110 protein-coding genes, 2 tRNA genes and 2 pseudogenes (2 of these 114 cut by a window edge) are annotated in these 113,313 nt (G+C 62.8%); 44 read left to right on the plus strand and 70 right to left on the minus strand.

From position 1 onward, the window contains the following. A protein-coding gene (locus tag NWI_RS10165) for a phosphoketolase family protein (RefSeq protein ID WP_011315198.1) crosses the window boundary here: on the plus strand, positions 1-23 show its 3' portion. The gene continues 2,365 nt to the left of window position 1, outside the view; only the last 23 of its 2,388 coding nucleotides appear in the window; its start codon lies beyond the left edge, outside the window; the stop codon is at positions 21-23. Positions 24-52: 29 nt separating this feature from the next. On the opposite strand, the gene NWI_RS10170 is transcribed toward NWI_RS10165, so the two are convergent. After that, positions 53-1,822, minus strand: coding sequence for an acetate/propionate family kinase (locus NWI_RS10170; RefSeq protein ID WP_011315199.1), 1,770 nt, complete (start codon positions 1,820-1,822; stop codon positions 53-55). Positions 1,823-2,398: 576 nt separating this feature from the next. On the opposite strand from NWI_RS10170, the gene NWI_RS10175 reads away from it, so the two are divergent. Then, a complete protein-coding gene (locus NWI_RS10175; protein WP_041344990.1) occupies positions 2,399-4,366 on the plus strand; it encodes a heavy metal translocating P-type ATPase in 1,968 nt (655 codons plus the stop codon). A 389-nt stretch (positions 4,367-4,755) separates the two neighbouring features. Here NWI_RS10175 and NWI_RS10180 read toward each other — a convergent pair whose 3' ends face one another. The 7 genes from NWI_RS10180 to NWI_RS10215 all read right to left on the minus strand — a co-directional run bounded on the left by NWI_RS10180 (position 4,756) and on the right by NWI_RS10215 (position 12,052). Continuing rightward, the gene (locus NWI_RS10180) at positions 4,756-5,157 is read right to left on the minus strand and encodes a hypothetical protein (protein WP_011315201.1); all 402 of its coding nucleotides are present in this window, start codon (positions 5,155-5,157) and stop codon (positions 4,756-4,758) included. Beyond that, on the minus strand, positions 5,154-6,491 hold the full coding sequence (locus tag NWI_RS10185) for a recombinase family protein (protein ID WP_011315202.1): 1,338 nt from the start codon (positions 6,489-6,491) through the stop codon (positions 5,154-5,156). Before NWI_RS10185 ends, NWI_RS10180 begins: the two co-directional genes overlap by 4 nt. Then, entirely contained in the window at positions 6,488-7,000 is a 513-nt protein-coding gene (locus NWI_RS10190; protein WP_244374893.1) for a DUF2924 domain-containing protein, read from the minus strand. The genes NWI_RS10185 and NWI_RS10190 overlap by 4 nt, the downstream gene beginning before the upstream one ends. A 1,012-nt stretch (positions 7,001-8,012) precedes the next feature. After that, positions 8,013-9,044: a helicase HerA domain-containing protein gene (locus NWI_RS10200; protein ID WP_011315205.1), complete on the minus strand. Its 1,032-nt coding sequence runs from the start codon at positions 9,042-9,044 to the stop codon at positions 8,013-8,015. Positions 9,045-9,056: 12 nt separating this feature from the next. Next, on the minus strand, positions 9,057-10,199 hold the full coding sequence (locus NWI_RS10205) for a hypothetical protein (protein ID WP_011315206.1): 1,143 nt from the start codon (positions 10,197-10,199) through the stop codon (positions 9,057-9,059). 68 nt (positions 10,200-10,267) lie between these two features. Beyond that, positions 10,268-10,786: a hypothetical protein gene (locus NWI_RS10210; protein ID WP_011315207.1), complete on the minus strand. Its 519-nt coding sequence runs from the start codon at positions 10,784-10,786 to the stop codon at positions 10,268-10,270. A gap of 15 nt (positions 10,787-10,801) precedes the next feature. Further along, positions 10,802-12,052 (minus strand): ImmA/IrrE family metallo-endopeptidase, encoded by a 1,251-nt coding sequence (locus NWI_RS10215; protein WP_148203830.1) that lies wholly within the window; start codon positions 12,050-12,052, stop codon positions 10,802-10,804. A gap of 160 nt (positions 12,053-12,212) precedes the next feature. Between NWI_RS10215 and NWI_RS10220 the strand changes: the two genes are divergently transcribed. The 6 genes from NWI_RS10220 to NWI_RS10245 all read left to right on the plus strand — a co-directional run bounded on the left by NWI_RS10220 (position 12,213) and on the right by NWI_RS10245 (position 16,135). Continuing rightward, the gene (locus tag NWI_RS10220; protein ID WP_202943776.1) at positions 12,213-13,406 is read left to right on the plus strand and encodes a hypothetical protein; all 1,194 of its coding nucleotides are present in this window, start codon (positions 12,213-12,215) and stop codon (positions 13,404-13,406) included. A 28-nt stretch (positions 13,407-13,434) separates the two neighbouring features. Continuing rightward, a complete protein-coding gene (locus NWI_RS10225) occupies positions 13,435-14,328 on the plus strand; it encodes a hypothetical protein (protein WP_202943777.1) in 894 nt (297 codons plus the stop codon). 167 nt (positions 14,329-14,495) lie between these two features. Next, complete coding sequence (locus tag NWI_RS10230; RefSeq protein WP_011315211.1) at positions 14,496-14,705, plus strand: helix-turn-helix transcriptional regulator; 210 nt, start codon at positions 14,496-14,498, stop codon at positions 14,703-14,705. A 10-nt stretch (positions 14,706-14,715) separates the two neighbouring features. Then, on the plus strand, positions 14,716-15,204 hold the full coding sequence (locus NWI_RS10235; protein WP_011315212.1) for a hypothetical protein: 489 nt from the start codon (positions 14,716-14,718) through the stop codon (positions 15,202-15,204). Further along, entirely contained in the window at positions 15,201-15,497 is a 297-nt protein-coding gene (locus tag NWI_RS10240; RefSeq protein ID WP_011315213.1) for a hypothetical protein, read from the plus strand. Before NWI_RS10235 ends, NWI_RS10240 begins: the two co-directional genes overlap by 4 nt. Continuing rightward, positions 15,497-16,135 carry an ATP-binding protein gene (locus NWI_RS10245; protein ID WP_011315214.1) on the plus strand — a complete coding sequence of 213 codons (639 nt, stop codon included), beginning with the start codon at positions 15,497-15,499 and terminating at the stop codon, positions 16,133-16,135. The genes NWI_RS10240 and NWI_RS10245 overlap by 1 nt, the downstream gene beginning before the upstream one ends. Here the strand turns inward: NWI_RS10245 and NWI_RS10250 are convergent. Beyond that, a protein-coding gene (locus tag NWI_RS10250; protein ID WP_148203761.1) for an IS3 family transposase occupies positions 16,080-17,431 on the minus strand; the annotation gives its coding sequence in 2 pieces (ribosomal slippage) (positions 16,080-17,095 and positions 17,095-17,431; 1,353 coding nt in all). The genes NWI_RS10245 and NWI_RS10250 overlap by 56 nt on opposite strands. Positions 17,432-18,035: 604 nt before the next feature. Between NWI_RS10250 and NWI_RS10260 the strand changes: the two genes are divergently transcribed. The 5 genes from NWI_RS10260 (at position 18,036) to NWI_RS10285 (ending at position 22,965) form a co-directional block, all read left to right on the plus strand. Continuing rightward, positions 18,036-18,413, plus strand: a complete 378-nt coding sequence (locus tag NWI_RS10260; protein ID WP_244375019.1) for an RNA polymerase sigma factor — start codon at positions 18,036-18,038, stop codon at positions 18,411-18,413. 99 nt (positions 18,414-18,512) lie between these two features. Continuing rightward, positions 18,513-19,456 (plus strand): IS630 family transposase gene (locus NWI_RS16990; RefSeq protein ID WP_187147962.1). Its coding sequence is split into 2 segments (ribosomal slippage): positions 18,513-18,848 and positions 18,851-19,456, totalling 942 coding nucleotides; the frame shifts between segments, so codons are not numbered across the junction. Positions 19,457-19,686: 230 nt separating this feature from the next. Then, complete coding sequence (locus NWI_RS10275) at positions 19,687-20,820, plus strand: FecR family protein (protein ID WP_011315216.1); 1,134 nt, start codon at positions 19,687-19,689, stop codon at positions 20,818-20,820. After that, positions 20,784-21,386, plus strand: a complete 603-nt coding sequence (locus tag NWI_RS10280; RefSeq protein WP_041344992.1) for a TonB-dependent receptor domain-containing protein — start codon at positions 20,784-20,786, stop codon at positions 21,384-21,386. The genes NWI_RS10275 and NWI_RS10280 overlap by 37 nt, the downstream gene beginning before the upstream one ends. Positions 21,387-22,533: 1,147 nt before the next feature. Then, a complete protein-coding gene (locus NWI_RS10285; protein WP_011315218.1) occupies positions 22,534-22,965 on the plus strand; it encodes a hypothetical protein in 432 nt (143 codons plus the stop codon). A gap of 131 nt (positions 22,966-23,096) precedes the next feature. Here the strand turns inward: NWI_RS10285 and NWI_RS10290 are convergent, their stop codons facing one another. From NWI_RS10290 to NWI_RS10360, 15 genes are all read right to left on the minus strand, one after another. Then, a complete protein-coding gene (locus NWI_RS10290; protein WP_011315219.1) occupies positions 23,097-23,924 on the minus strand; it encodes a S1 family peptidase in 828 nt (275 codons plus the stop codon). Between the two features lie 5 nt (positions 23,925-23,929). Beyond that, positions 23,930-24,562, minus strand: coding sequence for a hypothetical protein (locus NWI_RS10295; protein WP_011315220.1), 633 nt, complete (start codon positions 24,560-24,562; stop codon positions 23,930-23,932). 13 nt (positions 24,563-24,575) lie between these two features. After that, entirely contained in the window at positions 24,576-26,936 is a 2,361-nt protein-coding gene (locus NWI_RS10300) for a nitric oxide reductase activation protein NorD (RefSeq protein WP_011315221.1), read from the minus strand. 92 nt (positions 26,937-27,028) lie between these two features. Continuing rightward, positions 27,029-27,952 (minus strand): CbbQ/NirQ/NorQ/GpvN family protein, encoded by a 924-nt coding sequence (locus NWI_RS10305; protein ID WP_011315222.1) that lies wholly within the window; start codon positions 27,950-27,952, stop codon positions 27,029-27,031. Between the two features lie 20 nt (positions 27,953-27,972). Then, a complete protein-coding gene (locus NWI_RS10310) occupies positions 27,973-28,200 on the minus strand; it encodes a hypothetical protein (RefSeq protein WP_011315223.1) in 228 nt (75 codons plus the stop codon). Continuing rightward, a complete protein-coding gene (gene parA, locus NWI_RS10315) occupies positions 28,197-28,832 on the minus strand; it encodes a ParA family partition ATPase (protein WP_011315224.1) in 636 nt (211 codons plus the stop codon). The genes NWI_RS10310 and parA overlap by 4 nt, the downstream gene beginning before the upstream one ends. A gap of 3 nt (positions 28,833-28,835) precedes the next feature. Beyond that, positions 28,836-29,102, minus strand: coding sequence for a 4a-hydroxytetrahydrobiopterin dehydratase (locus NWI_RS10320; RefSeq protein WP_011315225.1), 267 nt, complete (start codon positions 29,100-29,102; stop codon positions 28,836-28,838). 282 nt (positions 29,103-29,384) lie between these two features. Next, positions 29,385-29,726, minus strand: coding sequence for a BMC domain-containing protein (locus tag NWI_RS10325; RefSeq protein ID WP_011315226.1), 342 nt, complete (start codon positions 29,724-29,726; stop codon positions 29,385-29,387). A gap of 41 nt (positions 29,727-29,767) precedes the next feature. Next, a complete protein-coding gene (locus tag NWI_RS10330; RefSeq protein WP_011315227.1) occupies positions 29,768-30,064 on the minus strand; it encodes a BMC domain-containing protein in 297 nt (98 codons plus the stop codon). 93 nt (positions 30,065-30,157) lie between these two features. Beyond that, positions 30,158-30,409 carry a carboxysome peptide B gene (locus NWI_RS10335; RefSeq protein ID WP_041344994.1) on the minus strand — a complete coding sequence of 84 codons (252 nt, stop codon included), beginning with the start codon at positions 30,407-30,409 and terminating at the stop codon, positions 30,158-30,160. Next, on the minus strand, positions 30,409-30,666 hold the full coding sequence (locus tag NWI_RS10340) for a carboxysome peptide A (RefSeq protein WP_011315229.1): 258 nt from the start codon (positions 30,664-30,666) through the stop codon (positions 30,409-30,411). The genes NWI_RS10335 and NWI_RS10340 overlap by 1 nt, the downstream gene beginning before the upstream one ends. 13 nt (positions 30,667-30,679) lie before the next feature. Further along, positions 30,680-32,206, minus strand: coding sequence for a carboxysome shell carbonic anhydrase (locus tag NWI_RS10345; protein WP_011315230.1), 1,527 nt, complete (start codon positions 32,204-32,206; stop codon positions 30,680-30,682). A gap of 11 nt (positions 32,207-32,217) precedes the next feature. Further along, the gene (locus NWI_RS10350; protein WP_011315231.1) at positions 32,218-34,920 is read right to left on the minus strand and encodes a CsoS2 family carboxysome shell protein; all 2,703 of its coding nucleotides are present in this window, start codon (positions 34,918-34,920) and stop codon (positions 32,218-32,220) included. A gap of 105 nt (positions 34,921-35,025) precedes the next feature. Continuing rightward, entirely contained in the window at positions 35,026-35,352 is a 327-nt protein-coding gene (locus tag NWI_RS10355; protein ID WP_011315232.1) for a ribulose bisphosphate carboxylase small subunit, read from the minus strand. Between the two features lie 74 nt (positions 35,353-35,426). Then, on the minus strand, positions 35,427-36,848 hold the full coding sequence (locus NWI_RS10360) for a form I ribulose bisphosphate carboxylase large subunit (protein ID WP_011315233.1): 1,422 nt from the start codon (positions 36,846-36,848) through the stop codon (positions 35,427-35,429). Between the two features lie 231 nt (positions 36,849-37,079). Between NWI_RS10360 and NWI_RS10365 the strand changes: the two genes are divergently transcribed. Further along, a complete protein-coding gene (locus NWI_RS10365) occupies positions 37,080-38,015 on the plus strand; it encodes a LysR family transcriptional regulator (protein ID WP_011315234.1) in 936 nt (311 codons plus the stop codon). Here NWI_RS10365 and NWI_RS10370 read toward each other — a convergent pair. The 4 genes from NWI_RS10370 to NWI_RS10385 are packed head-to-tail and all read right to left on the minus strand — an operon-like array spanning position 38,005 to position 43,890. Then, complete coding sequence (locus NWI_RS10370; RefSeq protein WP_011315235.1) at positions 38,005-38,331, minus strand: P-II family nitrogen regulator; 327 nt, start codon at positions 38,329-38,331, stop codon at positions 38,005-38,007. The two genes, NWI_RS10365 and NWI_RS10370, sit on opposite strands and share 11 nt — an antisense overlap. Continuing rightward, entirely contained in the window at positions 38,328-41,441 is a 3,114-nt protein-coding gene (locus NWI_RS10375) for a DUF2309 domain-containing protein (RefSeq protein ID WP_011315236.1), read from the minus strand. Before NWI_RS10375 ends, NWI_RS10370 begins: the two co-directional genes overlap by 4 nt. Then, positions 41,426-42,184: a hypothetical protein gene (locus NWI_RS10380; protein ID WP_011315237.1), complete on the minus strand. Its 759-nt coding sequence runs from the start codon at positions 42,182-42,184 to the stop codon at positions 41,426-41,428. The genes NWI_RS10375 and NWI_RS10380 overlap by 16 nt, the downstream gene beginning before the upstream one ends. A gap of 5 nt (positions 42,185-42,189) precedes the next feature. Beyond that, positions 42,190-43,890, minus strand: coding sequence for a proton-conducting transporter membrane subunit (locus NWI_RS10385; RefSeq protein ID WP_011315238.1), 1,701 nt, complete (start codon positions 43,888-43,890; stop codon positions 42,190-42,192). A gap of 211 nt (positions 43,891-44,101) precedes the next feature. Here NWI_RS10385 and NWI_RS10390 point away from each other — a divergent pair, with 211 nt between their 5' ends. Both NWI_RS10390 and NWI_RS17955 read left to right on the plus strand, forming a co-directional pair. Continuing rightward, positions 44,102-44,395 (plus strand): hypothetical protein, encoded by a 294-nt coding sequence (locus NWI_RS10390; protein WP_011315239.1) that lies wholly within the window; start codon positions 44,102-44,104, stop codon positions 44,393-44,395. Positions 44,396-44,614: 219 nt separating this feature from the next. Continuing rightward, positions 44,615-44,770: a hypothetical protein gene (locus NWI_RS17955; protein WP_187147963.1), complete on the plus strand. Its 156-nt coding sequence runs from the start codon at positions 44,615-44,617 to the stop codon at positions 44,768-44,770. A gap of 225 nt (positions 44,771-44,995) precedes the next feature. Here NWI_RS17955 and NWI_RS10395 read toward each other — a convergent pair whose 3' ends face one another. The 9 genes from NWI_RS10395 to gatC all read right to left on the minus strand — a co-directional run bounded on the left by NWI_RS10395 (position 44,996) and on the right by gatC (position 53,530). Further along, positions 44,996-45,262 carry a hypothetical protein gene (locus NWI_RS10395; RefSeq protein WP_011315241.1) on the minus strand — a complete coding sequence of 89 codons (267 nt, stop codon included), beginning with the start codon at positions 45,260-45,262 and terminating at the stop codon, positions 44,996-44,998. A 940-nt stretch (positions 45,263-46,202) separates the two neighbouring features. Further along, positions 46,203-46,346: a hypothetical protein gene (locus NWI_RS18255; RefSeq protein WP_244374894.1), complete on the minus strand. Its 144-nt coding sequence runs from the start codon at positions 46,344-46,346 to the stop codon at positions 46,203-46,205. 642 nt (positions 46,347-46,988) lie between these two features. After that, on the minus strand, positions 46,989-48,473 hold the full coding sequence (gatB, locus tag NWI_RS10405; RefSeq protein ID WP_011315243.1) for an Asp-tRNA(Asn)/Glu-tRNA(Gln) amidotransferase subunit GatB: 1,485 nt from the start codon (positions 48,471-48,473) through the stop codon (positions 46,989-46,991). A 68-nt stretch (positions 48,474-48,541) separates the two neighbouring features. Beyond that, positions 48,542-49,921: a patatin-like phospholipase family protein gene (locus NWI_RS10410; RefSeq protein WP_011315244.1), complete on the minus strand. Its 1,380-nt coding sequence runs from the start codon at positions 49,919-49,921 to the stop codon at positions 48,542-48,544. Positions 49,922-50,119: 198 nt separating this feature from the next. Next, a protein-coding gene (locus NWI_RS16995) for an IS630 family transposase (protein WP_148203782.1) occupies positions 50,120-51,056 on the minus strand; the annotation gives its coding sequence in 2 pieces (ribosomal slippage) (positions 50,120-50,719 and positions 50,721-51,056; 936 coding nt in all). 194 nt (positions 51,057-51,250) lie between these two features. After that, positions 51,251-51,559, minus strand: coding sequence for a hypothetical protein (locus tag NWI_RS10425; protein ID WP_041344997.1), 309 nt, complete (start codon positions 51,557-51,559; stop codon positions 51,251-51,253). After that, a complete protein-coding gene (gatA, locus tag NWI_RS10430; protein WP_011315246.1) occupies positions 51,550-53,025 on the minus strand; it encodes an Asp-tRNA(Asn)/Glu-tRNA(Gln) amidotransferase subunit GatA in 1,476 nt (491 codons plus the stop codon). The genes NWI_RS10425 and gatA overlap by 10 nt, the downstream gene beginning before the upstream one ends. Next, the gene (locus NWI_RS10435) at positions 53,022-53,228 is read right to left on the minus strand and encodes a hypothetical protein (protein WP_011315247.1); all 207 of its coding nucleotides are present in this window, start codon (positions 53,226-53,228) and stop codon (positions 53,022-53,024) included. Before NWI_RS10435 ends, gatA begins: the two co-directional genes overlap by 4 nt. Positions 53,229-53,242: 14 nt before the next feature. Then, positions 53,243-53,530: an Asp-tRNA(Asn)/Glu-tRNA(Gln) amidotransferase subunit GatC gene (gene gatC / locus NWI_RS10440; RefSeq protein WP_011315248.1), complete on the minus strand. Its 288-nt coding sequence runs from the start codon at positions 53,528-53,530 to the stop codon at positions 53,243-53,245. A gap of 262 nt (positions 53,531-53,792) precedes the next feature. On the opposite strand from gatC, the gene ruvX reads away from it, so the two are divergent. After that, a complete protein-coding gene (ruvX, locus tag NWI_RS10445) occupies positions 53,793-54,284 on the plus strand; it encodes a Holliday junction resolvase RuvX (protein WP_011315249.1) in 492 nt (163 codons plus the stop codon). Here the strand turns inward: ruvX and NWI_RS10450 are convergent, their stop codons facing one another. Further along, entirely contained in the window at positions 54,285-55,073 is a 789-nt protein-coding gene (locus NWI_RS10450; RefSeq protein WP_011315250.1) for a CPBP family intramembrane glutamic endopeptidase, read from the minus strand. It abuts the gene before it with no gap. 135 nt (positions 55,074-55,208) lie between these two features. Beyond that, positions 55,209-56,849, minus strand: a complete 1,641-nt coding sequence (locus tag NWI_RS10455) for an acyl-CoA dehydrogenase family protein (RefSeq protein ID WP_011315251.1) — start codon at positions 56,847-56,849, stop codon at positions 55,209-55,211. 172 nt (positions 56,850-57,021) lie between these two features. Here NWI_RS10455 and NWI_RS10460 point away from each other — a divergent pair, with 172 nt between their 5' ends. The 4 genes from NWI_RS10460 (at position 57,022) to dprA (ending at position 61,347) form a co-directional block, all read left to right on the plus strand. After that, a complete protein-coding gene (locus NWI_RS10460; protein ID WP_041344999.1) occupies positions 57,022-57,975 on the plus strand; it encodes an aspartate carbamoyltransferase catalytic subunit in 954 nt (317 codons plus the stop codon). Between the two features lie 78 nt (positions 57,976-58,053). Beyond that, positions 58,054-59,355 carry a dihydroorotase gene (locus tag NWI_RS10465; RefSeq protein WP_011315253.1) on the plus strand — a complete coding sequence of 434 codons (1,302 nt, stop codon included), beginning with the start codon at positions 58,054-58,056 and terminating at the stop codon, positions 59,353-59,355. Between the two features lie 252 nt (positions 59,356-59,607). Further along, positions 59,608-60,198: a glycerol-3-phosphate 1-O-acyltransferase PlsY gene (gene plsY, locus NWI_RS10470; protein WP_011315254.1), complete on the plus strand. Its 591-nt coding sequence runs from the start codon at positions 59,608-59,610 to the stop codon at positions 60,196-60,198. A 30-nt stretch (positions 60,199-60,228) separates the two neighbouring features. Next, the gene (dprA, locus tag NWI_RS10475) at positions 60,229-61,347 is read left to right on the plus strand and encodes a DNA-processing protein DprA (RefSeq protein ID WP_011315255.1); all 1,119 of its coding nucleotides are present in this window, start codon (positions 60,229-60,231) and stop codon (positions 61,345-61,347) included. Positions 61,348-61,476: 129 nt separating this feature from the next. Here the strand turns inward: dprA and NWI_RS16490 are convergent, their stop codons facing one another. Next, positions 61,477-62,754 (minus strand): hypothetical protein, encoded by a 1,278-nt coding sequence (locus NWI_RS16490; protein WP_011315256.1) that lies wholly within the window; start codon positions 62,752-62,754, stop codon positions 61,477-61,479. Between the two features lie 339 nt (positions 62,755-63,093). Here NWI_RS16490 and NWI_RS10490 point away from each other — a divergent pair, with 339 nt between their 5' ends. The 6 genes from NWI_RS10490 to purF all read left to right on the plus strand — a co-directional run bounded on the left by NWI_RS10490 (position 63,094) and on the right by purF (position 71,245). After that, on the plus strand, positions 63,094-64,338 hold the full coding sequence (locus NWI_RS10490) for an SAM-dependent methyltransferase (RefSeq protein WP_011315257.1): 1,245 nt from the start codon (positions 63,094-63,096) through the stop codon (positions 64,336-64,338). Positions 64,339-64,617: 279 nt separating this feature from the next. Beyond that, a complete protein-coding gene (locus tag NWI_RS10495) occupies positions 64,618-66,108 on the plus strand; it encodes a replicative DNA helicase (RefSeq protein WP_011315258.1) in 1,491 nt (496 codons plus the stop codon). A 67-nt stretch (positions 66,109-66,175) separates the two neighbouring features. Then, positions 66,176-67,363, plus strand: coding sequence for an alanine racemase (alr, locus tag NWI_RS10500; protein WP_011315259.1), 1,188 nt, complete (start codon positions 66,176-66,178; stop codon positions 67,361-67,363). Positions 67,364-67,373: 10 nt separating this feature from the next. After that, positions 67,374-68,834, plus strand: coding sequence for a DNA repair protein RadA (gene radA / locus NWI_RS10505; RefSeq protein ID WP_011315260.1), 1,461 nt, complete (start codon positions 67,374-67,376; stop codon positions 68,832-68,834). 204 nt (positions 68,835-69,038) lie between these two features. After that, a complete protein-coding gene (locus tag NWI_RS10510) occupies positions 69,039-69,671 on the plus strand; it encodes a CvpA family protein (RefSeq protein ID WP_011315261.1) in 633 nt (210 codons plus the stop codon). A 59-nt stretch (positions 69,672-69,730) separates the two neighbouring features. Then, complete coding sequence (gene purF / locus NWI_RS10515) at positions 69,731-71,245, plus strand: amidophosphoribosyltransferase (protein WP_011315262.1); 1,515 nt, start codon at positions 69,731-69,733, stop codon at positions 71,243-71,245. Positions 71,246-71,273: 28 nt separating this feature from the next. Here purF and NWI_RS10520 read toward each other — a convergent pair whose 3' ends face one another. Beyond that, entirely contained in the window at positions 71,274-71,807 is a 534-nt protein-coding gene (locus NWI_RS10520) for a GNAT family N-acetyltransferase (protein ID WP_011315263.1), read from the minus strand. Between the two features lie 49 nt (positions 71,808-71,856). Between NWI_RS10520 and NWI_RS10525 the strand changes: the two genes are divergently transcribed. Together NWI_RS10525 and NWI_RS17960 are read left to right on the plus strand one after the other, a co-directional pair. Further along, positions 71,857-72,609 carry an SDR family NAD(P)-dependent oxidoreductase gene (locus NWI_RS10525; RefSeq protein ID WP_011315264.1) on the plus strand — a complete coding sequence of 251 codons (753 nt, stop codon included), beginning with the start codon at positions 71,857-71,859 and terminating at the stop codon, positions 72,607-72,609. Positions 72,610-72,755: 146 nt separating this feature from the next. Next, positions 72,756-72,929, plus strand: a complete 174-nt coding sequence (locus NWI_RS17960) for a hypothetical protein (protein ID WP_210160323.1) — start codon at positions 72,756-72,758, stop codon at positions 72,927-72,929. Between the two features lie 181 nt (positions 72,930-73,110). On the opposite strand, the gene der is transcribed toward NWI_RS17960, so the two are convergent. From der to NWI_RS10555, 6 genes are all read right to left on the minus strand, one after another. Then, a complete protein-coding gene (der, locus tag NWI_RS10530; protein ID WP_011315265.1) occupies positions 73,111-74,478 on the minus strand; it encodes a ribosome biogenesis GTPase Der in 1,368 nt (455 codons plus the stop codon). A 113-nt stretch (positions 74,479-74,591) separates the two neighbouring features. Further along, positions 74,592-75,110, minus strand: coding sequence for a hypothetical protein (locus NWI_RS10535; protein WP_011315266.1), 519 nt, complete (start codon positions 75,108-75,110; stop codon positions 74,592-74,594). Positions 75,111-75,149: 39 nt separating this feature from the next. Continuing rightward, complete coding sequence (locus tag NWI_RS10540) at positions 75,150-75,803, minus strand: tetratricopeptide repeat protein (RefSeq protein ID WP_011315267.1); 654 nt, start codon at positions 75,801-75,803, stop codon at positions 75,150-75,152. Between the two features lie 372 nt (positions 75,804-76,175). Next, on the minus strand, positions 76,176-77,984 hold the full coding sequence (locus tag NWI_RS10545; protein ID WP_011315268.1) for a di-heme-cytochrome C peroxidase: 1,809 nt from the start codon (positions 77,982-77,984) through the stop codon (positions 76,176-76,178). A gap of 275 nt (positions 77,985-78,259) precedes the next feature. Continuing rightward, a complete protein-coding gene (panB, locus tag NWI_RS10550; protein WP_011315269.1) occupies positions 78,260-79,084 on the minus strand; it encodes a 3-methyl-2-oxobutanoate hydroxymethyltransferase in 825 nt (274 codons plus the stop codon). A 1-nt stretch (position 79,085) separates the two neighbouring features. Further along, positions 79,086-79,670 carry an NnrU family protein gene (locus NWI_RS10555; RefSeq protein WP_041345004.1) on the minus strand — a complete coding sequence of 195 codons (585 nt, stop codon included), beginning with the start codon at positions 79,668-79,670 and terminating at the stop codon, positions 79,086-79,088. 184 nt (positions 79,671-79,854) lie between these two features. Between NWI_RS10555 and NWI_RS10560 the strand changes: the two genes are divergently transcribed. Continuing rightward, positions 79,855-80,160 (plus strand): hypothetical protein, encoded by a 306-nt coding sequence (locus NWI_RS10560; RefSeq protein WP_244374895.1) that lies wholly within the window; start codon positions 79,855-79,857, stop codon positions 80,158-80,160. A 55-nt stretch (positions 80,161-80,215) separates the two neighbouring features. Here NWI_RS10560 and NWI_RS10565 read toward each other — a convergent pair whose 3' ends face one another. Continuing rightward, positions 80,216-81,835 carry a peptide chain release factor 3 gene (locus NWI_RS10565; RefSeq protein ID WP_011315272.1) on the minus strand — a complete coding sequence of 540 codons (1,620 nt, stop codon included), beginning with the start codon at positions 81,833-81,835 and terminating at the stop codon, positions 80,216-80,218. 183 nt (positions 81,836-82,018) lie between these two features. Here NWI_RS10565 and NWI_RS10570 point away from each other — a divergent pair. After that, positions 82,019-82,162: pseudogene (locus NWI_RS10570) on the plus strand (SMR family transporter); the annotation flags it as partial. Positions 82,163-82,175: 13 nt separating this feature from the next. Here the strand turns inward: NWI_RS10570 and NWI_RS17000 are convergent. Further along, a protein-coding gene (locus tag NWI_RS17000) for an IS630 family transposase (RefSeq protein WP_187147962.1) occupies positions 82,176-83,119 on the minus strand; the annotation gives its coding sequence in 2 pieces (ribosomal slippage) (positions 82,176-82,781 and positions 82,784-83,119; 942 coding nt in all). 89 nt (positions 83,120-83,208) lie between these two features. On the opposite strand from NWI_RS17000, the pseudogene NWI_RS10585 reads away from it, so the two are divergent. Beyond that, positions 83,209-83,382 (plus strand): annotated as a pseudogene (locus tag NWI_RS10585) (DMT family transporter); the annotation flags it as partial. Here the strand turns inward: NWI_RS10585 and NWI_RS10590 are convergent. From NWI_RS10590 to NWI_RS10600, 3 genes are all read right to left on the minus strand, one after another. Further along, positions 83,375-84,379: an inorganic phosphate transporter gene (locus tag NWI_RS10590; protein ID WP_011315274.1), complete on the minus strand. Its 1,005-nt coding sequence runs from the start codon at positions 84,377-84,379 to the stop codon at positions 83,375-83,377. The pseudogene NWI_RS10585 and the gene NWI_RS10590 overlap by 8 nt on opposite strands. A gap of 14 nt (positions 84,380-84,393) precedes the next feature. Beyond that, entirely contained in the window at positions 84,394-85,038 is a 645-nt protein-coding gene (locus NWI_RS10595) for a DUF47 domain-containing protein (RefSeq protein WP_041345585.1), read from the minus strand. A gap of 200 nt (positions 85,039-85,238) precedes the next feature. Then, positions 85,239-85,604, minus strand: coding sequence for an ArsC family reductase (locus NWI_RS10600; protein WP_011315276.1), 366 nt, complete (start codon positions 85,602-85,604; stop codon positions 85,239-85,241). 52 nt (positions 85,605-85,656) lie between these two features. On the opposite strand from NWI_RS10600, the gene NWI_RS10605 reads away from it, so the two are divergent. The 3 genes from NWI_RS10605 to NWI_RS10615 all read left to right on the plus strand — a co-directional run bounded on the left by NWI_RS10605 (position 85,657) and on the right by NWI_RS10615 (position 89,144). Then, positions 85,657-86,103 (plus strand): copper uptake system-associated protein, encoded by a 447-nt coding sequence (locus tag NWI_RS10605; protein ID WP_244374896.1) that lies wholly within the window; start codon positions 85,657-85,659, stop codon positions 86,101-86,103. A gap of 137 nt (positions 86,104-86,240) precedes the next feature. Next, positions 86,241-88,301, plus strand: a complete 2,061-nt coding sequence (gene thrS, locus NWI_RS10610) for a threonine--tRNA ligase (protein WP_011315278.1) — start codon at positions 86,241-86,243, stop codon at positions 88,299-88,301. Between the two features lie 279 nt (positions 88,302-88,580). Next, positions 88,581-89,144, plus strand: a complete 564-nt coding sequence (locus tag NWI_RS10615; protein ID WP_011315279.1) for a nitroreductase family protein — start codon at positions 88,581-88,583, stop codon at positions 89,142-89,144. Between the two features lie 97 nt (positions 89,145-89,241). Here NWI_RS10615 and NWI_RS10620 read toward each other — a convergent pair whose 3' ends face one another. Continuing rightward, the gene (locus tag NWI_RS10620) at positions 89,242-89,712 is read right to left on the minus strand and encodes a hypothetical protein (protein ID WP_011315280.1); all 471 of its coding nucleotides are present in this window, start codon (positions 89,710-89,712) and stop codon (positions 89,242-89,244) included. A gap of 15 nt (positions 89,713-89,727) precedes the next feature. On the opposite strand from NWI_RS10620, the gene NWI_RS18475 reads away from it, so the two are divergent. After that, entirely contained in the window at positions 89,728-89,853 is a 126-nt protein-coding gene (locus NWI_RS18475; protein ID WP_283805201.1) for a hypothetical protein, read from the plus strand. A 9-nt stretch (positions 89,854-89,862) separates the two neighbouring features. On the opposite strand, the gene NWI_RS10625 is transcribed toward NWI_RS18475, so the two are convergent. The 8 genes from NWI_RS10625 to NWI_RS10660 form a co-directional block, all read right to left on the minus strand. After that, the gene (locus tag NWI_RS10625) at positions 89,863-90,666 is read right to left on the minus strand and encodes an energy transducer TonB family protein (RefSeq protein WP_011314027.1); all 804 of its coding nucleotides are present in this window, start codon (positions 90,664-90,666) and stop codon (positions 89,863-89,865) included. Further along, the gene (gene exbD, locus NWI_RS10630; protein WP_011315281.1) at positions 90,663-91,133 is read right to left on the minus strand and encodes a TonB system transport protein ExbD; all 471 of its coding nucleotides are present in this window, start codon (positions 91,131-91,133) and stop codon (positions 90,663-90,665) included. The genes NWI_RS10625 and exbD overlap by 4 nt, the downstream gene beginning before the upstream one ends. 6 nt (positions 91,134-91,139) lie before the next feature. Beyond that, entirely contained in the window at positions 91,140-92,333 is a 1,194-nt protein-coding gene (exbB, locus tag NWI_RS18260) for a tonB-system energizer ExbB (RefSeq protein WP_049750634.1), read from the minus strand. Between the two features lie 141 nt (positions 92,334-92,474). Continuing rightward, positions 92,475-94,412, minus strand: coding sequence for an ABC transporter permease (locus NWI_RS10640; RefSeq protein WP_011315283.1), 1,938 nt, complete (start codon positions 94,410-94,412; stop codon positions 92,475-92,477). After that, positions 94,409-95,683, minus strand: coding sequence for an efflux RND transporter periplasmic adaptor subunit (locus NWI_RS10645; protein WP_244374897.1), 1,275 nt, complete (start codon positions 95,681-95,683; stop codon positions 94,409-94,411). Before NWI_RS10645 ends, NWI_RS10640 begins: the two co-directional genes overlap by 4 nt. After that, a complete protein-coding gene (locus NWI_RS10650; RefSeq protein WP_049750578.1) occupies positions 95,658-95,981 on the minus strand; it encodes a hypothetical protein in 324 nt (107 codons plus the stop codon). Before NWI_RS10650 ends, NWI_RS10645 begins: the two co-directional genes overlap by 26 nt. After that, positions 95,981-96,511 (minus strand): hypothetical protein, encoded by a 531-nt coding sequence (locus NWI_RS10655; protein ID WP_011315286.1) that lies wholly within the window; start codon positions 96,509-96,511, stop codon positions 95,981-95,983. The genes NWI_RS10650 and NWI_RS10655 overlap by 1 nt, the downstream gene beginning before the upstream one ends. Continuing rightward, the gene (locus NWI_RS10660; RefSeq protein ID WP_041345007.1) at positions 96,508-96,735 is read right to left on the minus strand and encodes a PepSY domain-containing protein; all 228 of its coding nucleotides are present in this window, start codon (positions 96,733-96,735) and stop codon (positions 96,508-96,510) included. The genes NWI_RS10655 and NWI_RS10660 overlap by 4 nt, the downstream gene beginning before the upstream one ends. Before the next feature lie 100 nt (positions 96,736-96,835). On the opposite strand from NWI_RS10660, the gene NWI_RS10670 reads away from it, so the two are divergent. Beyond that, a protein-coding gene (locus NWI_RS10670) for an IS3 family transposase (protein ID WP_148203808.1) occupies positions 96,836-98,187 on the plus strand; the annotation gives its coding sequence in 2 pieces (ribosomal slippage) (positions 96,836-97,172 and positions 97,172-98,187; 1,353 coding nt in all). Here the strand turns inward: NWI_RS10670 and NWI_RS17005 are convergent. From NWI_RS17005 to NWI_RS10715, 9 genes are all read right to left on the minus strand, one after another. Then, entirely contained in the window at positions 98,132-98,569 is a 438-nt protein-coding gene (locus tag NWI_RS17005) for an RNA polymerase sigma factor (RefSeq protein ID WP_187147965.1), read from the minus strand. The two genes, NWI_RS10670 and NWI_RS17005, sit on opposite strands and share 56 nt — an antisense overlap. A gap of 215 nt (positions 98,570-98,784) precedes the next feature. Beyond that, positions 98,785-101,286 (minus strand): TonB-dependent siderophore receptor, encoded by a 2,502-nt coding sequence (locus NWI_RS10680; RefSeq protein WP_011315288.1) that lies wholly within the window; start codon positions 101,284-101,286, stop codon positions 98,785-98,787. Positions 101,287-101,685: 399 nt separating this feature from the next. Next, positions 101,686-102,675, minus strand: a complete 990-nt coding sequence (locus NWI_RS10685; RefSeq protein ID WP_011315289.1) for a FecR family protein — start codon at positions 102,673-102,675, stop codon at positions 101,686-101,688. 64 nt (positions 102,676-102,739) lie between these two features. Next, complete coding sequence (locus tag NWI_RS10690; RefSeq protein ID WP_011315290.1) at positions 102,740-103,270, minus strand: RNA polymerase sigma factor; 531 nt, start codon at positions 103,268-103,270, stop codon at positions 102,740-102,742. A 254-nt stretch (positions 103,271-103,524) separates the two neighbouring features. Then, the gene (locus NWI_RS10695) at positions 103,525-104,019 is read right to left on the minus strand and encodes a DUF3016 domain-containing protein (RefSeq protein WP_041345011.1); all 495 of its coding nucleotides are present in this window, start codon (positions 104,017-104,019) and stop codon (positions 103,525-103,527) included. A gap of 80 nt (positions 104,020-104,099) precedes the next feature. Continuing rightward, the gene (locus tag NWI_RS10700; protein WP_244374898.1) at positions 104,100-104,855 is read right to left on the minus strand and encodes an energy transducer TonB; all 756 of its coding nucleotides are present in this window, start codon (positions 104,853-104,855) and stop codon (positions 104,100-104,102) included. Between the two features lie 833 nt (positions 104,856-105,688). Beyond that, complete coding sequence (locus tag NWI_RS10705; RefSeq protein ID WP_244374899.1) at positions 105,689-106,204, minus strand: GTA-gp10 family protein; 516 nt, start codon at positions 106,202-106,204, stop codon at positions 105,689-105,691. 320 nt (positions 106,205-106,524) lie between these two features. Then, positions 106,525-106,598, minus strand: a tRNA-Gly gene (locus NWI_RS10710). 119 nt (positions 106,599-106,717) lie between these two features. Then, on the minus strand, positions 106,718-107,368 hold the full coding sequence (locus tag NWI_RS10715) for a M15 family metallopeptidase (protein WP_011315294.1): 651 nt from the start codon (positions 107,366-107,368) through the stop codon (positions 106,718-106,720). Between the two features lie 632 nt (positions 107,369-108,000). Here NWI_RS10715 and NWI_RS17965 point away from each other — a divergent pair. From NWI_RS17965 to NWI_RS10760, 7 genes are all read left to right on the plus strand, one after another. Next, positions 108,001-108,177, plus strand: coding sequence for a hypothetical protein (locus tag NWI_RS17965; RefSeq protein ID WP_187147966.1), 177 nt, complete (start codon positions 108,001-108,003; stop codon positions 108,175-108,177). 240 nt (positions 108,178-108,417) lie between these two features. Further along, positions 108,418-108,503 (plus strand) — tRNA-Tyr (locus tag NWI_RS10720). Between the two features lie 549 nt (positions 108,504-109,052). Then, positions 109,053-109,289, plus strand: coding sequence for a hypothetical protein (locus NWI_RS17970; protein WP_041345013.1), 237 nt, complete (start codon positions 109,053-109,055; stop codon positions 109,287-109,289). 96 nt (positions 109,290-109,385) lie between these two features. Continuing rightward, a complete protein-coding gene (locus tag NWI_RS10730; RefSeq protein WP_041345014.1) occupies positions 109,386-109,685 on the plus strand; it encodes a hypothetical protein in 300 nt (99 codons plus the stop codon). Between the two features lie 106 nt (positions 109,686-109,791). Continuing rightward, a protein-coding gene (locus NWI_RS17010; RefSeq protein ID WP_187147962.1) for an IS630 family transposase occupies positions 109,792-110,735 on the plus strand; the annotation gives its coding sequence in 2 pieces (ribosomal slippage) (positions 109,792-110,127 and positions 110,130-110,735; 942 coding nt in all). A 1,356-nt stretch (positions 110,736-112,091) separates the two neighbouring features. Then, complete coding sequence (locus NWI_RS10755; protein WP_011315298.1) at positions 112,092-112,817, plus strand: Crp/Fnr family transcriptional regulator; 726 nt, start codon at positions 112,092-112,094, stop codon at positions 112,815-112,817. Positions 112,818-113,277: 460 nt separating this feature from the next. Then, positions 113,278-113,313, plus strand: partial view of a TrmH family RNA methyltransferase gene (locus tag NWI_RS10760; RefSeq protein ID WP_011315299.1) — the 5' portion only. 816 nt of this gene lie beyond the right edge of the window; only the first 36 of its 852 coding nucleotides appear in the window; the start codon lies at positions 113,278-113,280; its stop codon lies off the right edge, out of view.

Genomic DNA, 113,313 nt, shown 5'->3' on the forward strand with positions numbered 1-113,313 from the left:
CTGCCGCCGAGGCGGGAGACTGATGGCGCCGGGCGACAGCCATTCTGTCGCGTCAGACCTGTACCAGTTCGCCCGTTGCAGCCACTTCGATCCCTGCCGCGTTGGCCTCATCGGTGTCGATGTGCACTTCCGTGAAGGAGTCCTTACCCACCCGGACCAGCGTCCGGCCGAAGGTCAGCGTGCGATCGTCGTCGTTGACGCGGACGTCGACATATTCGCCGTCCTCAATCCCCTGTCGAGCAGCATCGGCGGGATTGGTATGGATGTGCCTTGCCGCGATGATGAGGCCGTCAGTGGTGAAGCTTCCGGCAGGCCCCTCGATCGTGACCTGCGGCGTAGCTTCGAGCCTGCCGCTGTCCCGCACCGGCACGTCGATGCCGAGCGCGAAGCTGTCGGTGCGCGATACTTCGATCTGCGTGCGTTCGCGCAGCGGTCCGAGTATAGCGACACGCTCAAGTCTGCCCTTCGGTCCGACGAGCGTGACCCTTTCCCTTGCCGCCCAGTGGCCCGGCTGTCGCAACGGTGTCGCCTGATCGAGAACGTAGCCCTTGCCAAACAGCCCATCCACAGCCTCGCGCGACAGGTGGACGTGCCTGGCCGAGACCGCAACCGGCAGGCGCAGTTGACCCCCGGGCGGGACGACCGCGAGCGCCGCAGCCGTCTCGCGGGCGATCATGAGCTGCTCGGCCGTCTCCGTAACGAAGACGCGGACGCGCGAACCGTAAGCCTGGATCTGCGGCGCCGCGCGGCCTGATAGGTTCACGGCCATGTTGCGGTCGTGGTCAAGCTGCAAACCCATGAAGTCCAGCCCGTCGCAGATGCGCCGGCGCATGGAGGGAGAATTCTCGCCGATGCCGCCGGTGAAGACAATCGCGTCCAGTCCTCCCATCGCTGCAGCAAAAGCCCCGACATATTTTTTGGCGCGGTATGCGTAGATCTCGATCGTGAGTTGGGCCTGGGGGTCGCCCTTAGCCGCCCTGTCTTCAATGTCGCGCATGTCGGACGAGCCTGCCAGCCCCTTCAGTCCGCTCTCGTCATAGAGCGCATCCTCGATCTCCTGCACCGAAAGCTGAAGTTCGCGCGACAGAAAGCCAAACGCGCCTGGGTCCACGTCACCGGAGCGGGTACCCATCACCAGCCCCTCGAGCGGCGTCATGCCCATCGAACTGTCCATGCTGTACCCGCGGTTGACGGCGCAGATGCTGGCGCCGTTGCCGAGATGAATGCTCACCAATTGGAGGTCGGAAAGCGGCCGGCCGATCTCTTGGGCTGCCCTCTCGGCCACGTATTTGTGGGAAGTCCCATGGAACCCATAGCGGCGAAGGCCGGCCTCCCGCCATTTCAAGGGCACCGCATAGGTTGTCACGAACGCCGGGTTGCTGAGGTGGAAGGCTGTGTCGAACACTGCCACCTGACGTATGTCCGGCCAAAGGCCGCGGCAGAGCCTGACTGCCTCGAGATTGGTCGGATTGTGCAGCGGAGCCAGCGGCGTCAGCGCCTCGATGGCCTCGACCGTTTCGTCATCCAGTAGTGTCGGCGAGGAAAACCTTGCGCCGCCATGGACGATCCTGTGCCCGACAGCGTCGATTGCGTCGAGTCCGAACCGCTTCAGCGCGGCCGGAACCCCTTTCAGCGCTTCGCCGGGACTATCGAATTCGGCCGCACCCCGCTCGTCGGTTTCTCCATGCCGGAAACGGTACTCGCATCCTCCAGCCCGAAAGCGCTCATAACAACCCTTGAACACCTCGCGTGTTTCCGTCGCCACGCTGAAGATGCCGAACTTGAGGCTGGAACTGCCGGCGTTGAAGACGAGTACCTGCATGCGTTGTTCTCTTGTCCGTTGGTGGTTTCAACGAAGTCTCATCCGTGTCACCGGCAACCATAGCTCGCCAACCTGATCTTGTTGTATAAGGTGCCGATTGCCTAGAGCGAGACCGCTAATACCAGCACGGCAAGGGGATCTGCGAAGAAGTGCATGACGAGGGAAGATCAGGTCTGCCGTATCGGGAAAGACGTGGCGAAATCGGAATTGACGGCGTCGTGAACGAGGTCAGCTCGGCCACGGCAATGAGCTGAGGCGCACCACACCTGAAAATCACAGCGACGAACCGCTCAAACTTTATACACCCTGCAGTCCTCCGAAGCATGTCGATGCGTTGTCCACCGAACCAAGAGCCGTACCGACGCTTCACACCAACACTTCGACCGCAAGACGGCCGAAGAGTAGCTCATTTTTTACCAATGCCGTCGACGGAGGTCATCGTCAGCTCACCGACGATTACCCGTTGTCGCTGGGCGCACGACACCCGCGGTAGCGTTGCTGTGACCTGCCGCGCAAATTCCAGTGTGCGGCTGACCAGGAGACGAAGTGAGCAAACTATTTAATCTTGATCGCGCGATGATACTGACGGCCCTCACGGTCGCCGGAATGCTTCTGGCCATCCTCGGATTATTGCCGCTGCAGGGCCCCGCCGCCGGATTCTTCTCCCGCACAGGTCTGTCGCTCGTTTACCTCGCGGGCGGACTGCCAGCCGCATGGCGGGCAGCGGTCGCCTTGTGGGAGGAGCGGATCCTCGACATCGACCTGCTAATGGTCGTCGCCGCGGTCGCGGCCGCAGCGGTCGGGGCGCCCTTCGAGGGCGCCGTCTTGCTGACGCTGTTCAGCATCTCGACCACGCTGGAGGAACGGGCGCTCGGGCGGGCGCGCCGCGCCATCGAGGCATTGATGGAACTCCGCCCCGAGACGGCATTGCGCAAGGCGCCGGATGGCTCGGTCTCCGAGGTCCCTGCCGCCGACCTCAAGGTCGACGATACCGTGGTGCTGCGGCCAGGCGCGCGCGTTCCGGCCGACGGCGTGATCGTCGGCGGCCGGGGCTCGCTCGACGAGGCGAACATCACGGGCGAGTCGATGCCGGTCGCCAAGCAGCCGGGCGCCCAGGTCTTCGAGGCGACGGTCAACCTCGACGGCGTGCTTGAGGTGGCGGTGACGAAAACCGTGGAGGAGAGCACGGTCGCCCGCATGATCGCGCTGGTGACGGAGGCGCAGGCCGCCAAGGCGCCCTCGGAGCGGTTCAGCGCATGGTTCGGACAGCGCTATACGGTTGCGGTGATGGCCGGCGCCGTCCTGGCCTTTGCTGTCTTCTACTGGCTGGGGCGGGACTGGGAGGAAGCGCTTTATCGATCCGCGACACTGCTGGTGGCCGCGAGCCCGTGCGCGATCGTCATCTCGGTGCCGGCGGCGATCCTGTCGGCGCTATCGGCAGCAGCGCGGGGCGGTGTGTTGTTCAAGGGCGGGGCGGCGCTTGAGACACTGGCAGCAGTCGACATTTTTGCCTTCGACAAGACCGGAACACTGACGACTGGCAAAGCATCGGTAACCGGGGTTGTGGCGCTCGACGGCGATGAGCGGCTCTTCCTGTCTTTGCTTGCGGGGCTCGAGGCACATTCCGAACACCACAGCGCGGCGGCCATTCGGCAGGAAGCCGCCAGCCGAGGCATTGCCCCCATCAGAGTGATGAACGTGATAACGCGGCCGAGTGCCGGCATCGTGGGCGATGACGATAAAGGGCAATTATGGGCCGGCAATCCGCGTCTTGCCGTCCAGATGGGCGCACCCATCGACCACCCGATGCTGAAAGCGCTGGCCGCTGACACGCAGACAGTCGTCTACGTGGGGCGGGATTCGCGCGTGATGGGGGCCGTCACCATCGCAGATCAGGCTCGCCCGACCTCCGCGCCGGCTCTCGCCGCTTTACGGGAGAGTGGAGTAAGCCAGATCGTCATGATGACCGGCGACCGTCGTCCCGTCGCGTTGCGAATAGGCGCGGAGCTAGGGCTGAAGCCTGAAGAAATCTACGCCGACATGCTGCCGGAGGACAAGGTTCGGATGGCGGGCGAGCTGGCAACTACAACTAGAGGTATGGTTGCGTTCGTCGGAGATGGCGTCAACGACGCAGCAGCGCTCGCTCGTGCTGATGTAGGGATTGCTATGGGCGCAGCCGGATCGGACGTCGCGCTGCAAGCGGCCGACGTGGCACTGTTGTCGGAGGATATGGGAAGGCTTGCGGATGCGCATCGACTTGCCCGCCGCGCAGCAACAATTATCCGGCAAAATCTCGTCTTTGCCATGGGCGTCATGGCGATCCTCGTAACCGGCGGGCTGTTCTTCGAACTGCCGCTTCCGCTTGCAGTAATTGGCCACGAAGGTGGAACGGTTCTGGTCGTACTCAACGGCTTACGCTTACTGAGGGACCCCATTCGCCGCGGCGAAACGAAACCAGCGCCAAAGAGATCTGTTCATGCGAGTTCGAGCCAGCCAATTCCGCGACAGGCCTATAGGAGAAAGGTGCCGAGGCGAGCAAATTGATAGAACTTGGCATGGAGAAGGTTAGACGCCAGGCCCCTCCGCTCCGCCATCATCCTGTAGCGAACTCTGATCACCGCTCTTTGAGCGCTGGATTTCTCCCAAGTTTCAAAGGGGTTTGTGAGAACTGCCCGAACCTCGGAGACTGGCGAAGCGCCGAATTTCGGTCTCTGAGCGGCTTTCGTCTCTAACCGAGCGAACCTCATCTGATCTGGTTCGGCTTCGCGAAAGCCCGCATTTTCAGCCACTTCCAGAGGTTGCTCGACTGCGGCTTCTGTGGTCGTTCTTCCGGCTGGCATCGCCGTCCAGAGAACGCGAGGTAGGCGTCTCATGGCGGACTTACGGGCAGTAGCCCGCAATGGACCGTATTCCGAATCGTGCTTGCGCTGCCGTCAGCGGGCTTCGACGTTTCCCTCGAAAACCATGTCCATCTGCTCGGCCCAGGGCCGATCGGCAACCGCAACGAGATTGTTCAGGGAAAGCGCCGGCGACACGCGCCTGATGACGAGGTGATCGAGCACCTCCGGCGACAGATAGGCCAACCGCATCATCCGGCTGATGAACCGGTCGGAGATCTTCTCGGCCGCTGCGATGTCCTGAATGGTGGAAGCGGCACCGGATTCCAGCTGCCGACGCCAGCTCCATGCACGGGCGATGGCGCGCAGCACATGAGGGTCTTGTGACCGGCCGTCCCGGGCCGTCACATCGTCGGGCGGCAGGATCTTGGGCCGCCCGTTGCGTTTGCGGATCGTCAGGGGAATGACGACGCGGATGGTGTCCGACGAGCCGGTCATGCGCAGGCCTCCGTCCGGCGGGGCGCCATCATGTCCCGAAGGACCGAGCCCAGCCCCTCATGGCGAAGATCAACGGCGATGCCATCTTCGCCGACAGTTACCCGCTCCACCAGAAGCTGGACGATGCGGGTCTGCTCCGCCGGATAGAGCGCCGCCCAGAGCTGATCGAACTCTCCGAGCGCCTTGACGACCGCCTTCTCATCGACGATCGAGCTCTCTTCGCGAAGAGCCTTGATCGTCCGCGCTGCAATTTCGGGCGCGCGGATCATGCGACGGATTTCGCCGACGACGGCGTCCTCGACCATGCCTGCGGGCAAGCGCAGCGGACCCGAGGCGTCGCCGGTCGGGCGGTTTCGGATCAGGTCCATGGACGCGTAGTAGCGGTAGAGGCGCGTGCCCTTCTTCGTCGCCGTCGGCGTCATGGCCGTGCCGGTGTCGGTGAAGATGATCCCCTTCAGCAGCGCTGGCGCCTGGCGGCGCGTGTTCTTCGCGCGCCGGCGCGGGCTCTCCTGCAGGATGCCGTGCACCTTGTCCCACAGGGCCTGATCAAGGATGGCCTCGTGCTCGCCGGGATAGGCCGTGCCCTTGTGGACGGCTTCGCCGAGGTAGAGCCGGTTGTTTATCAGCTTGTAGAGGAAGCCCTTGTCGATTTGCTTGCCGCGCTTGTTCAGCACGCCCTCTGCCGCGAGCGCTTTCGCCAGCGTCGTGGCGGAGCCGATGGCAACGAACCGCTCGAAGATCATCCTGACCGTCGCGGCCTCGGCTTCGTTGACCACCAGCTTGCGGTCGCGCACGTCGTAGCCCAGCGGGACGTGGCCGCCCATCCACATGCCGCGCTTGCGGGATGCTGCGACTTTGTCGCGGATGCGCTCGCCGATCACCTCCCGCTCGAACTGGGCGAAGCTGAGGAGGATGTTCAGTGTCAGGCGGCCCATCGACGTCGTGGTGTTGAACGACTGCGTGACCGACACGAAGGTCACCTGACTGCGGTCGAAAATCTCGACCAGCCTGGCGAAGTCCATCAGGGAGCGCGAAAGCCGGTCGATCTTGTAGACCACGATCACGTCGATCAGGCCGGCCTCGACGTCCTGAATGAGTCGCTTCAGGCCGGGGCGCTCCAACGTGCCGCCTGAGAAGCCGCCGTCGTCATAGCGTTCGCGGATGGTGGCCCAGCCTTCCGCCTTCTGGCTCGTCACGAAGGACTCGCAAGCCTCTCGCTGGGCGTCGAGGCTGTTGAACTCCATGTCGAGCCCTTCCTCGCTCGACTTGCGGGTATAGATGGCGCAGCGCTGGCGGCGCGACATGACCGCGACGGCTTCCTGATGACGGATCATCGGTCGTCCCTCCGGGCCTCGCGCAGGCCGAAGAAGCGATAGCCGTTCCACTGCGTGCCGGTGATCGCCCGTGCCACCGCCGACAGCGACTTGAACTTGCGCCCCTGCCAGTCGAAGCCGTCCTTCATCACCGTGACGGTGTGCTCCACCCCGTCCCATTCACGCATGAGGCGGGTGCCGACCACCGGGTTGCGAGGATCTGCGATGATCGTCTTGCGCCCGATCCGGCCTTCGATCTCGTCCGCTAGCAGGTCCAGCGTCCGCCGCGTCTCGCGGGACAGACCGCTGAGGGTCAGTTCCTGAATCCGATAGCCGAGCCTGAGCTCGAGGTAGCTGCGACTGTTGTTCGGGGCGGGCGTCCCTAAGAGGCTCTCCCACTTCGCCTTCAATTCGACCACCGTCATCCGCTTGAGCGCCGCAAGCTGCGCCACCACGTTCTCATCCGCCGCGGTGCTCTCGCGTGGCCGCCGCGGTATGGTTTCAGTCCGTTTCGTCGCTTCTTGCATCATTGCCCTCCAACTCGGTTGCTCGGTTTGCGACGACCAACACGGCGTTTGAGGACGAGAATGTCGAATGAACTGTCTTCGCCGGTTGCAAATAAAGGACTGGACTGTTCCGGCAGAATACGCCTCAGCCCCGCAGCAATAATGCTCGCGAGTTCATAGAGGCGTTCCTCCGCCGACAAGCGGAGGGGCAGTAATGGATTGGGGCCGGATCGAGCGTCTTGCATGAGACCGTTCGCAACAGAGGATGACTGGCGAAACGGTAGTCACCAACCTAAAATAATCAAGCAAAATCAATGTGTTATCGCATTGCTTCGCGATCATTCGAGGCCCGTCGCAAGCAACCGGCGTTGGCAGAGCGCTCAAACCGAGTCCGCGGACGCACTGTGGAGGCAACGGAGAACGAAATCCTGCGCAACCAACACTTGCTCACGGCCGCCATTTTGCCCAAACGTCGACCTCGTCATACGGCGCGCTACGCTTTCGATGGAAGGTGTCAGCTTGGCGCCTGCCGCGGGCCGCATTGTCGGCATGCAGGATTTCGGTTGTCACCCAGCCTGTTTCTTCGAGAGATGCTGAGACAAGCTGCGCGGGATCCTCGACCAATCTGTCACCTATTGATCCGAAGCGGATGACCAATGTTGCTCCTGGTCTGCAACGCGCCCCGACGTTAGCCCATACCTGGCGGAGATCTGCGATGAACCTGTCCCGCCCGTTATGAGAGAGCTGACCCTCGGAGGTGTAGTCGACCACGGAAGGCCCACCAAGGAACCAGTTCCGAATCCACTGATCGGGCAGATACGTTCTCAGTCCGTAGTAGGGTGGCGATGTAATGATCCAGTCGAACTTGCCGACCAACTCACACGCTTTTTGGATGATGAGATTGTCGCGACTGTCTCCTTGAATGGCCGCGCCCTCCACCCTCGTCGAGGAGCTGCCGTAATAGCGCTGCGCCCGGTCCGCGATAACATCGAGGGTGTCTACGCGTGGAGGCGAGAGCTCTCGCTCGGTCCAGAATTTAACAGCGTATGCTGGCTTGGGGCCGTAAGTTCGCGGGCTTCAGGCGCGACCAGTTCGACGGTGACAGCGCGCGGAGTTTGGCGACGTTCTGCTGGTCTTGGCGCTCGGGTGGGAGGGCGATCGAGATGACATCGCTCGGACGCAGCTGCCGGATGTCGAGCTTGATACCGCCGGCCGTGAAGGAGCCGTAGAACGCGCTGGGGGCGGCCCGGGCGGTGAAGACAACCAGTTTGTCCTGGAGATGTGGAACATCGCACAAACCGGGACGGCCTTTGTCATCCGGCCAAAAATACTCTCCATCCGGATCAAATATGATCGTGCCGACAGGTTCCTCGCGATCTCCGCGCTTCTTGACCGTCGGCGTCGTCTCATAGAGCTTGCTGAACAGCAGCTTGTTCAGGTTTGATTTGCCAAACCCGGCCCGCGCAAAGACAAAGCTGCGGCGGGCCACCAGGCTCGATACCGGAAAGCGAACCATGATCTCGGGCGATTCGACGCGCATCCAGGACTGGATCTGCGTCGCACGACTGCCTTGGGCATAGATGTATTCGCCAAGAGCGAAGTGACCGATCTCGGCACCCTCAATGTTGTGCCCGCAGATTTCTTTCAAGACCTCCCCAGAGGGAAATGCCACTGCGCTGCCAACATGTGGTAGGCGGCGGTGGGAAGGCACGAAGGTGAGACTGTTGCTGCTGTTGTTCCGAAGGACGCCGAGGACGCGGATGTTGACACGGTATTTTAGATACTGTTCGCGGAGGTCCTCCGGAATTGGGCGTTGTTCTTGGACAGCGCGGATATTGAACTCTTCGCCGCTGCCGAAGGAGAGTTTACCTTCGGAGGAGAACGATGCGATGCGTCCCAAAACAGCTTCGTCGGGGGTCTCGAGTTGCACCAGCACGAAATGCCCGTGCATGGGAATGCGCTGAAAGTCGTTCCGGTAAGGCAGTGCCAGGTCGGCATGGAATTCCATTCCTCCTTCGCGAAAGCCGCGGAAGATGCCGACCACTTGTTGTCTGGGGAAAAGCTCCATACCGTCCTCTGCCTATTCGTATCTGCGAGATGCAGGGTCGGCATCTTGAAGCCGAAACACGTCAAGCGCGGGAGCTTCCGTCCCGAGCGTGGTACGCAAACCGCTGAAGATCATGTCCTGGAGAATGTCCATATCGAAATCGACAAGGGCCGCATTTTCGTGCGCCTTCTGTAGCGATCTCGGGTAGAGAGGTACGGGGAAGCCTTCGACGGCATCGTTGAGCAAATAGCCAAAGATCGTGGCGTGATCCGTCGATTGGGACAGGAAGATGTCGATCGGCCAGACAGGATCTCTCGGCCCACTGCCGAACTTGACGAAGAACATTTTGCCGCCGACGAACTTGTTGATCTCGCCACCTTCTGTGACGCTGTCATCGCCACGAGCATATTCGGACCACAGGTAGGCCTTCTCCTCGAGTTCCCGCGGAATCTCGACGTAGCAAGGAAAAGGGGATCGCATGACGCCTTCGAGGGCCATCGACAAGCGGTAGCGAGAGAGGACTTTGCTGTGCTTTGCGACGCCGACGAGGTAGACACGGCGTCGATTGGACTTGAGGTGACGATCGATGCCTTCCTGAATTCCCTCGCGGTAGCGTTGGAACAGGTCCTTCGCGAATACCTTGCTGCGCAGGAAGCCATCAAAGACGATCAGCGTATCGGTCGCGAAATCCTTCTCGCGAACAATCGCAAACAGGATCGCCCACTCGACCAGCTCACGATAGACTTGGACCCAGCTCGGAGAGTTCGGCCGACCGCTGTCGTCAGGACGGATCATGTGACTGAGTTTGGAGAGCTCCTCGACGCCGAGGTATTGCATCATGCGTCCGAGCGCCGTTGGACGTTCGGGATCAGAAAATTGTCGAGCTGAAAGGGCCGACACGCTCATTGTCGGCGAAACGGCTTCCAGGCAATACTCGTTGTTGCTGCTGTCGACGACGCGTACAAGCTGAACCAGAAACGGATCGAAGCGCAGCTGATTGTTGCCGCCATCGGCGGCAACCAGCGAGATCGAAGTTGCCGATCGCGGCGAAATCCGTCGCGTCTGAGACACCAAGGGGCGAACCTCGGCACGCAGCTGAGTGAGGACCGCTTGGTCCTCTTTGATCTGGCGCGCGATCTCGTCTCGCAGCGCCGTTTGGCTTGCCGGTTCAAGCATGCTCCACCACTCTCCCGACCCCCGTCCATCGCTGCCGAACATAATATTGAGATTGTTCAAGTAAAATACTAACAAACCTCCGAGAATGAGCCGATTTTCAGTTTGAAACGATGGTTTTTGCTCCAATCGTTTAGGATGACGTCAGCCGCACCAACGGTGATGAGCCCAGCTTGAATGAGCTGGACCATCAGGTCTTGTGTACGAATGATCGTCAGCGCCGTGCCAATCATACCCGCTTCCTGGACGGCCCGACGAATGGCCCGGGAGTCGTCCATGGCCAGCGAGTAGCCGCGGTTGAGTGCCACGGAGATGGCTGAGCGCTCGCCCGCGCCCAGGCGTCCCTTTGCGGACAGGCGCGCAAACATGTCCAGCTCCGCGGGGTCGTCAATGCGGTGCTGCGCCACGTAACCGACTGTCAGCGCGGCCTGGAAACACGCCTGCTGCTGAGGATAGGAACTGGTGATCTCCTCCGCCACGTGATCCGTGACGATGAATGGATTGGGATGCGCGCCGATCAGATCCATCCGGTCGACGCGCAGGAAATTGACGAGCACGGATGTATCGGCGATGACGATTCCCGTCCCCATGACGCCCCCTCGCCGTCAATCCGCCCGCGTCGCATCGGCGAGTTCGATGAGTTCAGAGCCGTCGATTGCAAGTTTCCGCGCCAGTTCGAGAAGGCGTCCGCGCGAAATTTCTTCCTGACGATAGGCCTCGACGCTGAGCCGCATCAGTTGGCTGCGCAATTCCGGTTCGGGCGGTGGCGGGACGTCGCCTTCATCGAGAAGATCAAGAAAACCGAGGAGGCGGATCGCTCGACGAGCCGTGTCCTTGCGCGCCATCAGAGCGTCGGTGTCCGGCCCGCCGATGTGGTTGAGGCTCTTGAGGCGCCAGACCATCGCCTCGTAACTGACGCCGAAATGGCGCGCCAGCGTGGCAGCATCCTGATAGGTGATTGCCTGTGAACCGGGACGGGCACGGATTTCGGCTTCGAGACCAGTATTGCCGGCCACATCGAAGATGATCTGCGTAAGTCGGCTCGGCTGCCCCTTGTCAAGCTGCCGCAGAGCATCTGCGACTCCGTCGGGCGGCATGAGAAACGCAGCGGCGAAGGCGTTTGCTCGTTTCTCAACCAACTCCGAGGCGTTTTCTCGCCGCGTCGTCGTAACCGTTACTACGCGGTCGAAGAGCGCATGGGCGTATTCATGCGCATAGGAAAATCGCCGCCGCACCGGCCAATGGCCCGCGTTGACCAGGATGGAGGGGCCGATCGCGGCATGGTTGATGAAGAGGCCGGACATGCCGTCCGGCAGATCGGTCGCGGCCGTCCAAATCCCTTGTTCGCTGATCAGCGCGGCCATATTGACGATGGGCGCAGCCCCCAGGTCCAGGCGCCGCCGCTCTTCAAGCGCCGCATCTTCGCCCTGGCGAATGGCGTCGCCCACCGAGAAGAGCTTTGCAGCGTAGTCAGGGATGCTGAGTTCGACAGTTCGACCGAGCAGGGCGCGCAGACCTGCGCCCTCCTGATAGAGATCGAGGATGCGCCGCACTTCCCCGTCAAGGTGGGGCGAGCCCGCCATCTCAGGCAATGCGCGGTGTAGAACGATGGAAAGATCCTCCGCCTCCTCATGCATGGATAAGAAGAACGTCGCTTGTTGGCCATAGAGATCCGCAAGCCTCGTCAGCTCCAGCGTCGATACCGACCGGGTTCCGGATTCCATGTTGGTGACAGCCGTCCGCGGAAGGCCGAGAGCCTCCGCCACGGCCTGCTGGCTCAAGCCGCGGCGCTCGCGCGCGGCCCGCAGCCGATCCCCAAGCTGTGCGGCGTCGATCATCGTTTTCTGCCCTTTCATGACGAATCCGTTTGGGCCGACAGCGAAGGCCGGAAGGCGGATCCTGAACGATCATGGCAGATCGGACAGAAAATGTCAATTTCGTACTTGTAAGAATGATATTCGGACAGGTAGTATCGGTTGAAATCACACTCGTGTGCTCACCAAACAGATGGAGCGGATGCCGATGGCCTCAGTGACGAGTTTCATCCGCAACATGCCTGCCTCGTCGCTGCAGGCCTATTTCCACCACACCGGCATCGAGCTTCCGACCGAGGTTGATTGGGAGGCGCCCGAGCCGGAAGTCGCCCGCGTCACCTTGCGGGCCGTCGACGAATTGGACGACGAAGCCCGCGCCCGCATCGTGAATGACGCCGAGCGTGTGAGCGCCTTGGCCGATGATGCGGGCCAGACCGCACTCTACAGCGTGATCGACGACCGCACGGTGCTCGATGATCTGGCAAATGGCCATGCGCGTTCGCTCTGGATGTTCCTGAACGAACCGATTCGGTTCCGCCATGCCGAAGAGGTCCGCTACACCGATGAGCGGCGCCGTGGTCGGAGCTGGGACGGGTTCATCGGCGAGCCGAATCTCGATCTACGCCGGGACGAGGAATCCATCGATGCCTTCAAGGTGGCGCTGCGCGAACGGTTCGCTTCCAACAACATCCACATCGACATCTTCGGGCGCTACCGGCCGACCTTCGACGGCGAGGATTGCGAGCTTGTCCAGATCGCAATCTACCGCGAGGGCCTGCTGGATGATTTCCTGGCGTTCGATGACGCGGGGACGCTCGTCCGCCGCGCCCGCCGTCCCGTGTTTGAAGCGGCCATGACCTACGAGCCGGCGACCGGGGTCATCGAGGTGGTCGCCAACGACCGCGAGAGCCGTGAGGAGATGGTGCGCTTCATGGCGCGGGACCTGCTCGGAATCGAGTTCCAGAGTGAAAAGGTTCCGTTCCGCAATTACGACCTCGATGTTCTCCTACACCCTTTCGACTTCCCGACGGAGCCGGAAGACGGGGTCGAATCCGTCGAGGTCAAGCAGCTGCGGCTGATGCCCATCGACAATGTCGGCGAGCGCGTCACCCTGGAATGCCTGCGGAAGACCGACCGCACCATCTGGAGCATGTCGGCAGAGCGGTTCGGCGCCAACGATCCCCTAGCCGGCGGATGGGTGGCGACGCAGGCCAAACTCTCCATCAAGTTCCAGCCCAAAGGCGATGCCAAACGCGGTCGGACGCTGCCGTTGACGATCACGATGCCGCATGGCTGCAATCTCAAGGACCAGACCGAAGAGGAGCAGCTGATCGGCGAAAAGTATCTCCGGCGCTGGGGCATTCTTTCCGGGGCTGACGGTGCCGTCGTCGATTGATCGGAAGGCGGCAGACCTGTTGCTGTCTGTGATCGAGACGCCGGATGCGGCCATCAGAGGCTCGGTCCTCGACGGCTACTATGGGCGAGTCGCGCCGGCGCTTAAGGAGGCTGGGATCCTTCAGCCGAAAGATCATCTGCGGGCAGCCGTTTCGCTCGCCGATCACGAGGACGAGCCCATCAATCTGACCTGGTCGCCTGAGCATCGGGCCTACGGGTATTTCAGCCCGACAGCTGGGTGGGTGAGTGTTCCCGGTGATCAGTTGGCGACGTTCCGCGTCAACTTCAGCAGGCTTCTCGACCAGCTGGTGGAGCGGCTGGATCTATCGCCGCGATCTGCCCCGGTCGAACTCGTGCCCGATCTTCTGTGGGAGGTCGGTGACGCACGACTGCCAGGACGCAGCAAACGTACTCCCGTATGGATTGGCCGTCGGCTCGGCGATCCAGCGATATGGAAACGTTTCATCGATACAGCCCGCAAGCGTCCGGCCCCCGGCTTGCGAATCGTCCTGAGCTTCACGCCTGGCAATTGCCTGCCGACTGACGTGCACCTCGGTCATACGCTGATTGCCGTTCGAGATGTCGCCGATCACTACGGTCTTGCTGTCGTTCCCGATCTATTAGCCGCCCGTGTCGCGGCTGGCTCACAGCTGAACGACGACCCGATCACCATGGCGGCCGACGGCGCGTCCCTCACCGTTCGGGGAACACGATATGCATTCTCTGGATCGAAACAGCGCGCAATCATCCGGCAGCTGTATGACGCTTGGAAATCGGGACATCCGGAACTTTTAACCGCCGAGGTTCTGGAGAGCGCCGGATTCAGCACCAGCGTCAACACGCTCGGGAAGGCTTTCTCCGGAAGATCTGACTGGCGTGAATTCCTCAACGAGGAGCATGGTCGCTGTTGGATGTTCCTCTGAAGTCCTGAATTTCTTCAACGACCGGCCGCCCGATGGGACGGCTTTTTTTGTTTCTGACGCCGATTTAACGACTCCTACCTTGAGCCCTACCTGGCTCCTCCCCGGTTCCTACCCGCCCGCACGCCATCCTCTCCGCAGGTTTTCGACCAAAACCGAAGGAGAAACAGATGGCTACGAAACACCTCAACCAGATCGACCTGGCTGCGCGCTGGAACATCAGCCACCGCACGCTTGAGCGCTGGCGCTGGACGGGCGAAGGCCCGCGCTTCGTCAAACTCGGCGGTCGCGTCGTGTATCGCCTCGAAGACGTCGAGGAGTACGAGCGCGAGCAGATCCGCGCGAGCACCGCCGACATCCCCACCAAGCCTGCGGCGTGAGGGGGCGGTGATGACGATCTCCAACCGCATCTCGCTCGATGAACTCCGGCACATGGCCGTCGGCGATATCGTCGCTCTGCCCGCCGAGCAGCTCGCCCTCCTGCAGGACGCGGCCGCCGACGCCCTGCGCCGCGCCAGGACCGTCTGCGACTGGCTCGATGGGGCCGTGGCGCTGAAGTACGGCGATCGTGCCCGCGCAACGCGCCAAGCCGCCGGCAAGGACACCGGGACCATCCGCTTCGATGACGGCGCGGTCACCGTGATCGCCGATCTGCCGAAGCGCGTCGACTGGGACCAGGACAAGCTCGCCGCTCTCGTCGAACGCATCCGGGCCGAGGGAGACGACCCCACCGAATACGTCGATGTCGCGATCAAGGTGCCCGAGCGCAAGTTCGCGGCCTGGCCGAGCCACATCCGCTCCGCCTTCGAGGACGCGCGCACCGTCCGCACCGGCAAGCCCAGCTTCCGTCTGTCCCTGAACACCGAGGTGACGTCATGAGCATCACGAAGAAGCTCGCGGTGCTCCGCGAGCAGCATTACGGGCTGGACAAGCTGCCCGAGACCATCCGGGTGCCGGCCCTTGGCGAGCGTCGCGACGAGACCGTCAAGCCGGTCGGGGCGGCCTCGATCGACGACCTGGCGTTCGCCCTCATCGGGCTGAACGAGCGGGCATCGGCGCTCTACCGCGAGATCGACGCGGTACGCACCCTCCACGACGAGGCCCGCAAGGCCGGAGCGCTGGGTGCGGACATCGCGATCGACGCCCTGATCGCGGCGAAGGGAGGCAAGTGATGGCTCTCCCGATCATTTCCGCCGATCAGCGGCTCGCCGAGCAACGCGGCGTCAAGGGCACGATCTTCGGCAAATCCGGGATCGGCAAGACCTCGCTGCTCTGGACGCTCGACCCCGCCACCACACTGTTCATCGATCTGGAGGCGGGAGACCTCGCCATCGAGGGCTGGTCCGGCGACAGCGTCCGGCCGCGCACCTGGGCCGAATGCCGCGACTTCGCGGTCTTCATCGGCGGCCCCAATCCGGCGCTGCGGGATGACCAGGTCTACAGTGACGCCCACTACGCCGCGGTGTGCGAGCGCTTCGGCGATCCGGCGGCGCTCGACCGCTACCACACGGTCTTCATCGACTCGATCACCGTCGCCGGGCGGCTCTGCTTCCAATGGTGCAAGGGGCAGCCCGAGGCGTTCTCGGAGAAGACCGGCAAGCCCGATGTCCGCGGCGCCTACGGTCTGCACGGCCGCGAGATGATCGCGTGGCTCACCCATCTCCAGCACACGCGGGCGAAGTGTCCGTCGTCAGATGAATTGAGACTGTTCCGGGGTCACGGGAACGGAGGTTCTGGCTCATCTGGGTTTGAGGTTAGGCGGCCTGCAGGTGATGCTGCAAGCGTCTTTGGTGGATGGTCTGGCGTTTGATCCTTTCGCGTTCGGTGAGGATGGTCTGCCCGCGGCCGAAGTAGACGTCAGCGGGCGTGAGATTATCGATGCTCTCGTGATAGCGGCCGTGATTGTAGTGCTCGACGAAGGCCGCGACCTGCCGTTCAAGGTCGCCGGGCAGATAGTAGTTTTCCAGCAGGATGCGGTTCTTCAGGGTCTGATGCCAGCGCTCGATCTTGCCCTGCGTCTGGGGATGATACGGCGCGCCGCGAACGTGTTTCATGCCCTTGCCGTCGAGCCAGGTAGCGAGTTCGGCCGAGATGTATGAGGCGCCGTTGTCGCTCAACAGCCTCGGCCGATGCGCGACCGTGATCTGGTCGAGCCCCGATGCCGCCAGAGCCAGATCGAGCGTGGCGGTGACGTCATCCGCCCGCATCGTGGCGCAGAGCTTCCAGGCGACGATGAAGCGGGAGAAGTCGTCGAGCACGGTCGAGAGATAATACCAGCCCCAACCCGTGATCTTCAGGTAGGTGAAGTCGGTTTGCCAGAGCTGGTTGGGCGCTGTCGTCTTGTCCTTGAACTCAGACGCCGCCTTGATGACGATATAGGCTGGGCTGGTGATGAGATCATGAGCCTTCAGCAGCCGATATACCGACGCCTCCGAGACAAAGTAGCGCTTCTCGTCGGTGAAGCGCACCGCCAGCTCGCGCGGGCTCAGCTCCGTTTCGCGCAGCGCCAGCTCGACGATCTCGGCCCGGATTGGGTCAGGAATCCGGTTCCAGACACGATCCGGCCGCGAGCGATGATCGGCCAGAGCCTCGATCCCACCGGTGAGATAGCGATCGTACCAGCGATAGAACGTGGCGCGCGGGATGCCGAGCTTGTCCAGGGTTCGCCGTGCCGGCAGATGCGAGGCCTCGACCAGGCGAATGATCTCGGCCTTTTCGGATGCAGGATACCTCATGTGTCGTCCTCCCCATCCGCGAGCATGCTTTTTTTCAGCAGGCGGTTTTCCAGGGTGAGATCGGCCACGGCCTCCTTCAGGGCCTGCGCCTCACGGCGCAGCTCTTTCACCTCGTCCGACGTCGCGGCGCGGGCCGTGTCACCAGCGAGACGGCGCTTGCCGGCGTCGAGGAACTCCTTCGACCAGCCGTAATACATCGACGAGGCGATCCCCTCGCGCCGACACAGCTCGGCGATGCTCTCCTCGCCGCGCACGCCTTCCAGCACGATGCGGATCTTCTCTTCAGCCGAGAACTGCCGGCGCGTTGCCCGGCGGATGTCCTTCACGACCTGCTCTGCCGGTGCTTTCTCCGGCCCGGATTTCTGTCTCATCTGCGCTCCAAATTGGCTGCGATGATCCAGAAATCCTCCCTTCCCGAAAACCCCTAAACTGTCTCAAGAGCCCTGACGGCGGACAGCTTAAGGGCCGTTCGGTTTACCGGACGTCGGACAATACATTGGAAATGCTCGACCCAGCGGCAATCTCGTATGGTTTTACGCGCGGCAAGCCGAAGGATAATTGCGGTAGCCTATTACGTTCCCCCCTTCGGGCCGGACGCCTCGGGCGGAACGAAACAGTTCGCGATCCTACACTTTGGACCGGATCTAAATCATTGTGTTTGCCGGAAGATCATTGGCCCGCTATGGAAACGGTACTCGATAGCGCGGAATGAACGTATTCTGCTACAGCGGTTTCGAGTGGATGTCGGTTCGCATAAAGAGAACGCGTCAAATCAAATCATAGAGTCCTGTTTCCGATCCCATCAGGAGCGGAAGGCTCCAAGAGCAGTTATCATTGGTTTGCGCTTGATGAGCGACCTGACGAGCAATCTGGCGGCGCTTTATGCCGACGAGCAAGGAAGGCTCCAGCGCTTTCTGATACGGCAGGGTATCCCCGGCCACCGCTGCCGACATCGTTCAGGATGCATTCCTGCGGCTGCTCGGCGCTCCACGCGAAGACGTACGCGACCTCCGAAGCTATCTCTTTAGTACCACACGAAACCTGACGGTCGATCGTGCGCGACAGCGGCAGCGGAGCGCGCTCGGCAACGCCGTCGAACTTGACGAATCTATCGTCGATCCAGCGCCGCTGGCCGATGCGGCGCTGATCTCGCGGCAGGAGTTTCAGGCGCTTCACGCCGCGCTCGCGGATTTGCCGCCGCGTTGCCGCGAAGTGCTCATCCTCCATAAGTTCGAGAGCCTGAGCTACGCGCAGATTGCAGACCGTCTGGGCATCGCAAAGAACTCGGTCGCCGCCCACATGGTGAAGGCGATATCCCACCTCCGGTCCCGATTCCGCGAGGCTTCCGCATAGAAGCACCTAGAGCGGGATGGGTTTATTTTGAATCGATTGAGATTCCCAAATCAGAATTCATCTGATTCAACATGCTGACTGGGAAGGAGGCCAGCATGGATGGGACGAGCCTATTCGAACGACCTTCGTGAGCGGGTAGTGCGTGCTGTCGTTAAAGGCGGCCTGTCGCGGCATCAGGCTGCGGCCCAGTTTGGGGTGGGCATCAGCACGGCGATCAACTGGGTACAACGCTTCCACGAGACCGGCAGCGTCGCGCCAAGCCAGATCGGCGGCTATAGGCCAAAGAAGATTGCGGGGCCGCACCGCGAATGGCTGCTGCAACGGTGCCGAAAGGACTTTACCGTGCGCGGGCTGGTGGCCGAACTTGCCGAGCGTGGCCTTAAGGTCGATTACCGCACGATGTGGGAGTTCGTTCACGCTGTGAAGCTCAGTTACAAAAAAAGACGCTGATTGCTGCAGAGCAGGATCGTCCCGATGTCGCCCGTCGGCGAGCGCAATGGACCAAGTATCGAGATCGGATTGATCCCACTCGGCTGGTGTTCATCGATGAGACCTGGACCAAAACCAATATGGCGCCGCTGCGGGGCTGGGCGCCGCGCGGTCAACGCATCAGAGCCAAGGTGCCGCATGGCCGCTGGCAGACCATGACCTTTATGGCCGCTCTGCGCCACGATCGCATCACCGCGCCGTGGTTCATCGAGGGGCCGATCAACGGCGAAGCCTTCCTTCTCTACATCGAGAAGGTTCTGGTCCCGACCCTGCGGCACGGCGACATCGTCATTATGGACAACCTCGGCTCGCACAAGGCCAGCGCCGTGCGTCGCGTCATCCGTGCCGCCGGTGCCCGGCTCTTCTACCTGCCGAAATACTCGCCTGATCTGAACCCGATCGAGCAGTTCTTTGCCAAGTTCAAACACTGGCTACGCAAAGCCGCGCAGCGGACCACCGAGGCCGTCTACAATGCTATCGCTCCGATCCTCGAAACCGTTGCACCGGCTGAATGCGCCAACTACTTCGTCAATGCAGGATACAACCAAATCTAAACTCATCATACTCTAGAGCATCTTTCGGCAAAGTGGTGACATGTTCGCCGCAGGAAAACGCGACCCGACAATAATTTCCAGAGCATGGTTCGATTGAGCTTGATCGGATCATGCTCTAGTTGGTTTTTCGCACAATAGCGTCTTAGTCTTATAAGCTGATCAACCTTCGGACTCCGATACGGGACCAAACGATCGGCCAGATCCAGATCACAGCCTGCTCCGGGGATTGTATGGAACAGAATGGCACGCAGTCAGTCGACGACCAGGCTGTCCAATGGTTCGTTCTGTTGCGCGACGAAGACGCGACAGCGGAAGATCGGCGCGCATTCGCGCACTGGCTTGCGTTTGACCAGACACATGAAACCGCGTGGCAATCGGTCGAACGGATGTGGGGTGGCCTCGACGCATTGGCGCCGGAGGTGGTCAGGCAACGGCGCAAACCTCGAAGAAACAGCCGGTTAAAGAGAGGCGCCGCCGTGGCCCTTTTGCTCGCTGCGATCGGCATCGGCTGGCAGATGGCTCCAACAGGGCTATTCGCCGATTACCGGACGGCGATCGGCGAACGCCGGATGATCGTGCTGCAAGACGGCTCCCAGGTCGACCTCGGCGCGGCAAGCGCGCTTGATGTGTCATTCGGCACGGGCGAACGCAGGGTCAGGCTGCTGACCGGCGAGGCATTCTTCACCGTAACGAAGGACGCCGCCCGGCCATTCATCGTGGCGGCCGAGAACGGCGAGGTGAAGGTGCTGGGTACGGCGTTCGACGTCAAGATCGCCGACGGGGTCGCGGTGGCGGTCGCGCATAACGCGGTCCAAGTTTCTGCTCAAGCCTCCACTCAAGCCCCGGACCGCCCCGATGTCGTCCCGGACGCTCCGGTCGTTGTCAGACAAGGCCAGATCGTTCGCTACGATTTCGCCGGCATTTCCGCCGTCGGTGCGGCGGACCTGGAGTCCATTCAAGCGTGGCGGCACGGCCAGCTCGTTTTCCGCGACGTCCCGCTCGATACCGTGCTCACCGAGCTTCAGCGCTACCGTTTTGGCCGCATTGTTCTGATCGGCGGAACGTTGGGCCAGCGGCGAGTCACCGCAGTGTTCGATGCAGCCAAGACGGAGCAGGCCCTCGATACGATCGCCGAATCCCTGTCGCTGCGCATCTATCGAGCCGCCGGCCTGCTGACTGTCATCATTCCGAACGACAGCGCCGAAAAACTCCCACGGGCGACTAACTACTTTTCCCGATCCTGTCGTCTTCAGAATAGGGATGGGATCGCGCCGTCGTGGCCGATCCCCTGCCCGCATGTTGAGGACGGGGGACGTCCAATTACGAGGTGGGCGTCAAGGGCGAACTGCTGGACAAGCGCCTGAATGTGTCGGCCGCCCTGTTCCGCCTGGACCAGACCAATCTAGCGCGGCCGGACAATTCCGTCCTTCCCGACCCCAGCAATGCCTGCGGCGGGGTCTGCTACATCGCCGCCGACAAGGTGGTGAGCCAGGGCGTCGATCTGGGCCTCAGCGGAGAACTGTCGCCCGGCTGGCAAATGATGGCGGGCTATACCTTCGTGGACAGCAAATACGTGACCGGCGAAATGAATGGCCTGCGTTACGGCACCTGGTTGCCGCGCCACAACATGCGGCTGACCACCGCCTACAAGGTGCCCGGCACGGACTGGACGCTGGGCGGCAACCTGGCGCGCAGCCAGCTCTATCGCGACGATGTGAGCTGGTTCACGGGTGAGACCGCAAGGATCCGCAGCGGTGCGCTGTTGCTGGTGGGACTGATGGCGAAGTACCAGATCAACCCGAACGCCGAACTGGTGATGACGGTGAGCAACCTGTTTGACCGCACTTACCGGTCGGCAATGGAGTGGAAGTACTACTCCCCCTTCGGTGAGCCGCGCCGGATGTCGATCGCCCTGAGGTACCGGTTCTGACAGGACCGATCCTCATCGGGACTTTGGCTTGATGTTGTATGGTGATGTAACGGGAAGCACACTGCTCGACGTCAGATTACCGCCAAGGAGATCAAGGATGGACCCTGCGCCACCTTCGCTATTTCGTCGACGTCGCCGCCCGCTACGGCAGCTTCAGCGGGGCCGCGAAACGGGTTCAATGGCAGGCGGCAGATAGCCAGCAGGGCGCGCCGCAAACTGTACACTGGTAGCTATTTCGCGTCGATTTCCAACCACGTCGTGCCGATCAGTAGCAGTGACAAGCTGGGGCGTGCGTGCCAGATGCGGCGCCGATCCTGCAGCGATCTTCACGTCATCTATATGAGGCTGTCCGCACCGTAGTGCGCCGGGCTCTATTCCGGCGTCTGTTGCTGCCTCCACCGAACCCGCCAGTTGCGGTTTCGGCCCATCCGGGTGACGATCCCTGACAGGAAATAATACGGCGGCATCTAATCCCGATCGCCACTTTGTGTTGCGCACGCCTCCGCGCGCTGGACCCCTTTTCCAGCTTGCACCGACGAGCAGGGCTTGCCCAATAGCGCCAGTTCCTCCGGCCCGCTCCATTCGACCGCGCCGCAATCTCCCGTGTTGTCGGAGCCAAGCCGCCGCAAGCGGCGATGGCGCTTTGGAACCCCGCTCTTTCGCTCTCCTGCCGCTGCGCAGTTGAAGTCAAACCGGATGCTGACCGTGTCCTGTTCCGGCCTCATGGAGACAGCCCCCGGCGTGTCGGGCCGACGGGTGACCTTGGTGGATCGAAAATCCTTGTCTTTTCAGATTGTAGAAGAGTGTTCCATTCCTCAATCGTTTGGAAGATGGCGTTCGATGTTTCTACATCTATGTCCGCCACACACCGCGATTGTTCTCCATATTGCGATATTGTCGCCGAGCACCGCACACCCACCCCGCCATCGATTGACCTTGCAAGAGCAAGCCCGCACCCGTTTCAGGCCAGGCTCGCACACCAGCCATTCTGGACATCCTGTCATGAGTTCCCGGCTGGCAGGCCTGCGAGGAGAACGCAGAAAGGTGATCGCCTCACGTGGCGGCGATCCGGATTTTCCACACTTGTTCCTTGATTTAAGCGTTGCATCGACATAGCGTTTAGGTTGCTCGACTGTGGAGATTTTATATGTCCCGGGGCTTTGGTGCGATTCAACGCGCGGTGCTTGACGCGTTATCGGACAAACTGATCATCACTCTGTCGACACTCGACCTCGCTCACATCGTCAACGGCGGGGTGCGCAGCAGATCTATGATCGCATCGGTTCATCGCGCACTTCGAACCTTGGAAGCCGCTGGCAAAGTCGTCCGCCTCGATGGAAGGTGGGCACTCGCGTCGCGACAAAGGGAAGCTCGAAGCTACAGGTACAGACAACAACCTGAGTCGCCTGTGCAGCAGAGAAACGAACGGTTGAAACTGATCTCGAAGATTCTTGGAATGCTCGGATCGTCTCAGGACGGTGAGGTTCTGGCGGCCGCGAAAAGAGCGGAAGCCAAGCGGGTCGAGCTAGGTTTATCCTGGGACGACATCATCCTGGGAGACTCTTGCTCGATCATCTGAAAGCGGCGCCCTGAAACAGCGTTGGCCTATAGCGTTTTCGAGCGAAGCGGGTGACCTGTTCGCATGAAGAACCCACCCCGCTTCTGATCCCCTCGGAAGCGGAAGGACCCCGGCGACAGGCGCGAGGCTTTTCAGTCAGATAGCCATTTGCGCACATATGCGTCGATAAGCTCGCGCACGGATTCAGACTTGATCACCAGGCCGAGGTCGATCATTTCCGAACCGATGAGCCGGTTGTCGTTCTGCGCCGGCACCGGCCCGGGCACGAGCTGGTTGGCCTCCTCGCGGAAGAACACCTCCGCCACCACTCCGGCGAACCATATCGTGCGCGCCGCATCGCCGCGCGGGCGCAGCGGATCGTCGCGCACCACGAATACCGGGCTGCCGCTCGATCCGGGATAGACCGCGGCGTCGATCAGGAATTGCTTGTGCCCCTCGAAGTCAAGTTCCAGCGGCGTTGCGGTGGTGCCGCGGCGAAGGATGGGCATGAGGTTGACCTGATCCCACACCCCGCTGGGATAGCCGACGAACAGCACGTCCTCGAGCGCGTCGAATCCCCGCACCGCAGCCGCGTCGGGAATGCGCTGGCTGTCGATCGCATGATAATACAGTTGCACGCCCAGATCGCGCGCCGCTCGTTCGAGCGGCCGCAGCGGCACGATGGCGAGATCGACCGCGGGATCGGGATGGAGAAACCACGCCGCGGGGAAGTCGTCGATGTTGAGCTGAAAACGCTGGCCGAATGCCGGCCTGCCTTCGCTCGTCTGGGTGAACACCAGGCCGCCGCGGCGAACGCCCTCGACCAGATGCCGGTTGGTGACGATGAACGGCGTATTGCCCTTCGCGTGAGCGTGGCTGAGGATGAAGGCCGTGCCGGAGCCGGCGCTGCCGTCCTCGAGTTCGGTGTCCACCCGCACGGTTGAGAACAGCAGCTTCTTTGCAATCGAGTCGATTTCCATGGAGCTCACGCGTGCGCCATAGCGCGTTGGTTCAGGCGCTCGATCGCGGCCACCGCCGCGCGTTGCGCCTCCTCGGCCTCGGCCTCGTTGCCCATCATGGTCAGGCGGCCGAAAGAACCGAAAGCCTTGACGTCCACCAGGGTAATGTGCGCGGCCTTCTCGGCCTCATTGGCGGCATACATGATATAGCCCGCCGGCTCGACCTCCAGGATGAACATGCTCTTGCCGGGCAGGATCATCGAGCCCTTCCGCAGTTGGCGGTTGATCAGCGTGGCGTGGTCAGGCGTGATGGCGCGGATGATCTCGTTCCACGCAATCTTACAGCGCAACCGTGAATCCATCGTCGTGTTGAGCTGCCTGAGGATCAGTTCGCCGGCGGCGAGCACCTCGCTCTGGTTGCGGAAGTGAAGCTCCATCGAGCCGAAGGCACGCTCGACGACCTGTTCGCCCATGCGCACGTTGGTTTTCTTCAACGCGATGTCCGAGAGGTTGTGCACCGCCATGCCGGGAGCGACCTCGATCCACATGCAGGCATCACCCGGCACCGGCAGGAAGCCCTGCGAGGACGTCGCGATGTAGGACGCGAGCTGCGGTTGCAGCGCATCCATGAACACGTAGGTTCGCAGGGTGATCTTCATCCTCGGCCTACCCTCACCGCGTCAGGCTCATGTAGAGCATCGGCAGTTTTTCCGGCAGCCGCTCAGCCTGATCGATCACGGTGAAATTCTTCATGCCGAAAATACGAGACACGTATTGGTCGGCATGGGGATCGAGCGAAAGCGCATAGACCGTAATGCCCTGGCGGCCGAGCTCCTCCACCGCGGCCTTGGTATCATGGCGCAGGTACTGGGGATCGGTGACGTCGTTGTCGGCCGGCTCGCCGTCGGTGACGACGAAGACAACGCGTTTGCTGCTGGGCTGCAACGCCAAATAATGAGCGGCATGGCGCAACGCCGCGCCCATGCGCGTGGAGAGCCGCCCTTTCATCCCCGCCAACCGCGCCTTGACCACATCATCATACGGCTGGTCGAAATCCTTGAAGCGGTGGTAATGCACATCGTGCCGGCCGTCGGAACAAAAGCCATGAATGGCGAACGGATCGCCGATGCGGTGCAGCGCGCCCGCCAGCAGCACCGTTGCGGCGCGCGTCAGATCCATCACCGTGTAGTCGTGGCCGCGAACCTTGTCGTTGGATGACTCGGACATGTCCAGCAACACCAGCACAGCCAGATCACGCAGCGCACGCTTGTAGCGCATCATGATGCGCGGATCGTGCTGCTGGCCGATGCGGATGTCGATCATCGCGCGCACCGCGGCGTTGATGTCGATCTCGTCGCCATCCTCCACGTTGCGGATGCGCTGCATGCCTTGCGGCACCATCGACTCGATCAGGAATTTCAGTCGCGAGATCACCGGCTTGTGCTCAAGGATGATGCCCTCGATCACATCCAGTTCGCCCATCACGGGGTGATACTCAAGCAACGTCACCCAGTTCGGACGCTCGAGCTGGATCTGATAGTCCCACTCCGGATAGTGGAACGGTTCGGAGATCGGCGGGCGGCCTTCGAGCGAGTTGATGCTCACATTCTCCTGGTCGAGATAGAACTCGGTCGGAAGCTCCCACACCTCCTGCGCATCGTCGCCGGCGAACTCGACGTCGACCTCGTTGACCATTTCCATCACGTTGACTTTTTTGCGCACCTGCTGGCGGGTCTCCCAGGTGGCGGCCATCACCTGCGCCTCGTCGTATTCCTCCAGAAACCAGACGGCGCGATTGTCGTCGCGATAGACGGCGCTGAGCGCATCGGTAACCTTGTTATAGGTGGGCAGGTCGAGCTCGAACAGGCGGTGTGATAAATCCACGCCCAGATTCCAGCTCACCTGGTTGCTCTCCAGATCGGACTGAGCGCGAAACGCGGCCACGCCCTCGCGCACGAACGGATCCGGGTCGGTCGAGTCGGGATCGAGCAAGGCGCGGGCGAGACGATCGAACAGCTCCCCCACCGTTCGCGGCTGGGCCGAATAGTCGAACACCGGATGCAGCGCCAACCAGGCCTGGCGCATGCCGGGGAATTTGCGGATCGCCAGTTCCTCGACGCGCGCATCCTCGAACAGTTCGATCAGCGCCATCTGCACCGGCAACAGTTGCTGCATCGAAAGCGGCGTCTGGGTGAAGACAAGATGCGCGGCGCAGTGGTTGACGGCGGCGCGGTAAAGCTCAAGCGCGCTGACGATCCGCTCTAGCGCGGTCGCATCGCCCTCGGGCTTATAATCGTCATAGGCGTCGGCGACGTGGATGACGTAATGCTCGATGTAGGGCTTGAGCCCCTCGCGGCTCTCGTAATCGCCGGCGGTCGGGCGCAGAAAGAAATCGCGTCCCCAGATCGCGCGCATGTAGATGTTGAGCCGCCGCTGGATGTCGACGAACAGCGTGCCTTTGCGCTCTTGCTGCAGCACGGCCATGGCATCGGCGCTCTGCAATCCGAAATAGGCGGCCTGCCCCTCGAAATCAGCCTTGTACGCCTGCGCTCCCCATTGCACCCAGCGGCGCAAGCCGCCCAGGGTGAGCTGGCTCAGCAGGCGGTCAAGATTTTCCAGCATCGGCCGCAGGCCGCGCGGAGCCTGCGCCAGCATGATCTCCAGCACATTGAGGTACTGGCGAAACAGCTCGGCATCACCCACGCGGTGCGCCGCCAGCGGCGCGGTGCTGGCGATCAGCGCCAGGACCTGCCCCGAGGTCTTGGACGCCATGCCCAGCAGGAAGTTGACCAGATCAGGCAGCACCTCCTCGCCGATGGCGCGCCCGACCTCCGGCATGGACTGGATGAAACTCACCACCAGGTCCTCGCCGCGACCCAACTCATGCAGCGCCACCGCGCCCTTGATATAGTTGCTCAGCCCGCGCGGGCTGATGGCGCGCGCAGCCTCGTTCCAGGAGGCGCGCAGCAGTTCCTGCGCGCGGCCGGGCAGTTCGTCGAGAAGCTCCTGGAATTCGTGTAGGTGGATGGCCATGATGTGTAAGTTCGGACTACCCTGGCGATGCTGGCCCCGGCCGACCTGTCGTTTCCTTTCTCGCCTCGCGCCTGCCGATCGTCGGAAGACGCTCAGAAATATGTCGTCACCGCGGAATCAAGCGCGTTGCGCATATCGGGATCATCGGTGATGGGACGCACCAGCGCCACGCGGCAGGCAGCCAGCGGCGCAACGCCGCGGGAAATCAGCGAGCCAGCGTAGATCAACATGCGGGTCGAGATGCCCTCATCCAGCCCGTGACCTTTGAGGTTGCGCGCATGTTCGGCGATATGGACCAGCTTCTTTGCCGCGTCCAACCCCACGCCGCTCTCATGCACCACGATCTCGGCCTCCACCTCGTGCTCAGGATAGTTGAAGTCCAGCGCGCCGAACCGCTGCTTGGTCGACTGCTTCAGATCCTTCATCAGCGACTGGTAGCCAGGGTTGTAGGAGATCACGACCTGGAAGTCCGGATGCGCCTCGACGATCTCGCCTTTCTTCTCCAGCGGCAGAACGCGTCGCGCGTCGGTCAGGGAGTGAATCACGACCGTGGTGTCCTGACGCGCTTCGACCACCTCGTCGAGATAGCAGATTCCGCCGAACCGGGCCGCCATGGTCAAAGGTCCGTCCTGCCAGCGGGTGCCGTTGGCGTCGAGCAGGAAGCGGCCGACCAGATCGCTGGCGGTCATGTCTTCGTTGCACGCAACGGTGACCAGCGGCTTGCCGAGCTTCCACGCCATGTATTCAACGAAGCGCGTTTTTCCGCAACCTGTCGGCCCCTTCAGCATCATCGGCATGCGGACCGAATAGGCAGCCTCATAAAGCGCGATTTCATCGGCGACCGCGCGGTAATAGGGTTCCTTGGCGACGCGATAGGCGTCGAGCGGGGACGCGGCGCCAGTCGTGTCCGTCACCGCGCGCGGCGCGGCTTCGCTTCGCGCGGAGGCGGCGGCCGGCACGTGGAAGGCGGGGTTTCGTCGCGGAAGGTAACCGCGGTTGGTGAGATCGTCACGCATGATCGGGTTTCCTGAAAATCTCAATCCGGCCAGATGCGGTCGGGGAACAGTTCCTGCACACTCTCCGGCGGCTCGTCCGCCAAGGTTTCTTTCTCCTTGGGCGCAGGCTTGGCGGCGGCCGGCTTACTGGCGCCCGAATCCGGGCGCGGCTTCTTGGAGCGGACTTCAGCCTTTTCAGCCGGGGCGGACTCCGCGCCGGTCTTGGCCTGACGGACGCTGCTGGCGAGCTTGTCTTTGATGCTGGTCATGCAAGGATCTCCTCTATGAGGCCTTCGATCTCCGCGACCGCACTTTGGCCACGCGCCCCCAGTTGGTAGGCCGACACGCCCTCAAGCGCGGCGGTCTTGTAGATGCCGCGGCGACGCACCGCAGTACGAAGTACCGGCAGTCCGAACTCGGCCAACGCCTCCTGCATCGCCGCCGATAGCGCGCTGCGCGTCTCGATCTGATTCGGCAGCAGATACGCGCGCAGCCGGGGATTGTTCCGCCGAGCTTCATCGATGTCCTGCGGCAGCCTCAGGCTGGCCCACAAATCCATCGGCGAGGGCAACACCGGAATGACGGCCACGTCACAGCTTTGCAGCGCCAGCGCCGCCGCGCGGCTGTCGACCGCCGGCGGACAGTCCAGCACGACGAAGGGATAGGCGCGAAAATCCCGCCGCAGATCGACAGCGCCGGCGCCCACGCGCAGATGCTTGACCGTCGCCGGAAAAGTTTGCGTTCCCGCCGCTGCCCATTGCGTGGCCGAGCCCTGCGGATCAAGATCGACCACGACCGCCGATGCCCGGCGCGCCAGCCCCGCACCGAGATGCATGGCCACGGTGGTCTTGCCGGCGCCGCCTTTCTGGTTGATCACCGCAATGACCAGAGGCCCGCTCATCGCTCACTCCCCGCGCTCGGCCAGAGCAGCTATACGTCCGGCGAACTGTTCGTCCTCGGCGCTCAATGCGGTGTCGTCGACCGCCCCGATCGTGATGTTGACGTAGGTGGTGCCGAAATTGATGTTCTGCGGATGGCGCTGAATCTCCTCGGACAACGCCGACAGCGCGTCGAGGAAGGCGCGGGTCTGCGCGTATTGCGCAAACGCGAAGCGGCGAAACAACGTCGGCGGCTTGTCGCGGCGCTCCCAACCTTGGAAATCATCATTCATGGGCGTCTACCCCGGTTCGATCTAGGTTACGTATCGAGATGCGCTAGCGCCTCCTGTAGCAAGGCTTCGAATAGCGACGCGGCGCTGTTACCGCGCAGCCGTCGGCGCGTACATCAACGCATCGACATCAATCCGCGGGGGCCTCGACCTGGAGCCGATACCAGACCCCGCCGCGCCGCGGGCAACCGCAAGAGCCTGCCGCACGCCGCCAACGCTCGGTTGAGCGCGCGTGCGAGCCAGGGTTTGCCGATCGACCGCCACCATGACGCTCTCCGCGCAGGATCAGCTGCGGGTGGAGGTGGTCTCGGCGTCGCGGCCGCCGCCGTTCGAGTCAGGCTTCGTCGGCAGGATGCCCTCAACCTCGCTGTGCACGCGCGCGATGATGTGCGCGGCCACCAGGCCGTCGCCCACGCGCTCGCAGGCGTCAGCCCCGGCACGCACCGCCGCGTTGACCGCGCCGGTTTCGCCGCGCACCAACACCGTGACGTAACCACCACCGACGAACTGCCGACCGATCAGCCGCACTTCGGAAGCCTTGGTCATCGCGTCGGCCGCTTCGATCGCCGGAACCAGCCCGCGAGTTTCGATCATGCCCAGGGCGATGCCGTTGACGTGTGTTGCCATGTCATAGTCCTTCCCGTTACTTACCGTACAAAAAACCGTGCTTAGGCGCTCGGCGTCTTCGGCAGGATGCCCTCAACCTCGCTGTGCACGCGCGCGATGATGTGCGCGGCCACCAGGCCGTCGCCCACGCGCTCGCAGGCGTCAGCACCGGCACGCACCGCCGCGTTGACCGCGCCGGTTTCGCCGCGCACCAACACCGTGACGTAGCCGCCGCCGACGAATTGACGCGAGATCAGGCGCACCTCGGCGGCCTTGGTCATGGCGTCCGCCGCCTCGATCGCGGGGACCAGTCCGCGCGTTTCAATCATGCCCAGGGCAATACCCATTATTTCAGCCATTTGTTCACTCCTTGTTGTCGAAATAAAAGAAACTCAAGTCACTGCACCCTGACGCCCGCTGCGCGCGCGCCGCTCTGCTCTTTGCTCACCGCGTCATCCCTCTTCCTCCCAGCCATCGATGATCCCGCAGATGGCCAGGTCGGTCGCCACTGTTCGATCGGGCATGGCCATGCGTGCGGCCGTGCCGGCGGCGGTGAATACCCATTTGCCAGGGGGCGCTCCGACAGGATCGGTCGCCACCGATATGTCGCCCTTCTGGCCCTTCAGAATGCGAAGGGAAGCCGAACCCATCTCCGGCACACGCCGGGTGCAGACAAGCTCATCGACCACGCGCCAGACTTCCATCACGACACCTCCGGATTCCAGTGATCGATGATGCCGACGATGGTCAGATCGGACGGATAATCCTTGGCTCCCGCCGCATCGCGCGCCGCGGAGGACCCCACGCAAATCACCCAGTCGCCCGGAATGCAGCCGACGGCGTCGACCGCGACGCTGCGCGGCCCGTTCGGCGTTTCCTGAACGACAAGCAGCGGACGATGACCCATGGCATCGATGCGATTGGTCGACACGAGGGTGGTTCTTACACGCATGATCTTCATGGCGCATATGTCCTCAATGATCGTCGACAGCGTCATCGACGACGAAGACGCAACTCTCGTCGCCGAAACGTTCGCTCACGGCAATCGCGCAATTGAGCAGGCCCCGAGCGGCCAGATCGGGGTAACGCGCCTCGATCGCGTCACGCACCCGCCGCCCCCGCGCGATCGCCCGCGCGCGCGATTCCGGAATCCGCGCGTCGTACTCGAAATGCACCAGCACCGGCACAGGCAGGCCGTGCGCGACGTTGAGGTTGCCGAAGATCTTGATCCCGACATCCATGTCGGGCGCGCCTTCCTCGATCGTGTCGAGGCGGGCGAAATAAAACAGGTTGCGCAACTGCAGCGACCGCACCGCGTCACCGGCGACGATGCATTCCTCGTCGTGCCCGATGATCTTGTAGCGGCCGGTATGGTGCTTGATGACGTATTCGATCTGCGACAGATTGGCTTCGGCCAGCGCCAGCACCAGGCGGCGCATCCCCTCGTGCATACGGCCGTTGCCCTGGCCCCAGCCACCCATGCCCTCGGCGTCGGCGACGATCCCGGCGATACGGGCCCGCGCCGCTTCGGGCGCAAGCCCGAGGGTGTCGCGGTAGACCTGCGCGGTCTCGAAGTAACGGTGCGCGTTGAGTTCGCCGAAGCCGTCGGGCAGATGGATGCGCAGCGCATCCAGATCGGTGTCGACACCGATCAGCAGCACATCCGGCGCCGCGCCCAAGCCGAAGGTCTGGTCGATCGCCGTCCGCAACTCGTTCTGCAGGCGCTGCAACGCCGCTTCGGTGGCCTGACGATCGTTGCTGCCGTGAGCAGCGCAACCCTGGCCGCCGGGCGATGAACTGCTGAAATGATAGACGGCGATCTTGAGGTAGTTCAGGCGCTCGCCATCGACCATGGCGCCCGCCAGCCGCTCGACTTCGCGCCGTGCCCAGTCCGACACATCGACCTCGATATCGAACAGAGCGCCGGCGTATGCCTTCACCCGCACATTCGGACCGGGCAAAATACGCAGCACATAAGGGCTGACGCCCTGCAGCCGGCCATCGGAGCAAGGGCTGATGTCCACGGTATGATAACCGCACGAATGCAGGAAATTCTCATCGAGCGGCAAGCGCTGGCGCCAGCCGACCTGCTCAGCCGGCGCATTTTCGACGCTCGACTTCAGGGCGCTGAATATGCAGCGCGAATGCAGCGCGGACAAATCCAGCCCGCACACCCAGGCATCCTCGAGCACCTGCGGCGGCAACTCGAAGCCGAGTTGCTCCCGGGCCAGCTGCTGCGCCCGCTCGATAAAATTCTCGTCATGCTGATGCGTGGAGATACGCTTGAGCACGTCGACGATGCGGGTAAAGCGCGAGCGCACGGTTCGCTCATAGTCGAACAGCAGGCGATTGAGATCGCGGTCGACCAGCGCATGCTCGCACGACTGCCCGCTGCCGATCATGCACGCCGGATGATCGAGGATGGCCACCACCTGAGGCGCCGCCGCGGCAACCGGGTTGGCCTCTCGTCGCAGGGCCTGAAGGCGTTTGCGCGTGTTCATGCCCGCGATCCTCAGCCGCGCGCCCCGCCGGAGACGGTCACCGTGGCGCCGCGCCGGGTATTGCCGGCCGATCCGGTAATGACCGATTCAGGCACTTCAGGCCGCTCAACGCCACGAAAGGCCATGGCGCTCATTCCGGCTCCACGCGGCTGACCGCGCATCGAGGGATTTCTCGCCAGGCTGGACGAACCCTCGGTACCGGTGACACGGCTGTTGCCGTCCCAGGCATCTCCCGAGACACGCCGCCCCTGCTGACTCCCTTCGCCGCTCAGGCGACGCGCGGCAGGAAGCGAATGCTCCTCGTCACGCGGACGGCGCGATTGACCGCCGTGCCGAAACTCAGGTGTGCCGGTGATCAGACCATCAGCCTTGTTGATCGGGCCGGTGATGCGCGAACTGCTCAGGCCGTTGCCGGTGATGACCTCGGTCTGCCGCTCGCGCGCCGCCTGCCGAGCCGGAATGTCGATGCTGAAATCGCGGGGAGCGGGCGGGCGTTGATCCGCATCCCGCGCGCGGAAGCGATCGCTCATCGCGCATTGCCCGGTCGAAATATTATCCAGCCCGAGATAAGGCGTTCCCGAAATCGGCTCACAAGCGCCACGCTCGTCGCCGGTGACCTGCGACCCGCCCGCGCCCGGCCGATCGCCGGTGACCACGGTGGAAGGGATCACCGCACTGTCGCGGACCCGCGCAGCCTGCTGTTCGCGCTGCGGCGCCTGGCAGAAGCCGGTATACTGGCCCTGACCGATGTATGGGGTGCCGCTGATCGGTGAGCAGGTCCCGGCTTCGTTGCCGGTCACATGTTCCGCGCGTCCAGCAGCGATGCCCGTGATCGTCTGGCCGCGCAGCGTGGTATCGACCACGACCTTGCTCACCGGCGAGACGGCTGGCGCCGCCTCGACCGGGCATACGGCGGCCAACTGGCGGGTGCCAATGTAGTCCGTGCCGGTGACGGGTTCGCACCCATAAGACTCGTCACCGGACAATTTTGGGCTTGGGGCGACCTCCGAACCGGTCACGGTCCGACCGCGCAGCGTCTGCATTTCAGACACCTTCCTGGGGCTGGGCGTCTTGCAAAGCCCGGCGAAGTCGGCCGTGGTGTAGTACTGGCTGCCCGTGATGCTGCGGCAGGAGCCGACCTCGTTGCCGGTCACCTTGGCGGACCGGTCGACAGCGGTCCCTGACACGACCTGTTCGTCGCGGGTCGACATCACGCTGACCTTTCGTGGCCCCCCTCCCGGCGGAGGTGTTCGGCAAAAGTCGCGAAACTGCTCAACCGTGTGATATTCGGTGCCGGTAATCGGGCGGCAGCTCCCGGCCTCGTCGCCGGTCTGCCGTTCGCTGCGGCCGACCACCGTGCCGGTGACAGGCTTGCCCGCAGCCGTATGGGTGACCGCCACCTTCGGAGGCGCGTCGTCGGTTTCTCCCTGGCTGTAACGCGTGCCGGTGATGGCGCGGTCGGCGCCGTGCTCGACGCCCGTGACGCGGCGCGGACGATCGACCAGCGCGCCGGTAACGGTTTTGCCCTTGTCGGTGCGCGTAAGCGCCACCTTCTCGGGCCGCGCATCCGGCCGCGCCGAACAGAACTGTTCAAAGCGCTCGGCGGAGAGATACTCCGTGCCCGTCACGGGGCGGCAGGCGCCTGCCTCATCGCCGGTGGTCCTGGTGGAGCGTCCGAGCGCGGTGCCGGTGATACGCTGCTCGCGCAGCGTGCTGCTGACGGCGACCTTGGGCGCGGTCGGCTCAGGCCGGACCCCGCAGAGCGTCTGGAACTGCTCGAAGCCGATATACTCGGTACCGGTAATGGCGCGGCACGAGCCCGGCTCATTGCCGGTCACCTTGGAGATGCGCTCCACCTGGGTCCCGGTGACGGTCTGCCCGGAGAGAGTGTGTCCCTCCTCGACCTTGGCCGGCACCTCGACCACATTGCGCGCGCGTATCCGGCCGGTCGGGCGAGTGCCGGCGCCCGACGCCTTGTCGACCCGGCCCGCCAGCGCCCGCACCATCCGATGCTGCATCGCGACCTGACGGCCGGTTGCGCCCTTCAGCATGGCGCTCTGCCAATCCTGCGCCGGCATCGAGGCGGCGATCCGCGTCGCCTGGGCGACGCGCTTGAGGCCCTTCTTGCCGTCCTGGGTCAGCGCGGCGCGGCGCATTTTCGCGAGCGCGCGACCGGACGCTTCCGGCGAACTTACGGCTGGACGCGCAGCCGCCGGCGTATCGATCCGCGCCGCCTCGATCTGCGCCGCTTCCTTCCGCTGCGCGCCTTGACCGCAACCGCATTGTCCACCGCAACTGCATTGCCCGCCGCAACCGCAGCCGCAATCAGAGTTGGGCACCTCCGCGTGAGCCGCGCGGCGCGGACGCACATGCGCCGCCGGACGGGACGCCACGCCCTGCCCTGCGTTCTTCAACGCAGCCTTACCAACCGTGGACAGCGCCTGACGGCGAGCCCTCGACGCGGACTTAGGAGCCGCCGGCTGGATGATCGCCGCCGGAGCGGACGTTGCCATCGATGCAGCCGAAGCATCGCTGCGGGTGGCGCTGGCGACATGCACCGCATTGAGCTGCATCCGGCCGGACGCGGAGCGCTTGTCGGCTTGCGCCAGGGCGACCCCGGCTTTGCCGTGACGCGCCATAGCCTGCCGACGCTGAAGCGCCAGTTCACGGCCGGATAGAGTTGCAGTGGCATGACCGGGGGCGACGTTTGTCATTCGGACCTCAGCACAAAGAACTCGAAGAGAGAGGAGCGGCGCCGATGCGCCGCGCCGCGAGCAAGTCGTGGGCGCTGAATCGAGTCGGCTTCAGCACCCCTTTCATCAGCGGTACACCACGAACGCCATGCCCTGACTTTGAGCGTAATTGTCGTACGCAACGAAGCGCACCATCTGATCGGGGAATTCGCGATGGCAGGCTTCGATCTCGGCCACCACGGCGTCGACGGACTGCTCGCCGAACAACGGCAGCTTCCACATGTACCAATAGCTCGCCTTGGCGGGCGTACCCTTCTCGGTGTGCTCGACCGCCGGATTCCAGCCCTGCGCGATGGCGTGAGCGATCTGACGGCGCACCTGCTCGGGCGTCATCTGCGGCAGATAGGAGAAGGTCTCGTATTTCTTGAGCGAACGGTAGGCTTGAACGGCCATGACTTAGTCCTTTCGGTTTTGCTGCGCAGCGGCGCACCCGCGGGGCGCGCCGCCCACCGTATCCGTCGACCGGCTTACTTGTTGGCGATGGCGAGCTTGTCCATCGTTTCGAACTCGAACTTGATCTCTTTCCACGTTTCCATGGCGATCTTCAGTTCGGGCGAGTGAGCGGCGGCAGCGGTGAGGATATCCTTGCCTTCCTTCTCCAGATGACGGCCCTCGCCGCGCGCCTGGACGCAGGCTTCGAGCGCCACACGGTTGGCATGCGCGCCGGCGGCGTTACCCCAGGGGTGGCCCAGCGTGCCGCCACCGAACTGCAACACCGAATCGTCGCCGAAGATCGTGACCAGCGCCGGCATGTGCCAGACGTGGATGCCGCCGGACGCCACGGCGAAGCCACCCGGCATCGAGCCCCAGTCCTGATCGAAGAAGATGCCGCGCGAGCGGTCCTCCGGAACGAAGGATTCGCGCAACAGGTCGATCCAGCCGAGCGTGGAAGCGCGGTCGCCTTCGAGCTTGCCCACCACGGTGCCGGTGTGCAGATGGTCGCCGCCCGACAGACGCAGGATCTTGGTCAACACGCGGAAGTGGATGCCGTGATGCGGGTTGCGGTCGATCACCGCATGCATGGCGCGATGGATGTGCAGCAACATTCCGTTGTTGCGGCACCAGTTCGCCAGACCGGCGTTGGCGCAAAGACCGCCGGCGAGGTAATCGTGCATGATGATCGGAGCACGGATTTCCTTGGCGTACTCGGCGCGCTTGTACATTTCCTCGGGCGTCGGCGCGGTGACGTTGAGATAGTGACCCTTCCGCTCGCCCGTCTCCTGCTCCGCCTTCTGGACCGCCTCCATCACGAAATCGAAACGGTCGCGCCAGCGCATGAACGGCTGGCTGTTGATGTTCTCGTCGTCCTTGGTGAAGTCCAGACCGCCACGCAGCGCTTCGTAGCAGGCGCGACCGTAGTTCTTCGCGGAGAGGCCGAGCTTCGGCTTGATGGTGCAGCCCAACAGCGGCCGGCCGTACTTGTTAAGCTTGTCGCGCTCGACCTGAATGCCATGCGGAGGTCCACCGCAGGTCTTCACGTAAGCGATGGGGAAGCGCAGATCTTCCAGACGCAGCGCCCGGACGGCCTTGAACCCGAACACGTTGCCCACCAGCGAGGTGAACACGTTGACGACCGAGCCTTCCTCAAAAAGGTCGATGGGGTAGGCAATGAAAGCGTAATAGCAGGTATCGTCGCCCGGCACGTCTTCGAGGCGATAGGCGCGACCCTTGTAGTAGTCGAGGTCGGTCAGCAGATCGGTCCACACCGTGGTCCAGGTGCCGCAGGACGACTCAGCAGCAACCGCCGCCGCTGCTTCTTCGCGATCCACCCCAGGCTGCGGCGTGATCTTGAAACACGCCAGAATATCGGTGTCGAGAGGCATGTAATCCGGCTGCCAGTAGCTTTGCCGATATTGCGTGACGCCGGCCTGGTACGATTTGACTGCCATATTCGAGAACTCCTTCATGCGCGCTTGTGCGGTAAGCGAACGACGGGCGAGGACCTACCGCGGTGCGGTGGCCATCCCCCCACCCGGCCCGGGGATGACGTTCGTGGGTCTCAGCAGGGTCTGTGATTCAGCCGGCCCCGCGATTCACGAGCCCTGAACATAGAAGACGCCCCACATAAACTCTAATTGTTATTTTTGATCATATGCATTAGAGTAACTTATATATTGGCCATGCATCTCACTCTCAGACAACTCCAGATTTTCGACGCTGTGTTGCAACAGGAGAGCTTCACGCGCGCGGCTGACGCTTTGCATCTCACACAGCCGGCGGTCTCGATGCAGATGCGGCAGTTGGAAGAGCAGATCGGCGTGCCGCTGTTCGACCATGTCGGAAAAAAAATCCGGCCGACCGACGCGGGCCGCGAGTTGCACCGTCACACCACGCTTATCGGCGCCAAGATGCGCGACCTCGAGTCGGCGATGGAAGAGTTTCGCGGCGTCCATCGCGGAGAACTCGACCTCACCGTGGCCAGCACCGCCAATTACTTCATGCCTAAGCTCATCGCAGCTTTCTGCGCCTGCCACGCCAGAGTGCAGGTGCGCCTGCAGGTGTCCAACCAGACGCATATCCTTGAGACGCTATCGGCGACGAATCAGGATCTCGCCATCATGGGGCAGCCGCCGGAAGACAGCGAGCTCGTCGCGCGCGCGTTCCTCGACAACCCGCTGATGGTCATCGCCTCGCCCGAGCATCCGCTGGCCGGACGGCGCAAGATCCCGCTGACGGAATTGGGTTGCCAGCCCTTCATTACCCGCGAGCCCGGCTCCGGTACGCGCAATGCCGCCGAGCGGCATTTTTCGCGTCTTGGCGTGGAATTCCACTCGGTCATGGAAATGAGCAGCAACGAGGCCATCAAGCAGGCCGTCGAAGCCGGGCTGGGGTTAGGCATTCTTTCGCTGCACACCCTGGAACTAGAGCTGGCGATACGCCGTCTCGTCACCCTCGATGTGGAAAGCTTCCCCATCGTGCGACAATGGTTCGTCGTCCACCGCAAGGGCAAGCGGCTGTCCGCGGTGGCGCAGTCCTTCCTGACGTTCATCACTCAGCAGGCGCGGCCGCTGGCCTCGCCCAAGCATCCGCAGCAAGCGCCGCTTCTCATCCCATGAATTTCACCAGGCGGCCGACCTGAATGTCGCTGACGAGAATCACGCCTGAATGCGCCTCGAAAAACGGCAGGAAGCCCTCGAGCAGCGAGTCGAACAGACTCGGCGGAACGGCGGCGATGATCATGATGAGAACGTCATCCTCATTGAACATCAGGTGCCCTTCGTACATGCCGTGGGCGCCCTTCCCGGACAGGTTGCCGATAATGGTGTAGCCTTTGACTCCAGCGCGATCGAGCAGATCAGTGGCAAATTCCCTGTGCTCGCCCTGGAGAATGATTTCCAGCTTCTTCAGCGGATGCAGCTTGATCTCGTTCATGCGGAGTATTCCTTCTCGGCAGGAGCGATTAGAGGGGTCCGCTCCTCCCACTGGCCGTTGTTGAAGACGAAGGGCTTGTAGCCCTGGGTGGGGTCGATGACGATGGCGCGGATCCAGCCGCCGAGCACCAGGCTTTTGACCTTGACCACGCGCTCCAGCACGCGGCCGGCGAAGTCCAGCGGCGCCTCGATCAGCGCGATCAGGCGCATCGGTTCGTGGTAAGGGCGTCCCTCGCGCATCACCGTCTGCATCGGCAGGCCGGTGCGCAGATCGCTCAGGCTGCCGGTCATCACCCCGAAGCGCCCGGACACGTTGTGGTAGACCTTGCTGCCGCTGCCCAGATGGGCATTGTCCACGGTGGAGAAGAAGTGTTCGAGGTTGATCCACTGGCCCACCACCACCGGGGCTGCCAGCAGATTCTCCAGCAGGCGGCCCCTGGGATCGCAGCGCCAGTCGTAGGACAGCAGGAAGGCGGAGCCCTGCAGATCCGAGTTCTCGGTGAGCGCGCGGCGGCCGACGATGCCGTAGACGTTCCCCGACAGTCCCCATTCGGGGCGGACCTGCGCCCAGTCCACCGCCAGGCGGTTCGCCAGGCGCAAGGCTTCCGCCGGCTCGAGCGCCTTCGCCTCCGGCAACAGCTTCGGCATGCGCTCGGCCGCGGTCAGGCGCGAGGCCGCTCGCAGGCCGTCCCGCAGGCGTTCCAGATATACCAGGTGGCGTGGCGGCAGCAGGTCGAGGTCAAACAGTTCGATGGCGTCGGTGGTGGTGACGTGCAGCGCGGGCATGAACCAGGTGTCTTCCGGAATGGTGATGCCCATGGCCGCCAGCCGCTCGCGCACCGCGGGCTTGTTGGCCATCTGCGCGAACACCCGGGCGTTCACGATGCCGCTGGCGCCGCCGCAGGCGCCGCAGTCCAGAGCTGACTCGTAAGGATTGTTCTCGGTCTTGCCGCCGTGGCCGACCACCAGCACGAAGCGCGAGAAGGTCTGGGTCAGCCCGATCATGGTCAGGGCCGTGTGCACGTAGTTGACCTGCTCGTCGAGCGAGTAGCCGATGCGCCCCAGCCGCTCGAGCTGATGATTGGTGTAGTCGGCATCGACGCCGTAGACCTGACGCAGCTTGTCGATGAACTCGGCCTCCTGCGTCTGGGGCACGCCGAACGTCGTGCGCAGCCGCGTCGGCCCGTCGCGGCGGCGCAGCGCGATCTCGCGCAGTTCGCGGATCATGTCGTCATCCACCCGCTCGCGCTCGATCTTCAGTTCGGTGTGCAGCGCCTTGACGATCATCGCCCGCTGCAGGGTGCGGATGATGGAGTCGGCCTGCTCGCGGCTGAGCTTGTCGACCAGCAGGCGGGTCACCGGCTTTTCGGTGTCGATGCGGCGGCGCCAGCGGCTGTAGCCCAGGGGCGCCAGGGTTTTGCCGAACAGGTCCAGCCCGAACAGCATGCCCACCGCTTCCACCGTGACATAGGGCGAGAGCACCGACTTCTTGAGATCGTGCAGCACGTGGCCGAGCGTGCTGACGAAATCCTCGTTGTGGGGGTCCAGCGCGGCGGGCAGCTCCAGCACCAGGTTCTTGGGCGTGATCACCGCCGGGCAGTAGTGGCTTTCGCTGCCCTTGCCGTAGCCGAGGAAGCCCACCGGCACGCCGAAGAAGCCGGCGATGCCGAAGGTCTGGTAATTGCCCACGCGCTCCAGGTGGCGGCGGATGGGTTCGGCGCGCACGTCGATGCAGAACCAGGCCTGCGCGAACGGTATCTTGTCGGGCGGCGGATCCTGCGGCGCCTGCACCTGGGTGAGCAGCTTGTCGATGGCCTGCCCCTCCATCGCCAGGGTCCACACCATGCCTTCCTGCGGCGCGAAGTCCCGCAGCCCCTGCAACAGGCCCTCGACGTCCTCCGGCGCCAGCGCATCGAGCGCGGCGGTGGCGTTCGCCGCGGCGGCCAGCTCGCGCAGCGCGGCGGCCTGTTGCTGCCCGAGGCGGGCCTGCCACAGCGGCCAGTAGCGTTGCAGGAGATCATGGCAGCGGGCGCCGTTGCCGCGCGACAGCGTGTCGTCGATGCGCTGCGCCCAGTCGGGCAGCACCTCGCCGCTGTGCAGCGCGTACCGCAGCACGCATTCCGCGCCGCGTTCGCGCACCACGGCGCCAAGATCGTCACGCCGCATCGGCGTGCCGCGATGGCGCGCGCTTTCCTGCAGCAGCGCCAGCCCCATGACCAGCCGGATCGCCAGCAGATCGACGATATCGGCCGGGTACTGCTGCGCCCAATAGTAATGTTTGGCCGACGCCCGCCAGCGCACGAAGCCGGTCCAGCCGTGCAGCCGGGTGAGCACGCGGGTGAAGTAGGTCGGCCAGGCCTCGGCGCCGATGCCCATCTCCTCCATGACGTACACCACCGCGCTCTCGGCGTCCTGCACATGGTCGAGGATGTGCCGCACATGCAGCCGGCGCAGGACCATGCGCGCGTTGCGCCGCGTGACCTCGCTCCAGGCGGAGAACAGGCCGCGCTCGCGCCCCGGCATCCGCCAGGCGGACTGGTCTTCGTCGAAGAAATCAAGGCAGTTCTTGATGACGAGTTCGTCGAGCTCGTCGGCGAGTCCCGTGCCCCACAGGGCATCGACCGCCTCGGGCAGCGTGCGCGCGTGCAGGCGCTGCTCAAGCTCCGGCAGCAGCGCGGCGACGTCGACGGCCTGCGCGGAAGGCGGATGGCCGTGCAGCGCGGCGTGGACGTCCTTCGCCCGCACGCCGCGCACCACCGCATCGCGGTCGTGCGGCGTCTGCATCAGCGCATGCAGCCAGCGCGGCCAGTCGACGCCCGGCACCGGAGGCAGGTCCTGCGAGCGTCGCCCGATCTCCTCCTTGAGGGTCTCCGGCCGCACCTTGCCTTCGCGCTGCCAGCGCTGATAGTCGCTGCGCGGCAGGAACATGCGGGCGTGAAACAGCTCCGCGCCGCGACGCACCGCCTGCTCGAACGGCATGTCCTCGAGGCCGTAGAGCGGGTTGTGATGAATGAAGGTCCGCATCGGCCAGAAGAACGGCACCGGCTCACCCGCCACATAGGCGGTCGAGCGCACCCGTAGACGCCGGCCGAGGTTCAATGCATCCACCATGACCATCCTCCGATCGAAGCCAGCACCGCGGCAACGGCAGTAAGCATCAGCCCCAGGCCGGCGCCGTATGACAGATCGACTGTTCCCGCAGGACGCGGCCACTCGCGCCCGAACAGGCCGTGCTGCCACAACAGCGCGGCCGCCCAGCTCCACAGCAACCACACCGCGAGCACGACGACCGTCAGACCAACGGGAATCTGCTGCAACACCGCAAGCATGGCGAAGAATCCGGGAAACGGCGGCGCCGCCAGAGCGGCGAGCAGGGTCACCACCCACGCGAGGGTCAGGCGCGGAAAAGCCGGGCCGATGCGTCCACGCAGGCCGAGATAGGCCCCTCCGAAGCGACTGCTCAGGCTGGAGCCGAGAATCATCAGCACCGCGGCGGGAATCGTCATCGCCAGAGCCACGAACACGAGGGTCTTCCCGTGCAGGCCGTGCAGCCAGGCCAGCCACACCAGCGGCCAGACCGAGGTGGCCTGCAACCGCGCCCAGATGAACACCTCCTGCACCGAAAGCAGCCGCCAAGCATAGAGCAGCGCTGTAAACGCGGCCAGCAGTTGCAGCGGGAGGACGTATTGCTCAGGCGGCGGCGCCGCCTGGTTGAGCAGCCACGCGCCCGCGGCGGGGAAAGCCACAAGCGCCGGAACACGCAGCCAGACGGGCAGCACCTGCAGCCCGGCGTTGAACAACATGCTCAGGGGAAACAGCGGCAGAAGGATCAAGGCAAGGAGCAAAGCGATCATGGCGGTCAGACCCAACGCAGCCAGATGTTCACCCGCTTGGTCGCGCTCAGCGTGCCGCGCGCCAGTTGGGTGTAGATGTAGGACACGTAGAACTCTCGCGAAAATAGGGCATAGAGATTGAGGTAGATGGCGTTCCACCGCGTGCCGGGCTTGCCCCCGAATTCGAGGGAGTGGGTATAGAAGGTGGCCAGCCAGGAGCCGACCAGCGCGACCGTGACGAGAACCACGAGAGTATCGAAAGCCAGGACGTTGATGCTCGCCGCGGCATAGATGGCGTCGCGCAACTCGGCGTCCGGGTAGAGGAAGTTCTCGAACGTATGAGCGATCAGGGTGTAGCCAACCACTACGATGAAAAAGGACAGGAGCACCATGGTCAGCGTGCGCAGCGGGCTCTCGCTGGGCATTTTATGAATGGAGAAGAACAACTGCGCGCCGGTGACCCAGCCGAAGAACAGCAGCACCACGGAACCTTGCTTATGGAAGAAATCCGCCGCCACCATCCCATGTGACAGGCCCAGCACCAGCGCCGGCACCAATACGGTGGCGAGCGCGGCCCACAGCCATGGCACTTTCTGGACTTCGCGCAGGGGACGGCGCTCGACCACGAAGCTGTAGATGTCATCGGGCGGCACGCCATCTTCGCGGCGGCTGTCGCCGATCACGTTGCCCGCGTTGAGAAACAGCGTGGCCTTGAACAGTCCATGCGCGATGAGATGATAGACGGCGAGCGAAAACGCGCCCAGCCCGCATTCCATGATCATGAAGCCCATCTGCCCCATGGTGGAATAGCCCAACGATTTTTTTACGTCGTTCTGCGTGAGCATCAGCGCCGAGCCGATCAGCGCCGTCACCAGCCCGACGACAAACGCCAGGTGCAGCGCGTCAGGCGCGTGAACAAACACCGGCGCGAAGCGGTTGAACAGAAATCCGCCGGCGTTGACGATGCCCGCATGCATCAGAGCCGACACCGGCGTCGGACCGTCCATCGTATAGGGCAACCATGTATGCAGCAGGAACTGCGCCGAGCGGGCAAAGGCCGCCAGCGCCAACAACATTGCCACCAGCGGCACCACCGCTACTCCGCCGAGCTGCACATCTGGATTAGCGGTGATCCGCGCGAACAGTTCCGACAACTCGGCGGTGCCATAGCCATGCCACAACAGCAACGCCGCGCCCACCATCGGCAGATCGCCCACGCGGTAGGTCAGGAAGGTCCACAAGGCATAGCGGCCGCTGGCCTTGCGGCTCGTATCGAAGCCGAGAAGAAAGAACAGCAGCACCCCGATCAGGAACCAGGCCGCCAGCAGCGTGAGCAGATCGGCGGCGGTCACCATCAGCAGGATGACGGCCGTCATCAGGTCCAGCATGGCGAAAAACCGCACGTAGCCGGGCTCGTCGGCCATGTAGCGCACCGAGTAGACGTGCACCACCAGGCTGATGGCCGACACCAGCACCGCCATCGCCACGGCAAGGTTGTCGAGCATGAGAGCCGCGGGACCGAGCCGCGCCACCGTCACATCGCCCTGTGGGGCGCGCAGCACCGCCACCAGCAACGCCACAGAAACCACGCAGGTGACAGCGGTCATCGCCACGCTGAGGCGCGCCGCCCGTGCTTGCTGACCAGATCCGGCCAGCGGGGCCATTATCGCCGATAGTACCGGGAGCGCCGGCAACACCACCAGACACCAGGAGACCCATTGATCCACGGCAACACTCCTTGTTGAATCGGGATGGCGCGATGTCGAAGCAGTCGAGAGGGCCCCCTGCTCCATCTGGCCGGAGCAGACTGACGTGGGGCATCATATAAGAAAGTTATCGAATAAGCAGAAATTTGAATTTCTTATTCAACCCCCAAAGTAAGCTAATATAGTTTGACCCGGACACTCATTGAATCGTTTTTCAGGCAAGAGAACTACCATGGCTAAATACGTCGGACTTGATCAAGACACACACGGGATAACCGCGCTGGGGCGAACCGTGCTCGATGCGCGCGTCTTCGGGCTTATCCCCGAAACGCAGGATTGCGCGGGTTGGGACGCCGGGCAGATGCAGGCATTGATGAGCAAGGTGAACAACCTTTGGGATCAATACGGTAACGTTCCCAGTGCGTTGCCGCCGGAGCTGGCCGACCGCCACAATCGCGTTTATAGCGAGGCCATCGCGCGAGCCAAGGCGCGCGGCTGGGACGCTGAACTGGACGACAACGATTAGCCGGAATCAACCGGCCCGCACCCGGCCGAGTTCAGATCGGGTTTTTGCGCGATCAGGCTGGAGAGGTGCGGATGACGAGCGCCGCGTAACCGCATAACGGTGTGTGACGACGCGTCGCATCACCTCAAGCTGGCCAGGCCCCTTCAAAGTCTGACAACGAAAGGCCATCGCACTCAAACGGCGCGAAAACTTCCTCGATATGTTACAAGGCCACGCATCATGAGCGTTCTGGACGTCTATGTATATGTGATCCCGTTTCTGGTGATCTCCGCCACCATCGGCGCTGTTTTGTGGAATCGACGGAAGATCAACCGCGCCCGCGCGTCCGACATCAATAAAAAGCCTGAGGACGAGAGCCTTTCCGCCTCTGACTGAACTCAGAGTCCTTCACCGCTTCGCGGAAGAGGGAATGAGTCTATCGCTTTGTTTTGACGCGTTTTCTTCACACGAACTGGTATCCATCCCCGGCTCAGATCCGTGGACGTGCTTCACGCGAACCCGACAGGCTCGGATTCAATTCAAGGCAGCGCGAGAATGCTGTCTTCCGTTGCCGGATGAAGCGGGTGCCGCCGCGCATACGACGTAAGCCAAAGCGGCTCGTCAGTGCACCGTCATCCAGGCCCGCGCATCGCGTTGCGCCATGACGATCTCGGCCCCGGACATCAGAGCGGCAACCTCGCGGCGCATCGCGGCCGCTTCAGCGTGCCCCTTGAGAGCGGCGAGATTGAACCATTTATGCGCGGCCACCAGATCGACCAGACCGGCGCGACCGCTCGCCCAGTACAGCCCCCGCTCGAAAAGAATATCCTGAACAGCGTCAGCGCTCACTGGCACCGCCGTCTCGAAGTCGATCTGCCCCTGAAACATCCCTCTGTTCCCCTTTTATTGCCGCCCTGCTTCGAGTGCGGCCCATCCACCTGTCGGCGCCCCGCTGGATCCAACCGCCGTTCGCCGGCGTGCCGTCCAGACACACGGATCATGAAGGTGAAATTTGAAGAGCAGTTTAAGTATCGCGATGAATCGAACGTGAACGTCATCGGCGCACAGCGATCAACTCGGATCGAAAAACCCTTAGATGGCAAGGGCTTTCGTCATTTTACACGATTCGGTTTACTGTGAGATTTGGCAAACCGCTAACCATCGCTAGAATCTTCCACCGCTTCATGGAAACGGTGAAAGACTCCATCTTTATGTTTTGACGCGTTTTCTTCACGCGAACCGGATTCCACTTCGCTCGAAAACGCTATAAAGCCCGGATCCAGACGCGCGCGCGAAGGCGCTGCCGGAACGATGCCGCAAGCATCATCGCGATCCGCAGGCCTTCCAGCGGCCGCTCTATTGGCAGAATGACAGGAAATGGCGACGCGACAGCTATGGCGTCTTCGAGCGAAGCACACTCGAGCTCGACCCGCGATGGGGTACCCGGTTCACGCGAAGAAAGCGCATCGAATCAAAACTTGAGAGCGCTGCTGATTTCATCAGAAGCGAAAAACTTGATGGCCGAGCCAGCGGCAGGACGAGGGCGTCGGTGAACACGTCAGGACAAACTCTCACCGCAGCCTGGGCCGCCAGTGATCGCGGACCTTGTTATCCGCGCTGAAGAAGACCGGCGATGAGATTCACCGCGCTCTTCCTTCGGACCGGCTGTCGAGGAGAAACTCCGAAACAACGATCCGACCGTTTGACCTGATGTCTCGCCGACACCCTCTCTCGTCGTCGTCACCCGAACTGAAATCTGCCTGGAAGCAAACTGTCTCGGCCCCGACGACGTCACCGGCATCAAGCAGCCGGCGATTCCAAAGCGAGCTTACTTCTTCTTCTTGGCAACCTTCTTGGCGACCTTGCGGGTCTTCTTCGCAGTCTTCTTCACTGCGCTCTTCGTCTTCTTCACCTTCTTCGTCGTCTTCGCCTTGGCTTTCGCCTTCTTCGCCTTCTTCGCCTTCTTGGCCATGTTGCCCTCCAGAGTGAGATGGCTTCGTCGCTGCATGCATTCGGGAATCGAAATGCACATCTTTCGAATACACCAACATCAAAAAAAAAACAGTGTCCCGCTTAAGGAAGTGTTGACATCCCACAGCGGCACGACAGTGGCGCGCGCCGAGATTATACGGGGACTCGTGGATGGACGATGCCGGCAAGGCGCGGGAAACCCAAGCAGGCGTTTTTCGTGATTTCAAATAATGACTGCGCCGCAACGATATTCTTAATTCAACAAACGGACGGCGGATGCGCGGCACGCATCACACTGACCAGCGGCGCCACTGAAATCGATATAGATGCGGACTCCGAGTCCTGACTTTTGGCAATAAAAATATTTTCGCCGATAACTTTGAAAGCCGCCTTCGGCGCCCGCTACGGCGCATGTTTTCGCCAATCCTGAAATGCGATTCGCGAAAACCGATTCAGCCAGCGTACGCTTAAGCAAACGCCATTCAATGATGAAGCAGCTTGATGGCTGTCTCCTCGGCCTGCGCGGCGTCCGTCGAAAAGCCATGCGCCAGACAAACGAGGCGTCGCGCCGACGCCGTCAAAGCGAGACATGCAGCCGTGCGAGACATGCAGCCGCGCGTGGCGTTAAGCCGGTAGCCGAAGGTTACAGACCAAGCTTGGCCTTGAGCAGATCGTTCACCGCCTGCGGATTGACCTTGCCGCCGGACGCTTTCATCACCTGACCGACAAACCAGCCGATCATCTGCGGCTTGGCGCGAACCTGTGCGACCTTATCCGGGTTGGCGGCGACGATGTCGTCGACCACCTTCTCGATCGCACCCACGTCGGTGACCTGCTTCATTCCCCGCGCCTCGACCAGCGCGCGCGGGTCGCCGCCTTCGCTCCAGACGATCTCGAACAGATCCTTGGCGATCTTGCCGGAGATGGTTCCCTCGCCGATCAGATCGATGATCGCCGCGAGTTGGGACGCGGAAACCGGCGACGCCTCAATGCTCAGGCCCTGTTTGTTGAGCCGTCCGAACAGTTCGTTGATCACCCAGTTGGCGGCGGCTTTCCCATCGCGTCGCGCGTCCGCAAGGTCGGCCAGAACCGACTCGTAGAAGTTAGCGCTCTCGTGCTCGCTGACCAGCACGGCGGCGTCGTACGATGTCAGGCCGAGATCCGTCACAAAGCGTGCCTTCTTCTGGTCCGGCAACTCCGGCAGGTCGGCCTTCAGCGCATCCACGAGACCTTGCGAAAACTCCAGCGGCAGCAGGTCGGGGTCCGGGAAGTAGCGGTAGTCGTGCGCCTCTTCCTTGGAGCGCATGGCGCGGGTCTCACCTTTATCCGGATCGAACAGACGCGTTTCCTGATCGATGCCGCCGCCGTCTTCGAGAATGCCGATCTGGCGGCGCGCCTCGTATTCGATCGCCTGACCTATAAATCGGATGGAGTTGACGTTCTTGATCTCGCAGCGCGTGCCGAAGGGTTCGCCCGGCCGGCGCACCGAGACGTTGACGTCGGCGCGGAGGTTGCCTTTCTCCATGTCCCCGTCGCAAGTGCCGAGATAGCGCAGGATCGTCCGCAGCTTGGTCACATAGGCCCTGGCCTGTTCGGACGAGCGCATGTCGGGCCTGGACACGATTTCCATCAGCGCCACGCCGGAGCGGTTCAGGTCGATCGCGCTCATGTCCGCGTGCTGATCATGCAGGGACTTGCCGGCGTCCTGTTCGAGGTGCAGCCGCTCGATCCCGACCACGAAGCTCGTACCGTCGGCAAGATCGACCACGACCTCGCCCTCGCCGACGATCGGCGACTTGTACTGGCTGATCTGATAGCCCTGCGGCAGGTCGGGATAGAAATAGTTCTTGCGGTCGAACACGGAGCGCAGATTGATCCTGGCGTTCAGTCCCAGGCCGGTCCGCACCGCCTGGCGAACGCACTCCTCATTGATGACCGGCAGCATTCCCGGCATCGCCGCATCGACCAGCGACACGTGGCTGTTGGGATCGCCGCCGAAGGCGGTTGAGGCGCCGGAGAACAGCTTGGCGTTGGACGTGACCTGGGCGTGGACTTCTATCCCGATCACCATCTCCCACTCGCCGGTTGCGCCTTTGATCAGGTGGGACGGTTTGACAGGTGCGTTCATGCGCGGTTTTTACTCCGGGGGCTCACGATTGGGAAACCCAATCTTTTATGGGCGAGGTCCACGCTCGCTTACATGCGTCCGGCAAACATGCGAAACGCGGAGCTTGCCCGCAATGCGTCCCGGCCTGCCGCGATCACCTCATCCACCTGCTGCGGCGGCAAGCGGAATCGGGTCGGAACGGTCTCAAGGCGTGCGGCGCGCGCGGGATCGAGTTGATCGAAGCCGATCCGGCCTACGAAGAACTTCAGATCGTGACAGTTCCAGCCCGGACGCGCTCCGTAACGGGCGCGTTCCGCGGCCGTCAGGCCGCAGCGCCACCGGATCAACGCCGCCTGCCAGTCGCCCATGGTGCGCTCGAAGGCCGTGTAACCCGCGCCGACGCTGGCATCGATAGCGGTATCCGCCGCCGCCTTGACGAGGTCGACGCCGCTTGGACCCTCAATGGTATTGATCCAGTTGCCTGAAAGGCCGGTCTTGGCATCCACGACCACAAACAGTCCGCGCCGGATTTTGACGGCCTGCTGGGGTGACAGCGGTTCATAGGGCGCGCGCGCCGACAGCAGCGCGATGGTAAAACCCGACAGGCCGTAATTGTCGACCAGGCCGCCGTCGAGCAGCTTGATGTAGGGAATTTCGCCGTCATGGTAGCGGCTGATCGCTTTCGCAAAGGCGCTCAGCATCGGCGGCGCGTTGCGGTTGTCGCGCGCCTTCACGATCCAGGCCGGCAGCGGATCCTTGCATCGACCGGGGAAAGTCTGAATCACCACCGGCGCGAACGCGACGGGCACCGCCGCCGACGCCGCCACCGCGTTGGCCAGCGGATAGGACGCGAGGTCGCTGCACATCGCGCTGAACGCGGTCGCGCCAAAAACGAAAGGCGTGCGATTGTAGATGTCGGAGGCGTTGATCCACACCCGCGGGCGCACCGTCTGTCGCAGATCGGCGAAGGTCGCGCCATGGAACAGGTTGGCGTCGAGCCAGCGCGGCAGCCCGCTGGAATCGTTGATGCCGCCGGCGAACGCCCTGCCAAGGGTGGCGAGGTTGAGGTCGGTTTGAAGTCCCTCCTCGGCATTTCGCAAAAGAAACTTTTCGCGGAAGTCGGCCAGGGCCGCGCGCTTGCGCAATCCGAAATAGGCGGCGGTCACCGACCCTCCGGATACGCCGGAAATGAAATCGATACGGTCGATCATGGATGCGCCGCCGCCGCGCACCGGCGTCTGCGCCAATTCCTCCAGCACGCCGAAGGAAAATGCAGCCGCCCGCGTACCGCCGCCGGAAAAAGACAGCGCCACCAGATCGTCGTCGGTGGCAGTCCGCTCTTCGAAGTTTTCGTGCAGCTGGCCTACGAGGTCGGTGCTGCTGCCCGGCTGGTTGACGGGCGCATTCTGGATCGACGCGCAACCGAGCAGCAGCGCGCATAGTCCGATAACAGCAAATGCTGAACGCATGGTCGTGAGGTCGCCCCGCCAATCGCGCGCCGACTATGGTTCCTGGCGCGGCGAATGGCAATCTGTCCCGACCGCTACCTGCTGTCGTGGTCAACGGCCGGCGTAGCCCCGAACGGCGACACAGCGGCGGCCCGCCCAGCCTCTCCGATACCAGCCATAGCGTTTTCCGAGCGAAGCTAGAGCCATTTTGGATTGAGATTACGCATAACCGGCGTGATTGAAGAAGTTGATGCATTGGTCTGGAGAGAAGAGATCGAGGATAGAACCGATCCTGTTCCAGAGTGCGGGGATCGATCGCTCGGCGGCCTTTCGCAGATGGGCCTTGAGCTTTGCGAACGCCATCTCGATCGGGTTGAGGTCGGGCGAGTACGGCGGCAGATAGCGCAACTGCGCGCCAGCGGCCTCGATGATTTGTCGAACATCGTCGTTCTTGTGGGCGGGCAGATTGTCCATCACCACGATGTCGCCTGGCTTCAGGGTCGGGACCAGGCATCGTTGCAGGTAGACGCGAAAGATCTCGCCATTCATCGGCTCGTTGATGACAAAGGGAGCGGTGATAGCGTCGTGGCGCAGTGCCGCGACGAAGGTGGTGATCTTCCAGTGACCGTGTGGAATCTTGCCGACCAGGCGTTGGCCACGGCGGCAGCGGCCACGCAATCGCGCCATGTTGGTCGAGGTGCCGGTCTCATCGATGAAGACGAGGCGGGCTGGATCAAGCAGCCCTTGTTGCGCTTTCCAGACCTCGCGGGCCATCGCCACGTCGGGCCGATCCTGCTCGGTCGCGTAAACGCTTTTTTTTGAAGCTGATGCCGCGCCGGTCGTAGAAGCTCCACACCGTTGCCACGCTGACCGTAATGCCGCGCTCGCGCAGCAGGACCCGGACTTCTTCAAGCGTGATATCCGACTGTGCCCCAATCAGGTCGAGCAGCCACGCGGCATGCGGCTCAAGAACCGCGCGACGATGACCGCGAAGGCCGCTCGGCGCCGTTCGTCCGTCAAGCCGCCACTGACGGACCCATTTGATCGCGCTGCTGGCACTCACCGAAAAAACCTTGGCCGCCGAGGTTGCCGAAAGCCCGCCCGCAACCGCACCAATCACCCGCTCGCGCAAATCAGACGAATAGGCCCGTGTCATCGCTGCCTCCGAATCAAGACAGCCAAACCCTGGCCCAGAAAAACCCCTCCGTGAATCCTCAAACGAGTCAGATCAACCCAAAAAGACTCTAGTCCTCGGCTCGACCGGAGGACGGTGACCTGTCCGCGTGGAGAAAACGCGTCAAAACAACAATCCAGAGCTTCGCTTCTGATTCAATCAGAAGCGATAATGCTCTAACCGTTGTAGCCACCCAGCAATTCCGCGACGATCTGGCTCCACTCGTCCTCGGACGAGCCTTTTCCAAACGGCTTGTCGGCGCGGCGGTACCAGTAAGCGGCGTTGCCGATCTCGCGGCCATCAAGCCGATGCAGGTAAGCGTGGACCCATGCGGCCTCCGGCCCCACCACCGGCTGCACGATGACGTGCGCCTTGTTCCAGTCGCCCTTGGCGGACCACCACAAGGCCGCAAGCGGCACGGAAACGCCCTGCGGCGGCTCGGCGTTCGCCAAGCTGGCTTTGAAAGCATCCGGCGTCACCACCACACCTCCGGCGTAAAGCGCCCGGCAGCCTGCTCGATCACCTCACCAAGTGAAATAACCGCCTCCTCGTCGAACGGACGACCGATGAGTTGCAGCCCGAGCGGAAGCCCCTGCGCGTCCCGGCCCGCGGGTACGGCAATGCCGGGCAGGCCCGCCATGTTCGCCGTCACGGTGAAGATGTCGTTGAGATACATCTCGATCGGATCGGAATCAGTCTTCTCGCCGATACCGAACGCGGCGGACGGCGTCGCCGGGGTCAGGATCGCATCGACCCCCGCCTCATAGCAATCCTCGAAGTCCTTCTTGATCAAGGTACGAACCTTCTGCGCGCGCAGGTAATACGCATCGTAGTAACCCGCGGACAAGACATAGGTTCCGATCATGATACGGCGGCGGACTTCCGCGCCGAAGCCTTTCGCGCGGGTGTTTTCGTACATCTCGACGATATTGCTTCCATCGGCGCGCGCGCCGTAACGGACGCCATCGTAGCGCGCGAGGTTGGACGACGCCTCGGCCGGCGCGACGATGTAATAAGCAGGCAGCGCGTATTTCGTGTGGGGCAGCGACACCTCCACCAGTTCGGCGCCCGCCGCTTTCAGCCAGTCGGCGCCCTGCGACCACAGCTTCTCGATCTCGGCGGGCATCCCGTCCAGCCTGTACTCCCTGGGAAGGCCGATCTTCATTCCCTTGACGGATCTGCCGACCGCCGCCTCATAGTCGGGCACGGCACGATCGACCGACGTCGTATCCTTCGGGTCGTGGCCGGCCATCGAGCGCAGCAAAATCGCCGCGTCGCGCACCGTGCGTGCGATCGGCCCGGCCTGATCGAGCGAGGACGCAAACGCGACAGTGCCCCAGCGGGAGCAACGTCCGTATGTGGGCTTGAGGCCGACCGTGCCGGTGAAGGCCGCGGGCTGGCGGATCGAGCCGCCAGTATCGGTCGCGGTCGCGCCGAGACAAATTCCGGCAGCCACCGCCGAGGCCGACCCGCCGGATGAACCGCCGGGAACCAGCCTCACATCTGAACCCTGCCGCCGCCACGGATTGATCACCGGACCGAAGCAGGAGGTCTCGTTCGACGATCCCATCGCGAATTCGTCATTGTTGAGCTTGCCGAGCATCACGGCGCCGTCGCGCCAGAGCTGCGACGTCACGGTGGATTCATAGGGCGGCTTGAAATCACCGAGAATGCGCGAACACGCCGTGGTCCGCGTGCCTTCCGTCGCAAACAGATCCTTCACGCCGAGCGGAAGACCGTTGAGCGGACCGCCCTCGCTCTTTGCGATCCGCCCGTCGGCCTGGCGCGCCATCTCCCTTGCCCGCTCCGGCGTCTCCAGTACATAGGCGTTCAGGACGCGCGCGCGCTCCATCGCCGCGAGATGCGCGTCGGTCAATTCCAGCGCGGTGAAAGATTTACGTGCGAGACCGTCACGAGCCTCGGCCAGCGTGAGCGAGGTCAAGTCCGTCATCTATCAACCGCGCTGCAAAAAAAGGGCGACAGCGTCCTGTCGTTCCGGGGATCATCGGCAGACGCCGTATCGACCGCGTGGAGTCTGGCGAGAACGGCGTTTGCCGCCTCGTCGGGATCGGCCGTCCGGCCCTGGCGCTCCATGGCGTCGAGGTAATCCATATAGGCCCGATAAGCCTTTTCATCGCCGCAGAGCAGACACATCAAATCAAAACCTGTTATTCGACAACTTTCGGCACCAGAAAGAAGTGGTCATGCGTCACCGGCGCGTTGGCGACGATCCTGTCCGCGATCTCACCGTCATTAACCACGTCGGTCCGCATTTTCATCGCCATCGGCGTCACGGACGTCATCGGCTCGACACCATCGACATTCACTTCCTGCAACTGCTCGACGAAGGCGAGAATCGCGTTCAGTTCGTCTTGCAGATGGGGCACCTCGGCATCATCGACCGCTATTCGCGCCAGATGCGCGATGCGGCGGACGGTAGCGGCATCGACGGACATATTGTAAGCCCCCCGCAGGCTCTATCGTAAGGCGCTGTCGTCTGACATGCGTTATAGCGTTTTCGAGCGAAGTGGATACCGGTTCGCGTGAAGAAAACGCGTCAAAACAAAACATTGAATCTTTCACCGTTTCCTTGATCGGTGAAAGATTCCTATAGCAGACCCGGCTTTCGCGCCGCAACCATTCGTAGTGGAGAGGGGTCGCCCGAGCAGACCCGCGGTCCCCTTTGCCCGGCCTGTCCCGCGCATGATATGGGGAGTCATGCCCGCATCCGTCCTCCCGTTGGTCGAAGCCGCCGCGCATTGGCCCGCGCGCGGTGCGCTCGTCGGATTGGACCTCGGCACAAAGACCATCGGCGTCGCGGTGTCCGATCCGGACCGCCGCCTCGCCACCGGCGTCGAAACCATCCGCCGCAAGACGTTCACGGCGGATGCCGCGCGGCTTCTCGCCATTGCAGGCGAACGCCGCGCGGAAGGTTTCATCCTTGGATTGCCGATCAACATGGACGGCAGCGAAGGGCCGCGCGCGCAGTCGACTCGCGCCTTTGCGCGCAATCTGGCCAGGCTCACCGATTTCGCCATCGGCCTATGGGACGAGCGGCTCTCGACGGCGGCCGTCGAGCGCGAACTGATCGGGTTGGACATGAGTCGCGCAAGGCGCGCCAAGGTCATCGACGAACACGCCGCGATCTTTATTCTGCAGGGCGCGCTGGACCGGCTTGCGACGCAGCGGCGCACGTCCGGGCCGGGATGATCACTGCGGAGCGGCGAGCCATAACGTCTGCAGCGTCGCCGCGAGATTGTTGAAGCCGTGCAGGATCACGGTCGGCCAGATAGAACCGCTGAGATATCGGAGATAACCGAACAGCAATCCGATCGAGAAGATCTGTCCGAAGAAGAACCAGTCGTATTGGAGATGCATCGCGGTCCACACCAGCGATGACAGCACGATCGCTCCGATGGGACGCAGGAAGGACTCCGACCAGCCGCGATACAGGAATCCGCGCGCCAGGAGTTCCTCGCTGACCGGCGCCACGACGCAGAATGAAACCACCAGAAGCCACAGCGCGCCATCGGCGCGGGCTGACTTTGCCACATCGACCATGAAGGCAGGCGAACTTTCGTGTCCCACCGCCTTGGATATCCCCTCCCATCCGGTGACGAGCACGACCATGGCGACAATGCCGAGCAGCAAGTGACGCCAGGAAGCCCGGCGCAGCGCGAGATAATCGGCGAACGGCACCCCCGAGAGCCGGATCGCGATCCACAGCGCGAGCAAGACCGCTGGCAGTCCCGTGACCACCGACAGCGCGACCGTCAGGCCGCTTTCAGCCTGCTCCGCGACCTCGTCCAAACTGAACGGCGCGTCATCCGTGATCACGAAATAAGCAAGGACGGATAGCTGCCCCGCGAACATCGCGGCGAACACCACGAGCCCCCACAGGCTGGTGCCAAGGAATTTCCAGGCTTGCGGAAGGCGCGGTTGCGGAGGCAACGGCGGCGGCGTCGCAACAGAAGACACGGGCGCTTCAATAGACGTCATCGATGTTCCCTTTCGTCACGGCCAGCCTTGTGCCGGGTATCCACATCATGCAGCCTCGCAACAGAAAGACGTGGATGGCCGGGACGAAGCCCGGACATGACGCCCCATACTCCTTGTCGGAATCGCAGCCCGCGCTCACGGCAGCGCCCGCTCAAGCAGATCGCGGCTCTGGGCGACAGACATTTCGGCCGTTCCGAACAAGCTCCCGTGGGGGCAGCCGAGCCGCGTCGCCGCAAACAGCGCCGCCTGATCCGGCGCGGTCCGGCTGAGCGCGGCGGCCGCGGCCAGTTGCGCCAGCGTTTCCACCGCCTGGCGCGCGGCGCGCTCGCCGTCAGGCCGACGGACGGTCCTGGCGAGAAACGACCCCGCTTCCGCCCCACCCGGCAAATCCCTGGTGTCAGCCGCGAGATCGTCAAGCACGGCGACGGCTGCATCCCCGTCGCGGGCCAACGACCGCAGCACGTCGAGGCATATCACGTTCCCGGACCCTTCCCAGATCGCGTTCACCGGCGCCTCGCGATAGTGCCGGGCCAGAATGCCCTCCTCGACATAACCGTTTCCCCCGAGGCACTCCATCGCCTCATATAGAAAGCCCGGCGCGCTCTTGCAGATCCAGTATTTCACAGCGGGCGTCAAAAGCCGCATCCACACCGCGGCCTTCTGGTCAGAAGGCGCTTCATCGAAGGCGCGACACAGACGCATCACCAGCGCCACCGACGCCTCCACCTGCAACGCCATATCGGCAAGAACCGCCTGCATCAACGGCTGATCAACCAGACGCTTCCGGAACACGCTGCGATGACGCGCGTGATGCAGCGCATGCGCCAGCCCCGAGCGCATCAGGCCCGCCGAGGCGATGGCGCAATCCTGCCGCGTCAATTGCACCATCTGGAGGATGGCGCGGATACCCTTGCCTTCTTCACCGACGCGCCGGGCATAAGCCTCAATGAATTCCACTTCGGCCGAGGCGTTGGAGCGGTTGCCAAGCTTGTCCTTCAGCCGCTGGAGATGAATCGCGTTGACCGATCCGTCCGGTCGGAAGCGAGGCATGAAAAAGCATGTCAGTCCGCCCTCGGCCTGCGCCAGAACCAGAAACGCGTCGCACATCGGCGCGGACATGAACCATTTGTGGCCGGTGACACGATAGGCGTCGCCATCACGCACGGCGCGGGTCTGGTTGGCGCGCACGTCGGTGCCGCCCTGCTTCTCGGTCATGCCCATGCCGAGCGTCATGCCGCGCTTGGTCCGCCACGGCGCGAACAATGGATCGTAGCTGCGGGTCGCGATCACCGGCATCGTCTCCGCCAGCAGGTCCGGCTGCGCCGCGAGCGTCGCCACCGACGCGCGGGTCATGGTGATCGGGCAGAGATGTCCGGTCTCGACCTGCGCGGCCATGTAGAATTTTGCCGCGCGCACCACTTCCGCCGCGCCGGCCGCGGGCCTGCCGTCGGCCGTCCAGGTGGAATTGTGGAGGCCGGCATGAGCGCTGTGCGCCATCAGTTCATGATAGGAGGGATGAAATTCGACTTCGTCACGCCGGTTGCCGCGCGCATCGAACAGCCTCGGCTTCGGCGGGTTCTCGTTGGCGAGACGGCCGCGCGCCGCCATCGCCGATGAACCCCAGTGCTTTCCGAACGCCTTCATGTCGTCGCGGGCGGCGGCTCCTCCGTTCGCCGCCACCGCCTCCGCCAGCGGACGGTCGAGCGTGAACAGGTCGACGTCCTCGAACGGCGGCGACTGATTGAGGACCTCGTGCGTCCTGAAGGGCTGCGTCATGATCCGCCTCCGCCGGCGCTGATATCCATGTGACTTTATGCCCGAACAGCGGCCAGATCACGCCGGCGCTCTCGCCTTGGTTTACCGTGACCTCGCTTCGGCGGGGGAAAACCCGCCTGCGCGCTGTTCGGCCTTGCCCCCACGGACGAGTGTGCCTATAGCTCTGGCTTTAATGACATCGTCCGCCAAATCGAGTTTTGTCCTCGGACACCGGCATCTGCTGGGCATCGAGGGCCTTTCCGTCGCCGATATTACCGGCCTTCTCGATCTTTCCGAAGAATACGTCGAACTGAACCGCCAGGTGGACAAGAAACGCACCTCCTTGCGCGGTCTCACCCAGGTCAACCTGTTCTTCGAGGCTTCGACCCGCACCCAGTCGTCATTCGAGATCGCCGGCAAGCGGCTCGGCGCCGACGTTATGAATATGTCGGTGTCGTCGCTATCGACCCGCAAGGGCGAAACGCTGGTCGATACCGCGATGACGCTCAACGCCATGCATCCGGACATCCTTGTGATGCGCCATTCAGCCTCCGGCGCGGTGGAACTTCTGGCGCGCAAGGTCGACGGCTCCGTCGTCAATGCCGGCGACGGCGCCCACGAACATCCGACCCAGGCGCTGCTGGACGCATTGACCATCCGCCGCAACAAGGGACGGCTCGACGGACTTCTGGTCGCGATCTGCGGCGACGTTCTCCACTCGCGCGTCGCGCGCTCCAACATCATCCTGCTCAACGCCATGGGCGCGCGGGTCCGCGTCGTCGCGCCGTCCACGCTGCTGCCGCCGGGCATCGAGCGCATGGGCGTCGAAGTCGCCCGCGATATGCGCGAGGGATTGGACGGCGCGGACATCGTGATGATGCTGCGGCTGCAGCGCGAGCGGATGAGCGGCTCGTTCGTGCCGTCGAGTTCCGAGTACTTCCACTATTTCGGCCTCGACCAGAAAAAGCTCGCCTATGCCAAACCCAACGCGCTGGTCATGCATCCGGGACCGATGAATCGCGGCGTCGAGATTGACTCGATCGTCGCGGACGGCACGCAGTCGCTGATCCGCGAGCAGGTGGAAATGGGCGTGGCGGTGCGGATGGCGGTGCTGGAAGCGCTGGCGAGGAACCTGCCGAATGCATGAACCCGAGCCCTCCCACCGATTTGCACGGCGAGCATTGTCACGCGCGATGTTAGCGAACAGTTCGCAAAGGTGCGGCATATGCTGAGCGGCCATCGCCCGATCCTGCTCGCCAATGCCCGCATTGTCGATCCCGCGCGCGATCTCGACGGCCCCGGCGACGTGCTCATCGCCGATGGGGTTATTCGCGATGCGCGGCACGGCATCGGCGCGGCGGGCGCGCCCGAAGGCACCGACATCATCAACTGCGCCGGCATGATCGTCACGCCGGGCCTGATCGACATCCGCGCCTTCGTCGGCGAACCGGGCGCGGGCCATCGCGAAACCTTCGCATCGGCAAGCTGCGCCGCCGCCGCCGGCGGGATCACCACCATTGTCTGCCAGCCTGACACCTCGCCGGTGATCGACAATTCTGCCACCGTCGATTTCGTGCTGCGCCGCGCGCGGGATACCGCGATCGTCAACATTCATCCGATGGCGGCGCTGACCAAGGGTCTTGCCGGCAAGGAGATGACCGAGTTCGGCCTCCTGAAGGAAGCGGGCGCGGTCGCCTTCACCGACGGCGCCCGCAGCGTGATGAACGCGCAGGTGATGCGCCGCGCCCTCACCTATGCCCGCGACTTCGACGCGCTGATCGTCCATCATACCGAGGATGCTCATCTCGTCGGCGACGGCGTCATGAACGAGGGCGAACTGTCTTCCCGCCTCGGATTGACGGGTGTTCCGGCGACCGCGGAAGCGGTGATGCTGGAGCGCGACATGCGGCTCGTCGGGCTGACCGGCGGCCGTTACCACGCGGCGTCCCTGACCTGCGCGGAATCGCTCGATATCCTCATGCGAGCGCGCGACGCCGGGCTCCCGGTCAGCGCATCCGCATCGATCAATCATCTGACGCTGAATGAGAACGATATCGGTCCGTACCGGACGTTTCTGAAATTGTCGCCGCCGCTGCGCGGCGAGGACGACCGACGCGCGCTGGTCGCAGCGCTGGCGTCGGGCCTGATCGATGTGGTGATGTCCGACCATAACCCGCAGGACGTGGAAACCAAGCGGCTGCCGTTCGCGGAAGCCGCCGCAGGCGCGATCGGGCTGGAGACCATGCTGACGGCCGCGCTGCGGCTCGTGCACAACGCGGAACTCGACTTCAAGACGCTGATCCGGGCGATGTCGACGCGGCCCGCGGAGCTGCTGGGTTTGCCGGGCGGATCGCTGCGACCGGGCGCGCCCGCCGATGTCATCGTGATCGATCCTGACGTGCCATGGATTCTCGATCCCGCCGATCTCAAATCGCAATGCAAGAATACGCCATTCGACGAATCCCGGTTCTCGGGTCGGGTTGTTCGGACGATCGTCGGCGGACGCACGGTTTTCGAGCACGCCTGACGCGACAGGTTTTGATCGAAAGAAAATTCCATTATCTCGAAAATATCCGTTAATAATCAAAACCATAGGGCCTTCGCCTCCGATACCGTCAGAAGAAGGTCCGGTCATGGATGCAATTTTTGAAAGTTTGTCGTTCGCGTAGATCTTTGCAGTCGAATGTTGATGCCCGCGACGGTGTGAATATCTGCCGTGGCGTGACCATGCCGATCTATGGTTTACATCGACGGCATTTGGCATTCGGAGCCCTTTTCGATGTTTCCTAACGGCCTGATCGCTTTCGCCTTCGGCTACCTGCTCGGCTCCATCCCGTTCGGTATGATCCTGACGCGGATCGCGGGCACACAGGATTTGCGCTCGATCGGTTCGGGCAATATCGGCGCGACCAACGTTCTTCGTACCGGACGCAGGGGGCTCGCGGCGGCGACGCTTCTGGGCGATATGCTGAAAGGCACGGCCGCCGTCGTGATCGCATTGCTCCTCTCCGGACCGGGCGCTGCGATGGCTGCGACGCTTGGGGCATTCCTCGGCCATCTGTTTCCGGTGTGGCTCAAGTTCCGCGGCGGCAAGGGCGTTGCGACATATATCGGCGTGCTGCTCGGCCTGTTCTGGCCGGCGGCGCTGGCCTTTTGCGCGATCTGGCTGCTCGTCGCCTTCACGACGCGCTACTCATCGCTGTCGGCGCTACTCGCCAGCCTCACAACGCCATTGCTGTTGTGGGGTTTCGGGCATCCACAATTCGCGTTGCTGTTTGCGGTGCTGACCGTGCTGTTATGGTTCAAGCACCGCGAAAACATCCGGCGCCTTTTTGCCGGAAGCGAAGGCAGGATCGGCGCGAAAGCGTAAAACGCGTCGGTATCCGGCTGAGGGGGCGGCGTGAACATCCGGGATCCAGACAGACGGCTGAGCGAAGCGCAGCGGACCGACTGGCTGCGGCTGATCCGGTCCGATAATGTCGGGCCGCGAACCTTTCGTTCGCTCGTGAACCACTTCGGCAGCGCCAGCGAGGCGCTCGTCCGCCTACCCGATCTGGCGCGGCGTGGCGGCGCTTCCCGCCCCAGCCGGCTTTGCACGGAAGCCGAGGCGCGGAACGAACTGGCGGCCGCGCGGCGGATCGGCGTCAGCCTGCTGGCGCCGGGAGAGGCCGGCTATCCCCCGCACCTTGCAACGATCGACGACGCCCCGCCGCTGCTTGGCGCGCGCGGCAACCTCGATGTCATGGAGCGTCCCATGATCGCCATCGTCGGTTCACGCAACGCATCGGGCGCCGGTCACAAGTTCGCGCAAACGCTGGCGCATGATCTCGGTGATACCGGTTTCGTCATCGTATCGGGGCTGGCGCGCGGCATCGATCAGGCGGCGCATCGCGCCAGCGTGGCGCGCGGCACCGTCGCGGTGCTTGCCGGTGGCCACGACCGCATCTATCCATTGGAACATGAGGATCTGCTGGCAGCCGTATTGGAAAGCGGCGGCGCGATTTCTGAGATGCCGATGGGGCATGTCCCGCGGGCCCGCGATTTCCCGCGGCGCAACCGCCTGATCTCGGGCGCCGCGATCGGCGTTGTCGTGGTCGAGGCGGCGCATCGTTCCGGCTCTCTGATCACCGCCCGCATGGCCGCCGAGCAGGGCCGCGAGGTTTTCGCCGTGCCGGGCTCACCGCTCGATCCGCGCGCCACCGGCACCAATGATCTCATCAAGCAGGGCGCGACGCTGATCACCGAGGCAGCCGACGTCATTAATGCTGTCCGGCCGATTATAAGACGGCCGGTTGATCTGCCCGCCGAAGAACCGGAGCCCGGCGAGCCCTGGACCGAAGAGCCCGCCGCAAGCGACCGTGCGCGGATCATCGCCTTGCTCGGTCCGGCGCCGATCGGACTTGACGATCTGATTCGGATGGCGAATGCCCCGCCGGCCGTCGTGCGCACGGTCCTGCTTGAACTGGAACTGGCCGGACGGCTGGAGCGCCATGGCGGCGGCCTGGTATCAATGATGTGACCGCGATCTGACGGGCTGTCCGCTCCGATTCGAAGTTGCAGCGATCAAGCAGAGCGTTTTCAAGCGAAGTGGGCACCTGTTCGCGTGAAGAAAACGCGTCAAATCAAAACCTGAGAGCCTCGAAGGCGGCTACCGGTCGGGAGCCGGTGGCGGCGTGGGCGACGAAGCGGCGGGCTCCGTCGACGGCGGAGTGTTGCCCTCGCCGGCCTTCGGTGCGGGCGTCACCGCTGGAATGGGGTCGGCGCGAAGCGGCGCGGCTTTCGGTTCGCCCGAGGTCGGAGCGTCGGCCGGGATGCTGTCGGGCTTGCCGCTTCCCGCCGCGCCGGACTTTCCGGCTTCGGATTTATCAACGCCGGGTTTGCCCTCGGCTCCGTCCTTGCCAATGTCGGGCTTGTCATTCCCGGATGGAGCAGGATCAGGTTTCGGCGCGGGCGTCACCGCGGGAACGGGATCGGCACGTAGAGGCACGGTTTTCGGTTCACCGGAAGTCGCGGCATCGGCCGGCGTGGCGTCGGGCTTGTCGCTTCCCGCCGCATTGGATTTTTCTGTTTCAGGTTTGTCGGCTGTTCCGTCTTTGCCGACGCCGGGTTTGTCACTCGCGGATGACGCAGAATCAGGTTTCGGCGTCTCGGAATCGACCGCCTTCGGATTTGCGGCCCGCCCCGAAGCAGACTGTTTCCCGTCGGCTTCGTCCTTGGCGGATTCCTGTTTTGGCGCTTCGTCCTTCGCCGCCTTGTCTTCGGCCGCATCTTCCTTGGCGGGCCCTGCGTTGGAAGCTGCTCCCTTGGCGGTTTTTCCCTGAGCTGCTTCTTCCTTGACGGCTTCGTTTTCCTTGGGCGGCGTCGCGCCGGACGGTTCGGTCTTCGCCGTCTCGGGCTTCGCAGCGGCGTCGGACGGAGACGCGCCCTGCCCCGCCGCACCGGCTTTCGCCGCCTCTTCCGGGCTCTGCTTGCCGGGCTTTCTCTTGTTCGCGGGCGTCCGCCGGTCCCTGCTCCCCTGAGCCTCGTTCTGCGGCGCGGCAGCCTCAGGAGGCTGAGTCGCCTGCGGAAGCGGTTTCCTGCCCTGTCGTTCCGTCTGTCTTGGTTCCGTTCTCAGATCACCCGGATGTGACTTCGGCGGCTCGACGCGACGGCGCTGATCGGTCGCGCCGTTGGAGATCAAATAAGCACTCAACATCCCGGCCATGTCGGGGCCGGTGGTGTAATGCTGACGCAAAAATCCCGGCAGCGATCCGGGAGGCACCGTCCTGAGCAGTCCCCGAGCCCCTTTGTGGCAGGCTGCGCAGTTCCCGGAGAAAATCTGGGCAGCCGATTTTCCCGCGTCGAGATTTTTCGCTCCCGCGCCACCTGCCGCGAAAACAACGGTCACGAGCATCACCGTCGCTAGGCTGAGCGCTCGGCTCGACATTCTCATCCTCCGGGTGCGGAAACTGCGCTGCCATCGCAGCGGCCACGTTTTAGCTCATTACGCCGCGAATGGAAGCGCCGAGATAGACGCAGAGTACATCGCATCTTCATTTCGGATATCGACGTTGCGGTCAGAGCACTGGTGAAGCCGACCATGCGACACTACATTCTCATGGAACTTGGACACCATTCCCGGAGTTACGGCGGCCAGAGTCTTTTTCAACTGCGTTGAACCAGACACGTCGCTTAACTTTTGTTTGAGCATGATCTCATCCGAAAGCCGGTTTCCACTTTTCGGGATCATGCTCTAGCGCGCGTCCTCGTGTTGATGGTGGTTTCGATGGACCGTGTATTACGGTTTTTTCTGAACCAGTTTGTCCGGCGCGGCTCGATCACATTCGTAACCGCGAGCGGCCTGACCTTTACCTGCGGCGACGGCACCGGCGAACCTGTTCGGGTGCGGCTGACGACGAGCGAAGTCGCGCGCCAGCTTCTGCTCGATCCTGAAATGTCCTTCGGCGAGACCTATACCGACGGCACGTTGCTGATCGAACGGGGATCAATCGCGGACCTCCTGACGGTAATCCTCGACCAGCCCGACGTCATGCCCCGCTGGGGGAAGTTGCAGTGGTGGCTCCGCTATCTCGTCCGCAACATCCAGCAGTTCAACCCACGCGGGCGGTCAAGGGATAACGTCGCGCGCCATTATGACCTCGACGGCAGGCTTTATTCGCTGTTCCTCGATGCGGACCAACAATACAGTTGCGCGTATTTTGAAACCCCCGACACGACGCTGGACGACGCCCAGCTTGCAAAGAAACGGCATATCGCCGCCAAGCTTCTGCTCGAACGCGATCACAGCGTCCTTGATATAGGTTCGGGCTGGGGCGGCCTCGGCCTGTATCTCGCTGAAATGACCGGGGCCAACCTCACCGGCATTACGCTATCAACTGAACAGTTTCAGGTGTCCAACGCCCGCGCGGTGGAGAAAAAGCTGACGCGGTCGGCGAAGTTTCTGCTCCAGGATTATCGCGACATTCCCGGACCGTTCGATCGCATCGTATCCGTCGGAATGTTCGAGCACGTCGGCGTCGACCACTACGATACCTTTTTCAAGCGCTGCGCCGGGCTGCTCGAACCTGACGGCGTCATGCTGCTGCATTCGATCGGCCGTTCGGAAGGTCCGGGCATCACCAATCCCTGGATCGCGAAATACATCTTCCCCGGCGGCTACATCCCCGCGCTGTCGGAAGTCCTGCCGGCCATCGAAGGCGCCGGACTGCTGGTCTGCGACATCGAAGTCCTGCGTCTGCACTATGCGGAAACGCTGAAGGCATGGCGGGAGCGCTTCATGGCGCGACGCGAGGAAGCGGTGCGGCTATATGACGAGCGGTTCGCGCGGATGTGGGAATTTTATCTGGCGGCATCGGAAATGTCGTTCCGGAAGCAGAATCTGATGAATTTCCAGATTCAGATCACGAAACGGCAAGGCATCGTGCCTGTAACGCGCGACTACATCCAGCGCGGGGAAGCAAAGCTGCGCGGTCTGGAGCAAAAACACCGGCCCCGGCTTCAAATCGCGTGAGAATGATGCATGATCAACAGCAGCTTATGCTTCCTGCATCGCGGCTCGACAATGAGTCGCGGAGAAGGTTCAGCCGGCAGTCAAGTTCGTTGCGTTATCGACTCGAGTTTCATTTAAGGTCATGTGGGAATCGGGCATAAGGGGCATGACCTTGCTTCCGCCGTCCGCCGGCGCGGCGCTTTATGCGGGGCCCATATCCCGCAAATATAGCGGGGCCGTATCCCGCAAAAATAGCGGGGCTCGTATCCCGCAAATGATAAAGGTCAGAATCCGAAAGCCATGGCTGATTCGAACATCCTGAAGCTTGCGCCTGATGCGACGACGCCAGCCTATCGCACCCCGCCGCATAATCTCGAAGCGGAGCGCGACCTTCTCGGCGCCATTCTCGTCAACAACGACGCATTCTACAGGGTGTCCGATTTCCTCGAGCCGAAGCACTTCTTCTACCCGGTGCATCGGACCATCTTCGAGACCGCGGGCAGCCTGATCCGCAGCGGCAAGATCGCGACGCCCGTCACGGTCAAGACCTTCATTCCCGCTGACACCGACATCGGCGGAATGACCGCAAGCCAGTACCTCGCCCGGCTGGCGGCGGAAGCCACCACGATCATCAACGCCCTGCACTACGGACGCACGATCTATGAGCAGGCGCTGCGCCGCGACCTGATCCACATCGGCGAGGACATGGTCAACGTCGCCTATGACGCGCCGGTCGATTTCGCGCCCAAGGCGCAGATTGAGGATGCCGAGCGCCGGCTCTACGAACTCGCCGAATCCGGCGGCTATGAAGGCGGCTTCCAGAAATTTTCCCAGGCGATGAAGACCGCGCTCGACATGGCGGCCAACGCCTATCGCCGCGACGGGAAGCTGTCCGGCATCGCGACGGGATTGCGTGACCTCGACTCGCGAATGGGAGGGTTGCAGCCGTCCGATCTGATCATCGTGGCGGGACGGCCGGGCATGGGCAAGACGGCGCTCGCCACCAACATCGCCTACAACATCGCCAAGGCCTATCAGGCGGAGCTTCAGCCCGACGGCACGATGAAGACCGTCAATGGCGGGATCGTTGGCTTCTTCTCCTGCGAAATGTCGGCCGAGCAACTGGCGACGCGTATTCTCGCCGAGCAGACCAGCATCGCTTCCAGCAATATCCGACGCGGCGGCATCACCGAAAGCGACTTCGAGAAGATCCGCGATCACACCATCGAGCTGGAGCACCTGCCGCTCTTCGTCGACGAGACCGGCGGCCTGTCGATTTCGCAGTTGACGGCGCGCGCCCGCCGCCTGAAGCGCCAGAAGGGGCTCGACGTGCTGATCGTCGACTACATCCAGCTTCTGCTGGGCAGCGGCAAGCGCAGCGACAACCGCGTGCAGGAAGTCACCGAGATCACAACCAGCCTGAAAGCATTGGCGAAAGAACTGAACGTTCCGATCCTCGCGCTGTCGCAACTGTCGCGTCAGGTCGAAAGCCGTGACGACAAGCGCCCGCAACTTTCAGACCTTCGCGAATCCGGTTCGATCGAGCAGGACGCCGATGTCGTGATGTTCGTCTTCCGGGAGGAATACTATCTCCAGAACAAGGAGCCGCGCGCGGGCACGCCGGAGCACGAGAAATGGCAGCTCGATATGTCGCTGGTGCACGGCAAGGCCGAAGTCATCATCGGCAAGCAGCGTCACGGGCCGACCGGCACCGTCGAACTGCAGTTCGAGGGACAGTTCACGCGCTTCAGCGATCTCGCACATGAAGGCCACCTGCCGGAGCGGATCTAGCTTACAGACCTTCCAGGCAGACCGCTCGCGCGGTTGAACCGCCGTGCAGCCGGGCGTAGCATGTAGCATGAATCTCGTGCCCGATTCTAAAGTGAGCGGCGAGCCGGCCGATGCCGGCGCGGCTATTGCGGCAGCCGCGGCAATCGGCACCCTCACGGTCGATCTCGACGCTATCGTCGCCAACTGGCGCAAGCTGGAAAAAACCGCCGTGCCCGCCGAGTGCGCGGGGGTGATCAAGGCTGACGCTTACGGCTGTGGCGCCCGGCCCGTGGCGCGCGCGCTGAGCGCCGCCGGATGCAGGACGTTTTTTGTCGCCACGCTCGATGAGGCGCGGGTGGTTCGCGCCGCCGCTTCCACCGCCGACATCTATGTACTGGACGGATTCTTTCAGAATTGCGGTGACGCCTTCGCGACAATCAATTGCCGGCCCGTGATCGGCGATCTCAATGAACTTGCGGAATGGGACGTATTTTGCCGGCGCACCGGCTGGGCGGGTGGCGCGGCCATCCACATCGACACCGGAATGAACCGCCTGGGTCTCACCCTGGATGAGGCGCAAGGCATCCTTCCAAGGATCAATGCCGGCGATCATGGTGTCACGCTGGTGATGAGTCACCTGGCCTGCGCGGAAAGCCTCCACCATCCGCTCAACGCTAGTCAGGTCGCGGCGTTTCGGGAGATCGCCAGGCAGTTTTCCGGGGTTCCGGCCTCATTGGCGAACTCGTCCGGCATTTTTCTCGGGGCCCAGTATCAGTTCGACCTGGTGCGTCCGGGCGCCGCGCTCTATGGCGTCAACCCCACGCCGGAAGCCGCCAATCCGATGCAGCCGGTCATCGAATTGAAGGCACGGATCATCCAGACCCGCTCGATCGACAGAGGCGAAAGCGTCGGCTACGGCGCGACCTGGACCGCGCGGCGGCCGACGCGGCTTGCCGTCGTCTCGGCGGGATACGCCGACGGCTATTTCCGCGCCGGCGGTAGCAATGACGGCACGCGCGGAGCCGAGGTCGTTGTCGCCGGAACGCGATGCCCGGTGGCGGGCCGAATTTCCATGGACCTGCTGGCGGTCGACATCACCGACCTGCCGGCCCATGCCGGAGTCCGGCGTGGTCATCTGGCGACGCTGATCGGCGAGGGCATCACCGTGGACGAACTTGCCCACCATTTCGGCACCATTGGTTACGAGGTACTCACCAGCCTCGGCGGCCGCTACCACCGGATCTATAAAGGCGGCCCGGCCGAGCCTCGAACCTGACACCCGATCAATGGCTAAATCCGCCCTCTCCTTCGTCTGCCAGAACTGCGGCGCGGCCTATAACCGCTGGCAGGGAAAGTGTGACGGCTGCGGCGAATGGAATACGCTGGCCGAGGAGGATATCACCGGCGCGACGACGATGCCGGTCAGCGTGCGTTCCAGGCGCAAGGGCCGGCTGTTCACGCTGGAGACGCTGACGGGCAAGACGCAGGACGCGCCGCGCCTCTCCTCCGGCATGGCCGAACTTGATCGCGTGACCGGCGGCGGCTTCGTGCGCGGCTCCGTCCTTCTGGTCGGCGGCGATCCGGGAATTGGCAAATCGACCCTCCTTACGCAAGCGACGAGCCTTTTGGCGCGCTCCGGCCATCGCGCGGTCTATATCTCGGGCGAGGAAGCGGTCGCGCAGGTGCGATTGCGCGCCGAGCGCCTTGGGCTTGCCGACGCGCCGGTGCAACTGGCGGCGGAAACCTCGGTTGAGGATATCGTCGCCACCCTGTCCGAAGGCACGGTGCCGCGTCTCGTGGTGATCGACTCGATCCAGACCATGTGGACCGACACGGTGGAATCCGCGCCGGGAACGGTCACGCAGGTTCGCGCCTCGGCGCAGGCGCTCATTCGTTTCGCCAAAAAATCCGGGGCGGCCCTGATCCTGGTGGGCCATGTCACCAAGGACGGCCAGATCGCCGGCCCCCGCGTGGTCGAGCACATGGTCGACGCCGTGCTGTCGTTCGAAGGTGAAGGCTCGCAGCAATTTCGTATTCTGCGAGCGGTGAAGAACCGGTTCGGTCCCACCGACGAGATCGGCGTCTTCGAGATGACGGGACTGGGCCTGCGCGAGGTCTCCAACCCGTCCGAACTCTTCCTGTCGGAGCGCGACCTCGGCAGTCCGGGCACGGCGGTATTCGCGGGCATCGAGGGCACAAGGCCGGTGCTGGTGGAATTACAGGCGCTGGTGGCGCCGACCTCGCTCGGCACGCCGCGACGCGCGGTCGTCGGCTGGGATTCGAGCCGGCTATCGATGGTGCTGGCGGTTCTCGAAGCGCATTGCGGGGTCAAGCTTTCGGGACACGACGTTTATTTCAATGTAGCGGGCGGTCTGCGCATCAACGAGCCGGCCGCCGATCTTGCCGCGGCCGCGGCGCTGGTGTCATCGCTGACAAACGCCCAGCTCCCGACCGACGCGGTCTATTTCGGCGAGATTTCGCTATCCGGCGCGGTCAGGCCGGTGGCGCAAACCACCGCGCGGCTCAAGGAAGCCGCCAAGCTCGGATTCGGACGTGCCGTGCTGCCGGAATCGGCCCGTGGAGATATCGGCGGCGATGCCGGTCTTTCCCTCGATGCGGTCGCCGGATTGACCACGCTGGTGGCGGATATCGCCGCGCGCGGTCAGGCCCGCCCTGGCAGCCCTGGCAAGCGCACGGACCCGGAGAAAAATGCCACACCCGGCCAAAACCGTCGTCAGGGAGGCTAAAGCGGCGTGACGTTGCGGCCTGCCGCCGCTATACATCCCGCGCCAGCCGCAAGGCTAGAGCATGATCCCGAAAAGTGGAAACCGGTTTTCGGAAAAGATCATGCTCGAATAATACTGCGGATGTATCGTACGATAGCCTGCCCAGGCAGGTAATCAAACGACGATTCGCGGTTTTCGAGATTTACGAGCGGACCTGACCAGCCGATGCCGATAACAATCCTCGACCTCGTTCTGCTCGGCGTGATGCTGATTTCGGGCCTGCTGGCGATGATTCGCGGCTTCATGCGCGAAATCCTGTCGATCGCCTCATGGGGCATCGCCGCGCTGGCCACCCTTTACTCATTCCAGAAGCTCCTGCCGTTCGCGAAGAATTACTTCAACAACGACACGATCGCCGCGGCGGCCGTGATCGGCGGCGTTTTCATCGGCACCCTGATTGTCATTTCCATCCTCACGACACGCATCTCGGACATGGTTCTCGATTCGAGGATCGGCGCGCTCGACCGCACCCTTGGTTTCCTGTTCGGGCTTGCGCGGGGACTGCTCATCGTCGTCGTCGCTTTCCTGTTCTTCACCTGGCTGGTTCCGGACAAGCAGCGGCCGGACTGGGTCACGGGGGCGAAATCGCTCACGGTGCTCAACTCCACCGGCACCTGGCTACAGTCGCTCTTGCCGGACGATCCAGAGAACACCATCTTAAACAAACTCAAGAAGAATAAGCCCGAAGTGGAGCAACCGGATTCGGAACCTGCTGAGTCTCCGGGTTCCGATGGCTATTCCAAACCTGCCCGGGACAGCCTGCAAAAGCTGATCGACGGCAAACCGGCGGAACATTAGTTGGGAGCGCGGACTTGACGTTCACGTCTTACTCAGGTGCCGCCGAAAAGCGAGGCGCAATGGATTGTCAGCAGAGCCTTTCCAGCGACGCCTCCCCCAACGATCCCGACACTGATTTTGATCTTGACGGCGACACGCTGCGCGAGGAGTGCGGCGTGTTCGGCATTTTCGGCCATCCGGAAGCCGCGGCGATCACCGCGCTCGGCCTTCATGCTCTCCAGCACCGCGGCCAGGAAGCAGCGGGAATCGTGACCTTCGACGGCCACCGCTTCCACTCCGAACGCCGGCTCGGGCTTGTCGGCGACGCCTTCTCCCGCCGCGAGGTGATTGAACGTCTTCCCGGCAGCGCCGCTGTCGGCCACACCCGTTATTCCACCACCGGCGGCACCATCCTGCGCAACGTGCAGCCGCTGTTCGCAGAACTTCACGCCGGCGGCTTCGCCGTCGCCCACAACGGCAACCTCACCAACGGACTGACGCTGCGCCGCGAGCTGGTGGGCCGTGGCGCCTTGATGCAATCGACCTCCGATACCGAGGCCATCCTTCATCTGGTCGCGCAGTCGAGGCGCGGTCGTTTCATAGAGCGCTATATCGAAGCGCTCCGGGCCATTGAGGGCGCTTATGCGCTGGTGTCGCTGACCAACAAGAAGCTGGTCGGAGCGCGCGATCCGCGAGGCATCCGTCCGCTCGTGCTCGGCGAACTCGACGGTTGCCCGATCCTTGCCTCGGAAACCTGTGCGCTCGACATCATCGGCGCCAAGTATGTCCGTGACATCGAGCCCGGCGAAGTCATCGTGTTTCACCGCAAGGATGACGTCATTCAAACCGAAATTCACAAGCCCTTTCCTCCGATGCCGCCCAGGCCGTGCATCTTCGAGTATATCTATTTTTCACGGCCGGATTCGATCGTCGCAGGCCGTTCGGTCTATGAAGTCCGCAAGGCGTTCGGCGCGCAACTGGCCCGCGAAAGCCATGTCGATGTCGATGTCGTCGTGCCGGTGCCCGATTCCGGCGTGCCGGCCGCCCTTGGCTACAGTCGTTTCTCCGGGGTGCCCTACGAACTAGGCATCATCAGAAATCACTATGTCGGCCGCACATTCATTCAGCCCGCCCAAAGCGTTCGCGAACTCGGCGTCCGGATGAAACATTCCGCCAACCGCGCCGCGATCGCCGGCAAACGCATCATCCTGATCGACGACTCGCTGGTGCGCGGCACGACTTCGAGAAAGATCGTCCGCATGATGCGCGATGCCGGGGCTACGGAGGTGCATTTCCGCCTCGCCTCGCCTCCGATCATTCATCCCGATTACTACGGCATCGACCTGCCCGACCGGAACGGGCTGTTGGCCGCGACCCACAGCCTCGAAGAGATGCGTGAGATGATCGGCGCGGATTCGCTGGCCTTCCTCTCCATCGACGGCATGTACCGCGCTATGGGCGAACCCGGCCGCGATCCCGCGCATCCGAAATACGCCGACCATTGCTTTACGGGCGCCTATCCGACCAGCCTTACCGACCATACCGACGTCGAACCGCAGCCTCATCAGTTGTCGTTGCTCGCGGAAGCCAGCTGAGCGGAAACGCTCCACGGACGACCTGCGGTCAAAGCTGCCGGACCATGAACGCCGCCGCTTTGCTGTAACCGCGCAGCTTCCGCGCGAGCGTGGAATCGGCACCGATCGCGTCGAGCGGGATTGCGCGGAAGCCGTGTCGCCTCCAGAAACCCGCGGAGCCATTGACGGCGACCAGCGAAACGGTCGCGAGCTTTTCGCTGCCGGCGCGCGCGAGCGCCTGCGAAACCGCCAATGACGCCGCGCCGGTGGCGCGCAGTTGGGGCAGCAATGCGAGGTCATGGAGGTAGTATGTCTCGGGGTCGCCGGGCAACTCGCCGAGCCTTGAATTCAACGCCGGAGGATCCAGCGCCCGCCACGGGTGGCTGATGACATAGCCGCCGATATCGCTGCCCGCGCGGCAGACGAGGCAACCGCCCGCGTAGAGCCGGAGCCGCTCGGCGAAAATCTCCCCGTCCTCCGGAAACGCCGGATGAACTTGACCCGCGATTGCCATGACCCGTGGCAGGTCGGCTGACGACATCGGCCGCCATTGGCCTTTGGCCTCGGCGGATAATTCAGGCATAAGGCGCAAACCTCCGTTCTCGTCACCCCTAGCACGAAGCACCCCTGTCATGACAAAACCGCTCACTTCCCGCGTCGCGCTCGTGACCGGAGCTTCGCGCGGAATCGGCTACGCCACGGCGCGCGCGCTTGCAAAAGCCGGCGCGCATGTGATCGCCGTGGCTCGCACGCAGGGCGGACTCGAAGAGCTTGACGACGACATCCGCGACGGCGGCGGCAGCGCGACGCTGGTGCCGCTCAATCTCTCCGACTTCGACGGGATCGCCCGGCTCGGCGCCGCATTGAACGAGCGCCACGGCAAGCTCGATATTCTCGTCGGCAACGCCGGTATCGCCGGTCCGTCCTCGCCGCTCGGCCACATCGAGATGAAACCATGGCAGGACGTGATGGCGATCAATGTCACCGCGAATTTTCAGTTGATCCGCTGCATGGAGCCGTTGCTGCGGCAGTCGGACGCCGGACGCGCGGTGTTCGTCACCTCCGGCGCCGCCGGCAAGGCCAACGCCTATCGCGGGCCCTACGCGGCCTCGAAGGCCGCGCTGGATACGCTGGTGCGATGCTGGGCGAGCGAAACCGCGACGACCGGAATGCGGGTCAACCTGTTCGATCCCGGGCCGGTCCGGACCCGGCTGCGCGCCATCGTGTTTCCGGGCGAGGATCCCATGACGCTGGACACACCCGAACAAATTGCCGAACTCATCATCCCGATGTGCCTGCCCTCCTGGAGCGAGACCGGAAAACTGTACGACTACAAGAGCCGAAGACTGACAGACTCTCGCGACCGACCGGTTTCGAACCTCTAACAAGAGTTCGGGAACCTTCGCGGAGATATTATCGTTTCCGAGTGATGTGGATACCGGCGCGCGCGAAAAACGCGTCGAAACAACATCTGGAGTTCGCTGTATCCTACCAGGGGTGAAGGGCTTCAGATGGTTCAATCGGTTCGGGAGTGATGATGCAAGCCATAGTGGAACGCGTGATCCGCGCTTTTGCCTTCAAGAATTCGCTATTCAGGGAAAACGTCGGCGATGATCGCCGAACTCCGGCCGAACTGGCCGCCGACTTGCTGGTGAACTACAGAACCCAGCTGATGCGGCGTGCGCAGCCTCCCCAAACTCGCTGACCGGCATCCGGTCCAAGTCACACATCTGACGTCTGAACATCTCAATTCTGCACACCGATGGCTACCAGTCCGCGCCGCTAGAGCATTTTCCGGCGAAGTTGGATACCGGTTCGCCGCAAGAAAATGCGACCAGACAACCATTTCTAGAGCATGGTCCGATTCAACTTGATCGGATCATGCTCTATGACTTGCGCTTGCGCTTATGCGCGAACGGATTGGCTTTTTCGCGAAGCGTGATCCGGATCGGCGTGCCTGCCAGATCAAAGGTCTCACGCAAGCTGTTGACCAGATAGCGCAGATAAGATTCCGGAACGGCATCCGCCCGCGAACAAAACACCACAAAGCTCGGCGGACGCGCCTTGGTCTGCGTTGCGTAGTTGAGCTTCAGCCGACGACCGGAGACCGCGGGCGGCGGACTGGCTGCGACCGCCTGCTGAAACCAGCGATTGAGCAACGCCGTTGCGACACGGCGATTCCATACGGCATAGGCGGTTTGGATCGCGATCATCAGCCTATCAATTCCCTCTCCTGTCAGGCCAGAAATCGCGACCACCGGAGCACCCCTGATTTGAGGCAGCCAGTGATCGACATCGTTGCGCAGCGAGGCGATCCGCGCCGAACCGCCCTTCATCAAGTCCCATTTATTCACGGCAATCACGAGCGCGCGGCCTTCGCGCTCGATCAAATCGGCGATGCGGAGATCCTGCTCCTCGAACCTGTTCTGCGCATCCATCATCAACACGACGGCTTCGGCGAACCTGACGGCGCGCAACGTATCCGCCACCGACAATTTCTCGAGCTTTGCCTCGATCCGCGACCTGCGCCGCAATCCGGCGGTGTCGAAGATGCGGAAATCGCGTCCCTTCCAGTTAAGCTCGACCGAGATCGAGTCCCGCGTCGTGCCGGCTTCCGGACTCGTCAGCAGCCGCTCCTCGCTGAGCAGATAATTGATCACGGTCGATTTGCCCGCGTTGGGCCGCCCGACAATGGCCACGCGGATCGGCCGCGACATATCGGGCTCGACGATCTCCTCCTCGTCGACCTCTTCCGCCGGCTCCGGCATCACCGAGCGCAAGGCATCATAAAGATCGCTCATGCCTTCATCGTGTTCCGCGGATACGCCGACCGGATCGCCGAGCCCGAGCGCGTAGGATTCCAGCGCACCGGCGTCCCCGTGCCTGCCCTCGCTCTTGTTGGCGACGAGCACGACCGGCTTGTCGGCGCGGCGCGCGAAATCCGCGAATGAGCGATCCGTCGGCGTGAGGCCCGCGCGCGCATCGAATACGAACATCAGCGCATCGGCAGCTGCAATCGCGGCCTCGGTCTGCTCCTGCATGCGCGCCGTCAGAGAGCCGCGCGGTCCCTCGTCGAGGCCGGCGGTGTCGATCACCGTGAAATCGAGATCGCCGAGACGCGCCTGCCCCTCGCGGCGATCGCGCGTCACGCCCGGCTCGTCGTCAACCAACGCCAGCTTCTGCCCGACCAGACGGTTGAACAGCGTCGATTTTCCGACGTTCGGACGGCCTATGATAGCAATGGTAAAAGACATCGACGCTCCGCACCCGCGCTATAGCGTTTTCGAGCGAAGTGAAATCCGGTTAGCCGGATAATGCTCAAGGGCGGCGTCTCAATACCAGTGTTTCAGCAGCACCGATACCGCTGTCAGCGCGAGAAGCTGCCGCTGGGCAGCGGAGCCGGGAAAGGCGGCGCCGCAGCCGGCTCGGACTGTTGCGCGGCGGGCGGCGGCGGCGCGGCCTGCTGCGCTGGGGGAGCTTCTTCCTTTGGCAGGGACGTCGCCCGGCGATGAACGAGACGCTTGGGCTTGCGGGGTGCAGCGGCTGTGCGGGAATCGGCCGCCGCGGCGCGACGAGACGAGCCCTCCGCCGCGCCCTGTCGCCGCGCCTGCTCTGATTCATCGGGCGGCGCCGGCGCCGCCACGGCCTGCTCCTGCTGAAGCCCGGCATCACTCTTGTAGAGATCCTTCGGCACACCCTGCTCGATACCCGGAACACCATCCGGGAAAACCGGCTGGCGGTTGCCCGGCATCTTCTTCTTGGTGTCGAGGAAGTTGAACATATCGGTCGGATCCCAATTGTTCAGACCGCCACCACCGCAACCGGCCAGCATGCCGCACAGCGAGATCAGAACGGCGGCAGTCAACAGACGTTCCGAGCGGCGCATCGACGGTTTCTCGTTCAAACTTGAGTTCGGCACGCCTGTTCAGCTCTTCGCAACCGGCGGCAGCAAGGCTTGCAAGGCTTCGGCGCGACCGCGCAAACTGGACGGCGTCTGGCTATCCTCGCTGATCATATCAAGCCATTTCCGCGCAGCCGTGGCGTCGTCTGAGCGCCAGGCGGATAACGCCAGAAGCTCCCGCGCGCTATGGCGGAACGTCGCCTCGGGCGCAGCGGCAGGTTCGAGCCGCTGCAGCATGTTGTTGTAGGTCTCGGAGTCCACCAGCAGTGCGGCGGCGCGCACCCGCGCGAAATCGCGCTCGACGCTGCTGAACCCGCCCTCGGTGGCGATAGCGTCATACAATTTCACCGCGGCATTGATGTCATGCCTGGCGGCTTCCGCGGCGGCGCGAAGCCGCGACAGATTACGATATCCGAGAGGCGCGGTCTCCGCCAGTTTGGCGAAAGCCGCCTGGGCTTCGGCATGCTTGTTCTGATCAGCCAGCGCTGCCGCCGCTTCAAAAGCTGAACTGGCCTCGGCGGCCTTCTGGGTCTGGAGATACTGGTATCCACGCCAGCCGCCGACAGCGACGAGCACGAGTATGACGGCGGCAATGATGAGCGCCGAATACTGGCCCCAGATCTTCTTGAGCCGCTCGCGACGGAGCTCATCATCAATTTCACTGTATATTTCAGTCACTTATAATCGCCCCAATTCCGCAAACGTCAAACCGCGCGGCGCGTAACCCACCATGTCGGCTGCGGTATCGTAGCGATATGGCACCGACAAGGCAAAAAGCGAACCTGATCGGCTAGATCACGATGGTTTGGATCGAATCGATCCAAAACCATGAACGTGATCGATTCTAATATTTTGAGACGCGGGATGCGGGCGGAAAACCGCTACACACTTATCCTCATCCCGTTCTAGGGCCTCGCTTTTGATGGAATCAGAAGCGAGGCCCTATGATCTTTGATGCGTTCTCCTCACGCAAACCGGTATCCATCCCCGGATCAAGGCCGAGGACATGCTTCGCTCGAAAACGCTATAATGGCGAAGCAGCCCAACCGTTCAAAGCGTCTTCAGATATTCGAGGAGCGCTTTCTTGTCGGCGTCCGGCAGACTAGTCCCGAACTCGTGGCCGCAACGGCTGTTGCCGGAGTTCAGATCATCACAACCGGTCGTTTCGCGGACGTTGCCGGCCTGGGTCTGATTGGCGGCAATGCCGATGTTATCCACGTCATAGTCGGACCCGATCGCAAAACGCTGCTGCCGTTGGCTTGCAGGCTTGAGCAGTTCGGCGAGGCTCGCGACCGAACCATTGTGCAGGTACGGCGCGGCCGCCCAGATGCCGTAGAGAACCCGCGATTCATACGCGCCCTTCGGAGGCGCGGGGGTCGCGGCATCGGTGTTCGAGCTTCCGGCACCCATGTCCAGTCGAAGACGGGTTTCAGGAGTTGCAGCGGCCTCAGGAAACCTGAATGCGCCCGGCAAGTCCTGCAAGACGGCCGGGAGTTGAGTGGCGTCGACGGGCTGGGGTGCGCCAGGCGCGGCCTCGGACTGAACAGAGGCGCCGAGAGCGCTTGGAGAGGCGCCTTTCGAAAAGCTCAGGACATGCTCTCCGATCGTGCCGATCACCGAGGTCGACAGAATGTTGAACGCGAGGTCGGTTTCTTTCAGAGGCTTGGTCGCGAACGGAATGTAGGCGCCTTTCAGCACGCCTGATTTAGCCGTCCATCCCAGGATATCGTACTCACGCGTGTCCGTTCCGACGTTCTGAATTGGCGTCGCCCAAGTCTTTTGAAAGGGGAAGCGCTCCTTGCCGGCTTTCTGGCCATGGCATTCCTGGCAGCCGCCGTCAGCAGCCGGCCGTTCAAAGACAGTCTTGCCCTTGGCCGCGAGCTTCGCATCGACGGACCATGGCCATTTCGGCGGCCCGATCTTCTTTGCAAGATCCTCAAGCTTCTGCAGCCCGTCGAAATTCACGGAGTTGTTGTTCAGGAAGTCGATGAACAGGCCGTCGCGCGTCGGCTGGAAGTTGCCGAACACGCCCATCACCTCGCCGACATTCCGAGCCAGCCCGAGAATATCGCTCCCGTTATCAGCGAAGCCCGGCCACTGCGTCTTGTCCTGTTTGGGTGCGTTCCAGAGGAAAGGATAGCGAACCGGCGCGTCGGCTCTGTGAATGTTCTCCGGGATCAGAAAGGTCGGCTCGGGACCGAGGCCCAACCCGGTCACGCGATTGAAGATCATGCCGACCGCATCGAGGCGTCCCAATCCCCAGCCAGGGTTCGGAAGGGACCGATCGACAATGGCGTGATAGCGAACGTACCATGCATCCACGTCGCTCCGCAGCGCGGCGACTTTGTCGCTATCGGGCTTGGGTGTCTGAAGGACAGACGCCGCGAATGCCTTGAACGCGGCATCATCGGACGTCGCCCGCGCCATCGCTTTGTCGAGGTCGCTCAGGAACGCCTGGAAATCGACGAGAGCCGGTCCTCCGTCGATGCGATACTGCCGGTCCGCGACCTTGATCTGGCGGGTGTGACAGGCGGAGCAGGTCATCCCGACGACCTTCGCGCCGGTCGGCCCGGACGCGTAGAAACCGACAGGAAGCTCCGTCGAAGCATCGAGAGCCGGCAGGTATCCGTACCGCGTCAAACCGTCCGCGAGAAAGGGAGCGCCGTCAGCTTGCTTGAGCGCCTTGAGCCACGCCCACGGAATGAGGCGCGAACCTTGATCGCGCGTGTAGAAATCGCTTCGGCTGGACATGTCCCAGGCCGCACCCTGGTCAACGAATACCGGACCGGACTGGTCGGCGAAGGATGATGAAGCGATGGGCAGATTGAGGAGGGCGAGGGCCAAAATAAGGGTTCGCATCTGTGCTCCGAGCGTACAGCCGTTTGTGGCTGTCGTGTTGTTATCAACGCGCCGCCTGCTAGCGGCAGGCGTACTTTGCACGGATAACGTGTTCTCGCAACAGTTGTGACAACAAGAAAATTCTAGTCAAGCGATCGTAAAGTTGAGGGGAAATTCGAGCCGGACCAATGCCGATCCATAGCGTTTTCGAGCGAAGTGGATACCGGTTCGCGTGAAGAAAACGCGTCAAAACATAAAGCTGGAGTCTTCACCGTTTCCATGAAGCGGTGAAGACTCTAGCTTTTCGGCTTCATCGCATAAACGTGCTCCGGGCCGGGAAAGGCGCGGCTGCGCACGTCGCGCGCATAGCCTTCGATCGCGGCCTCGATCATGGGGCCGAGTTCGCCGTAGCGCCGGACGAATTTCGGCGCGCGCGGCGACAGGCCCAGCATGTCCTCCAACACCAGCACCTGACCGTCGCAGGCGGGACTGGCTCCAATGCCGATCGTCGGGATCGCGACCGTTTCCGTGATCCTGCGCGCCAAAGGCTCCGCGACGGCTTCGATCACCATCGAGAATGCGCCGGCTTCCGCGACGGCGCGCGCATCATCCTCGATCGGCTGCCATGTCCCTTCCTCGCGTCCCTGCGCGCGAAACGAGCCAAGCGTGTTGATCGATTGCGGCGTCAGGCCGACATGCCCCATCACGGGAATCCCGCGCGCGGAAAGAAACGCGATGGTCTCCGCCATCTTCACGCCGCCTTCGAGCTTCACCGCGCCGCAAAGCGTCTCCTTGAGAAGGCGCGCGGCGGAATGAAACGCCTGCTCCTTCGAGGCCTCGTAGGAGCCGAACGGCATGTCCACCACGACCAGCGCCTGTTGCGATCCGCGCATTACGGCGCGGCCCTGCAGGATCATCATGTCGAGCGTGACCGGCACGGTGGTCTCGAAACCGTGCATCACGTTGCCCAGGCTGTCGCCGACCAGAATGACGTCGCAGTAACGGTCGACCAGCGCCGCGGTATGAGCGTGATACGAGGTCAGCATCACGATCGGATCGCCGTTCTTGCGAGCGCGAATGTCGGGTGCCGTCCTGCGCCTGATGGCCGACTGGACTGACATGCTACGCTCCGAAGACGGGAACGCCGAGGACGAAAGGATGGAAAAGAGCGCCGATCGCGACATAGACGACGACGCCGACGACGATCGCGATCACGTCGTTGCGAACCCCGCCGACCGGAATCGGCAGGCCACCCGGATCCGAGCGGTGCTTAAGCGAGATACGGTCGATAACCGCCCACGCCAGGATCGATCCGAACAGGATGATCGAGCCGAGGTCGCCGTTGGCGAGCAGATGCGCCGTCGCCCACAGCTTGATCCCCGCCAGCATCGGATGCTTCAGCTTCGCATAGATGCGGCCGCGGATATAGGACGCGACCACAAGAATGATGGATGGCAGGATCAGCGCTTCGGCGATATGCTTCATCACGCGCGGCGGATACCAGACGTCGATCACGCCGGTGGCGCGATAACTCAGAAATCCCCAAAGGGTCAGCGCGACGCCAACCGCCGATATCAGCGAGAACCCGATCTTGTACGGCCCTTCGCCATAGGACGAGATCAGCCGCGCGCGAAACTCGCGCCGTGTCACGACGAGATGCACGCCGAGGGACAGAACAAGGCCAGCAATCATCACCAATAGTCCCATCTTATCCTCCTGTGTGCACTGGCCCCCGATTAACACCCTTGACGAGTTTCAGGCAACACGGCGCGGGAACGCAAGCAAACATGTTTTTGTCGCAACAACACCCCGCAATCACCTTGAATGACTGGGAACGCGGGCGTTCGATCGCGGTTATCGCCGCTCCACCAACCAGATGGAGCATACGCAAATGAACCTCAGACTTCTCGCCGCCACCGCTGCCGTCACGGCCTTCGGAATTGCGGGAGCCCAGGCTCAGCAGCCCTCGCCTTACGGCCAGACCCAGACGCAGCAGAACGACAGCGTCCGTGGCAGCGCGGGAGCGTCCGGATCGCCGCATACCCAGAAAGTTCATCCGAGAGGATCGGCTAAAGGCACGGTCGGCGCGGCTCCAGGGCGTGGCAACGTCGACGCAGGCGCCGCCGGATCGATGGATGCAGCACCGCCGCCGGCAGGCATCAACGGCGCTCCCCGCCCCGGCGGCCCGATGCGCTAACCCTTCACTTTTCAAAAACGGCCGGTCCCGCACCGGCCGTTTTCGTCAGGTGAAATCATGACGTCTTCTTCACGTCCTTGACGCTGGAAAAAACGATGCCTTCGGCGCGCTCTCGCGTGTAGCCAAGATAGAATTCATTCTTCGCCAAGAACACCGGATCGCCGTCGACATCATCCGCAACGCCGGAGCCGTTGGCGGCAATGAAGACATCGAGCTTCTTGCGGTCGTCTGATGAAATCCAGCGCGCGAGCTGAAACTCGCAGACCTCGAAATCCACCGGCAGCGAATATTCGGCATCGAGGCGCGCCTTCAGTACGTCGAGCTGCAACATCCCGACGACGCCGACCAGCGCGGGCGCTCCGTCGCGCGGGCGGAAGACCTGCACAACGCCCTCCTCCGACATCTGCTGCAAAGCTTCCTTCAGCTTCTTCGCCTTCATCGCATCGGTCAGCCGCACGCGGCGGACGATTTCCGGCGCGAACGAGGGCACTCCGACGAAAGTGACATCCTCACCTTCGGTCAGGGTGTCGCCGATCCGCAAGGTGCCGTGATTGGGAATGCCAACCACGTCGCCGGCGAACGCCTCGTCCGCGATGGCGCGATCCTGCGCGAAAAAGAACTGCGGCGAGGACAGCGGCATCGGCTTGCCGGTACGCACCAGCTTCGCCTTCATGCCGCGCGTCAGCTTGCCGGAACACAGGCGCGCGAAAGCGATGCGGTCGCGGTGGTTGGGATCCATGTTCGCCTGGATCTTGAACACGAAGGCGGTCATGCGCGGCTCGTCGGCCTCGACCTTGCGCAGATTGGACTCCTGCGCGCGCGGCGGAGGCGCGAAGTTTCCGAGACCCTCCAGAAGGTCGCCCACGCCGAAATTGCGCAAGGCCGAGCCGAAGTAGACCGGCGTCAGATGCCCCTCGCGAAATGCCTCAAGTTCGAACGGCTTGCAGGCCTCGGTGGCCAGCGCCAGCTCCTCCCTGATTTCATCGACATTCAGGTTGGCGTTTCGCGCGGCGAGATCGGCGATGTCGATCCGTTCAGCCGCGCCGGTCTTGGCGCCGCCGCCTTCGAGCAGGCGGATGCCGCCGGTCGCGATATCGTAGGTGCCGAGAAAATCGCGGCCGCGCCCGACCGGCCAGGTCATTGGAGTGGTATCGAGCGCCAGCGTTTTTTCGATCTCGTCCAGCAGTTCGAAGGTATCGCGACTCTCCCGGTCCATCTTGTTGATGAAGGTGACGATCGGGATATCGCGCAGGCGGCAGACCTCGAACAGCTTCCGGGTGCGGGCCTCGATGCCCTTGGCCGCGTCAATCACCATGACGGCGGAATCCACCGCGGTCAGGGTGCGGTAGGTGTCCTCGGAAAAGTCCTCGTGACCCGGCGTATCCAGCAGATTGAAGACCCGGCCGTCGAACTCGAAGGTCATCACCGACGTGACCACCGAGATGCCGCGGTCACGCTCGATCTTCATCCAGTCCGACCGGGTATTGCGTCGCTCCCCCTTCGCCTTGACCTGTCCGGCGAGGTTGATGGCGCCGCCGAACAGCAAGAGCTTTTCCGTCAGCGTGGTCTTGCCGGCGTCCGGGTGCGAGATAATCGCGAAGGTGCGCCGGCGCGCGACTTCCGCCGCCAGCGGCGAGGCAGGTGTCGATTCGGTCTTTAAGGCGAGGTCGGGCATCAGCGAGCGTGTGGCAGGGAAAATCGGCCGGATCAAGGGGATTTGCATCCTCCGCCCGGAGCGCGGCCGGATGCTTGCCGGACGCTCCCTCTCGCCCCATATCAGGGTCGCGGAAGGACGACCTTTCGTATCCCACACAACCACGCGCGGGGACGGCCCTGCCTCATGTCTTGGGAGGACCGCATGGCCTGGCTTTTATTGTTCGCCGCCGGGGTGATGGAAATCGGCTGGGCGATCGGCCTCAAATACACCGACGGGTTTACGCGGCTGGTGCCGTCCATGCTGACATTGGCGGCCATGGCGATCAGCCTTGGTTTGCTCGGACTAGAGCATGATGAGTTTAGATTTGGTTGTATCCTGCATTGACGAAGTAGTTGGCGCATTCAGCCGGTGCAACGGTTTCGAGGATCGGAGCGATAGCATTGTAGACGGCCTCGGTGGTCCGCTGCGCGGCTTTGCGTAGCCAGTGTTTGAACTTGGCAAAGAACTGCTCGATCGGGTTCAGATCAGGCGAGTATTTCGGCAGGTAGAAGAGCCGGGCACCGGCGGCACGGATGACGCGACGCACGGCGCTGGCCTTGTGCGAGCCGAGGTTGTCCATAATGACGATGTCGCCGTGCCGCAGGGTCGGGACCAGAACCTTCTCGATGTAGAGAAGGAAGGCTTCGCCGTTGATCGGCCCCTCGATGAACCACGGCGCGGTGATGCGATCGTGGCGCAGAGCGGCCATAAAGGTCATGGTCTGCCAGCGGCCATGCGGCACCTTGGCTCTGATGCGTTGACCGCGCGGCGCCCAGCCCCGCAGCGGCGCCATATTGGTTTTGGTCCAGGTCTCATCGATGAACACCAGCCGAGTGGGATCAATCCGATCTCGATACTTGGTCCATTGCGCTCGCCGACGGGCGACATCGGGACGATCCTGCTCTGCAGCAATCAGCGTCTTTTTTTGTAACTGAGCTTCACAGCGTGAACGAACTCCCACATCGTGCGGTAATCGACCTTAAGGCCACGCTCGGCAAGTTCGGCCACCAGCCCGCGCACGGTAAAGTCCTTTCGGCACCGTTGCAGCAGCCATTCGCGGTGCGGCCCCGCAATCTTCTTTGGCCTATAGCCGCCGATCTGGCTTGGCGCGACGCTGCCGGTCTCGTGGAAGCGTTGTACCCAGTTGATCGCCGTGCTGATGCCCACCCCAAACTGGGCCGCAGCCTGATGCCGCGACAGGCCGCCTTTAACGACAGCACGCACTACCCGCTCACGAAGGTCGTTCGAATAGGCTCGTCCCATCCATGCTGGCCTCCTTCCCAGTCAGCATGTTGAATCAGATGAATTCTGATTTGGGAATCTCAATCGATTCAAAATAAACCCATCCCGCTCTAGCGCTCAAGACGCTTCCGATCGGCACCGCCTACGCGGTCTGGACCGGCATCGGCGCGGTCGGAACCGCGATCCTCGGCATCATGCTGTTCGACGACCCGGCGACGCTGGCGCGGCTGGCCTGCATCGGCCTCATCGTCGCCGGCATCGCCGGGCTGAAGCTCGTTACCTGACGAACGCCACCGCCCAGTAGGCCAGCGCGGCGACGATCGCCGATGCGGGGATGGTGATGACCCACGCATAGACGATGGAACTCGCAACGTTCCAGCGCACCGCCGACAATCGCCGCGCCGCGCCAACGCCGACGATGGAGCCGGTGATGGTGTGGGTCGTCGATACCGGAACGCCGAGAAACGTCGCCATGAACAGCGTCGCCGCGCCGCCGGTCTCCGCGCAGAAGCCCTGCATCGGCGTCAGCTTGGTGATGCGCAGCCCCATTGTCCGCACGATCCGCCAGCCGCCCATCAGCGTGCCCAGCGCCATCGCGGCCTGGCAGGACAGCACCACCCAGAACGGCACGCTGAACTCGCTGCCGAGGTAACCTTGCGAGAACAGCAGCACGGCGATGATGCCCATGGTCTTCTGCGCATCGTTGCCGCCATGACCCAGCGAATAAAGCGAGGCTGAAAAGAACTGCAAAATCCGGAATGCGCGATCGACCGCGAACGGCGTCGAACGGACCGACAGCCATGAGACGATCGCGACCAACACGAGCGCCAGAAGAAAACCGACCACCGGCGACAATACGATCGCCAGCAGCGCCTTCGACAGACCACCCCAGACCGCCGCCGAAAGACCCGCCTTGGCGACGCCGCCGCCGACCAGACCGCCGATCAGCGCGTGTGAACTGCTCGACGGAATCCCCAGCCCCCACGTCACCAGATTCCACACGATGGCGCCCACCAGCGCCGCGAAGATCACCTGCGCATCGATCACGTTCGGATCTATGATCCCGGTGCCGATGGTATTGGCGACGTGCAGCCCGAATACCAGGAACGCGATGAAATTAAAGAACGCCGCCCAGACCACCGCGTATTGCGGCCGCAGCACACGGGTCGAGACGATGGTCGCGATCGAATTCGCGGCGTCGTGCAACCCGTTGAGGAAATCGAACAGCAGCGCGACGGCGATCAGGCCGACGAGGACCGGAAGAGCAAGCATGGCGTCCACGGCGCGGTCCTGCCCTATACCTGCTCGATGACGATGCTGCTGATCTCGTTGGCGACGTCGTCGAAGCGATCGGCGACCTTCTCCAGGTGATCATAGATCTCGGCGCCGACGATGAAGTCCATGGCATTGGCGTTGCGGTGCTTCAGGAAAAGCTCCTTCAGGCCGATATCATGCAGATCATCGACACGGCCTTCCAGCTTGCCCAATTCCTCGGTGATCGCCATCAGCATGGCGACGTTGTTGCTGATCGACTCCAGCAGCGGCAGCGCGCGATGGACCAGATTGGCGCATTCCACGATCAGCGAGCCTATCTCGCGCATCGGCGGCTCGAAGCTGCGCACCTCGAACAGCACCACGGCCTTCGCCGTCTGCTGCATCTGGTCGATGGCGTCATCCATCGAAGTGATGAGATTCTTGATGTCGACGCGGTCGAACGGCGTGATGAAGGTGCGCCGGACCGCTGTCAGCACTTCGCGCGTGATGCCGTCCGCATCGTTCTCGAGCTGGCTGACCCGCTGGCAGAAAACCGGTGTTTCTTCGCCACCCTTCAGCATTCCCTGAAGCGCTTCCGCCCCCAGCATGACCGTCTGCGAATGGCGGGAAAACAGATGAAAGAAGCGTTCCTCTTTCGGCAGAAAGAACCGGAACAAGCGCAGCAGCATCACAGTATCCACTTTGCAGACAAGAACCGGCCGCCAGTCCGGATCACGAGGATGTCATAAACCATTTCCCGCAAAGGTGGGCAATCAGCATCGCAACCGGCGGAATCATCCACCGGTTTGTCGGCCTCTGCCGATCGAGGGATTGACAGCGCTCGCTTGAATATCCGGACAACGCAACAGAATCAATCGAGGCGGCGCTATCGCTTTACCTTCAGCGGCCGAAGCTGCTCTTCATAGATATCCGGCTTGAATCCGACGAGCAGCTTGTCGCCGGCCTCAAGCACCGGCCGTTTGATCATCGAGGGCTGCTCCATCATCAGGGCCAATGCGCGCGCTTCCGTCAATCCCGCCTTCTTTGCATCCGGCAATTTACGGAATGTGGTGCCGGCGCGGTTGAGCAATGCTTCCCAGCCGAGCTTCGCGGCCCATCCCTTGAGCCGGACGCCATCAATGCCGGCGGTCTTGTAGTCGTGAAAGTCATAGGCGACGCCATGATCGTCGAGCCAGGCGCGCGCTTTCTTCATGGTGTCACAGTTCTTGATGCCGTAGATGGTGGTGGTCACGCAAGGCTCTCCGGAGATTGCTGTCGTGAAGTGAATGTATAAGGAGATTTCAGTGCCGACGAAACTGTTTGCCGCGCTCATCATCCTTTGGAGCCTTGCCGGATCAGCGGCCGCGGGGCCTGACGAGAACGCCGTGCGCGATCTGCTCCATTCGACCTTCGACAAGCCGGAAGCAAAGCTGGACGTCGCGCCCGTGGTCGCCGTGTCGGGCTACGCCATTGCGGGCTGGACGCAGGGCGAGACAGGCGGGCGCGCCCTGCTCCGAAACCGGAACGGGCGCTGGGCCATCATCCTCTGCGCCGGAGACGAAATCAGGAACGCCGAAGCTCTGCGGCAGGCCGGCATTGCTCCCGACGTCGCAAACGCGCTCGCTCAGGCGCTGGCGAAAGCCGAGCAAACGGTGCCTGCCGACCGGCTTGCGATGTTTGCGCGGTTCGAGGGGCTGGTGCGAATGGACGAAGCGGGCAACCATCCCCCCGTCCATGATCGGGCACACTGACGAGGAACGACCCTGCTCCCTCTCCGGGATCCGGCGGCCATGGGCCTTCACGGGTTGCACGCCGCAAATCGGCTGCTATACCGCAGCATCCCGCTTACCTGCGCTCGTTCGCAGGAGTGAGCCACAGGAGAGAGTGAATGTCCGAAAACCAAGACCCCGCCGGATTCCGGTACGGCCTCGCCAACCTGAAACCCGTCTCGCCCGCCGACAACGTCGTCCTCACCTTCCCCGACGGCGCGACACGCGAATTCCCGAAGAATACCACCGGCCTGGAAATCGCCAAGGGGATCTCGCCGTCGCTGGCCAAGCGCACGGTGGCCATGGCGCTCGACGGCATCGTCAACGATCTCGCCGACCCGATCGAACAGGACGCTACAATTGAATTCATCAGCCGCGACGACCCTCGCGCGCTGGAACTGATCCGCCATGACGCCGCGCATGTGCTGGCGGAAGCCGTGCAGACATTGTGGCCGGGCACGCAGGTCACCATCGGCCCGGTGATCGAGAACGGCTTCTATTACGACTTCTTCCGCAACGAGCCGTTCTCGGTTGAGGATTTCGCCGCGATCGAGAAGAAGATGCGCGAGATCATCGCGCGCGACCAGCCCTTCACCAAGGATGTCTGGGACCGCGAGAAGACCAAGCAGGTGTTTCGCGACAAGGGCGAGGCCTTCAAGGTCGAACTCGTCGACGCCATCCCCGGCAACGAGCCGATCCGGATCTACTACCAGGGTGACTGGTTCGATCTCTGCCGCGGCCCGCACATGACCTCGACCGGCAAGATCGGCAACGCGTTCAAGCTGATGAAGGTGGCCGGCGCTTACTGGCGCGGCGACAGCAACAATCCGATGCTGACGCGCATCTATGGCACCGCCTTCGCGAACCAGGCCGATCTCGACGCATACCTCAAGCAGATCGAGGAAGCCGAGAAGCGCGACCACCGAAAGCTCGGCCGCGAACTCGACCTGTTCCACTTTCAGGAGGAAGGTCCGGGCGTGGTGTTCTGGCACGCCAAAGGCTGGACCATCTTCCAGGCCGTGATCGCCTACATGCGCCGGCGGCTCGCGGAAGATTATGACGAGGTCAACGCGCCGCAGATGCTCGACAAGTCGCTGTGGGAGACGTCGGGACATTGGGAATGGTATCGCGAGAACATGTTCGCCGCGCAGTCCGCCGGCGATGAAGCCGAGGACAAGCGCTGGTTCACAATCAAGCCGATGAACTGTCCAGGCCATGTGCAACTCTTCAAGCACGGACTCAAAAGCTACCGCGACCTGCCGCTGCGGCTCGCTGAATTCGGCGTCGTGCATCGCTACGAGCCGTCGGGCGCAATGCACGGCCTGATGCGGGTGCGCGGCTTCACCCAGGACGACGCGCATGTTTTCTGCACCGAGGAGCAGCTCGCCGACGAGTGCCTCAAGATCAACGAGCTGATCTTGTCGACCTATGCCGATTTCGGCTTCGACGGTGAGCTGACGGTGAAGCTTTCGACGCGTCCCGAGAAGCGCGTGGGCTCGGACGCGGCGTGGGATCACGCCGAAGCGGTGATGGCGGATGTCCTCAAGCACATCGCGGCATCGAACAACCGCATCAGGACCGAGACCAATCCCGGCGAGGGTGCGTTCTACGGGCCGAAGTTCGAGTACGTCCTGCGCGATGCCATCGGCCGCGACTGGCAGTGCGGCACGACCCAGGTGGACTTCAACCTGCCGGAGCGGTTCGGCGCCTTCTACATCGACGCGGACGGCGGCAAGAAGGCGCCGGTGATGGTGCATCGCGCGATCTGCGGATCGATCGAGCGCTTCATCGGCATCCTGATCGAGCACTTCGCCGGCCACTTTCCGCTCTGGCTCGCGCCGGTGCAGGCGGTCGTCACCACCATTACGTCGGACGGCGATGAATACGCGAAAGTGGTCGCGTCCGCCGCGCGGCGCGCGGGGCTTCGCGTCGAACTGGACCTGCGCAACGAAAAGATCAACTACAAGGTGCGCGAGCACTCGCTGGCGAAGATCCCCGCCTTGCTCGTTGTCGGCAAAAAGGAGGCCGAGACCCAATCGGTGTCCATCCGCCGGCTCGGCAGCGACGGCCAGAAAGTGACGCCGACCGGCGAGGCCATTGCCGCGCTTGTAGCGGAAGCCGTTCCGCCGGATATCCAACGCATCAAGACAGCGCCCCAGAGCCTTTCCGCTTCTGATTGAATCAGAAGCGGGGCTCTATAATATTGTTTTGACGCGTTTTCTTCGCGCGAACCGGTGTCCGCTTCGCTCGAAAACGCTATAGAGCATGATCCCGACCCGAAGGACCGCGCCAGCGCAAAGTGGAAACCGTTTTTGGATAAGACATCCTCGATCAAACAAGTTCAGGCAGGAGTCTGATTCAACACAGTTGAACCTGACTCTGGCAGTTCGCAAGCAATCGCAATCGCGCCGCCTCTCATACGAACCGAGCAGACGGCGGCAAGTTCAACGAAAGCAGCCATGTCCGAGATCATCGACTTTCTACGTACCCGCCGCTCGGTCAAGCCGCGCGAAATGAGCCAGCCAGCTCCCTCGCCTGAAGAGATCGAGACCATTCTCACCATCGGCGCGCGCGTTCCCGATCACGGCAAGATCGCGCCGTGGCGGTTCATCGTGTTCGAAGGCGACGGACGCGTCCGCGCCGGCGACGTCATCGCCAGTGTCTACGCGCGCAAGAATCCATCGGCTCCACAGGAAGAGATCGAAATCGAAAAGCGCCAACTCATGGAGGCGCCGCTGGTGATCGGCGTGGTGAGTTGCATCAAGCCGCACCCGAAAGTGCCGTCGTGGGAACAGGTTCTGTCGGCGGGCGCAAGCGCCATGAACATCGTCACGGCGGTCACCGCGCTCGGCTATGGCGCAAACTGGCTGACAGGCTGGTTCGCCTACGATCGCGACATACTCGACGGCCTCGGTTTGAAGCCGGACGAAAGATTCGCGGGCTTTATCCATATCGGCACGCCGACCAAACCCAGCAAGGACCGGCCTCGCCCCAACCTGTCGGATATCGTTTCGCGATTTTAAAGCATGATCCGATAAAGTGAATCGGACCACGCTCTGGAGATTATGCTTCGCTCCAGAACGCTATAGAGCACGACGGATTTGCATCAAATCAACGCGGCTACTCACCTTCCGATTTTCTCAGCGTCATTCCCCGCTCCTCGAGCCACAAGCGTATTTCCGAAGCCGTCACCGTGCCGACGCCGGGTTCGGACAACAGTTCCCCCCAGCTATAGGCCGAGGCGATCTCGACGAGATGGCGGCTGCGCTTGGCGATTGTCCGGCCTCCGAGCGAGGCGTGGCGGCCATGAAGCAGCGCCTCGACGGCGCGACGCGGAAGGCTGCGACGCAAAACGCTCTCCTTTGGTTTCGGACAGAACGCCAGGACGTCATATTCCTCGATATCGAGACGCACGGCGATCTCGCGAACGCCGAGCCCGACGGAACGCAACACCGCCACCTCGTCGCGCAGCCAGCCGAGGAAGCGGCGGCGGTTGTAATCGCGTTGCCGCGGCGCCTGGCGCGACCGCGGCTTTGACGGCGGCGCGGCCGGCTGAACGGGAACATCGACATCCTTGACCAGCGTCAGCATGGGCGATCTCCTTGTGTGCCGGATAAAGCGGCTTTCGATTTCGACTATCGCTACTTCACGAATCTCGCCACCCGCGCCAGCACGGCGCTGACGCCGTTGAGCGAGGTAGCGAACTCGTCGTCTGAGGGTTCGTTCGTGTGAAGGCTGACATTATCTGTTGAACCTGATTGGGACGGCGAGTGTGATGGAGCCGCCGCCGACGTTGGAGGGAGGGGCTGGGACGGGGCTGGCGCGGCGCGGCAGCGACACCGCCTCGGCGTCGAGCGAGGAATCGCCGGCCGAGCGCACCAGGCGCGCCGACAGCACCCGGCCCGAGCGGTCGATCGTGAACGCGACCGAGGCCACGCCCATGCCCGCGCCCGGCGGGAAGCGCTTGTGGCGGTTGAGATGCGCCATCAGCGCGGCGCGCCAGGTCGCCGGCGACATCGACGACGCCATGCCTTCGGCCGGCGCGGCCGCGCGATCGGCGCGCTGCGCCTGCGAACTCTGCGGCGCGGTGGTGCGCGGCGCCTTCTTCTGCTTTTTCTTCTTCGGCTTCGGCTTCGGCGGCTCGACCTTGGCCGGCAGCACAACCTCCGCCTTCTCCACCTTCGGCGTTTCCGGCAGCTTGACCTCGGCCTCCTTCACCTCCGGAGGCGTCGGCTCGGGATCAGGCTTCTCCTCGATCGGCTTGTCCGGATCGACCTGCTCCTCGGCCTCCACCATCTCCGGCCCCGGCGCGACGTCCTGCTGCGGCGCCTCGGGCGCGACAGCCATCGGCGCCAGCTCCATCATGATCGCCGCCGGCGGATCGCCCGGCGCCTCCGCCGCCGCCGGCCAGTGCAGCGCCATCCAGATGCCGCCGGCATGCAGCGCCACCACCGCAAGCCCGGCCGCGGTCCAGCGCAGCGCCGCCGCCCGGTTCACATCATCGCCGGCCCGGCCGTCCGGGTCGCGCCAGTCGATTTTCATCATGGCGCAGGCGCCGCCGCCGGCGCGGCTCCGCCCGCCGCCACCGCCTGCCCGGTATCCTCAAGCCCCACCAGCGCGATCTTGAGATAGCCGGCCTCGCGCAGCAGGTTCATCACCTTCATCAGCTCGGTATAGGCCACCGTCCCGTCGGCGCGCAGGAACACCCGCTGCTCGCGGTCATTCTCGGTCTGCTGGTCCAGCGTCGCCTGCAGCGTGTTGCGCGGCACGTCGTCATTGCCGAGCGCCAGCGTCAGGTCCTGCTTCACCGTCAGGAACACCGGCTTGTCGGGACGCGGTTGCGGCTGCGCGTTCGACACCGGCAGGTCGACCGCGACATCCACCGTCGACAGCGGCGCCGCCACCATGAAGATGATCAAAAGCACCAGCATCACGTCGATGAACGGCGTGACGTTGATCTCGCTCAGCTCGTCGATGCCGCCATCCTGCGGGTTCTTCAGCGATCCCCCCATGGCGCATCACTCAGCCGCAGCGCGGCCGCGCGACAGCGCCACCACGGACGGGCCGAGCCCCCGCTCCTGCCGCTCCAGATCGCGCGAGATGTGCTGAATGATCTCGCCGGAGGCGTCCGACAGCAGCGCCCGGTAGCTCGAAAGCGCGCGAGCGAACACGTTGTAGATGATCACCGCCGGGATCGCGGCGACAAGCCCGAGCGCGGTCGCAAGCAGCGCCTCGGCAATGCCCGGCGCCACCACCGCGAGGTTGGTGGTCTTGGTCTGCGAGATGCCGATGAAGGCGTTCATGATGCCCCACACCGTGCCGAACAGGCCGACGAACGGCGCGGTCGCCCCGATGGTCGCCAGCAGGCCGGTGCCGCGGGCGATGTCGCGCCCCGCCTTGGCCTCGATGCGCGACAGCGCGATCGCCAGCCGCTCCTTGATGCCCTCGGACGACAGATCGCCCGAGCGCTGCAGCTCGCGCTCCGCCGCCCCCATCAGATCCGCCACTGTGCCCTCACAGGTCCAGCCCTCGGCGATCTCGGAGCGCGCGGCATCGAGGCTGTCGGCGCGCTCCAGCTTGCGCACGCAGCTCTGCGCCCGCCGCCGCGACGCCGCGAGCTCGATCCCCTTGGCCAGCCAGACCGTCCACGTTACCAATGATGCGAACGCCAAACCGATCATTACCGCTTTCACGACGATGTCCGCCTGCATGAACATGCCCCACGGCGACAGGTCCTGCGGAAGCGTCGACGACGAGCCCTCCGGCGCAGACGGCGCAGCGGCAGGTGCGGATTGATCCGACGGCGCGGCCGCGTCCGACGATGCACCCGCAGACGCATCAGATGAAGCAGACCCCTCCCCCGATGCACCATCGGCAGACGCGGGCGAAGGCGTCTCGCCAGATGATGGCGCGGGCGTGTCTGGTCCAGGCGAAGCGACCGGCGCAACCGGTGTCGCCGCCGTATCCCCAGCCGGCGCGCTCCCGGAAGGCGCGGGCGCTGCCGCGGAAGGCGTCGATGGTGCGGCGTCCGCAGCGGACGCCGGCGGCGTGGCGGCCGGCTGTGACGCCGTAACGTCAGGCTGCGGGTGCGGTCGCCGGTCCCGTGCGTCGGCGTCACCAGGCAGGATGGCGAGTATGAACGCGGCGGCAAGCAGGCCGCGAGCGATCCTTGCGGGGAGTTCGCCCGCCGCGATTGTCCGGATGTTACGCATCATGGGTATGATCTTTCGTTGCGAGCGTCGCCACCGGCTGGCGTGCTCTGGAGGTCCGGAACCGGCCGGCATGCGGTCCACTTCCCGGACGAGACGCTCTGTTGATTATTTGTCCGTCGTTGATGGCTCTCTCGCCCATGGCTATCCCCTCGCGAGAGCCTCAATGGGCTTCAGCCTTGCGGCGCGATACGCCGGCATGAAGCCGAACACCGTGCCCATGACCACCGCTCCCATCAGCGCGCCCAGAGCCATGGTGACGGAGAAGATCACCGTCATCCCGAACAGGAGCGCCGCGCCCACGCCGATCACCGCGCCGAGCAGCAGTCCGACCACGCCGCCGATGGCCGCCAATACGACGGCCTCGGTCAGGAACTGGCCCAGGATGTCGGCGGTCCTGGCCCCTATCGCGGTGCGGACTCCGATCTCCCGCGTGCGCTCGGAGACGGTGATGAGCATGATGTTCATGATGCCGATACCGCCGACCAGCATCGAGATCGCGGCGATGGCGCTGAGCAGCAGATTGCTGGAGCGGCGTTCGTCCTCGGCCTTCTGGAACGCCGAAGCTGAATCGTAGATGTAGAAGTCTTCGCGGCCATGGCGCCGGATCAGCAGCGCCTTGATGGCTTCCTTGGTCTCATGCAGACGCGACATGTCGGCGATGGAAACGACGATCTCCGACAGGTCATCCTTGCCGAACAGCCGCATTGTCGCGGTGCGCAGCGGCATCACCGCGCGCTTGTCCCGATCCGTGCCTCTCTCGGACAGGCCTTTGCTTTCAAGAACGCCGGTGACAAGAAAGGGAAGATTGTTGATGAGGATGTTGCTGCCGGAAGGATCGGCGATCCCAGGGAAAAGCTTGGACGCGAGGGTCGCGCCGAGCAACACTACGGGGCCGCCGCTGACCTCATCCTGCTTCGTAAAAAATGTGCCCTTTGCCATGTCCCAATTGTGAACCGTCCGGAACTCGGCCGTGGTGGCGACCACGTCGGTATTCAGGTCGATATTACCGCGACGCATCGTGGCCATGTCCCACATCGCGGGCATCGACCCCGACACGTTGTCCATATCCTTGATCGCCTGGGCGTCGGCGGGAGTGAGCGGCAGGCTGTTCCCCGTCGATTCGCCGGCGCGGTCGACCACGATCCAGTTGGTGCCGATCGCCGAAGCCCGTTCGATGTACGACGCCTGCGCGCCGCGCCCGATCGCCATCATGGCGACGACGGAGGCGACGCCGATGACGATGCCACTCAGGGTGAGCGCGGTGCGGACGGGATTGATCGCAAGCGCCGCGAAGGCCGAGCGCGCGGCTTCCTCCAGCCAGGTCCAGAGCGGAGGCGAACTGTCGCTCGCCTGCCATGGGACAACGGCAATCGACGATGAAACCTTCTCAGGGTCCGGACCGCTATCGGAGACGATCAGACCGTCCTCGATCCTGATGATGCGCTCGGCCGCGGCGGCTACCTTCGAGTCGTGCGTGATGAGGATGACCGTGTGCCCGTCGCCGGCGAGCTTCTTCAGGATCCCCAGCACCTCCGTGCCGCTTTTGCTGTCCAGCGCGCCGGTCGGTTCATCGGCGAGGATCACGGCGCCGCCGTTCATCAGCGCGCGCGCGATCGAGACACGCTGCTGCTGACCACCCGACAATTGCGAGGGACGATTGGTGATGCGGTTGGCCAGGCCAAGGCGCGTCAGCAGCGCGGTCGCGCGGCGATGACGGTAAGCGCGCGGCGCGCCGGCATGGATCGCCGGCATCTCGACGTTACCGAGCGCGCTCACCGTCGGAATCAGGTGATAGTTCTGGAAGATGAATCCGAAGCAGCCGCGGCGCAACGCGGCAAGCTCGTCGCGATTCAATGTGGCGACGTCCCGGCCGCCAAACCGATACGCGCCGTCGCTCGGTCGATCCATCAGGCCGATGATGTTCATCAGCGTCGACTTGCCGGAACCGGACGCGCCGATGATCGCCACGAACTCGCCCGCGTGGATCGACAAGCCGACACCGCGGAGCGCATGGGTCACGACATCGCCGCTGCGATAGGAGCGGCGGATGCCCTCGAGTTCGATGAGCGGAGGGGTCATGACTCCACCCTCAGCTTCGCGGGCGGACCGGCCGACTTGAGGCCGGTGATGACGCGCTCGCCATCCGCCACCCCGCTCGTGATTCCGACCAGAAAGCGGGTTCGGGTGCCGATCTCGACCTTGCGGACAGCGATGGTCCCGTCTTCACGGAGAACGCGCACCTCTCCCTTGTCATTGAGCGATGCAACCGGAACGACCAGGGCGTTCTGCGCCGCGGCGGTCACGAAGAACACCTGCGCGGTCATTCCCGCCCGCAAGCTGCCGTCCGCGTTGGGAACGTCGAACAGCGCCGTGTAGAGCACGACATTGCCGGATTGCGGCGTGGTCTTGGTCTCGGCTTTCTTGTTGTCGGGACGCCGGGGCGCCGGCTGGATCTGCCGCAGCGTCGCATGCCACTTGCGATCCGGCCGGCCCAAGGTCGTGAACCACAGCGGCATGCCCTCGCGCAGCTTGACGACATCGGCCTCCGACACATCGGTCCATACCGTCATGGTGTCGAGATCGGCGATCTGCAGGATCAGCGGCGTGTCGTAGTTGGCGTTGAGGGTTTGCCCCTCCTTCGCGTCCACCGAGACCACGGTGCCTCCCATCGGCGCGGTGATGCGGGCGAACCTCAGCGCTGTTTTCTGCGCGCGCAGGTCGGCCTGCATCTGGCGGATGCGGGCCTTGGAGGCGTCGATGCGCGCGATCAGGATGTCGCGGTCGCGCGTCGTCGTCTCAAAGGCGAGTTTCGACACCGCGCTGGTCTGTGACAGCGTCTGGTGCCGCTCGACATTGCGTTCCGCGAACACAAGCCCGGCTTCCTGCTCCGCCAGTTCGGCCCTCAGCCTCGCCAGATCGGCCTCGATTCCCTCGACTTTCGCCGACTGCACTTCGGCGTCGATCTCCGCCACGACCCGTCCCGCGGTCACCTTGTCGCCGACGGCGACGCGCAGATGCTTCAACTGGCCGGTCACCTGCGCGCCGACATCGACGCTCGCATAGGGCTGGATCTTGCCGGTCGCGGCCACCGTGCTCTCGATGTCCTGCCGCGTGACGGCGACGGTCTCATAAAGGCTGTCCGGTGACGGCGCGCGGAATCCCATGACGGCAAAAGTGCCGAGCGCAGCCAGTCCCGCGGCGCTCAACCCCAGGACAAGCCGCCGGGAGCCGCGCGCGCGACGCGCCGGCGCGGTCCAGGCCGGCGGCAGCGCCAGGCCGTCGACATCGTCGGGAGGCACCGGAGCGTTCATGGTCGGCATCCGCTCACTGGATGTCTTTGTAATCGACATCGAACGACTGTCCGGGCCCGGCATCGAACAGCATGTAGAACTCGCCGTCCGGCCGCTTGAAGCTCACGGTCGAATCCGGTCCGAACTTCGTCTCGAGCACGATCGACTCGTCGTAGCGGATCACGTCGAGCCTGACGCCGGGAACGCCGGTGCCATCCGCAAAGCCGCCCTCGCAGCTTACCGTCGTCGCATTGGCCATCTTGCAGATGCAGAACGGCGGATGCGCCCAGGCCGCGCCGATAAACAGCGACACCGCGCCGATGACGGCGATGGTCAACCCGCCTTTTCGAAGCCCCATCATCGCCGCCCCCTCTTCTCGAGCCAGGCCGCCATCACCGGCGAAGCGGTGCGGATCGGGATCGTCGCCTGATGCAGCGTCCCGTCCCAGCCCTCCAGCGTCAGCCACAGTTCATCATCGGCGGTGGTTCGCTCGGGAACGCGCATCTCGGCGGTCTGCCGGTACGGCGTGCCGGAGAAAAGCGCGCCCGCGGTGCGGATGTTGCGCGGCTTGCCCACGCGCAGGTAAGCGGCCTTGACCTGATCGACGCAGGCCGGACACAACGCCAGCGCGAACTCCTTGGCATGGCCGGCGCGGCCTTCCGCATCCGGCTCACTCAGCTTGAACTCCGCGAACCGCACGCTCCACGGCCCGACCGCGATCTCGCCGATCTCGCGCTGGCCGAGGCCCTTCTTGCCGTTGAAAAACGCGTTGTTGTCGAAGAAGGTCGGCAAAGCGAGAATTGGCACGATCAGCACCAACGCGCTCAGGTGAAAGCGCCAGCGCTGCCACAGCGATATACCGCGCGATGGGGATGCAAGCGCCGTCATTCCGCAGCCTCCAGTCCAAGCCGCGCCTGCCTGCGTTCGCGCACGATCTTCACCGTCTCGATCGCGGTGCGTTTGGTCCACACCATCATTCCGGAGAACACCAGCGCGGTCATCAGCAGCCCGAACACCAGATAGAGCAGCTTGAGCCAGATCCCGGCAAAGTCGCCGGTGTGCAAAGGCCGCATCGAGCCGGTGACCAGTTCGAGCGCGGAGCGGTCCGACACCAGGCGGGTGTGCTCTGTCCGCCGTCAGGGCTCTTGAGACAGTTTAGGAGTTTTCGGGAAGGGAGGATTTCTGGATCATCGCAGCCAATTTGGAGCGCAGATGAGACAGAAATCCGGGCCGGAGAAAGCACCGGCAGAGCAGGTCGTGAAGGACATCCGCCGGGCAACGCGCCGGCAGTTCTCGGCTGAAGAGAAGATCCGCATCGTGCTGGAAGGCGTGCGCGGCGAGGAGAGCATCGCCGAGCTGTGTCGGCGCGAGGGGATCGCCTCGTCGATGTATTACGGCTGGTCGAAGGAGTTCCTCGACGCCGGCAAGCGCCGTCTCGCTGGTGACACGGCCCGCGCCGCGACGTCGGACGAGGTGAAAGAGCTGCGCCGTGAGGCGCAGGCCCTGAAGGAGGCCGTGGCCGATCTCACCCTGGAAAACCGCCTGCTGAAAAAAAGCATGCTCGCGGATGGGGAGGACGACACATGAGGTATCCTGCATCCGAAAAGGCCGAGATCATTCGCCTGGTCGAGGCCTCGCATCTGCCGGCACGGCGAACCCTGGACAAGCTCGGCATCCCGCGCGCCACGTTCTATCGCTGGTACGATCGCTATCTCACCGGTGGGATCGAGGCTCTGGCCGATCATCGCTCGCGGCCGGATCGTGTCTGGAACCGGATTCCTGACCCAATCCGGGCCGAGATCGTCGAGCTGGCGCTGCGCGAAACGGAGCTGAGCCCGCGCGAGCTGGCGGTGCGCTTCACCGACGAGAAGCGCTACTTTGTCTCGGAGGCGTCGGTATATCGGCTGCTGAAGGCTCATGATCTCATCACCAGCCCAGCCTATATCGTCATCAAGGCGGCGTCTGAGTTCAAGGACAAGACGACAGCGCCCAACCAGCTCTGGCAAACCGACTTCACCTACCTGAAGATCACGGGTTGGGGCTGGTATTATCTCTCGACCGTGCTCGACGACTTCTCCCGCTTCATCGTCGCCTGGAAGCTCTGCGCCACGATGCGGGCGGATGACGTCACCGCCACGCTCGATCTGGCTCTGGCGGCATCGGGGCTCGACCAGATCGCGGTCGCGCATCGGCCGAGGCTGTTGAGCGACAACGGCGCCTCATACATCTCGGCCGAACTCGCTACCTGGCTCGACGGCAAGGGCATGAAACACGTTCGCGGCGCGCCGTATCATCCCCAGACGCAGGGCAAGATCGAGCGCTGGCATCAGACCCTGAAGAACCGCATCCTGCTGGAAAACTACTATCTGCCCGGCGACCTTGAACGGCAGGTCGCGGCCTTCGTCGAGCACTACAATCACGGCCGCTATCACGAGAGCATCGATAATCTCACGCCCGCTGACGTCTACTTCGGCCGCGGGCAGACCATCCTCACCGAACGCGAAAGGATCAAACGCCAGACCATCCACCAAAGACGCTTGCAGCATCACCTGCAGGCCGCCTAACCTCAAACCCAGATGAGCCAGAACCTCCGTTCCCGTGACCCCGGAACAGTCTCAATTCATCTGACGACGGACAGTGAATTGATGGCGTCGCGCACTCCGCCGCCTGGCGGCCGATGACGAGCCGTTCGGGCGAAAGCTCGTCCTCGGTATCGTACAGGAGATCGTGGACTTCCGTGTTGAGCGCGCTGCGCCGCCGTTCCTTCCGCAGATAGTCGGTCGCCGAGTTTTTAGCCACGCGGCGGACGAAGGCGGAAGGATTCTCGATCGCGCTGTCCGACGGATGATTGGCGAGCTTCAGCCAGGTCTCCTGCACGATATCGGCTGAGGCGACCTCTCCGGTCCGGCCGCGAACCGCATTCTCGACGCCTGCACGATCCGTCATCAGGACGTTCAGCAACCGCGAGAATGAGGGTCTTGAGAGTGAAGGCCTTTTGGTCATTGATGGTGATGCCGAGACGGTGATGCCGAACGCTGACGCCAGCGCCCGGTATCATCCTTCCAACACCGGGCTGGCGCACAGGTTGTCTATCGCGCCGTCAGTTTATCCGCAAACCCAATAGATTGGAGAGCTTCTAAGTGGGTTTGAACTGAGCGCCTTCAGAACTTGTAGGTCATGGTGAGAAGCACGCTGCGCGGCGCGCCCCAAGCATAGCCATTGTACCAATTGTAGAAGGTATAATATTTGTTATCGAGCAGGTTCCTGATGTTGAGCGTGCCCAACAGATTGTCGTTGAACTTGTAGCTCGCCATCGCATCCACCACCCAGTAGCTCGGCGCGGTATGCAGCACCGTGCCATGGACCGGGTTGCGCACATTCTCCCAAGTCTTATCCATCCAGCGCGCGCCGCCGCCCAACGTCAGGCCGTCGAGCGCGCCATCGAGTTTGTAAGTGCTGTAGAACGTAAACTGGTTCGCCGGAATGAGGGTTACAACCCTCACATTGTCGAGCTGCGAGACGTTGTGAGTAAACCCGGTCTGGATCTGCCACTGCGGCGAGAGCTGGCCCGAGATTTCCAGCTCGAACCCTTCGGTCATGACGCCGTCCGCCGGACGATAAGCTGGCGTGCCGGTCGGAGTCAGGCCGCCGCTCGGGACAGCGTAGTTGTCCTGCTTGAGCTGGAAATAAGCGGCGCTGGCATTGAGGCGCCCATCGAAGAAGGCGGCCTTGAGGCCGAATTCCGTATTGATGCCTTCAAGCGGCGGGAGCGTGGCACCCTGTTCATTCTGCGCCGTTTGAGGCATGAAAATGCCGGTATAGCTCGCATAGGCGGACAGAGCATCGGTGAGGTCAAGAACCGCGCCGTAATACGGGATCACCTGACCCGATTTTTTAAGGCGATCGCGGTTCCCCCAGTTGAAGAGGTTCGCTTCATAATCAGCGATGCGCGCGCCCAACAGCACCTTCAGCCTGTCATGCACGTTGAGCCGCGTGGCCGCGTAGACTCCGCTTTCGTTGTGGACCTCTCTGTTGGAATAGGTCGGGTCCGGCAACAATCTCGGCTGCGGGATATTCCCGGTCCAGTTGTAGAAGTCAGAAACGATGTTGCTGGTCCCCGGTCCCGTCGGGTCCACGTCGAAGTTATTGTTTCTCCAGTCCCGCCGCGAAATGCGGCCGCCGACAACGAGTTCGTGCTTGCGGTCGAACAGCCAGAGCGGTCCCGCAGCAAAAAGCTCCGCGGTGTCGTTCCGGGTTTTTCCAGTGTAGTTGTATCGCCAGAGACTGACACCGCTGCCATCCAGCGGATTTGGATTGCCACCTGAGGCGGAGGCAACAGCCATGTCGTAACCGCTGACCTGCCGAAGAAGATGCAGCTTGATCCGCCATTCATTGTCGAAGCGATGTTCCAGCATCGTGAATACGTTACTGGCGTTCTGTTCCCAGGTGCCCCAGCGCGCGCCGGGATTGAAAGAACGCGGCACCGTATTGAACTCGCCGAGGCTGTTGAACAGCGGAATCATTCCAGCCGTATAGCCTCTCGGAACGTAGCGCTGATAATCCGCGCCGACGGTCAAAAGCGTGTCCGGCGTCAGGTCAGCCTCGATGATCCCATAAAACAGAGAACTCTTATGCTCTCTATGAGAGAGATAGGATCGGCTGTCCTGATGGGCGGTCACGAAGCGTCCGCGCACCGTCCCGCTCTCGTTCAACGCACCGCTGAGATCGAGTTCTCCGCGGTAATCGTCCCATGAGCCGGCGCGCAGCGTGGTGTAGCCCTGAAACGCGCGGGTGGGTTTCTTGCGGATGAGGTTGATAGTGGCGCCGGGATTACCGGCGCCGGTCGTAAGGCCTGACGTGCCCTTGAGAACTTCGACCCGATCGTACATCGCCATGTCCCTGGATGTGTCAGTACCTGGGTAAGCACCGTTGAGATAGGTCTGCATCCCGTCAAACTGCATGCTTTGAACGTTGAAGCCGCGGGCATAGTAATTGGTTATCCCGCTCCCGGCCTGCTCAGTGCTAAGGCCGGGCGTTTGATTGACGACATCATTGATCGACCTCAAGCTGAAGTCGTTCATCTGCTGCTGCGTGATGACACTGATCGACTGCGGCGTTTCGCGCGGAGTAAGTTGAAACCGCGTCGCGGTCGCGGTCACGCTCGGCGTGTAGGAGCCGGTGCCTTCGGTCCTGCCGGGATCGCTCGACGGCACCCCATCCACATCGATCGTATCGAGCGCAATCGCGCCGGCCGGCGCGGCCCCAACAGGCGTGGGGGCGGGATCGGCGATGGTGACGGTGTTCGCGCTGGTGAAGCGGTAGGTCAGGCCCGATCCGGCCAGCAGGCGGGTGAGCGCCTGATTGCGCGTCAGCGTCCCCGCCAGTCCGGCGCTGCGCCGTCCCGCCACGAGATTCGAGGGAAACAGCAATCGCAGTCCGGCCCGGTCGGCGAATGTGTTGAGCGCCCCGCCGAGGTCCTGCGCGGGGATATTGAAGGCGATCGCCTGCGACGCGCCTTGCTGCGACGGAATCGCCTGCGCATTCGCGGATCCGAGGACTGCCGCGTTGGTCAGGAGCGCCAGCGCCGCCGCCGATCCCAACAGAACGTTCCTGAGTGCCGATACCGTACCTGTGCCACGCCCGCCTTGTTCTGTCCGTCTCATAACGTAATGCCCACCTGCCCCAATCCTGACGTGAGGGTCTCGGGCAATACCGCGTCTGCGCCGTCCCTCGGAAACAAGGACGAAACGGCCGGCGAAACCTTGCAGCGGATTCGATGAAAAAAACCGGACGAGAGACTTGAACGGAAACATTCCGACGATCCGTCATGGCCGGGTTTATCCCGGCCATCCACGTCTTTGTCTCGTTGAACCGCCCTTAAGACGTGGATGCCCGTGACAGGCACGGGCACGACGGCGGAGAGAGTGGAGCGCGGACGATCTATCAGATCGGCCAATCTCCAGAGCATGATCCGATCAAGCTGAATCGGACCATGCTCTGAAAACTATTGTCTGGTCGCATTTTCTTGCGGCGAACCGGTATCCACTTCGCAGGAAAATGCTCTACCGAACGATGGTGACGAACGGCAGACGCGTCATCTGCACCGGCAGCGTGTCCTCGATCGTGTGCAGGATCGCCTCCGGATCGTTGAGATCGAACACGCCGGTCACCTCCAGCGACCGCAGCCCGTCTCCCATCAGGACGATCCGTCCGCGGCGGTAGCGCTCGATGTCGGCCACCACATCGGCCAGCGGGCGGCGATTGAAGATCAGCTTGCCGCGGCGCCACGCCGTTTCAATATAGGCGTCGGCGGATTCCGGCCCCGAGGGCCTGCCGCGCGGGAGATAGCGGACGCGCTGGTCCACCCGCGCGACAACCGGATCGGGCGACTGATCGGTCGTGATCGCGACGACGCCCTCCACGACCGTCACCACCACCTCGCCGGCGCGGATATCGATGTCGAAAACCGTCCCGACAGCACGGGTCTGCCCGTCTCCCGCCTCGACAATAAAGGGCCGCGCCGTATCGTGCGCGACCGTGAAGGTGGCCTGGCCTTCGAGCAGCGACAACCGGCGCTCGTGAGCGCTGAACTTGACGGAAAACCCCGAACTGGCGTTGAGGAATACGGATGAGCCGTCCGCGAGACCGACGGTGCGTTGTTCTCCGACCCCGGTGACGTGGTCGGCAAACGCTCGCGGCCCGATGACGCCGGATCCCGCCAAGACGAAGCCGGCTACCGCCAGCGTTCCCCCGCCCAGCACGGCGCGTCGCGTCACCTTGGCGCGGCGTTCCTTTCGCTCCAGGGTCCGGGCGCGGTCGCCCGCGACGCCGACGCCATGCCAGACGGCTTCGGCCTCGCGCGCGGCCAGTTCATGCTCCATGCTCTGCCCGCGCCATGCCGCGAAGGCGGCATGATCGTCGTTCGTCGCCTGCCCGGACTTGAGCCTGACGAGCCAGTCGATCGCCGCGTCGCTCAGCGCGATGTCGGATTCATGCTGCTGCCTGTCTTTCGGCGTCATCGCAACCAGCCACTCCACCGCAGGCCGCGTCAACGCACCGGCCTCCTCTTTCTATGACGAAACGAGCGAGCCGATCATAGACCGGTCGGCGCAAATTTCAGGGCTGATGGCGGTAATGATCGCGGCAATGGCGCAGCGCCTGCCCGAGATATTTCGCGACCATGCTCTCGGAGACCTTCAGCCGGGCGCCGATCTCCCGATGGGACAGGCCGTCGCAGCGGCTCAGCAGCAGCGCCGCCCGCGGCTTCGCCGGCAATCGGGCGAGCGCCAGAGCCAGCAGGCGAAGCTGGTCACGGTCGATGACGCAGACCTCCGGAGACGGCATGTTATCGGCCACCGCCGCGAGCAGGGTCTCGTCGCTGACGCAATGAACCGCATGACGCCGCTCCCTGCGGACAAGATCGATCGCGATATTGCCGGCGACCCGCAGAATAAAGGCGTGATGATCCTGGATCGCGGCGGCATCACCCTTCATCCCCGCCAGCCGCAGCCAGGTTTCCTGAAGCGCATCCTCGGCCAGTTCCTGCGAGCCGGTGCGTTTCCTCAAATGCGCGCACAGAGCCTTCCAGTGCCGGAGATAAGCCGACATCAGGTCGTCATCGCTCTGCGTCGTGGCCGCTGTGTCCATGCTTCGATGCGTGATCCCGGACGTGCTGGCGACCCTCAACTCTCGCGAAAGAAGCGGTCGCCCAAGGTCCTGATAGAAGAACCGCAAAACAGCCGCAACGCCCGATAGTTTAGATAGCGTCTAATGCGTCCGCGCGAGGGGCCGGCAGATACCGATCGATGGCTCCCTTCTGCCATGCCGGCGCGTCCGCCGCAGGCCGCCATGATCGTAAAACGCGTATGCGCCGGCCCTCTCGAACCGAGACGCACAGCGCCTCAGAAATCTTGGCGGCCCCTGGAGAAGGTGCGCCGGAACCAGTCGTCCAGCAGCGCCTTCTCGTAGACGAACCGGTCACTCGAAAGCCGCGCCGACGGATTCATCTCGAAGTTGATGTCGGTGAGCCTCTCTTCGCCGCGCCGCGTCCGCCGGCCTCTCTCCGTCAACACGTAACGCAGCTCAATTCTCGGCGGCGTGGCGCCGGTGACGACACGCAAATTGCTGGCGCCATAACGCCATGGCTGGAGATAGCCGGCCAGATCCACGTCGACGATATCGATGTTGAGGGTTTGTCCCGGCGCGAGATATCGCCTGCCGAGACGATCCAGATGAGAACGCAAGGCCGCTTCGACCGACGCGCGCGAGGTATCGAACGAGCCGGCGTCCGTATAGCGGCCCGCGCCGAGGAAACGCACGTTCACTCCGGCGTTGCCAGATGCCGACGAAAGAACGATGGCTGCGAGAACCGTAGCGATGCCGAACATCCAGCGCATGATTCACCTTATCCGCTCGTGTCGATCGGACATAAGCACGAATTCGGAAGCTTCCAGACCGCGCCATCGCCAAAGCGAATTCACATCCTGAACCGGATGGGAACAATGAGCTTCACCTGCGTGTTCATTTCCGGTGGCGCGGGAGGCAACGGCGATGCGCGCACGATCATCGCCAGAACTTCCTCATCGAGTTCGGAAGAACCTGAAGATCGCGCCAGATGATATCCGAGTACCCGGCCCTCGCTATCCATGCCGAAGCTCAGATAGGCCGTACCTTCGGTGCCCTTCTTGCGGGCCGCGCTCGGATAGCGTTTGTAGCGCTCCAGGTGGGAAAGCAGTCTCGCTTTCCAGGCGGACAGAACATCGACAGGCACCTGACTGATATCGGTCGTTCCTGTTGCTCCACCCTCCAGCTGTTCGGGCGTGCCGGCCGCGTCGGTAAGCTGCTCGCTGGTGCGAGGCGGCGCGGATCTCGCGGCCAGCCGAACGCGAGGCGCGCTCCTCTTGGGAACGGCCGCCCGCTTCGGGTTCGGCACCGGCAATGTAACCGGCTTTTCTGTCTCTTCTCCCCGATCGGAAATCTCCGGCGGAGATTCCTCCGCGAGCGCCGGCAGGGGTAACTCGGCCGGCGCCGTTGATGCCGGTTCGGCAGCTTCATCCTGCTTGGCGGCGGTTGAGCCGTGGGGAGGGACAGTGACGATCTCGACAAACGTCGGACCGGGCTGTTCGTCAATGACCAGCTTGATCGCCGGATCGTAAACCAGCGTGAACACGACGGCGGTATGCGCCGCGAGTGCGATACAGGTCGGGATTCTCCGCGCAATAAAGCGAAGCATCCAACCGCCCTGCATCGCAACGGGAGCTCCCATTACGCGCCGTCCGCGGCTTGGGATTTAAAGTGATGATTTGCATGGGCGCGGTTCAGCATGATCAAAACACGTTGTGAAACGACCATGATGATGGGCGCATCAAAGAAACTACCGTCAGCCGCGCGGACACTATCCCGCATGAGAGGCGTGCATTCCTGCTCTCAGGCCCGCGAATAAAGCGATGTCGCGCATACGCGCCACGCCGGGTAGGTTCCGCCTTCAAGGCGCTGCGAGAGCCACAAAACTTGAATACTTCGAAAGTAATGAGGGATTCGTCCCGCGACGCGGACGGAGCGATGCAACGTATGTCCCAGACGCTTGGGCAGGCCCATTACGTTTTCAAGCGAAGCCGATACCCATCGCCGAAAGAAAACGTTTCAAAACAACAGCCTGGAGCATCGCTTCTGAGTCAACCGGATGCTCTCGCAGAACCGCCAAGCCGGTCGCCAGGCTGCGATCAATACCTGCTACAATCAGTAAGGGTATCCGCGCGGCGATGCGTCTGCTTACGCGTAGCGACGTAGATAACGACAAAACCGGCGCGATCCGGCGGGTCTTTTCTGGAATGGATCGGGTTCAAATCATCAGCGCCGCGAGCATCTACTTCAGCCATTCAGCCGTGACCGCAAGTCTTGCGCCGAAACCATTTCATGGGCCGGCTCATCTCATCCTCCGGCGCGATCAATCTGGCCTGCATCGATCTGATGTGATCGCCGGGCCGATGCAGGGTGACGCCTTATTCCGGCTCCGCCGGAATCTGCACGAACAGCAAGAACCGGATTTCCAACTGACCGTTTCCGCTATGCCTGCGCATCCTCTTTATCAGCGAACAACGCAGCAATGGTTTCCGATGCGATCAACGCGTTGGCCTCGAGCGGCTTACCGACGACATGCTCATCAACAAGCGCAAAGGCTTCATCTTCGGGCATCCCGCCGCCGATCAGCCCGAGAGTGATGACATTCTCCACGTCGGTCGCCGAATAGATCTTTTCAAGAAAGCGTTTGTGGCAAGCCGCCGCGGTGTCGCCGTAGGGTCCGGCCAGCGGGGCTCTGCCAATGCCGAGGCGGGAAATCGTGATCATCCTCGCGACCTGCTTCAATTTTGCTCCGCCTGCGATCATGGCGGACACCTTGGGATCGTTCAGATTGAAGGTGCGAACCTTGCCGGCAAAACTGATCTGGCGAGCGCAAGGATTGGTGCTTTGTTTGGTCATCTCAGAACCTCTTCGATCACTTATAGCGTTTTCGAGCGAAGCGGATACCGGTTCGCGTGAAGAAACCGCGTCAGAACAACAATTTCGGGCTTCGCTTCTCATTCAATCAGAAACGAAAAGCACCGGGTCGACTAGCCTGCGATTCCAGACCGCAGCCCGGCAGGCGGCGATATACGAAGGCAGACTGCACCATCTTGGGGTTATGTAGGTGACGCGGCCGGCTGATTCTATTGTGATGCTCTCCCGCCGAATATCCCGCATCGGCCAGTCTGATACCGCGTTCCGGGAGGATCAGGCGATGGCTTGGCTGCTCCGGCTAGCCATGTGGGTCAACTGAGCAACCGGCGATCACCTTCATGATAATTACGGGCATCACCCGGCGCCGGAAAGGGTGGCCTCGTCTTGCTGCATCAAAATCCTTCTGGAGCGGGTGAAGGGAATCGAACCCTCGTATTCAGCTTGGAAGGCTGCTGCTCTACCATTGAGCTACACCCGCGACCACCGTCACCTATCACGTCGCGCCGGGCCTCTCAACCATCCTGCAAGGGAACGAGCATCCAGCAACAAAAGGCAGAGGGCTTCAGACATGCAGCAGTTCGTTCACGGAAACCGCCATCACCATCGCGCGTTGGCGTAGCGCGCGCCGCGGTGATAGCGGCGGCGGGTCTCATGCCGTCCCTTTCCGCTCCAGCCCCCGAGCTGGAAATGGCCGCTGTCGGCGTTTGACCACTGCGCGCCCGCGATCAATCCGCAGGAGTTCGCCAGTGCGATTTCATTGCGGGGCATACGCGGCCGCGTAACGTTTCGTCCGTACTGGTTGATATCAAGCGCCAGCCCCGCGGGATGCAGCGAGCCACGCACACTTCCGTGCGCCCGCCAGCCGCCCATGAAACGGATCGGATAGCCTTGCCGGTCAAGAGCCGATACCAGACATTGGAAAGCGCCAGTCGCGCGGTTGGCGACGCGCGCCGTGGCGCCCGAGGTGGAGCGGACCACACCGACGGCTCTCCCCGCACCTTCAGCCATGACTCGCGCAAGCCCGCTGGGAATTCGCCTGTGCGAATGGCGGCCCCTGTGCCGGACCGCATAACGGCGAACATGCCCATGAGGGTGCTGTGCCGAGCCGTACAGCGCGCTCCAGTCGCCATGGCAGGGACGCATGGCGTCACAGCCCTGAGCAGTCTGCCACTTCTTTGAAAAAGACCTGGCCGACGACGGCGTGGCGACAATGCAAATCATCGCCGATGCAATAAGCAGTCGGATCATCATATCTCCCGGAATGCTGGAGTGAGGGAACGCGGGAACTAAGCCCTGCTCTGGAATGTCCGGCACGGAACCGCTGGTCATGGTGGGCGGTAACTAGGACCTGTGGGTATGTCCTGTCCAGCTAGACGCGAACAGGCAAATGAACTAGGTTTGACGGTTAATTCCGGATCGCCTGGATCTAGCGCCGCAACAGCGGCCGGTGGCGCGACAAAAAGTCGAACTAAATCAACAGGAAGCGCGCGGGCCGAGCCAGACCGAACCCGGAGCTTTACGCGAGCCGCGAAGAAGATGGCTCACAGGATGTTTGGGCACCCGCCAGCCGCACCGCGCGATCGTCCGTTTCAAAGCGGGAGACGCACGCCACCGGAAATGATCACGTTGAGAATGCGTTCTTGGCATCAACTTCGCTGGTGGTTTCCCCTCCCCGTGCCTAAGTAAGGTTAGCTTGCACGTGACCCAAAGCTCCTTCTTGGGCTGATTGGAAACAATACCCCTGAGCGAGGTGCATAAGCCGTCCACCGTCGTTGTTCGTGGTAGCTTCAATGATCGCGCTTCCGGTCCAGGAATCCTGAGTTGGCTTCGGGCGGAAGCGCGCTTGAATAACGAGGCGTTCGAGACGACGGAGGCGAACAATGAACGATTTTTGGGAATGGCGCAGTTCTTCGCGAGAATTCGAGGGCAGCCACGAGGGCACCGGCGGGAATAAAGTGCATGACCGCACCAGGGGAGGTAAAATCGGTCTGGTTGCCGGCGTGGCGCTGTTCGTGGTGCTGGCTGTGGTATTCGCGATCTTCGAATATGCGCAGTGAACAGCGGACCGGACAGCGAACAAAAGCGCCGCGCTCCAGCCGTGAGCCTTGAATAGTGGTCATTTCCACCATCGGATACGCGGAAGTTCACTCTTCCCGCGAGCGCTCGGTTGACTTTTCCAGCACGCTTCGCTCATAAACGCGCGCAACCGCACGCTCGGCATCCGGGCAAGTGCCTCTGATGTCATCCATGCATGGTCGATCGGGCCGCTTTCCGCAGGTGACATCCGAAGGCGTTGCGGGGGAGTGTCCCGAGTGGCAAAGGGAGCTGACTGTAAATCAGCCGCCTCATGGCTTCGCAGGTTCGAGTCCTGCCTCCCCCACCAATTATTTCAACCACTTACAGTAGAGATCAGCCCGCCTTCGAAGTGAGCCTTTCGCTTTGCGGTATGGCCTGTGTATGAGCGTTCGTCCGCCATCGTCCGGGTTTATCCGTGGAGTGCATTCTGGAGAGTTCAAATAGAACTCAGCCTCTTCGGATTAGCGTTAGAGAAAGCATCCGATCGTTCGAGACATCGCGCATGGCGTGACATTGGTCAGAGCTCAATATGGCGTTCTCATAACCTACCCCTCGCGGAACCTTCACAACCGCGCAAACCGTCCGCTCTGTGCACTTTTGGACAGACATCAGGAGTTTGAATGTGCGTTACTGTGTCTGCATTGCGCGGCACATGGCTTTCTATCGACGATGAGAACGCGAGTTGCGCTCCAGCCTCCCTCAAATGGAAGGATCGCGGCATGGGCCAGACTGTCCAACGTAAGAACTGTCCTGTCTGCAAGAAACTGCTGGCCATGGCCTTGCCGTCAAACGGAGCCGGGCCGCGAATTCCGCGGTGCATCGAATGCGACTCCTTGGTCGACGCAAGAACCATGAGATGGATCAACAGCAGTCTGATGCCGCCGACGGATACCGATTCTTCGTAGATGATGCCGCGCGTCGTCTCAGGATCGTCAGCCGACTGCTGACCGAGCTTTCAGTCCGGCCGAGTTTCTTGGCGATTGCCGCCGTACCTACGCCCTGCTCCCTCAGCGCGATCAACCGTTCATCCTCGGTGGGGGCCCATCTTCGCGACGATTTCTGCATCACTGCACAACGCCGCACCGGTGAATAGGTTCGCCGGCGCGTCAGCCACAGGCGAAATACTTCCGTGTGATCACGAAACAGGTTAGGTTTCGTGCCCCTTTCAACAAGGACCGAAGCGAAGCACATGAAAGACTTGAAGCTGTACCTGGATAAGCTTCTCGCCGATTCTGAACATTGCATCACGATCAGCAAGAGTACGCTCAACGATAAAAAGCGCGAGGTCTTCGAGATGCTCGCAGCGACCTATCGCAAGCTCGCCAGCGACATTGAAACTGTCATGGCGACGAATGCGATTCTGGATGAGGAGCGAGACAAGAGACTGATCGGCCTCCTCGGTACAGATGACAACGCCGCCGACAGCATCACCGAGATCACCAAGCTCCTGGGACAAAAACCAGAGAAGCCTACCCCGCCAGAAAAATGAACGTGTCCTTCAACTAGAGCGGGATGGGTTTATTTTGAATCGATTGAGATTCCCAAATCAGAATTCATCTGATTCAACATGCTGACTGGGAAGGAGGCCAGCATGGATGGGACGAGCCTATTCGAACGACCTTCGTGAGCGGGTAGTGCGTGCTGTCGTTAAAGGCGGCCTGTCGCGGCATCAGGCTGCGGCCCAGTTTGGGGTGGGCATCAGCACGGCGATCAACTGGGTACAACGCTTCCACGAGACCGGCAGCGTCGCGCCAAGCCAGATCGGCGGCTATAGGCCAAAGAAGATTGCGGGGCCGCACCGCGAATGGCTGCTGCAACGGTGCCGAAAGGACTTTACCGTGCGCGGGCTGGTGGCCGAACTTGCCGAGCGTGGCCTTAAGGTCGATTACCGCACGATGTGGGAGTTCGTTCACGCTGTGAAGCTCAGTTACAAAAAAAGACGCTGATTGCTGCAGAGCAGGATCGTCCCGATGTCGCCCGTCGGCGAGCGCAATGGACCAAGTATCGAGATCGGATTGATCCCACTCGGCTGGTGTTCATCGATGAGACCTGGACCAAAACCAATATGGCGCCGCTGCGGGGCTGGGCGCCGCGCGGTCAACGCATCAGAGCCAAGGTGCCGCATGGCCGCTGGCAGACCATGACCTTTATGGCCGCTCTGCGCCACGATCGCATCACCGCGCCGTGGTTCATCGAGGGGCCGATCAACGGCGAAGCCTTCCTTCTCTACATCGAGAAGGTTCTGGTCCCGACCCTGCGGCACGGCGACATCGTCATTATGGACAACCTCGGCTCGCACAAGGCCAGCGCCGTGCGTCGCGTCATCCGTGCCGCCGGTGCCCGGCTCTTCTACCTGCCGAAATACTCGCCTGATCTGAACCCGATCGAGCAGTTCTTTGCCAAGTTCAAACACTGGCTACGCAAAGCCGCGCAGCGAACCACCGAGGCCGTCTACAATGCTATCGCTCCGATCCTCGAAACCGTTGCACCGGCTGAATGCGCCAACTACTTCGTCAATGCAGGATACAACCAAATCTAAACTCATCATGCTCTAGAACCCGCGCCGGAGCGGAGAACACGACGGCAGGATTTCTCCGCTCCGGTCGAAAAGGCCGTCGTATCTACGGGGACGCCTTTTCCGGAACGTCCTATCATCGTAGCCGCAACGGCGGCTGTAAAACATTGCGGCTCAACCACACATCCGTGATCCAGGAACGCGCCCTGCCCCAGCGCATTGGCCTCAAACGGACCGATCTCCGAGTTGGTCCGCGTGAACCTGAAAAATGAGGAGGTCAGCATGGATGAAGACAGTGATGCCCGAATGCCTCAGGACCCGACCAGCAGGCTGTTCCTTTTCGCGGGCGGCTTCGGACTTGTGGCGGCTCTCGTGGGGTCCGGGCTTATCGTAGCGGCGGCTAGCTTCTAGAGCATGATCCCGAAAAGTGGAAACCGGTTTCGGATAAGATCCTGCTCGACAGAAAGACAAGCGACGAGTCTGATTCAACTTCAACGCAGTTGAAACAGACTCCAGCTCTCAACAAGTCGCGTTGGCTATAGTAGCAGCGGCTATAGTAGCAGCGCTTTGGTGAAATCACACTTTTACGTACGCGCGGCGGAACCCTGTTCGCCGGCGGCGTCGGCTAATACGCTGGCGTGCCGAAATTCGATAAAAGTTCAAGCAAACTATTCCCTCTTCCTATCAGACACTCAGACCAGGCTGACAGCCTCTGATTAGAAAAGGGTCCGCAGCATTCGCGGTTGAACTCAAGCTCATCAATGAAGCTGAACGTGAACCGCCGCCCGCTGTTCGTGGGGCATGTCATGGGGGCCGAGCCCGTTCGTGACATACACGAGGCTGGCCATCAGCAAGATAACAGAGCACGCTATAGCCCAACCGGCAGGGTTGTTGTTCCGTGCCTTGGGAAGACTGTTATCGTTCGAGACAAGGTTATCGTTCGGGAACAGGTTGTTATCCAGGACCAGCAATGCGCCCTCCATGGCGGCTTAAGCTTCATTTAGCGGCGAGAAACCTCTGTGCGCGTCCGCAGGCGGCCTAACCGGCGCGTCCTAGCCATCAAGGGGAACCCGAAAGTTTCGCAGTCGCTCCGCTATGAAAGCTGAACAAACAGATAACAGGGCTTCGATCTCCCGCGCAGTGCAAAATCGGCATACCTGCGATACGACTGCGGCATAACGCAGCAGCGCAAATGATCGTTCCTATCCCTTGCGGCGGTGACCTGGCGAACTCCAAGAGTGCGTTGCGCAACAATTCGGGCCGACTTTGCGCGATCACAAAGACAGGAAGATTTGCGGGATGCAGGCTCCGATCGATGGAACCGCCAGTTCGTCGAAAAAGCGGTTTCCCGGCATACGGTTAACCTCAAGCTGGAGCGATATGAGCACGTCCCGGAAGGACATCCATAACTCCGATGTGCCGAAGCTCTGTCAGAGTTGTGAGGTACGACACAAAGGCATGTGCGGCGCGCTCAACGCCAATGAGTTAGTGGATTTTGCCAAGCATACGCGTGTCGTGAAGGTATCCGCCGGCGATGTTCTCCTGCAGGAACAGGGATCGATCAGGGCCTACGCGAATGTCATGCGCGGTGTGCTCAAGCTGACCAAGACAATGGCCGATGGCCGCCAACAGATCGTCGGACTTCAATTCGCACCCGATTTTGTCGGACGTCTCCATCAAGACGAGAGCCCTGTCCGCGTCGAAGCCTGTTCAGGCGTTGAGGTCTGCAGCATAACCAGAAACGCGCTGCGGAAGATGCTCGAAAAAAATCCGGCCCTCGAAACCAAGCTGCTTCACCAGGCCCTGCGCGAGGTCGATCAGGGTCGCGAGTGGATGCTGGCGCTGGGACGAAAGACGGCGCGTGAAAAGGTGGCCAGCTTTCTGATGATGATGGTTCGGCAGATCGATCCGTTTTCAAGAGGGAACGCCGCCACGGCTTTCGATCTTCCGCTTACGCGAGCGGAAATGGGCGACTTTCTCGGTTTGACGATTGGAACCGTTTCGCGCGAACTCACGCGACTGCGGCGAGTCGGGGTGATCAGGATTTCCTCTCACCGTCACATCGATGTTCTGAATCTAGAAGCGCTTCGGCAATCCGCCGGTTAAACGGCACAATCCTCGCACGGGCGCTTTCTAGAGCCTTTTCGCTTCTGATGTAATCAGAAGCGAGGCTCTATATTGTTGTTTTGACGCGTTTTCTTCACGCGAACAGGTCATCCACTTCGCTTGAAAAACGCTCTAAAAACCCAGGCTCAAATCGGCAGGCAATGTCGGCGGTCAACGACGTCTTCGCCCCGCGCTACTCTACGTTCCGTTTCCGGGTTACGGAGAGAAGAAGCCATAGGGTACGAAGATGCCGTCACTACAAACGCTGGCTCATCCATAACCAACTGAATGCAAAAATAACCTCAAACAGGCGAGTGACGGATGGCGACGGATATCCGGTTATGATAGCCGTCTGGAGATAAGACGCCTCACAGCTTCGCAGGTTTCTCCGGCCTCCACTATTTCAGATCTCCAAGTTTACGATTCTCGATAGATTCCGCACCGTCCGAGACACGCCTACATGAGCGATCGTGATCGAGAGCCGCGATTCCGGCGG

Source organism: Nitrobacter winogradskyi Nb-255, from assembly GCF_000012725.1.
GTDB classification, from domain to species: domain Bacteria; phylum Pseudomonadota; class Alphaproteobacteria; order Rhizobiales; family Xanthobacteraceae; genus Nitrobacter; species Nitrobacter winogradskyi.

Bases quoted from the DNA above. Each gene is read 5' to 3' on its own strand.
- NWI_RS10205 (WP_011315206.1), bottom strand. From the start codon at position 10,199: ATGCTTGAACCGGCAAGCCAAACGGCGCTGCGAGACGAGATCGCGCGC.
- purF (WP_011315262.1), top strand. From the start codon at position 69,731: ATGGATTGTCAGCAGAGCCTTTCCAGCGACGCCTCCCCCAACGATCCC.
- NWI_RS10705 (WP_244374899.1), bottom strand. From the start codon at position 106,204: ATGAGAAGCGAAGCCCGAAATTGTTGTTCTGACGCGGTTTCTTCACGC.
- panB (WP_011315269.1), bottom strand. From the start codon at position 79,084: ATGTCAGTCCAGTCGGCCATCAGGCGCAGGACGGCACCCGACATTCGC.
- NWI_RS10695 (WP_041345011.1), bottom strand. From the start codon at position 104,019: ATGCGCTGGATGTTCGGCATCGCTACGGTTCTCGCAGCCATCGTTCTT.
- parA (WP_011315224.1), bottom strand. From the start codon at position 28,832: ATGAGCGGGCCTCTGGTCATTGCGGTGATCAACCAGAAAGGCGGCGCC.
- NWI_RS10455 (WP_011315251.1), bottom strand. From the start codon at position 56,849: ATGACGCAGCCCTTCAGGACGCACGAGGTCCTCAATCAGTCGCCGCCG.
- alr (WP_011315259.1), top strand. From the start codon at position 66,176: ATGAATCTCGTGCCCGATTCTAAAGTGAGCGGCGAGCCGGCCGATGCC.
- NWI_RS10730 (WP_041345014.1), top strand. From the start codon at position 109,386: ATGAAAGACTTGAAGCTGTACCTGGATAAGCTTCTCGCCGATTCTGAA.
- NWI_RS10380 (WP_011315237.1), bottom strand. From the start codon at position 42,184: ATGATCGCTTTGCTCCTTGCCTTGATCCTTCTGCCGCTGTTTCCCCTG.
- NWI_RS10180 (WP_011315201.1), bottom strand. From the start codon at position 5,157: ATGACCGGCTCGTCGGACACCATCCGCGTCGTCATTCCCCTGACGATC.
- NWI_RS10190 (WP_244374893.1), bottom strand. From the start codon at position 7,000: ATGATGCAAGAAGCGACGAAACGGACTGAAACCATACCGCGGCGGCCA.
- thrS (WP_011315278.1), top strand. From the start codon at position 86,241: ATGTCCGAAAACCAAGACCCCGCCGGATTCCGGTACGGCCTCGCCAAC.
- NWI_RS10275 (WP_011315216.1), top strand. From the start codon at position 19,687: ATGGAACAGAATGGCACGCAGTCAGTCGACGACCAGGCTGTCCAATGG.
- NWI_RS10645 (WP_244374897.1), bottom strand. From the start codon at position 95,683: ATGTCGATTACAAAGACATCCAGTGAGCGGATGCCGACCATGAACGCT.
- NWI_RS10555 (WP_041345004.1), bottom strand. From the start codon at position 79,670: ATGGGACTATTGGTGATGATTGCTGGCCTTGTTCTGTCCCTCGGCGTG.
- NWI_RS10680 (WP_011315288.1), bottom strand. From the start codon at position 101,286: ATGAGACGGACAGAACAAGGCGGGCGTGGCACAGGTACGGTATCGGCA.
- NWI_RS10375 (WP_011315236.1), bottom strand. From the start codon at position 41,441: ATGGTGGATGCATTGAACCTCGGCCGGCGTCTACGGGTGCGCTCGACC.
- NWI_RS10715 (WP_011315294.1), bottom strand. From the start codon at position 107,368: ATGATCCGACTGCTTATTGCATCGGCGATGATTTGCATTGTCGCCACG.
- NWI_RS10360 (WP_011315233.1), bottom strand. From the start codon at position 36,848: ATGGCAGTCAAATCGTACCAGGCCGGCGTCACGCAATATCGGCAAAGC.
- ruvX (WP_011315249.1), top strand. From the start codon at position 53,793: ATGCCCGCATCCGTCCTCCCGTTGGTCGAAGCCGCCGCGCATTGGCCC.
- NWI_RS10755 (WP_011315298.1), top strand. From the start codon at position 112,092: ATGAGCACGTCCCGGAAGGACATCCATAACTCCGATGTGCCGAAGCTC.
- NWI_RS10230 (WP_011315211.1), top strand. From the start codon at position 14,496: ATGGCTACGAAACACCTCAACCAGATCGACCTGGCTGCGCGCTGGAAC.
- NWI_RS17005 (WP_187147965.1), bottom strand. From the start codon at position 98,569: ATGACGGATCGTGCAGGCGTCGAGAATGCGGTTCGCGGCCGGACCGGA.
- NWI_RS10330 (WP_011315227.1), bottom strand. From the start codon at position 30,064: ATGGCTGAAATAATGGGTATTGCCCTGGGCATGATTGAAACGCGCGGA.
- NWI_RS10300 (WP_011315221.1), bottom strand. From the start codon at position 26,936: ATGGCCATCCACCTACACGAATTCCAGGAGCTTCTCGACGAACTGCCC.
- NWI_RS10390 (WP_011315239.1), top strand. From the start codon at position 44,102: ATGGCTAAATACGTCGGACTTGATCAAGACACACACGGGATAACCGCG.
- NWI_RS10535 (WP_011315266.1), bottom strand. From the start codon at position 75,110: ATGCGCCGCTCGGAACGTCTGTTGACTGCCGCCGTTCTGATCTCGCTG.
- NWI_RS10690 (WP_011315290.1), bottom strand. From the start codon at position 103,270: ATGGACACAGCGGCCACGACGCAGAGCGATGACGACCTGATGTCGGCT.
- NWI_RS10285 (WP_011315218.1), top strand. From the start codon at position 22,534: ATGTCCCGGGGCTTTGGTGCGATTCAACGCGCGGTGCTTGACGCGTTA.
- gatA (WP_011315246.1), bottom strand. From the start codon at position 53,025: ATGACGGACTTGACCTCGCTCACGCTGGCCGAGGCTCGTGACGGTCTC.
- NWI_RS10460 (WP_041344999.1), top strand. From the start codon at position 57,022: ATGACATCGTCCGCCAAATCGAGTTTTGTCCTCGGACACCGGCATCTG.
- NWI_RS17970 (WP_041345013.1), top strand. From the start codon at position 109,053: ATGGATCAACAGCAGTCTGATGCCGCCGACGGATACCGATTCTTCGTA.
- NWI_RS10700 (WP_244374898.1), bottom strand. From the start codon at position 104,855: ATGCTTCGCTTTATTGCGCGGAGAATCCCGACCTGTATCGCACTCGCG.
- NWI_RS10640 (WP_011315283.1), bottom strand. From the start codon at position 94,412: ATGACCCCTCCGCTCATCGAACTCGAGGGCATCCGCCGCTCCTATCGC.
- NWI_RS10490 (WP_011315257.1), top strand. From the start codon at position 63,094: ATGGACCGTGTATTACGGTTTTTTCTGAACCAGTTTGTCCGGCGCGGC.
- NWI_RS10215 (WP_148203830.1), bottom strand. From the start codon at position 12,052: ATGAAAGGGCAGAAAACGATGATCGACGCCGCACAGCTTGGGGATCGG.
- NWI_RS10450 (WP_011315250.1), bottom strand. From the start codon at position 55,073: ATGACGTCTATTGAAGCGCCCGTGTCTTCTGTTGCGACGCCGCCGCCG.
- NWI_RS10200 (WP_011315205.1), bottom strand. From the start codon at position 9,044: ATGGAGCTTTTCCCCAGACAACAAGTGGTCGGCATCTTCCGCGGCTTT.
- exbD (WP_011315281.1), bottom strand. From the start codon at position 91,133: ATGGGGGGATCGCTGAAGAACCCGCAGGATGGCGGCATCGACGAGCTG.
- NWI_RS10625 (WP_011314027.1), bottom strand. From the start codon at position 90,666: ATGATGAAAATCGACTGGCGCGACCCGGACGGCCGGGCCGGCGATGAT.
- NWI_RS10565 (WP_011315272.1), bottom strand. From the start codon at position 81,835: ATGCCCGACCTCGCCTTAAAGACCGAATCGACACCTGCCTCGCCGCTG.
- NWI_RS10305 (WP_011315222.1), bottom strand. From the start codon at position 27,952: ATGCGTGACGATCTCACCAACCGCGGTTACCTTCCGCGACGAAACCCC.
- NWI_RS10175 (WP_041344990.1), top strand. From the start codon at position 2,399: ATGATACTGACGGCCCTCACGGTCGCCGGAATGCTTCTGGCCATCCTC.
- NWI_RS10370 (WP_011315235.1), bottom strand. From the start codon at position 38,331: ATGAACGAGATCAAGCTGCATCCGCTGAAGAAGCTGGAAATCATTCTC.
- NWI_RS10510 (WP_011315261.1), top strand. From the start codon at position 69,039: ATGCCGATAACAATCCTCGACCTCGTTCTGCTCGGCGTGATGCTGATT.
- NWI_RS10620 (WP_011315280.1), bottom strand. From the start codon at position 89,712: ATGCTGACGCTGGTCAAGGATGTCGATGTTCCCGTTCAGCCGGCCGCG.
- NWI_RS18255 (WP_244374894.1), bottom strand. From the start codon at position 46,346: ATGGCCAAGAAGGCGAAGAAGGCGAAGAAGGCGAAAGCCAAGGCGAAG.
- NWI_RS10545 (WP_011315268.1), bottom strand. From the start codon at position 77,984: ATGCGAACCCTTATTTTGGCCCTCGCCCTCCTCAATCTGCCCATCGCT.
- NWI_RS10320 (WP_011315225.1), bottom strand. From the start codon at position 29,102: ATGAATGATGATTTCCAAGGTTGGGAGCGCCGCGACAAGCCGCCGACG.
- NWI_RS10655 (WP_011315286.1), bottom strand. From the start codon at position 96,511: ATGACGGCGCTTGCATCCCCATCGCGCGGTATATCGCTGTGGCAGCGC.
- NWI_RS10220 (WP_202943776.1), top strand. From the start codon at position 12,213: ATGCCGATGGCCTCAGTGACGAGTTTCATCCGCAACATGCCTGCCTCG.
- NWI_RS10310 (WP_011315223.1), bottom strand. From the start codon at position 28,200: ATGACCAGCATCAAAGACAAGCTCGCCAGCAGCGTCCGTCAGGCCAAG.
- NWI_RS10395 (WP_011315241.1), bottom strand. From the start codon at position 45,262: ATGTTTCAGGGGCAGATCGACTTCGAGACGGCGGTGCCAGTGAGCGCT.
- NWI_RS10340 (WP_011315229.1), bottom strand. From the start codon at position 30,666: ATGAAGATCATGCGTGTAAGAACCACCCTCGTGTCGACCAATCGCATC.
- radA (WP_011315260.1), top strand. From the start codon at position 67,374: ATGGCTAAATCCGCCCTCTCCTTCGTCTGCCAGAACTGCGGCGCGGCC.
- NWI_RS10525 (WP_011315264.1), top strand. From the start codon at position 71,857: ATGACAAAACCGCTCACTTCCCGCGTCGCGCTCGTGACCGGAGCTTCG.
- NWI_RS10615 (WP_011315279.1), top strand. From the start codon at position 88,581: ATGTCCGAGATCATCGACTTTCTACGTACCCGCCGCTCGGTCAAGCCG.
- NWI_RS10495 (WP_011315258.1), top strand. From the start codon at position 64,618: ATGGCTGATTCGAACATCCTGAAGCTTGCGCCTGATGCGACGACGCCA.
- NWI_RS10650 (WP_049750578.1), bottom strand. From the start codon at position 95,981: ATGGGGCTTCGAAAAGGCGGGTTGACCATCGCCGTCATCGGCGCGGTG.
- NWI_RS10245 (WP_011315214.1), top strand. From the start codon at position 15,497: ATGGCTCTCCCGATCATTTCCGCCGATCAGCGGCTCGCCGAGCAACGC.
- NWI_RS10185 (WP_011315202.1), bottom strand. From the start codon at position 6,491: ATGATCCGTCATCAGGAAGCCGTCGCGGTCATGTCGCGCCGCCAGCGC.
- NWI_RS10290 (WP_011315219.1), bottom strand. From the start codon at position 23,924: ATGGAAATCGACTCGATTGCAAAGAAGCTGCTGTTCTCAACCGTGCGG.
- NWI_RS10210 (WP_011315207.1), bottom strand. From the start codon at position 10,786: ATGGGGACGGGAATCGTCATCGCCGATACATCCGTGCTCGTCAATTTC.
- plsY (WP_011315254.1), top strand. From the start codon at position 59,608: ATGTTTCCTAACGGCCTGATCGCTTTCGCCTTCGGCTACCTGCTCGGC.
- der (WP_011315265.1), bottom strand. From the start codon at position 74,478: ATGTCTTTTACCATTGCTATCATAGGCCGTCCGAACGTCGGAAAATCG.
- exbB (WP_049750634.1), bottom strand. From the start codon at position 92,333: ATGCGTAACATCCGGACAATCGCGGCGGGCGAACTCCCCGCAAGGATC.
- NWI_RS17955 (WP_187147963.1), top strand. From the start codon at position 44,615: ATGAGCGTTCTGGACGTCTATGTATATGTGATCCCGTTTCTGGTGATC.
- NWI_RS10235 (WP_011315212.1), top strand. From the start codon at position 14,716: ATGACGATCTCCAACCGCATCTCGCTCGATGAACTCCGGCACATGGCC.
- gatB (WP_011315243.1), bottom strand. From the start codon at position 48,473: ATGAACGCACCTGTCAAACCGTCCCACCTGATCAAAGGCGCAACCGGC.
- NWI_RS10520 (WP_011315263.1), bottom strand. From the start codon at position 71,807: ATGCCTGAATTATCCGCCGAGGCCAAAGGCCAATGGCGGCCGATGTCG.
- NWI_RS10335 (WP_041344994.1), bottom strand. From the start codon at position 30,409: ATGGAAGTCTGGCGCGTGGTCGATGAGCTTGTCTGCACCCGGCGTGTG.
- NWI_RS17965 (WP_187147966.1), top strand. From the start codon at position 108,001: ATGAACGATTTTTGGGAATGGCGCAGTTCTTCGCGAGAATTCGAGGGC.
- NWI_RS10170 (WP_011315199.1), bottom strand. From the start codon at position 1,822: ATGCAGGTACTCGTCTTCAACGCCGGCAGTTCCAGCCTCAAGTTCGGC.
- NWI_RS10435 (WP_011315247.1), bottom strand. From the start codon at position 53,228: ATGTGTCTGCTCTGCGGCGATGAAAAGGCTTATCGGGCCTATATGGAT.
- NWI_RS10560 (WP_244374895.1), top strand. From the start codon at position 79,855: ATGAACCTCAGACTTCTCGCCGCCACCGCTGCCGTCACGGCCTTCGGA.
- NWI_RS10350 (WP_011315231.1), bottom strand. From the start codon at position 34,920: ATGACAAACGTCGCCCCCGGTCATGCCACTGCAACTCTATCCGGCCGT.
- NWI_RS10325 (WP_011315226.1), bottom strand. From the start codon at position 29,726: ATGGCAACACACGTCAACGGCATCGCCCTGGGCATGATCGAAACTCGC.
- NWI_RS10345 (WP_011315230.1), bottom strand. From the start codon at position 32,206: ATGAACACGCGCAAACGCCTTCAGGCCCTGCGACGAGAGGCCAACCCG.
- NWI_RS10355 (WP_011315232.1), bottom strand. From the start codon at position 35,352: ATGGCCGTTCAAGCCTACCGTTCGCTCAAGAAATACGAGACCTTCTCC.
- NWI_RS10365 (WP_011315234.1), top strand. From the start codon at position 37,080: ATGCATCTCACTCTCAGACAACTCCAGATTTTCGACGCTGTGTTGCAA.
- NWI_RS10410 (WP_011315244.1), bottom strand. From the start codon at position 49,921: ATGCGTTCAGCATTTGCTGTTATCGGACTATGCGCGCTGCTGCTCGGT.
- NWI_RS10295 (WP_011315220.1), bottom strand. From the start codon at position 24,562: ATGAAGATCACCCTGCGAACCTACGTGTTCATGGATGCGCTGCAACCG.
- gatC (WP_011315248.1), bottom strand. From the start codon at position 53,530: ATGTCCGTCGATGCCGCTACCGTCCGCCGCATCGCGCATCTGGCGCGA.
- NWI_RS10465 (WP_011315253.1), top strand. From the start codon at position 58,054: ATGCTGAGCGGCCATCGCCCGATCCTGCTCGCCAATGCCCGCATTGTC.
- NWI_RS16490 (WP_011315256.1), bottom strand. From the start codon at position 62,754: ATGTCGAGCCGAGCGCTCAGCCTAGCGACGGTGATGCTCGTGACCGTT.
- NWI_RS10240 (WP_011315213.1), top strand. From the start codon at position 15,201: ATGAGCATCACGAAGAAGCTCGCGGTGCTCCGCGAGCAGCATTACGGG.